This is a genomic window from Escherichia sp. WS1451, from assembly GCF_046487365.1.
Classification (GTDB): domain Bacteria; phylum Pseudomonadota; class Gammaproteobacteria; order Enterobacterales; family Enterobacteriaceae; genus Escherichia; species Escherichia coli.
The window spans coordinates 173,015-283,470 of sequence record NZ_JBJQJP010000005.1; the positions used below are offsets into that span (position 1 = coordinate 173,015).

The 110,456-nt window shown below is 48.3% G+C and carries 103 protein-coding genes, 1 tRNA gene, 1 other RNA gene and 3 pseudogenes (1 of these 108 cut by a window edge); 45 read left to right on the forward strand and 63 right to left on the reverse strand.

Annotated elements, in window-relative coordinates:
- The 4 genes from ACJHX7_RS09245 to ACJHX7_RS09260 form a co-directional block, all read left to right on the forward strand.
- On the forward strand, positions 1-64 hold the end of the coding sequence (locus ACJHX7_RS09245) for a tetratricopeptide repeat protein (protein ID WP_094030030.1). The gene continues 428 nt to the left of window position 1, outside the view; the window shows 64 of its 492 coding nt (coding positions 429-492); its start codon lies beyond the left edge, outside the window; its stop codon occupies positions 62-64.
- Positions 65-398: 334 nt separating this feature from the next.
- Positions 399-1,775, forward strand: coding sequence for a HilA family transcriptional regulator YgeH (ygeH, locus tag ACJHX7_RS09250; protein ID WP_077516632.1), 1,377 nt, complete (start codon positions 399-401; stop codon positions 1,773-1,775).
- A gap of 166 nt (positions 1,776-1,941) precedes the next feature.
- A complete protein-coding gene (locus tag ACJHX7_RS09255; RefSeq protein ID WP_000184104.1) occupies positions 1,942-2,160 on the forward strand; it encodes a hypothetical protein in 219 nt (72 codons plus the stop codon).
- A gap of 83 nt (positions 2,161-2,243) precedes the next feature.
- Complete coding sequence (locus ACJHX7_RS09260) at positions 2,244-2,747, forward strand: lytic transglycosylase domain-containing protein (RefSeq protein ID WP_001239198.1); 504 nt, start codon at positions 2,244-2,246, stop codon at positions 2,745-2,747.
- A 17-nt stretch (positions 2,748-2,764) separates the two neighbouring features.
- Here the strand turns inward: ACJHX7_RS09260 and ACJHX7_RS09265 are convergent, their stop codons facing one another.
- The 7 genes from ACJHX7_RS09265 to ACJHX7_RS09295 form a co-directional block, all read right to left on the reverse strand.
- A complete protein-coding gene (locus tag ACJHX7_RS09265; RefSeq protein WP_000516283.1) occupies positions 2,765-3,397 on the reverse strand; it encodes a LuxR C-terminal-related transcriptional regulator in 633 nt (210 codons plus the stop codon).
- Between the two features lie 222 nt (positions 3,398-3,619).
- Positions 3,620-4,327 carry a hypothetical protein gene (locus ACJHX7_RS09270; RefSeq protein ID WP_094030031.1) on the reverse strand — a complete coding sequence of 236 codons (708 nt, stop codon included), beginning with the start codon at positions 4,325-4,327 and terminating at the stop codon, positions 3,620-3,622.
- Entirely contained in the window at positions 4,269-4,850 is a 582-nt protein-coding gene (locus ACJHX7_RS09275) for a type III secretion apparatus protein OrgA/MxiK (RefSeq protein WP_001571845.1), read from the reverse strand. The genes ACJHX7_RS09270 and ACJHX7_RS09275 overlap by 59 nt, the downstream gene beginning before the upstream one ends.
- Positions 4,851-4,865: 15 nt before the next feature.
- A complete protein-coding gene (locus ACJHX7_RS09280) occupies positions 4,866-5,600 on the reverse strand; it encodes an EscJ/YscJ/HrcJ family type III secretion inner membrane ring protein (RefSeq protein WP_000875223.1) in 735 nt (244 codons plus the stop codon).
- Positions 5,597-5,929, reverse strand: coding sequence for a type III secretion system inner rod subunit SctI (gene sctI / locus ACJHX7_RS09285; RefSeq protein ID WP_000116708.1), 333 nt, complete (start codon positions 5,927-5,929; stop codon positions 5,597-5,599). Before sctI ends, ACJHX7_RS09280 begins: the two co-directional genes overlap by 4 nt.
- A 19-nt stretch (positions 5,930-5,948) precedes the next feature.
- Positions 5,949-6,188, reverse strand: a complete 240-nt coding sequence (locus ACJHX7_RS09290; RefSeq protein WP_000796272.1) for a type III secretion system needle complex protein — start codon at positions 6,186-6,188, stop codon at positions 5,949-5,951.
- 13 nt (positions 6,189-6,201) lie between these two features.
- Positions 6,202-7,383: a PrgH/EprH family type III secretion apparatus protein gene (locus ACJHX7_RS09295; RefSeq protein ID WP_001305813.1), complete on the reverse strand. Its 1,182-nt coding sequence runs from the start codon at positions 7,381-7,383 to the stop codon at positions 6,202-6,204.
- Positions 7,384-7,641: 258 nt separating this feature from the next.
- On the opposite strand from ACJHX7_RS09295, the gene ACJHX7_RS09300 reads away from it, so the two are divergent.
- Positions 7,642-8,142 (forward strand): helix-turn-helix transcriptional regulator, encoded by a 501-nt coding sequence (locus ACJHX7_RS09300; RefSeq protein WP_410231557.1) that lies wholly within the window; start codon positions 7,642-7,644, stop codon positions 8,140-8,142.
- Between the two features lies 1 nt (position 8,143).
- Positions 8,144-8,437 (forward strand): invasion protein, encoded by a 294-nt coding sequence (locus ACJHX7_RS09305; protein WP_000060687.1) that lies wholly within the window; start codon positions 8,144-8,146, stop codon positions 8,435-8,437.
- A gap of 60 nt (positions 8,438-8,497) precedes the next feature.
- On the opposite strand, the gene ACJHX7_RS09310 is transcribed toward ACJHX7_RS09305, so the two are convergent.
- The 17 genes and pseudogenes from ACJHX7_RS09310 to actS form a co-directional block, all read right to left on the reverse strand.
- A complete protein-coding gene (locus ACJHX7_RS09310; protein WP_022646073.1) occupies positions 8,498-9,619 on the reverse strand; it encodes an EscU/YscU/HrcU family type III secretion system export apparatus switch protein in 1,122 nt (373 codons plus the stop codon).
- 8 nt (positions 9,620-9,627) lie between these two features.
- Positions 9,628-10,395: a type III secretion system export apparatus subunit SctT gene (gene sctT, locus ACJHX7_RS09315; RefSeq protein ID WP_000503300.1), complete on the reverse strand. Its 768-nt coding sequence runs from the start codon at positions 10,393-10,395 to the stop codon at positions 9,628-9,630.
- Position 10,396: 1 nt separating this feature from the next.
- Positions 10,397-10,657, reverse strand: a complete 261-nt coding sequence (locus tag ACJHX7_RS09320) for an EscS/YscS/HrcS family type III secretion system export apparatus protein (protein WP_000341004.1) — start codon at positions 10,655-10,657, stop codon at positions 10,397-10,399.
- A 9-nt stretch (positions 10,658-10,666) separates the two neighbouring features.
- Positions 10,667-11,332 carry an EscR/YscR/HrcR family type III secretion system export apparatus protein gene (locus tag ACJHX7_RS09325; RefSeq protein ID WP_000071534.1) on the reverse strand — a complete coding sequence of 222 codons (666 nt, stop codon included), beginning with the start codon at positions 11,330-11,332 and terminating at the stop codon, positions 10,667-10,669.
- Positions 11,322-12,309 (reverse strand): annotated as a pseudogene (locus ACJHX7_RS09330) (YscQ/HrcQ family type III secretion apparatus protein). The gene ACJHX7_RS09325 and the pseudogene ACJHX7_RS09330 overlap by 11 nt, the downstream one beginning before the upstream one ends.
- Complete coding sequence (locus ACJHX7_RS09335) at positions 12,269-12,838, reverse strand: type III secretion system needle length determinant, SpaN/EivJ family (RefSeq protein ID WP_122988702.1); 570 nt, start codon at positions 12,836-12,838, stop codon at positions 12,269-12,271. The pseudogene ACJHX7_RS09330 and the gene ACJHX7_RS09335 overlap by 41 nt, the downstream one beginning before the upstream one ends.
- 75 nt (positions 12,839-12,913) lie before the next feature.
- A pseudogene (locus tag ACJHX7_RS09340) lies at positions 12,914-13,144 on the reverse strand (type III secretion protein); the annotation flags it as partial.
- Positions 13,122-13,580, reverse strand: a complete 459-nt coding sequence (locus tag ACJHX7_RS09345; protein ID WP_001559743.1) for a hypothetical protein — start codon at positions 13,578-13,580, stop codon at positions 13,122-13,124. The pseudogene ACJHX7_RS09340 and the gene ACJHX7_RS09345, both read right to left, overlap by 23 nt.
- Positions 13,570-14,862, reverse strand: coding sequence for a type III secretion system ATPase SctN (sctN, locus tag ACJHX7_RS09350; RefSeq protein ID WP_000734317.1), 1,293 nt, complete (start codon positions 14,860-14,862; stop codon positions 13,570-13,572). Before sctN ends, ACJHX7_RS09345 begins: the two co-directional genes overlap by 11 nt.
- A 31-nt stretch (positions 14,863-14,893) precedes the next feature.
- The gene (locus ACJHX7_RS09355; protein WP_089582747.1) at positions 14,894-16,954 is read right to left on the reverse strand and encodes an EscV/YscV/HrcV family type III secretion system export apparatus protein; all 2,061 of its coding nucleotides are present in this window, start codon (positions 16,952-16,954) and stop codon (positions 14,894-14,896) included.
- Entirely contained in the window at positions 16,947-18,092 is a 1,146-nt protein-coding gene (locus tag ACJHX7_RS09360; RefSeq protein ID WP_000974417.1) for a YopN/LcrE/InvE/MxiC type III secretion system gatekeeper, read from the reverse strand. The genes ACJHX7_RS09355 and ACJHX7_RS09360 overlap by 8 nt, the downstream gene beginning before the upstream one ends.
- A 4-nt stretch (positions 18,093-18,096) precedes the next feature.
- Complete coding sequence (gene sctC, locus ACJHX7_RS09365; RefSeq protein WP_089582745.1) at positions 18,097-19,800, reverse strand: type III secretion system outer membrane ring subunit SctC; 1,704 nt, start codon at positions 19,798-19,800, stop codon at positions 18,097-18,099.
- A complete protein-coding gene (locus ACJHX7_RS09370) occupies positions 19,797-20,546 on the reverse strand; it encodes a helix-turn-helix domain-containing protein (RefSeq protein WP_000568782.1) in 750 nt (249 codons plus the stop codon). Before ACJHX7_RS09370 ends, sctC begins: the two co-directional genes overlap by 4 nt.
- Positions 20,547-20,891: 345 nt before the next feature.
- The gene (locus ACJHX7_RS09375; protein WP_016234872.1) at positions 20,892-21,071 is read right to left on the reverse strand and encodes a GhoT/OrtT family toxin; all 180 of its coding nucleotides are present in this window, start codon (positions 21,069-21,071) and stop codon (positions 20,892-20,894) included.
- 66 nt (positions 21,072-21,137) lie between these two features.
- Complete coding sequence (locus ACJHX7_RS09380; RefSeq protein ID WP_122992248.1) at positions 21,138-22,760, reverse strand: glycoside hydrolase family 15 protein; 1,623 nt, start codon at positions 22,758-22,760, stop codon at positions 21,138-21,140.
- 219 nt (positions 22,761-22,979) lie between these two features.
- Positions 22,980-23,053, reverse strand: a tRNA-Gly gene (locus ACJHX7_RS09385).
- 78 nt (positions 23,054-23,131) lie between these two features.
- Entirely contained in the window at positions 23,132-23,884 is a 753-nt protein-coding gene (gene actS, locus ACJHX7_RS09390) for an amidase activator ActS (protein ID WP_001309712.1), read from the reverse strand.
- Positions 23,885-24,299: 415 nt separating this feature from the next.
- On the opposite strand from actS, the gene xdhA reads away from it, so the two are divergent.
- From xdhA to xdhC, 3 genes are read left to right on the forward strand one after another with little or no spacing between them, the layout of a single operon-like run.
- Positions 24,300-26,597, forward strand: coding sequence for a xanthine dehydrogenase molybdenum-binding subunit XdhA (gene xdhA / locus ACJHX7_RS09395; protein ID WP_089582743.1), 2,298 nt, complete (start codon positions 24,300-24,302; stop codon positions 26,595-26,597).
- A 10-nt stretch (positions 26,598-26,607) separates the two neighbouring features.
- Positions 26,608-27,486 (forward strand): xanthine dehydrogenase FAD-binding subunit XdhB, encoded by an 879-nt coding sequence (xdhB, locus tag ACJHX7_RS09400; protein ID WP_094030034.1) that lies wholly within the window; start codon positions 26,608-26,610, stop codon positions 27,484-27,486.
- A complete protein-coding gene (xdhC, locus tag ACJHX7_RS09405) occupies positions 27,483-27,962 on the forward strand; it encodes a xanthine dehydrogenase iron sulfur-binding subunit XdhC (protein ID WP_001016605.1) in 480 nt (159 codons plus the stop codon). Before xdhB ends, xdhC begins: the two co-directional genes overlap by 4 nt.
- 39 nt (positions 27,963-28,001) lie before the next feature.
- Here xdhC and ACJHX7_RS09410 read toward each other — a convergent pair whose 3' ends face one another.
- Positions 28,002-29,780 carry a sigma-54 interaction domain-containing protein gene (locus tag ACJHX7_RS09410; RefSeq protein ID WP_000417784.1) on the reverse strand — a complete coding sequence of 593 codons (1,779 nt, stop codon included), beginning with the start codon at positions 29,778-29,780 and terminating at the stop codon, positions 28,002-28,004.
- 478 nt (positions 29,781-30,258) lie between these two features.
- Here ACJHX7_RS09410 and ygeW point away from each other — a divergent pair, with 478 nt between their 5' ends.
- The 5 genes from ygeW to arcC are packed head-to-tail and all read left to right on the forward strand — an operon-like array spanning position 30,259 to position 36,387.
- Positions 30,259-31,446, forward strand: a complete 1,188-nt coding sequence (gene ygeW / locus ACJHX7_RS09415) for a knotted carbamoyltransferase YgeW (RefSeq protein WP_000859787.1) — start codon at positions 30,259-30,261, stop codon at positions 31,444-31,446.
- 57 nt (positions 31,447-31,503) lie between these two features.
- Positions 31,504-32,700: a diaminopropionate ammonia-lyase gene (gene dpaL, locus ACJHX7_RS09420; RefSeq protein ID WP_000110493.1), complete on the forward strand. Its 1,197-nt coding sequence runs from the start codon at positions 31,504-31,506 to the stop codon at positions 32,698-32,700.
- 57 nt (positions 32,701-32,757) lie between these two features.
- A complete protein-coding gene (locus ACJHX7_RS09425) occupies positions 32,758-33,969 on the forward strand; it encodes a YgeY family selenium metabolism-linked hydrolase (protein ID WP_001107125.1) in 1,212 nt (403 codons plus the stop codon).
- A 52-nt stretch (positions 33,970-34,021) separates the two neighbouring features.
- Entirely contained in the window at positions 34,022-35,407 is a 1,386-nt protein-coding gene (gene hyuA, locus ACJHX7_RS09430) for a D-phenylhydantoinase (RefSeq protein WP_032171969.1), read from the forward strand.
- Positions 35,408-35,454: 47 nt separating this feature from the next.
- On the forward strand, positions 35,455-36,387 hold the full coding sequence (arcC, locus tag ACJHX7_RS09435; protein WP_000037995.1) for a carbamate kinase: 933 nt from the start codon (positions 35,455-35,457) through the stop codon (positions 36,385-36,387).
- Between the two features lie 40 nt (positions 36,388-36,427).
- On the opposite strand, the gene yqeB is transcribed toward arcC, so the two are convergent.
- Positions 36,428-38,053, reverse strand: coding sequence for a selenium-dependent molybdenum cofactor biosynthesis protein YqeB (yqeB, locus tag ACJHX7_RS09440; RefSeq protein ID WP_022646083.1), 1,626 nt, complete (start codon positions 38,051-38,053; stop codon positions 36,428-36,430).
- A 47-nt stretch (positions 38,054-38,100) separates the two neighbouring features.
- Complete coding sequence (gene yqeC / locus ACJHX7_RS09445) at positions 38,101-38,871, reverse strand: selenium cofactor biosynthesis protein YqeC (RefSeq protein WP_075862152.1); 771 nt, start codon at positions 38,869-38,871, stop codon at positions 38,101-38,103.
- A gap of 103 nt (positions 38,872-38,974) precedes the next feature.
- Between yqeC and mocA the strand changes: the two genes are divergently transcribed.
- The 8 genes from mocA to ghxQ all read left to right on the forward strand — a co-directional run bounded on the left by mocA (position 38,975) and on the right by ghxQ (position 52,303).
- A complete protein-coding gene (gene mocA / locus ACJHX7_RS09450) occupies positions 38,975-39,553 on the forward strand; it encodes a molybdenum cofactor cytidylyltransferase (RefSeq protein WP_410231558.1) in 579 nt (192 codons plus the stop codon).
- 321 nt (positions 39,554-39,874) lie between these two features.
- Positions 39,875-42,973 (forward strand): putative selenate reductase subunit YgfK, encoded by a 3,099-nt coding sequence (gene ygfK / locus ACJHX7_RS09455; protein WP_094030035.1) that lies wholly within the window; start codon positions 39,875-39,877, stop codon positions 42,971-42,973.
- Positions 42,974-42,975: 2 nt separating this feature from the next.
- Positions 42,976-44,304 carry a putative aminohydrolase SsnA gene (gene ssnA / locus ACJHX7_RS09460; RefSeq protein WP_000906265.1) on the forward strand — a complete coding sequence of 443 codons (1,329 nt, stop codon included), beginning with the start codon at positions 42,976-42,978 and terminating at the stop codon, positions 44,302-44,304.
- 50 nt (positions 44,305-44,354) lie between these two features.
- Entirely contained in the window at positions 44,355-45,134 is a 780-nt protein-coding gene (gene ygfM / locus ACJHX7_RS09465; protein WP_094030036.1) for a molybdopterin-dependent oxidoreductase FAD-binding subunit, read from the forward strand.
- Complete coding sequence (locus ACJHX7_RS09470) at positions 45,131-48,001, forward strand: molybdopterin-dependent oxidoreductase Mo/Fe-S-binding subunit (RefSeq protein ID WP_023141991.1); 2,871 nt, start codon at positions 45,131-45,133, stop codon at positions 47,999-48,001. Before ygfM ends, ACJHX7_RS09470 begins: the two co-directional genes overlap by 4 nt.
- 164 nt (positions 48,002-48,165) lie before the next feature.
- Positions 48,166-49,566 carry a xanthine/proton symporter XanQ gene (gene xanQ, locus ACJHX7_RS09475; protein ID WP_001280192.1) on the forward strand — a complete coding sequence of 467 codons (1,401 nt, stop codon included), beginning with the start codon at positions 48,166-48,168 and terminating at the stop codon, positions 49,564-49,566.
- A 17-nt stretch (positions 49,567-49,583) separates the two neighbouring features.
- Positions 49,584-50,900 (forward strand): guanine deaminase, encoded by a 1,317-nt coding sequence (gene guaD, locus ACJHX7_RS09480; RefSeq protein ID WP_001295158.1) that lies wholly within the window; start codon positions 49,584-49,586, stop codon positions 50,898-50,900.
- A gap of 35 nt (positions 50,901-50,935) precedes the next feature.
- On the forward strand, positions 50,936-52,303 hold the full coding sequence (gene ghxQ, locus ACJHX7_RS09485; protein ID WP_000012163.1) for a guanine/hypoxanthine transporter GhxQ: 1,368 nt from the start codon (positions 50,936-50,938) through the stop codon (positions 52,301-52,303).
- Positions 52,304-52,338: 35 nt separating this feature from the next.
- On the opposite strand, the gene ACJHX7_RS09490 is transcribed toward ghxQ, so the two are convergent.
- Positions 52,339-52,827: a 4Fe-4S dicluster domain-containing protein gene (locus tag ACJHX7_RS09490; RefSeq protein ID WP_000838435.1), complete on the reverse strand. Its 489-nt coding sequence runs from the start codon at positions 52,825-52,827 to the stop codon at positions 52,339-52,341.
- A complete protein-coding gene (ygfT, locus tag ACJHX7_RS09495; RefSeq protein WP_094030037.1) occupies positions 52,827-54,746 on the reverse strand; it encodes a formate-dependent uric acid utilization protein YgfT in 1,920 nt (639 codons plus the stop codon). Before ygfT ends, ACJHX7_RS09490 begins: the two co-directional genes overlap by 1 nt.
- A 435-nt stretch (positions 54,747-55,181) precedes the next feature.
- Between ygfT and uacT the strand changes: the two genes are divergently transcribed.
- A complete protein-coding gene (gene uacT, locus ACJHX7_RS09500; RefSeq protein WP_001696122.1) occupies positions 55,182-56,630 on the forward strand; it encodes a urate/proton symporter UacT in 1,449 nt (482 codons plus the stop codon).
- Between the two features lies 1 nt (position 56,631).
- Complete coding sequence (yqfG, locus tag ACJHX7_RS09505) at positions 56,632-56,757, forward strand: protein YqfG (RefSeq protein WP_001050745.1); 126 nt, start codon at positions 56,632-56,634, stop codon at positions 56,755-56,757.
- On the opposite strand, the gene ACJHX7_RS09510 is transcribed toward yqfG, so the two are convergent.
- Positions 56,754-56,825: a protein YqfH gene (locus ACJHX7_RS09510; protein ID WP_120795390.1), complete on the reverse strand. Its 72-nt coding sequence runs from the start codon at positions 56,823-56,825 to the stop codon at positions 56,754-56,756. The genes yqfG and ACJHX7_RS09510 overlap by 4 nt on opposite strands.
- Positions 56,826-56,879: 54 nt before the next feature.
- Between ACJHX7_RS09510 and idi the strand changes: the two genes are divergently transcribed.
- Positions 56,880-57,428 carry an isopentenyl-diphosphate Delta-isomerase gene (idi, locus tag ACJHX7_RS09515; RefSeq protein ID WP_001192794.1) on the forward strand — a complete coding sequence of 183 codons (549 nt, stop codon included), beginning with the start codon at positions 56,880-56,882 and terminating at the stop codon, positions 57,426-57,428.
- Between the two features lie 41 nt (positions 57,429-57,469).
- Here the strand turns inward: idi and lysS are convergent, their stop codons facing one another.
- The 5 genes from lysS to xerD all read right to left on the reverse strand — a co-directional run bounded on the left by lysS (position 57,470) and on the right by xerD (position 63,556).
- Complete coding sequence (lysS, locus tag ACJHX7_RS09520; RefSeq protein WP_000003071.1) at positions 57,470-58,987, reverse strand: lysine--tRNA ligase; 1,518 nt, start codon at positions 58,985-58,987, stop codon at positions 57,470-57,472.
- 9 nt (positions 58,988-58,996) lie between these two features.
- Positions 58,997-60,095 (reverse strand): peptide chain release factor 2 gene (gene prfB, locus ACJHX7_RS09525; protein WP_001701073.1). Its coding sequence is split into 2 segments (ribosomal slippage): positions 58,997-60,019 and positions 60,021-60,095, totalling 1,098 coding nucleotides; the frame shifts between segments, so codons are not numbered across the junction.
- Between the two features lie 90 nt (positions 60,096-60,185).
- On the reverse strand, positions 60,186-61,919 hold the full coding sequence (gene recJ, locus ACJHX7_RS09530) for a single-stranded-DNA-specific exonuclease RecJ (protein WP_094030038.1): 1,734 nt from the start codon (positions 61,917-61,919) through the stop codon (positions 60,186-60,188).
- A gap of 5 nt (positions 61,920-61,924) precedes the next feature.
- The gene (dsbC, locus tag ACJHX7_RS09535; RefSeq protein ID WP_000715222.1) at positions 61,925-62,635 is read right to left on the reverse strand and encodes a bifunctional protein-disulfide isomerase/oxidoreductase DsbC; all 711 of its coding nucleotides are present in this window, start codon (positions 62,633-62,635) and stop codon (positions 61,925-61,927) included.
- Between the two features lie 24 nt (positions 62,636-62,659).
- A complete protein-coding gene (gene xerD, locus ACJHX7_RS09540) occupies positions 62,660-63,556 on the reverse strand; it encodes a site-specific tyrosine recombinase XerD (RefSeq protein ID WP_000806650.1) in 897 nt (298 codons plus the stop codon).
- 111 nt (positions 63,557-63,667) lie between these two features.
- Between xerD and fldB the strand changes: the two genes are divergently transcribed.
- Positions 63,668-64,189, forward strand: a complete 522-nt coding sequence (gene fldB, locus ACJHX7_RS09545) for a flavodoxin FldB (protein WP_001055874.1) — start codon at positions 63,668-63,670, stop codon at positions 64,187-64,189.
- A gap of 39 nt (positions 64,190-64,228) precedes the next feature.
- On the opposite strand, the gene ACJHX7_RS09550 is transcribed toward fldB, so the two are convergent.
- Positions 64,229-64,636: a protein YgfX gene (locus ACJHX7_RS09550; protein ID WP_000244781.1), complete on the reverse strand. Its 408-nt coding sequence runs from the start codon at positions 64,634-64,636 to the stop codon at positions 64,229-64,231.
- A complete protein-coding gene (gene sdhE / locus ACJHX7_RS09555) occupies positions 64,617-64,883 on the reverse strand; it encodes an FAD assembly factor SdhE (protein ID WP_000354046.1) in 267 nt (88 codons plus the stop codon). The genes ACJHX7_RS09550 and sdhE overlap by 20 nt, the downstream gene beginning before the upstream one ends.
- A 242-nt stretch (positions 64,884-65,125) precedes the next feature.
- Between sdhE and ygfZ the strand changes: the two genes are divergently transcribed.
- Positions 65,126-66,106 (forward strand): tRNA-modifying protein YgfZ, encoded by a 981-nt coding sequence (ygfZ, locus tag ACJHX7_RS09560; protein WP_000886087.1) that lies wholly within the window; start codon positions 65,126-65,128, stop codon positions 66,104-66,106.
- Positions 66,107-66,182: 76 nt separating this feature from the next.
- On the opposite strand, the gene trhA is transcribed toward ygfZ, so the two are convergent.
- Positions 66,183-66,842, reverse strand: a complete 660-nt coding sequence (gene trhA / locus ACJHX7_RS09565; RefSeq protein ID WP_000250274.1) for a PAQR family membrane homeostasis protein TrhA — start codon at positions 66,840-66,842, stop codon at positions 66,183-66,185.
- Positions 66,843-67,005: 163 nt separating this feature from the next.
- Positions 67,006-67,317 carry a N(4)-acetylcytidine aminohydrolase gene (yqfB, locus tag ACJHX7_RS09570; protein WP_001182956.1) on the reverse strand — a complete coding sequence of 104 codons (312 nt, stop codon included), beginning with the start codon at positions 67,315-67,317 and terminating at the stop codon, positions 67,006-67,008.
- A 44-nt stretch (positions 67,318-67,361) separates the two neighbouring features.
- Here yqfB and bglA point away from each other — a divergent pair, with 44 nt between their 5' ends.
- Positions 67,362-68,795 carry a 6-phospho-beta-glucosidase BglA gene (bglA, locus tag ACJHX7_RS09575; RefSeq protein WP_024175772.1) on the forward strand — a complete coding sequence of 478 codons (1,434 nt, stop codon included), beginning with the start codon at positions 67,362-67,364 and terminating at the stop codon, positions 68,793-68,795.
- A gap of 165 nt (positions 68,796-68,960) precedes the next feature.
- Here the strand turns inward: bglA and gcvP are convergent, their stop codons facing one another.
- The 3 genes from gcvP to gcvT all read right to left on the reverse strand — a co-directional run bounded on the left by gcvP (position 68,961) and on the right by gcvT (position 73,459).
- Complete coding sequence (gene gcvP / locus ACJHX7_RS09580; RefSeq protein WP_094030039.1) at positions 68,961-71,834, reverse strand: aminomethyl-transferring glycine dehydrogenase; 2,874 nt, start codon at positions 71,832-71,834, stop codon at positions 68,961-68,963.
- A 117-nt stretch (positions 71,835-71,951) separates the two neighbouring features.
- A complete protein-coding gene (gene gcvH / locus ACJHX7_RS09585) occupies positions 71,952-72,341 on the reverse strand; it encodes a glycine cleavage system protein GcvH (RefSeq protein ID WP_001295377.1) in 390 nt (129 codons plus the stop codon).
- A 23-nt stretch (positions 72,342-72,364) separates the two neighbouring features.
- Positions 72,365-73,459, reverse strand: a complete 1,095-nt coding sequence (gene gcvT, locus ACJHX7_RS09590) for a glycine cleavage system aminomethyltransferase GcvT (protein WP_000068706.1) — start codon at positions 73,457-73,459, stop codon at positions 72,365-72,367.
- A 289-nt stretch (positions 73,460-73,748) separates the two neighbouring features.
- On the opposite strand from gcvT, the gene ACJHX7_RS09595 reads away from it, so the two are divergent.
- A complete protein-coding gene (locus tag ACJHX7_RS09595; protein WP_122988963.1) occupies positions 73,749-73,832 on the forward strand; it encodes a hypothetical protein in 84 nt (27 codons plus the stop codon).
- Positions 73,833-73,905: 73 nt separating this feature from the next.
- On the opposite strand, the gene ubiI is transcribed toward ACJHX7_RS09595, so the two are convergent.
- Genes ubiI through ygfB form a run of 4 tightly spaced genes read right to left on the reverse strand, consistent with a single transcriptional unit; the run spans position 73,906 to position 78,235 of the window.
- On the reverse strand, positions 73,906-75,108 hold the full coding sequence (gene ubiI, locus ACJHX7_RS09600) for an FAD-dependent 2-octaprenylphenol hydroxylase (RefSeq protein WP_094030040.1): 1,203 nt from the start codon (positions 75,106-75,108) through the stop codon (positions 73,906-73,908).
- Positions 75,109-75,130: 22 nt separating this feature from the next.
- A complete protein-coding gene (gene ubiH, locus ACJHX7_RS09605) occupies positions 75,131-76,309 on the reverse strand; it encodes a 2-octaprenyl-6-methoxyphenyl hydroxylase (protein WP_094030041.1) in 1,179 nt (392 codons plus the stop codon).
- A complete protein-coding gene (pepP, locus tag ACJHX7_RS09610) occupies positions 76,306-77,631 on the reverse strand; it encodes a Xaa-Pro aminopeptidase (RefSeq protein WP_094030042.1) in 1,326 nt (441 codons plus the stop codon). Before pepP ends, ubiH begins: the two co-directional genes overlap by 4 nt.
- 25 nt (positions 77,632-77,656) lie before the next feature.
- A complete protein-coding gene (gene ygfB / locus ACJHX7_RS09615; protein WP_001295378.1) occupies positions 77,657-78,235 on the reverse strand; it encodes a UPF0149 family protein YgfB in 579 nt (192 codons plus the stop codon).
- Positions 78,236-78,402: 167 nt separating this feature from the next.
- Between ygfB and zapA the strand changes: the two genes are divergently transcribed.
- The 3 genes from zapA to ACJHX7_RS09630 all read left to right on the forward strand — a co-directional run bounded on the left by zapA (position 78,403) and on the right by ACJHX7_RS09630 (position 79,580).
- Positions 78,403-78,732 carry a cell division protein ZapA gene (gene zapA / locus ACJHX7_RS09620; RefSeq protein ID WP_001276008.1) on the forward strand — a complete coding sequence of 110 codons (330 nt, stop codon included), beginning with the start codon at positions 78,403-78,405 and terminating at the stop codon, positions 78,730-78,732.
- Between the two features lie 41 nt (positions 78,733-78,773).
- Positions 78,774-78,957, forward strand: a non-coding RNA gene (gene ssrS, locus ACJHX7_RS09625) — 6S RNA.
- Between the two features lie 20 nt (positions 78,958-78,977).
- Positions 78,978-79,580: a 5-formyltetrahydrofolate cyclo-ligase gene (locus tag ACJHX7_RS09630; RefSeq protein ID WP_000192751.1), complete on the forward strand. Its 603-nt coding sequence runs from the start codon at positions 78,978-78,980 to the stop codon at positions 79,578-79,580.
- Between the two features lie 100 nt (positions 79,581-79,680).
- Here ACJHX7_RS09630 and ibsC read toward each other — a convergent pair whose 3' ends face one another.
- From ibsC to rpiA, 3 genes are all read right to left on the reverse strand, one after another.
- A complete protein-coding gene (gene ibsC, locus ACJHX7_RS09635; RefSeq protein WP_071525914.1) occupies positions 79,681-79,740 on the reverse strand; it encodes a type I toxin-antitoxin system toxin IbsC in 60 nt (19 codons plus the stop codon).
- Positions 79,741-79,969: 229 nt separating this feature from the next.
- Complete coding sequence (gene serA, locus ACJHX7_RS09640) at positions 79,970-81,202, reverse strand: phosphoglycerate dehydrogenase (RefSeq protein WP_001151611.1); 1,233 nt, start codon at positions 81,200-81,202, stop codon at positions 79,970-79,972.
- Positions 81,203-81,457: 255 nt separating this feature from the next.
- The gene (gene rpiA / locus ACJHX7_RS09645) at positions 81,458-82,117 is read right to left on the reverse strand and encodes a ribose-5-phosphate isomerase RpiA (protein WP_000189743.1); all 660 of its coding nucleotides are present in this window, start codon (positions 82,115-82,117) and stop codon (positions 81,458-81,460) included.
- 382 nt (positions 82,118-82,499) lie between these two features.
- On the opposite strand from rpiA, the gene argP reads away from it, so the two are divergent.
- From argP to scpC, 5 genes are all read left to right on the forward strand, one after another.
- The gene (gene argP / locus ACJHX7_RS09650; protein ID WP_000828351.1) at positions 82,500-83,393 is read left to right on the forward strand and encodes a DNA-binding transcriptional regulator ArgP; all 894 of its coding nucleotides are present in this window, start codon (positions 82,500-82,502) and stop codon (positions 83,391-83,393) included.
- Between the two features lie 203 nt (positions 83,394-83,596).
- Positions 83,597-85,741 carry a methylmalonyl-CoA mutase gene (gene scpA / locus ACJHX7_RS09655; protein WP_000073261.1) on the forward strand — a complete coding sequence of 715 codons (2,145 nt, stop codon included), beginning with the start codon at positions 83,597-83,599 and terminating at the stop codon, positions 85,739-85,741.
- On the forward strand, positions 85,734-86,729 hold the full coding sequence (gene meaB, locus ACJHX7_RS09660; RefSeq protein ID WP_001564017.1) for a methylmalonyl Co-A mutase-associated GTPase MeaB: 996 nt from the start codon (positions 85,734-85,736) through the stop codon (positions 86,727-86,729). The genes scpA and meaB overlap by 8 nt, the downstream gene beginning before the upstream one ends.
- Before the next feature lie 10 nt (positions 86,730-86,739).
- Positions 86,740-87,525 (forward strand): methylmalonyl-CoA decarboxylase, encoded by a 786-nt coding sequence (scpB, locus tag ACJHX7_RS09665; protein ID WP_410231559.1) that lies wholly within the window; start codon positions 86,740-86,742, stop codon positions 87,523-87,525.
- A gap of 23 nt (positions 87,526-87,548) precedes the next feature.
- Positions 87,549-89,027, forward strand: a complete 1,479-nt coding sequence (scpC, locus tag ACJHX7_RS09670) for a propionyl-CoA:succinate CoA transferase (RefSeq protein WP_022646097.1) — start codon at positions 87,549-87,551, stop codon at positions 89,025-89,027.
- On the opposite strand, the gene srsR is transcribed toward scpC, so the two are convergent.
- The 7 genes from srsR to epd all read right to left on the reverse strand — a co-directional run bounded on the left by srsR (position 89,024) and on the right by epd (position 96,271).
- A complete protein-coding gene (srsR, locus tag ACJHX7_RS09675) occupies positions 89,024-89,920 on the reverse strand; it encodes a LysR family transcriptional regulator SrsR (protein WP_000350807.1) in 897 nt (298 codons plus the stop codon). The genes scpC and srsR overlap by 4 nt on opposite strands.
- Before the next feature lie 167 nt (positions 89,921-90,087).
- On the reverse strand, positions 90,088-90,828 hold the full coding sequence (locus tag ACJHX7_RS09680) for an oxidative stress defense protein (RefSeq protein ID WP_000669834.1): 741 nt from the start codon (positions 90,826-90,828) through the stop codon (positions 90,088-90,090).
- Between the two features lie 92 nt (positions 90,829-90,920).
- On the reverse strand, positions 90,921-91,556 hold the full coding sequence (gene argO / locus ACJHX7_RS09685; RefSeq protein ID WP_000493350.1) for an arginine exporter ArgO: 636 nt from the start codon (positions 91,554-91,556) through the stop codon (positions 90,921-90,923).
- Between the two features lie 138 nt (positions 91,557-91,694).
- Positions 91,695-92,555 carry a small-conductance mechanosensitive channel MscS gene (mscS, locus tag ACJHX7_RS09690; protein WP_000389819.1) on the reverse strand — a complete coding sequence of 287 codons (861 nt, stop codon included), beginning with the start codon at positions 92,553-92,555 and terminating at the stop codon, positions 91,695-91,697.
- 190 nt (positions 92,556-92,745) lie between these two features.
- Positions 92,746-93,825: a class II fructose-bisphosphate aldolase gene (fbaA, locus tag ACJHX7_RS09695; protein WP_000034372.1), complete on the reverse strand. Its 1,080-nt coding sequence runs from the start codon at positions 93,823-93,825 to the stop codon at positions 92,746-92,748.
- Between the two features lie 213 nt (positions 93,826-94,038).
- Positions 94,039-95,202, reverse strand: a complete 1,164-nt coding sequence (gene pgk / locus ACJHX7_RS09700; protein WP_000111269.1) for a phosphoglycerate kinase — start codon at positions 95,200-95,202, stop codon at positions 94,039-94,041.
- 49 nt (positions 95,203-95,251) lie between these two features.
- On the reverse strand, positions 95,252-96,271 hold the full coding sequence (gene epd / locus ACJHX7_RS09705) for an erythrose-4-phosphate dehydrogenase (RefSeq protein WP_000218480.1): 1,020 nt from the start codon (positions 96,269-96,271) through the stop codon (positions 95,252-95,254).
- 371 nt (positions 96,272-96,642) lie between these two features.
- On the opposite strand from epd, the gene ACJHX7_RS09710 reads away from it, so the two are divergent.
- From ACJHX7_RS09710 to ACJHX7_RS09730, 5 genes are read left to right on the forward strand one after another with little or no spacing between them, the layout of a single operon-like run.
- Positions 96,643-97,074, forward strand: coding sequence for a PPC domain-containing DNA-binding protein (locus tag ACJHX7_RS09710; RefSeq protein WP_000988708.1), 432 nt, complete (start codon positions 96,643-96,645; stop codon positions 97,072-97,074).
- 22 nt (positions 97,075-97,096) lie between these two features.
- Positions 97,097-97,675 carry an ECF transporter S component gene (locus ACJHX7_RS09715; protein ID WP_032171982.1) on the forward strand — a complete coding sequence of 193 codons (579 nt, stop codon included), beginning with the start codon at positions 97,097-97,099 and terminating at the stop codon, positions 97,673-97,675.
- On the forward strand, positions 97,676-98,383 hold the full coding sequence (locus ACJHX7_RS09720; protein WP_024705134.1) for an energy-coupling factor transporter transmembrane component T: 708 nt from the start codon (positions 97,676-97,678) through the stop codon (positions 98,381-98,383). It abuts the gene before it with no gap.
- Entirely contained in the window at positions 98,371-99,048 is a 678-nt protein-coding gene (locus ACJHX7_RS09725; RefSeq protein ID WP_024705135.1) for an ABC transporter ATP-binding protein, read from the forward strand. The genes ACJHX7_RS09720 and ACJHX7_RS09725 overlap by 13 nt, the downstream gene beginning before the upstream one ends.
- The gene (locus ACJHX7_RS09730) at positions 99,042-99,719 is read left to right on the forward strand and encodes an ABC transporter ATP-binding protein (protein ID WP_094030043.1); all 678 of its coding nucleotides are present in this window, start codon (positions 99,042-99,044) and stop codon (positions 99,717-99,719) included. Before ACJHX7_RS09725 ends, ACJHX7_RS09730 begins: the two co-directional genes overlap by 7 nt.
- On the opposite strand, the gene ACJHX7_RS09735 is transcribed toward ACJHX7_RS09730, so the two are convergent.
- From ACJHX7_RS09735 to cmtB, 6 genes are read right to left on the reverse strand one after another with little or no spacing between them, the layout of a single operon-like run.
- Positions 99,691-100,404: a nucleoside/nucleotide kinase family protein gene (locus tag ACJHX7_RS09735; protein ID WP_000687698.1), complete on the reverse strand. Its 714-nt coding sequence runs from the start codon at positions 100,402-100,404 to the stop codon at positions 99,691-99,693. The two genes, ACJHX7_RS09730 and ACJHX7_RS09735, sit on opposite strands and share 29 nt — an antisense overlap.
- On the reverse strand, positions 100,401-100,910 hold the full coding sequence (gene fumE, locus ACJHX7_RS09740) for a fumarase E (RefSeq protein ID WP_000224131.1): 510 nt from the start codon (positions 100,908-100,910) through the stop codon (positions 100,401-100,403). The genes ACJHX7_RS09735 and fumE overlap by 4 nt, the downstream gene beginning before the upstream one ends.
- A 21-nt stretch (positions 100,911-100,931) precedes the next feature.
- Entirely contained in the window at positions 100,932-101,897 is a 966-nt protein-coding gene (gene glpX / locus ACJHX7_RS09745; protein WP_000987303.1) for a class II fructose-bisphosphatase, read from the reverse strand.
- Positions 101,894-103,171, reverse strand: a complete 1,278-nt coding sequence (locus ACJHX7_RS09750) for a zinc-binding dehydrogenase (RefSeq protein ID WP_032171986.1) — start codon at positions 103,169-103,171, stop codon at positions 101,894-101,896. Before ACJHX7_RS09750 ends, glpX begins: the two co-directional genes overlap by 4 nt.
- Before the next feature lie 14 nt (positions 103,172-103,185).
- On the reverse strand, positions 103,186-104,580 hold the full coding sequence (gene cmtA / locus ACJHX7_RS09755; RefSeq protein ID WP_032171987.1) for a PTS mannitol transporter subunit IICB: 1,395 nt from the start codon (positions 104,578-104,580) through the stop codon (positions 103,186-103,188).
- A 27-nt stretch (positions 104,581-104,607) separates the two neighbouring features.
- Positions 104,608-105,051 (reverse strand): PTS mannitol transporter subunit IIA, encoded by a 444-nt coding sequence (gene cmtB / locus ACJHX7_RS09760; RefSeq protein WP_032171988.1) that lies wholly within the window; start codon positions 105,049-105,051, stop codon positions 104,608-104,610.
- A gap of 377 nt (positions 105,052-105,428) precedes the next feature.
- Between cmtB and ACJHX7_RS09765 the strand changes: the two genes are divergently transcribed.
- The gene (locus ACJHX7_RS09765; protein WP_000646940.1) at positions 105,429-106,337 is read left to right on the forward strand and encodes a prohibitin family protein; all 909 of its coding nucleotides are present in this window, start codon (positions 105,429-105,431) and stop codon (positions 106,335-106,337) included.
- 45 nt (positions 106,338-106,382) lie between these two features.
- Here the strand turns inward: ACJHX7_RS09765 and tkt are convergent, their stop codons facing one another.
- Positions 106,383-108,374, reverse strand: coding sequence for a transketolase (tkt, locus tag ACJHX7_RS09770; protein ID WP_000098632.1), 1,992 nt, complete (start codon positions 108,372-108,374; stop codon positions 106,383-106,385).
- A gap of 277 nt (positions 108,375-108,651) precedes the next feature.
- Here tkt and loiP point away from each other — a divergent pair, with 277 nt between their 5' ends.
- Positions 108,652-109,410: a metalloprotease LoiP gene (gene loiP / locus ACJHX7_RS09775; RefSeq protein WP_001297457.1), complete on the forward strand. Its 759-nt coding sequence runs from the start codon at positions 108,652-108,654 to the stop codon at positions 109,408-109,410.
- Positions 109,411-109,490: 80 nt separating this feature from the next.
- A pseudogene (locus ACJHX7_RS09780) lies at positions 109,491-110,456 on the forward strand (IS3-like element IS1397 family transposase); the annotation flags it as partial.

The following is a 110,456-nucleotide window of genomic DNA, read 5'->3' on the forward strand; positions in this document are numbered from 1 at the left end:
TGTTAAGAGCAAAGCGCAGGCATATATTGAACTCTTAACCGATAATTTAGAAGATAATGGCTAAGCATTACAAGCATTTGGTTAAAATTGCTGGTTATAGTGCAGTTAACCACTATGACCAGCTTCTCTTATGTTTTCTTAAATCAACATCTTAAAACAGTTAAGAACACACTATAAATTACTATTTTTCAACGCGTTAGAGAACAATCTATTTTATCAAAATTGAATAAGGCTATTTCAGATTACATCACTGAATTCCTAAGATAAATTAGTGAACACAACCATAGATATGTCGAATGTAAACTCCTGTAGCATTAATGACACATAAATATGAATAGCCACAATTTCTATTGCTTATGCAGGATGCAAGAAACCAATTTTTTCATAGAGGTTAACTAATGGACTTAGAAAATAAATTCTCATATCATTTTCTTGAGGGATTAACGCTCACGGAAGATGGAATTCTTACTCAAGGAAATGAGCAGATTTATATTCCACCGAAAGAGTTAGGAGTATTGATCGTATTACTTGAATCCGCTGGTCATGTTGTCCTGAAAGATATGATCATCGAATCAGTATGGAAAAATATTATTGTAAGTGACGAGTCCCTGACAAGATGTATCTATTCTTTGCGCTGCATTTTTGAAAAAATTGGCTATGATCGTTGCATAGAAACAATCTACCGGAAAGGTTATCGTTTCAGTGGACAGGTTTTCAAAACTAAAATAAATGAAGATAACACTTCAGACTATTCCATAGCTATATTTCCTTTCACCACTTCATTGAATACCCTGGATCCATTAATACTTAATCAGGAATTAGTGCAAAACATTTCGGATAAAAAAATCGATGGCCTCTATACCTATCCGATGGCTGCGACAAATTTTTGTAATGATCACATATCGCAAAATTCATTTTTGAGAAGATTCAAGCCAGATTATTTCGTTACAGGAAGAATAAACCAGAATAACGCGGTGAAAACTTTATACATTGAACTGATCGACGCTAAAAATCTTTTCCTCATCGCCAGTAATCATCTTCCTGTTGATGAACTACATAACACATCACAATTTATTATAGATAATATCCTTCAAACGGCACATAATCCAGAGCGTTCTGTAAGATTAGCTAAACCGGACCAAGGTTACAAGAATCATTATTTATCAGATGAACTGTTGGCTGGTAAGAAAGAACTTTACGAGTTTACTCCTGAAAGCATTTACAGGGCTATGGCTATATTTGATGGATTACAAAATAAAAGTGATATACAGACGCTAAAAATAGAATGTTATTGTCTGCTAGCGGAATGCCATATGTCTTTGGCACTTCATGGAAAGTATGAACTTGAACTTGCTGCTCAAAAAGCATTAGAGCTTTTACATTATGTATCAGACATAACCAATGTCGATGGAAAAATTTTAGCTATTATGGGACTGATAACTGGTCTGTCTGGACAAGCAAAAGTATCTCATATCTTATTTGAACAGGCTAAGATACACACAACTGATATAGCCTCTCTCTACTACTATAGAGCACTTGTCAATTTTCATAATGAAAGAATTGAAGAGGCAAGGATTTGTATAGACAAATCACTACAACTCGAACCCAGAAGACGAAAAGCAGTTGTGATAAAAGAGTGTGTAGATATGTATGTACCTAACCCGCTCAAAAGCAACATGAAACTCTACTATAAAGAAACTTCGAGTGAAAGCCATCGAGTGATAATTGACAACATTTTGAAACTAAAGCAACTAACGAGAATTTGTATGCGATAAATCTTTATTGTCGCAATTTTATTGTTTAGATGTATGCAACTGGTTATGTAAACAACAGAGATGAAAACATCTAAGATAATTACCTTATTGCAATATATATCAAATACTCTAGATTAAAAAGTATTGTGTATAGGCTATTGGCCTGGACAAATAAAAAGGGAACTTTATGACTAATCCAATCAATATGAATAATTTTTCTCAAAGTTTAAATATAGCAACCGCAACGGGTGATGAAGTCGTTTCATTAGATAAACACATCACCACCAGTGCTACTGATACAGATCAAATACAAGCATTTATAGTTTCAACATGGATGGCATCATTTCAAAATGATATGTATTCGAAAGATAATCCTATCTCTCCTTACTATGAACTGGAATGGTAGATAATTGACCACTTAAATGATTAACGAGATACTGAATATATTAGTATCTCGTTCCTTTCCTTCAATCCTACACATAAAAATATATGCGCTTACCCAAAGTTAAAATCTTATCCATCTTCATGTTTTCTATATTAATTACAAAAATGTCTTTCGCCAGTAGCGCTTGCTTTAATGAAGCAGGATCAATTTTCAGAATCGAACCAAATTTGATCAAAGCTATCGCTCTTGTTGAAAGTAATTTAAAAAATGATAGCATCGGCAAGAATAGGGATAAGAAAAACAATATAAAGAGTTTTGATTATGGTTTAATGCAGATAAACCAGATGCACATTCCCATGTTAAAAAAACGTGGAATAATAAAAGATGAACGAGATTTGTTAGATAACCCCTGTCTGAACATTAAAATAGGGACCGAGATTTTATATAATCATTTTTCACGTTGTGGGGTAACGTGGCAATGTCTGGGGACATATAACGCGGGTTTTGCAATGGAAAACCAAAAAAAGAGGCTGCAATATGCAAAAAAAATATATGTTGTATATACCAGACTTAATGAAATAGACAAGCGTAAGGCTTTAGCAAAATGAGCCTAAAGCCTCTTTTTTTATATAGTGCAAACACCCATACGTAAAGCTGTTTTGATCAACTCGATACCACTGTGAACATCTAATTTCTTCATGATATTGAGTCTATGAGTTTCGACTGTTTTCCTGCTTAACTGCAAGAAATTAGCGATTTCTTTGTTTGTTTTTCCATCAGCTATGAGTTGTAGTATTTCAGACTCACGATTTGTAAGTTGATTATCAGAGGAATATCTTGAAGATATTTTTTCACAATCCATATGTACACTATCAAAATAAGTGTAACCATTACTAATCGAATCAATAGCGCGATTTAGTTTCGCCGGGTGACTGGTTTTCCATACGCATCCTTTCGCACCGGCTTCAAGCAATTTTATTGAATCAATATACGGCATTTTTGCTACAAATGTAATAATATGAGCATCTATTTTATGCGATTTAACCCATTTTATGAGTTCGGACCCCATCATTCCACCTGCAAATTCTCCTAAAATAAATATTTGGGCTGCAGATTTGTTACACTCCGCTATAGCTTTCTTCAGATCTTTATAGCCCCCAACAACCTCATATAAATCGGGATAATGTCCGAGAAATCCAATTATCCCATCAATCATAAACGGCTGCTGATCTGAAACTACAATTTTAATCTTTCCCATATATTCATCCTGAGTGTAAATGCAATAACGCATTCATTTATAATCATCCCTTCCATTATTATTATAAGCAAAATCCAAAGAACACATTGATGAAATAATAATGAAATATAATTAAAAATAAAATTTTCGCGTAAGCAGAATAACACCAGTGTTGAAAAATCATTAGGCGTTTAAAATATTAGAATTAGATTATATTCAAGTTATTAAACCGGAGACAGTGATCTATAAGTCCTCTGGGTTCGTCAAATCAGAATTATTCATAGCCAAAGAATCTATTTCACACATTCTTTCAACTAAATAATGTCTGGCATGTTCACAGATTTCATTAACCTTGTCAGGGGAAAAACAGTGATTGCTAATTAAATATTGCTCACAATTATCCACAAATTCCTGCGGACTAAATTCAGCAATAAATTGATCTGTAAAAAAAATAAAACGTTTGTCATCATGATATGAAATATGGACATTCCATATTGACTTGTCGACAAAATATGACTCTACTTCAATAGACTTATCTTTGAAACTGGTAGGTATATAGAGATTTAAAGGGCCTGATATTGACGGTAATTTTGTTACCCAACTTTCAAAAATTTTGATAAAAACTTCAACTTCCTCTGAAGATTTTAACAATATGCTCTTCAGATCGTTTATCATGTTTACTCTGTTTTTTTCTAATTCTGAGCTCAGCAAACTTATCAAGGGTATAAAATTATCCATCACATCAATAATGCCTTTCGCATAGCCATCATAATAACCTTGAATAATTTTTTCTTCTCTCTTATCCTCAATACTCTGAATTTTTGCGGTGGTTTCAAGAAGGATCTGTTCTTTTAGAGAAACTATTTCTTTCAATCCATCAGAAATTATTCTTTTAATCACAACACCATTTGCAGGAGAGTTTATCAAGCTCATCTCTATTTTTTTTCGCATAAAATGTAATTCTCTCCAAAAGAGTAGACGCAACTGGTAACGGCAATTGTATGTGGTCAACAAAATCAGGAAATAATAAATTAAATCGTTGCTGCATTGCCAACGGTTGTTGCCTTACATAGGGCAACAACGTTGAAAAACCACATGTGATGATATTCTGATAGTTAACGATGCCAGGTTTATATCGTGCCTTTTCATTTATTTCCACCGGTATCGCTGATAAATAATTCCTTAGCACATCAGGAACCTTGTAAAAAAATCCGCGTTCTGCAAACCTTTCTCGATAAAAGTGACAACCACTGAGTAAACAGATCAATGGAAATAATTTCCAATTGTTTATGTAGTAAATAAGTGAACTATTCAGACTAAAATGCTCAACTGAAAGATTGTACTGTAGGAGTATCATTTCATTGGTAATAGATCTAAGTACCGGATTGCTAATACGTGCATTATTCCAACTTACTCGTTGAGGATGAATATAACTAATTGGATCATATATAATCTTTCTTAGGGCAAGATTCATAACGTTCTCATATGTCTACTTATTTTTTAACCTGATTAAATTAGTTAGAATAGCCCTGTACTTCCATAACAGCCAGCAAGTCGCAATGGACATTAATGCAAGTAAGATAGAAACCGGCATAGTCTTATCATAAGCAAAAATAGGTTCGTTAATTTCATATGTTGGTGCTTGTTCAATAATATCTCTTCGTTTTGACAATACGACTGAAATATTCTCATATTGTACGCTTGCAAAGCTATTAACAATAAATCTTTTAATGTCATTTATTTTTATTTCTGGATTGATATCTTTTTCATATACAGCAAGTACAGAAATATGAATTGGTAAAGCAGTTTTGCCACTATCACCTGTATCAACATCGTAACTAACATGTACTCTTGAAGAAACAATGCCATCCATAATTTTGAGAGATTGCTCCAAACGCTGTTCAATAGCAGAATACAATCTTGCTTTTTCCGCTCGTGGAGAGGAAACGAGTGCATCTGCAGGAAACATCTGCGATATTTGAATATCAGGCTTACCCGGGAGATTGTAGATTTTTAGCCAATCCACCGCAGAAGCAAAATCCGTTGGTTCTACATAGATTGAAAATCCAATTTTGCCTTGATCCTTCTTCTCAGCATTAATATTATGTCTTTGTAAAACAGCAAGGACATCATTAGCTTGCTGTTGATCAAGATGGTTCAGTAATTCCTGCTGCTTGCAACCGCACAACAGCAGGATAAACAAGAATAATGATATATATTTCATGAGCGAGTCAACGTCTCAACTGCAGCGACAATTTTTCTTGCTAATGTTCCCACCAATGAAACCTCGACATTATAATTAAGCACATGATCCTGCAAGACTAATAATTTTTCAGGAGTTAACCCCTTTTTATCAGACCTTAATGCTTGTAACGCATTTTGCTGCCAATTTTCAGTTTGTACCGCATAGTTAGCAAAAGCGGAGATCATTTTATCATCCGGGTTATCAAGATTGAGAACCCGGTCATTTAAATCAATAACTTTCGCTTGCTGTATTTCATGAGCAGCTGATTGCTCAGCTCTATCAATAGGTGGCATATTGCTTACTGACATAATAAAATCCTTATCCAGTTTAGCGGAAGTTTTGTATGATTGCCGAATCAAGATCTTTATACGCTTTTACAACGTTAGATTGCGCATTTCGATATAATGTATACTCAGCTAATGCACTCTGATATTCGGCAAGGAATTTCGGGTCGGAAGGATTGGTTGCTAAATCCTCCAACGCTTTTTCAACTTGCTGGTTCAGATCATCAACCCCCTGATCAAATTGTTTGCTGATATCCATAATATAACCATTCCAATCTGCCATAAGTCCTCCTCAATTATTCCTGAAATGTCCACTTGCTACCTTGAGACTTCTCGAATCGATTATCTCCGTAGCTAAATGAACTGTTATTTGTGTCCTGATTTTTCAAATTCACATTAAATCTTACATATTGTTTACCCCATTGTTTATAATATTCGTCGACATAATTATTAATTTTATTTAATTCACTGTCGCTTAACGTACCAATGATATTGAAATATACATTGTTAGCTGTTTTATATTTTTCATAAGAAAGACCTATTGCCGACAATGTTTCAATTGCCTGACTTTCCAATACATTATCATCTAATACCGCAATACTTATATTGCTGGCATATGGCATAGTTTGCAGTAATCCTTTAATAAGATTATCGATTAGTTGCTGTGTGATAGCATTCCGTTGCTTACTCACTGTCAGTCTTGGATTACTGGCATCTAATAGCTGTAGTTTAAAATATTGTAGATCTGGGAAATTATCAGCAAGCCATGAAAAAATTCGTATCGATTCATCATCAGGATTTATCACCCGTACTGGTTTTCCTGGTTGATTTTTTTCCAATGCTTGTTTGACCCAGACAGCTTCATCCAAACTATTGGTATTGATATAGATGACATGATCCCTACCATATAAAATTTCATAATTTCTATTTTTGTTTACAAGAATTTTATCGATATGTCTCAGCTGCGGATCATTACTGGCATTAACAATATAAAAAGCTATAAAAATGATAGCAAAAAGAAAAAATAGCGTTACATATTTAAACAGCGTACTACTAAAGAAATGTTGCCTTGTTGAAGTAATGTTATTTTCAACAATACCTGGTATTGAATACTGCCAAACTTCATTTTTTCCTTTTACAGCAAATTTGAGGCCTAAAACTTCTATTTGCTGATTCAATGTTAACGTTCTATCTTCAGGTTCTTGTGCTGTTAATTCTCTGATTGTTACAACCAGATCAGGGTCGGTAGTGATTATTACCTCAAAACTGCCTGTAAGCTCTCCATAAGGAATGACTATCGTATTCTCTGGTAACTCAGAAAAAGAATCACTTCTTCCTAACGAAACATCATTACCAACGATAACGAGTACACGCCCATTAAGTATTTCATACTCGCATCCATTCAATGGTCCGCTCAATAAACGAATGGCATAAGATTCCAATAAGTCTTGTGATAAGAATTTATCATTATTTTCCATGAATACCACCCGCTAATTCCATAAGCTCTAGTTTAGAGTAGTGTAACAAGACGGAAATTTCATGATCAAATTATGATGACACACAATAAAAAGATTATAATTTTCGAGAGCCATTTTAAATGGCTACATACATAACTTTATTTGCAATTTAAGGTATACACCCTATTCCCTCATTGATATGCAAATATAACAATTACCATTATTTTAAATTTTACACGTAATATTTACCCTAAATGATTTTAGAGTGCAGGTTGGCATATGCAAGTCTTTTCCAGTGATGTCTACTTCACTGTAGGCACTAATGCATTATTAGCATCCCAAAAGGAATATTACAGCGATTTGGTTGCGTTGGTTGATCTTGGACATTCGTTCGTTGTTATTGATGAGCACCAACATCGAAATCTCAAACCAAATACAGAACCTGTAAACACCCTTTTGAGCAACAATTTCATCAGGATCAATAAGAATATTACATTATCTGATTTAACGCATTTCCTGGTTTCGAATCTTCATACACAAAATGTGTATTCCACTCAAGAACCACTTACCCATGATGAGATAGATATCCTGCGGTTATGTGTTTCTTATTCGTTAAAACAAATAGCCATTATCAAAGGAATTGATTATAAAACAGTATCATATCACAAAATAAGATCCCTAAATAAACTTAACATAAAAGGTACTGTTGAGTTGTTTATAGCACTCTGTGAATGGGATAAACATTATTTTAAACTCCAATCTTGCATAAGAGAAAGTTGATATGTCATTAGTAAGATATAATAGTAAAATCATAATAACTGTCGCGCTGATATCGTTGCTCTCTGCATGCACCAGAGAAAATTCATTAAAGGATACTCAGAATAAAAGAAGTGGCGAATCTCAAGCGATAGTAGATGCAAGACAGTTCTTTAGCGAACACCCGGAATATATATCATCAGCAGAACTAGAGCAGAAGCTATATCGCGAATTTGCACAGGTTACTACTGTTCCAGCTTATAAAGAGATGAGTATGTATCAATTGCTTGTCATTTCGCAAGATCGTTTAACTCATTAAATAAGAATCTACACGCTTTTTGCGTGTAGATTCTTATAAATTTCTGACTATGATAGATGTTTAATTTTTTAAATTATTGTCTTTATTCTCGCTTTTTGTGTCTTCACCTTCTTTGAATTTATCTTCTGAGGGGAGCAGTTCATCTGGAACAGGTTGTCCAGCATTCTCCACATCTTCAAGCCACAGCAGAAGACGCAAGATCTCATCTATATTTTCGAAGCTAACATAATCGTAGCGACGATGGGTAGCATAAATTTTTCGTGCTAATTTTTTATCTGTAATAATTGGTATTCCGATTTCCTTTGCATATTTCCTTACGGCTAATGCTACCTCATTAGTTTCTCTTACAGAAATCAATGGGATAGGTGACAGATGTGGCTTAAAGTATATCCCTATGGCAATGTGCGTAGGGTTGGCTATCATCAGACGGCTATTACTGACATCAGATTTCAATTGCTCTGACAGAATTTCTTGATGGCGCTCTCTGCGTTTAGACTTAATTTCTGGATTTCCTTCTTGTTCCTTGTATTCTCTTTTAACTTCTTGTTTATCCATTTTCATATCTTTCATAAATAAAAAATACTCAGCGATAAAATCAAATATTAGAACAATTATCATACTGCCGAGACAATATAGTATGAGAAGGAATAGCATCTCTCCCCAATCTGATAATAAAGAAATGATATCTCCATCAAGAGTTTTAAAAAGCAGTGATTTATGGTTAGTCCAAAATACTTTGATCGCCAATGCAAAAAAAATAATATAAAGTATTGCTTTAACAAATTCTTTTACGGTTTTTAAGCCAAATATACGTTTTAAGCCATTTACTGGATTTAATGAATCAAACTTAAACTTAATAGCTTCAGTTGCTAATTGCATTTTACTTTGAAACCATGAGACAAGTATTGTTGTAAACATGCAAACCAGCAAAAAAGGAATGATCGTTTTCAACCAACCTATCCCCATAGCTTTAAAATAGTCCCAAATATCCGGTTTAGCGTTATGATCAAGGATGTATTCAAGAATCGACATAATGTGATGCACATCAAATACATATCCGAGATATAAAGTACCCACAAGCATTATTACAGAGACTGTTAAGTCTCTACTTTTTAGAATTTGCCCTTTTTTAGAAGCATCCTGGAGTTTCTTTTGTGTTGGCTTTTCAGTTTTATTTGCCATGAAACACTCTATTTATCAATGTATAATTGCAATTGTTCTGGGAAAAAGGATAACGGCATAACTCGTTCAGCCAGTATTGGGCCAAAATAAATAATTAATATTAAAAATGCCAGCGCACTTTTGACAGTCAGTGAGATGGCAAAAGCATTTAGTTGTGAAGCATAGCGTGCCAGCAATCCCAGGACAGCTTCACCGCCCAGCATAACCGCAATCACGGGGCTTGCGTAAACGATAGTATGAGTCATTATATTATTAATATATGAGAATAAAGGCTCTAATTTAGGAAAATTAAAATTTCCTGAAGGCCATAAGTTATAACTTTGCCATAGAGTCTCCAGAATAAAGTTCAATCCACCGTTAGTAAGATAAACTGCTGCAGAGAAAAGGTTAAATAATCTTGCTAATTCCGATGTATCGACACCTGTAGCCGGATCCAAAGTACTACTTAACGTTGCACCACGTTGGTTATCGATAAAGCTGCCTATAGCAAGGAAAATCCAAAATGGGGATGCTAATAAGCAAGCAATAAACAGCCCTATGATAATTTCTCTGGCAGCTAACAAAGCGATATCTATTTCATTTAAGGTCGATAATTCATAGTGGTAATGCTGAACTAATGCACATGATACCACTATTATTATTGGGTGACGAACTACTGTTGGTATATTCCCACTGGCGAAAAATGGTAACAAATAGAAAGTTGGCGCCAATCGGCAAAAACCGAGCGCTGTAGCAGCCAGCAGACTATGCAACTGATAGAGTATCGCCTCCCCCATGCTATCCTCTCGCGAATGCTAAATTCAGCATTTCAATACCAAAAGAGTATAATTTTTCACCGTACCATCCGCTCATTAAAAAAAAGCAAATACTTACGCATAATAATTTGACGCCAAATGGCAACGTCTGTTCTTGCAACTGTGTTACCGTTTGAAAAAGCCCTACCAATAAACCAACAAATGTCGCAACTGCAATAGGTCCTGCAGACATAACTAAAATCAGATACAGCGCCCTATTCCCCGCAAAAACAATGTCGTCCATATTTTTTCCTCAGGGATTAATGGATAGATCAAAATATTGTAAAATGAGACCTTTCGATAACATTGTCCAACCGTCCATCGCGACAAACAGAATTAATTTTATCGGTGTAGATATGGTTACCGGACTCATCATCATCATACCTAACGTTAACAGAACGCTGGATATAACCAGATCCACTACAACAAAGGGTAAATAGATATAGAAACCTATAATAAATGCACTTTTTATCTCACTCAACGCATATGCCGGGAGTAACGAGAAAATTGAAATATTATCATCATCGATTATCTCTTCATTGTCTTCAGAACTATTCACCTTCTGAATCTTTTCAAAAAAGCTAACCAACTCCGGTTCAGAATATTTTATCAAATATGATTTATAACCACTCATGCCTGTCTCAACAAAATTAACAACCGACGCTACATTATTGAATGAAAGATTCTCATTCTGACTGTTATTATATATTTCCTTCCCAACCGGCATCATTACGAACATTGACAATAGCAAAGCCACCCCATTAAGAGTCATATTTGATGGCACTTGCTGAAGTCCCAAAGCGTTTCGTACAATAACAAAAACAATCGAGAATTTAATAAAACATGTCCCGGATGCTATTATAAACGGTAATAGTGTAAATAATGATAATATCGCTATCAGCGAAATGCTATTTGACATTATTATTCCCTGATAACCAAGAATGAATTTCTACGCCCAATTTATCATCCACTTCAACAAGTTCGCCATAGCCAGTTAGCGCGCCATTTACACGTATCTCTATATTTTTCTCAGCTTCAGGAAGCAAAGGTATAATTCTTTTTGCACAGAGATCGTCTATTTCATATAGATTCATTATTTTCTTTCCAAGAACAAACTCAATTTTTACAGGCAAGTCTTCAAAACTATTAATCTGCTGATAGTCATTTTCATCATTAATCTCGATTTCGCTTTTTTTGATATCAAAGTCATCTGTTTCAAAATCTTCCTCGTACTCAAAATGATCAGCCATTTTTAACTCCTCTGGATAAATCAGATCACAAATCTTTGTATTATAAATAACCGCATAAGCAAAATTATCTGAAATTAATAAAACATCACCAACTTCAATATCAACAATGGTTCTATAACATGATTTACTAAATCCAATTACAAAATGAATGGGCCAATATAATGTTTTTTTGTCTAGTGTTGGAGCGTTTTCGTATTGGCAGACCGTGACTTTATCTAACCAAACATTTAATTCCCCTGTCCATATTCTTATTAGTGGTTGAGCTGGACTCAATACTCCATCAAATACTTTACCGACACACAAACGATTATATTTTAGTTCAGGATACTTTAGATTTAACGGGGTACTAGATAAACTGAGCCATTCCACTATTAACCTTTCCGTTTCTGGCATTAAAGCCATCCCAGCGAGCTCGGCAGAAATTAAGGGAAATAACTCTCGAAGTAACACCCATCCAGACCAGCTGCCGCTCTCTTCTGCTATCGGTAGCCATTTGGCGCTAAATTCGGGCATTAATAACGCAACATCTTCACCCTTTTCTTTCCAGTTTAGAAAAGTGGTTTCAAAGGAATGAGTGTTTCCATTTACTTTTCTCAGACCGAACATTAACTTTCGTCCTTCTGATCGTTTTCGAATTTACCTTCATTTTCTTGCTCATCATGAGGCTGATGTCGTTGCCCTTGTCGTTCATCTTGCTCAGTCAATACCCAACGTTGTGCTGTAACATCATTGTGTTGGGCTTCATGGAGTCTGTCGGAGACAATCGTGTCTGATGGTTTTAGTCGTATCCCTTCACTACTTTCCAGAATCCGAACTGTATGATTCTGTCCCCAACGCTGAAACTGATATGTCAATTCATTTTCGGGTACATTGGCACTATTAACAGAATTATTTATATCATTCTGATTGAGCGTATGAACATTCCTTTGCTTTTCGATATGTTGAGTAAACATGATTTTGTTATCAGCAAACCTTCTTTCGTTAGTAATATCTAATAAATGGGCCTGCTCTCCATTTTTTTTGTCTCCATCGCGATATTTTTTTTCACGCTCTTTATTATTACTGTGGTTTTGAACCGTGATGTTTTCTGTATGGATACCATTATGGATTTCCCCCTTAAATTGTATCGCTTTATCAGATAGTTCAGAATTAACACCCTGATATCGTGAAGTCATATTGAGGACTTTCTTTGTAGAAAGTTGCTCTATTCCATTTGTTTGCAAAGAAAAAGATGAATTCCTGTCAACCTGGAGAGACGATTTGTTATCAATAGACTTCATTTGCCCATTCTTTTTCCCAAACGTAGGGAATTGGCTATCCTGAGCCTGACGTAATAACTGGAGAATGGATCCAGCAACAATCTCACTCATTTCTTTATTTTTTTTGTTTTTCTTTAAGAAACTGTCTAAATCCGCAGCAGAATTCTCGGATGTGTCTGTATTTAAATTTTTATAATGTTCAATTTTCTTGACTTCGTCCATTATATTTTTCCTCCTGTTCAAGCTCATCTTGATAAAGCATCTGATTTAAAAGTTGTTTTTTGATGCGCTTCTTTAGTCGATCGTACTTTTCTCCTTTTAGCCACCAGTGTTTTCTTTGTGCTTGCTGTTGAACTATTTCCTTGTTAAGTATTTTTCGCCGCTCTGCTATTTTTTGCTTTTCAAGATTTATCTCAGCGATCTGCTGCTGAATGACTGCAACTTTACGTAACGAGTAAAATATATCCTGTCGAAATACAACTTCGCCGAGTAACTCTTTCATATCTAACAGTGACTGCAGGTTTTTAAGTTGCATATCATACAGGCGTTCCTTTTCGGCTAACTTTTCTTTTTCTGCATTTAACTTTTGTAATGATGCTTCACATGCAGCCAGGCTCTGCGCTGTTCTTCTTATAAGTCGATTAACTTTACTTAACAATTCGTTCAAGCTCTTTTAGCGTTTCACTCATTGGCATTTTTTCATTAACTGACTGTTTCAACCAATTTGTGAGTTTAGGCCGTGCATTCATAGCAAAATCATTTTCAGCATTTTGCCCAGCTCGATATTCCCCTAAATCAATAAACACCTGTAGATCTTCCAAAGTTGTGAGGATCTTCCTTACCCGTGCAGCATTATCTCTGTGTTTTTCATCAGTGACCTGACCAAATACTCGACTCACACTTTTTAGAACATCTATTGCCGGATAATGACCTTGCCCAGCGAGTTTGCGACTTAGATAGATATGGCCATCAAGGATTGAGCGAATTTCATCCCCCAGTGGGTCTGATTCATCCTCCCCCTCCAGTAATACGGTATAAAAGGCAGTAATACTTCCTTTTAGTGTTGGTCCCGGCCTCTCCAGTAAGCGAGGCAAACTGTCAAAAACAGAAGCAGGATAACCACGTCTGGCAGGTGGTTCACCCGCTGCCAGTTTCATATCACGTAGTGCTCGTGCATACCGCGTCATTGAGTCGATAAAAAGTACAACTCTCTTTCCTCGATCTCTAAAATACTCTGCCACGGTTGTCGCCATCAGGGCGGCATTACACCGATCTACTGACGAAAAATCAGAGGTGGCATAAACCAAAACACATTTTGCTGCATTTACTGATTTTTTCAGCGATTCCGCGCATTCCGTAACTTCCCTTCCACGTTCACCAATCAAGCCAATAACAAACACATCAGCTTCAGTGTTGTTTACAAGCATATGCATTAAAACCGTTTTGCCACAGCCAGCCGATGCGAAAATCCCAACACGTTGACCAATGCCACATGTCAGTACGCCATCAATGACTCTTATCCGTGTCTCTAGTGGTGTATTAATAACTCGACGTTCCTGATACGACGGTGGCAGTTCATCAATCAGGCGTAAATTTCCCCTTTCGCCTGGAGTGTCCGGGACAAACCTTTCCATAATTTGACCAGAAGCATTCAAAACTGAACCAAGAAAGGCATCACTGATCTGTATGGTTAACTGCTCTCCCGTTGGTTTCAAAACTGCAGTACGTGTAAGCCCCACAGAGCTGCCTATAAGGTTTAATAATGTCTTTCCATTGCGAAAGCCAACGACCTGAGCCCTGGCTATACGTTCATTTGCTTGCCAGCTCGCATAAATTTCGCATACTTCGCCCACTGAAACGTCGTCAAGCTCTGCTTCAATCAGCGAGCCGTTTATGCTATGTAAGTAGCTGTATTTATTTAATAGTTTTAATTTTTTCATACCAGCATGCTCCATATCGCAAGACATTATCCTAAATAGTTTTCAGAATATTAACGGGAACATTTTCCGTTAGTTCCCCGTACGAAAGTACTTCGAGGTCTCGATAACTAGATTCAATAAGTTTTTTGATAAAACGACGAATATCCACAGATCCCAGTAAAATAATGTCTTTAATAGGAATATTGATTCCAGAAAGAGCCAGTTTAAAATTATCCAGAATCATCTCAGCTTCGGATGCATCGAGATTAAGAAAAGTACCGCCAGCGGTAGGCCTGACACCATCTCTGATTCTGTCCTCTATTTCAGGCGAAATCACAATTGCTTTAATTTCTCCAGAATATGAAAACTTATGGCAAATGTAGCGACCTAATGCACCTCGTACATGCTCGACGAGTGTAATTATATCTTTCTCTCGTGGGCTCCATAATGCTAAAGCCTCCATAACTAAACGCATATTGCGCACTGAAATTCGCTCCTGGATCAGACGCTGAATTACCTCTGAAATGCGCTGCACGGTTATATATCTTAATATTTCTTTTAATAGATCAGGATACTTCATCTCTAATTGATCAAGAATATATTTAGTTTCTTGTATACCAAAATACTCATTAATATTATGCGCCAGACATACAGATAAATGATTGTACATTTCATCCATGGCCGTGCGAGTATAACAGCCAATTTTTGTTAATTTTTGGGCATCACTTTTTGTAACCCAATAATATTGTTCACCATTACTATTTACGATGACAGGTTTCTTGATCAAAGTCGAAACCACTTCATCTGAATATTCAACCAACAAGACGAGATCATGATAAATTTTAAATTGCGAGGCTCTGACTTCATTTAGCATTAATATGACATCTTCATCATTAAGGCCTTCCCCCTCGCGAATGACAATACCGGGAATACGGATACCATATTCAATAAAAAACTGACTACGAATCCTATCAGCAAGATTGATTTCAGTGTATTTTTTAGCCTGTACACTATTCATAATCAAAACCAAGGGTACCGTTTCGGTAATAACCTGATCAAGTTTATTAATAATACCTAATGAAATATCATCATCCTGATTATAGGGTTCCAACCCAACGGTGATATCTCCCTCAACAACCGTTTCTTCAACCCCTTTCTTTTTGAATTTAAAGTAAAAATAAATTCCTAAGATTACTGCCAAACATAAAAACACAAGAAGGGGAAAACCTGGAAGCAACCCAATACTTAGCGCGAGGACACATGTCACAATAATGACAAAAGAATTACTTAATAACTGGGACATTATATTTTGCCCCATATTATCACTATCGCCATTCACGCGCGTTACGATAAACCCTGCGCTAATAGCAATTAATAAAGCTGGAATTTGAGAAACAAGACCATCACCGACGGTAAGAATTGTGTAGACGGCCAACGCTGTCGAGAAATCCATTCCATTTTGGCCTACTCCTACTGATAGCCCACCGATAATATTAACAAAGATAATAATAATGTTTGCAATAGCATCACCTTTGATAAATTTCATCGCACCATCAAAGGAACCATACAGCTGACTCTCTCGTTCTAATACGCTACGACGTTCTTTTGCTAAATCTGCATCAATGATCCCGGCGCGTAGATCGGCGTCAATACTCATTTGTTTACCTGGCATACCGTCAAGCGAAAAGCGGGCAGCAACTTCAGCCACACGTTCCGAACCTTTAGTAATCACGATAAACTGAACAATAGTAACAATGGAGAAAATAACAAAACCAACTACCAGGCTATCGCCAATAACGAATTCACCAAAACTCGTTATAATTTCTCCGGCGTCCGCCTCAAGAAGTATAAGTCGGCTGGTACTGATCGCCAGCGCCAAACGAAATAACGTTGTGATGAGAAGAATTGATGGGAATGAAGAAAAACTTAAGATCCTATCAACATAGAATGATCCTAAAAATACAAGTATTGCCAATGTTAAGTTCAGCCCAATCAAAAAATCGATTAAGTAGGTGGGCAATGGAATTATGAGCATGGCGATAATCATCACCATTAATCCAAGAATTATTAATTCTGGATGACTCCTTAACCCTATCAAAACTTTGTTAAACATTGAACATTACCTTCTTCCATGGTTTTTTATTTTGTTTTTTATTACTGTTTTGTGTATCAAAGAGCTCTGCTGCAAATGTTACTTTTATTGCCTGTTTACAACACTCCCTAATCTCTAATAATTGTTCATTATTAATAAAAAGTGAAAATGGAAGATTTGTACATCCGCTGTAAATCGCCTTCAGGAGTAACGTTTTGTCTTTATAATTAGCATCTGCGGGTAGGGTTACCAGTGCATTTTTCAGGAGTTCCTCTGCAGTCTCAGGAAATTTTATTAACGATATCAGAAAAAATATCCAATAATCTTCTGCGCTAATAAATTTATTAATTATTGGGTTATTCATTAAAGTTTTCAGAAATAAAGCCTCTGCCGACTGAAGAGACAATAGTTGTGACAACTTATTGAGAAACATACCAAATTCCAATGATGAACAGCTCGCATCAAGTGCATTTATATCTGAGAAAAGCGTCTCTTTGATAAATTTTGTCACCAGCATTCTATTTTGATAGCCATAACTACCAATCCATTCGACATAAGTATCTACAGCATCGTCTTCTGCCATTAAAAACTGTCGATAACTTGCCCTTAGTAATTTTGGATTTAATGACAACGCCTGGCCAAATAACTTTGCTTTTAATGCCGAGTTAATACCGCTATTAATGAATTTTTTAGTAGTCTCTTGATTAACTTTTTTAAGTAATGCTTCAGCGTTTAGCCGCACATTTTCAGATATTTGTTTTTTACGTAAAATTGCACGTAATACAACCACCAGATCGCTTTCATCTGGAAATAATTTTTTAGCAAAGCTATACACTTCATAGTCATGGGTAGTTGCTGCCTTAAGCGCCTCCATGACTTTATCGGTTTTTTCTATTGGCTGATCTTCCAGGACATATTCTTCTCCGTCCAGAAAGTTGGCCAGTTGTTCTTCGTAGATTTTTTTCTTCATAAACTGCGTTAACGCTGCTGACATCTCGTCAGTAGCTTGTAAGAATCGAGCTTCTTTACCGGCGGGATCATCCCCCATTTTAGGCATTTCAGCTTCAATATCTTCATTATCTTCTGTGATAATGTCCTCTAAGCGAGAAACTTCTCTGGCTCTTTCTAATACACCGACATGTTCTACATGAATCGCCATTTCACTATCCTCCGACGACTTCACGATTCAGGTAAGTTTTTATCCATTTCTGCAGTAATTCATCGTTGATTTCTTTATTTTTTGCCATTTGCTGTGTTATTGCTCTGGCGTCAACCGCAGCCTCATTCGCATTATTCATCATGCGCTCATCGATCTCTCTTGGCTCAATAAGAAAGACACGAACGATGTTATTCGCATTTGTTCCTTCATATCCAAATAATTTACCAATAAATGGAATACTGCCTAATATTGGGATCTTGCGACTTTCATAGGTATTCGTATCTCGTGTATATCCACCAATCAAAAGACTTTTCCCTTGAGGCACGCGCGCAATAGTACTTATAAGCGTTCTACCAACCTGAGGCAGATCATCAACATTGGTCTTGTCAGAATTGATTTCATTGCCATCTTCAATATTCAAGAGTAATTCAATTTGATTTCGCGCAGCAAATCGTGGTAGCACGCTAATCATCGTACCATAGGTTACTTCATCCAATTCCGCAGTACGCTCGCCGACTAATTTAGTATAGAAAGTACGGTTATTATCAAATATAGCAGGAATATTCTCCTGTGTTAAAACGACAGGACGAGCAACAACGGCGGCTCTTCTTTTTTGCGCAAGTGCCTGTATTGTTGCAATAAACTGTGTCCCATCCAGGGTACTAATTGAACCTGAATTATTAAATGATGCACTTAGGCTGGATCCAATTTTTATCGTGCCCGACCAGTCAGCTCCTAACTGTTCTAGATCAGTCTTATCAATATCTATTATCCATAAAGATAATTCAATATGTCGCTTTGGAATATCGAGCGTAGCTACTAACTTCTCGATAAAATCAACCTGAGATACTGTTCCTTTAACAAGTAAACTGTTGGTATCAGGATATGCAATAATTTGTATATCGTCAGTCTCTGGCGCTCCAGCTGTCGATATTATTTTCTCTACTTGTAGGTCATCATCTTCTTCAGCACCAGGAAAAGGAGGCATACGTGATACGTTTTTTAGTTGTTGACGACTTGAAATTTCAGAAAGTACGTTAACCCCAGTGCTTTGCTTAATGTTATTATTTAACAATGTCGATAGTACTTTTGCCATGCCAGGAATAACTATCTTTTCGCCACGTAATTCATAAGTCCGATCATTAACGAATGTGTTGACCAGATGAATTATTCCTACTTTATTTCGTCCGATCTCGATGCCATCGCTGTTTTGCTCCATCAATTTTGCAGCATTAACAACCAGGTCAACATAAACCGGTGGCCCCGAAACATAGAAAGTACCATTGCCGCCCCCTTTAATTTCATAACGAGAGTTATACAGACCCGATTTTTTTAAGAAATTATTAAATTCATTCGCCGATACCTTTCTCAGATTAATCAGCGCATTACGCATCTCTGATGAGTCATAGATATAAATAGCTTTGCCATCATCGTACCAAATAAGTCCCATCTGCGCCGACAGGCGTTCAATCAAGGCATAGGGTTCGGTTAAATCAAAATTTCCGCTGATCTGTTTCTTCATGGCAAGCTTACTTACTATTGTAGGCTTACCCACATATGATGAAACCGTTTCAAAAAAACTACGTAGATTTTCTTTATTTGCTACGTATCCATTCGCTGTTGCGGCATATGCACCAGGAGTCAATAATCCATTAAAAATGCATAAGGCTGAAATTAATATAATAGTAATACGTAATTTTATTTTCATAACTTTTTACATAGTTCTCTCGGTGTTTTTCCTAACCGGCTTTTTACTTCGGCTGAAAAGTGTGATGAGGATGAGTAGCCATATTTATGCGCAATAGTTGTCATATCACTGTTTCCTTCAATGATTTCCAACACGGCTCTGGCAACTCTCCAGCCACATAATTCCGTTTTAACTTTACCACCCAATGCATAACTACATAAACGGCGAAAATGTGAATACGATACGCCGTAAAGCTCACCAAGATCATAGAGTGAAGTCTGTATGAGCGATTGCGATAATAAATAGCGAACCAGTTTATAGCATTCTGTTTTTCTTAGATGCTGAAACAGAATTTCATTAATATTATCGCTGCTCAGATAAGTGGCTAAAAACCAGGCTTCACTTGCAACTTTACTGAATAGCACAACTTCTGATGCAAAGGGCAAGGCATCAGCAAACAACTCATGGTGTTCCCTTTCCACACTCCCCGTTGATTCATCAATAAAAGCTAATAATTTACTCAGGATATCAATGCGAAGTGGATGATAAATTACTTTCCCTGCAGTTACCTCAATTTGGCTTCGGTCAATGAGCAGTAATATGTCTTCCACTACCATTAATTTTTGATGGTTATTACCAATCGTAATAACAAGGGTTACATCCTTGTTTTCATTTCCCCGTAAGAACCACATTTCAGGGTCGAGTAGGGTTAACTTCTGTCCTTGAAGCAAAACATTCATTGGAAGTAACAGCCCTTCTTCAATCATGTTTCATCTCCTTATTCCATATTCTCATTCTCCATAAACTTGCAATAAAAACATGATTAAAAAGTGATGATTCCTATTTATAAAATAATGATTTTGTTATGAGCGAATAGCTATCAGCTACTTACAGTAGTAAGTCATCCTGTCCATATACAGAATTGCAACTGTTGATATGTTTTACTTAAACATACCCCGTATTTCTTATAACACTTGTTTGGTGACTATTTTCAATAAAAATCATATTTGTTAGTTACACATTAACGCACTGCGAGTGTTTTGTTACTCCCCGCATATATTTTATTCTCTTTTTCGATTCTATTTTTCTTAATCGTTCATATAATTTTCTTGTTAGTCGGATTTACGAATCATGAGACTTATGATGGATGGAATGAGGCTAAGCGGCCAGGTCAACCCTGTAATTGCTGCAGCAAACAACCGATATGTTACTTTTTCTTCCGAGAAGATAAATATTAAGGTCGATGTCACAACCAGACCTATCAGGTAAGCTAACAGTAATTTATTGATCACTTTTACCTCCCCTTTCGATTTCTCTTTGAGCGGTCCTTTTAATCCAGGACCGCCTCATTATGAAAACTATTTATTTCCCTCATCATTGATAAGGTTGGACATCTCTTTCAACATGAGAGTCATTGAAGCTTTCGACCAATTTAGCGGAATGATAGGGCTTGGCGCTTCATGCAAAGTTCCCGACTTGTGGATATAGTTATAGCTTTCGGGAAGTGCCATTTCAGGTACACTCCTGCCATTTGCACCAATCATATTCTCGCCTGTTATTTGGGCCAATGATCTATTCATAAATTGCACTGAGTCATTCAAATACTCTTCTTTTCTTGATTCTTTATAAACAATTGCTGCTGATTTTGCATACCATGAATCAAAAAACCATTCTGCTTCTGTTGATGGAATGAAGCTCATTTCTCTTTTCGCATGTGAATTTTGATCGGTATCGGTTTTAATATCATTGAACCAAAAATTTGCCGACTGATAATTATCCTTCTCGTATCTTTTTATACCATACGGACCTGCTAGTTTTTTAACTATTTTTAGAACTTGCTCTTTTCTTCTGGTATTTATCTTTGAAAGATTTGCAGGATAAATAACATTAAGTAAAGCCGCATCGGCTTCTCTGTAATGTTTATCTTTTTCCAGATAACCTGGGGATTCTCCCCCTAAATCAAGCTGTAACGTTATTCTTTCATAACCTTTATCTATGAGGTGGTTCAACCTCGTTGTTGAAAGAGGTTCATCCAGTTCATTAGATTTAGCTTCGCGTAGTAAATCAGAGACAAAAACAGAGTCTTTCTTCGAGAGTAAGTTCGACAAACGTTCCAGTCCAGAGGTCACCAGTGCAACGGAAGATGTGTTTAATCTGGCATCTTCTTCCCACGCTCCGGAATCTTCCATAGCATAGAAATTGGCTTTATCCAGATAAGCAATCAGCAGCGCAACCGATTTTAATCGGTCACCTTTTTGCCAATCTTCAGCGTTAATAGTACCAGTGTCGATTGCTTGTATAAGGAGATCAAGATAAAGACCTAACGCATCATTTTGTTTATGGTTCCACAGCTGCGGCTTGCCTTCTTCCTGCACATCTGCCATCACGGGGGAGTTGCTGTCAAATCGGATATGTACAGCATTCATTTGCCCAGGAATACCATCCAGTCGTTTTGGGTTGCTAATGACGTCCTGCATCCGCTTAATCTGGTCGGGCGTAGACATATAATCCCACAGAGTGAGCAGAACCTTTTTTGCGGCTACACTATTTCCCTGATCTGATACTAATGCCATATAGCCCCATAAACTATCCCTCAGCCAGACAGCATCATAGTGGGTTTCTGCCGCTGTTTTGTCATCTTCGAAAGTAGAAGCAAGAATAAACGTTCCCCAGGGTTTCTCCGTCAACGCTAACTTTCGTGTGTTTTCTGTTAATGTTAACAATCCTTGAATTTCGTCTTTGGTATAGTGGCTCTTTATTTCATTTTTTAATTTGGCTGAGTGAATCAGAAGACGATAATTAGGATACTTATCTGGATTTAACGATAAATAACTTTTATCAGTTGCTGCCCCCGTGGAGTTAAGAATGTTAAATACAGATTCACTCGTCACTTCTGCCCCTGTCGCCTGGCATGTGCCGCACGAAAATATACCAGCTAGCAGAAGAGTTAATGTAGATTTCCCTTTCATAAAAGATTCCATCAATCGTTTGTTAAAAGCGTAGATAACCACTTATTTAACAACTTGAAAATAAGGTATTTTACCTGGGTTGTTACAAATGGATTGCATTGCGTAAACGCTTTTATTTACAAAAAATGGGGAAGTATTACGGCGATTGCGAAAAGACTGAAGCGATTGAATTAAGATAATATAGAAAATCAGATACAACAAAAATGGCAGGTTGATGAGGTGAAGATAAATTGGAGCGGGCGAAGGGAATCGAACCCTCGTATAGAGCTTGGGAAGCTCTCGTTCTACCATTGAACTACGCCCGCTTCGAGATGCGTAAGGCATTATAAACCTTACGCTCTCCTTAGCAAGTGCCGCGCTGCTGACTGCTGATTAATTCGCCATCAGCATTTTGGCTTGCTGCCCTGAGGCGGCAAGTAACGTAGCGGATCAATTGCCGTTGCACGGTAACGAATCTGGAAATGCAGGCGAACAGATGCCGCATCAGTGCTCCCCATAGTGGCGATTTTTTGCCCAGCCTTCACGCTTTGCCCATTATTTACCAGCATCGTGTCATTATGAGCGTAAGCCGTAATGTAATCTTCACTGTGTTTAATCATGATGAGATTACCGTAGCCACGCAGCTGGTTGCCCACATACACCACCTTTCCTGCACCCGCGGCGTAAATAGGTGTACCCCGTGGAGCTGAGATATCAATCCCTTTATTGCCGCCATCAGCTGTCGAATACGGCATGATAACTTTCCCTGTCGTTGGCCATAACCAACAACGTTGCCCTACTGGCGGCCAGGAAGATTTCGGTACTGCTGATGACGGTGTAACCGATGCGGTTTTGGTCGTTGATTTGGCGGTTGATTTACGTGTACTGCTACTTTTCGCCCCACCCAGTTTTAGTTTCTGACCAACTTCAATGGTGTAAGGGGGGGAAATGCCGTTCAGTCGCGCCAGCTCTTTTACGCTGGTTCCCGTGGTGCGCGAAATACGATATAGCGTATCCCCCCGTTTCACGGTGTAAACGGAGCCGGAATACGTTCCTGTATCGGATGATTTGCTACCCGAGCAGCCCGCCAAAAGCAGTCCAACCGATAACAACATCACGATACCCAGAGATTTTTTATTCAGGCGTCCCGCACTCAAAATCTTTCCTCGCTTAAAAAACAAGACGCCATATCATAGCAGCCAGCCTCTTGATACCCAATCTCTTGCTTCTGGAAAAACGCGGTAATAGAGAAAGAGGTTAATTTCATTTGGCAAAGGGAAGTATCATCAGCAAAATATTCACTGTAGATGTATCGAATTTCCTGACTCATTTACCCTATTTCCCATCCTGATGCGTAATAATCCCAATTTATCACATTGATTTTATCGCCACTCATATTGATACGTATCACTGCCCCTATTCAGGGTCCTGTTTCGTATCATATCTGTGTTTTTTTAACATCATCACACTTCCTTCCTCCCTTAACGCTTATCGTCGTTTCTGGCGTAAATCTTGCCTGCTTAGACTAAATCTTTGCCATAAGAACCAAATGTTCAAATCGAGGGGATTTCTATGGAAGCGCGGGAAGCAACCGCTACAGGTGAATCATGCATGCGCGTAGATGCCATTGCTAAGGTCACCGGGCGGGCACGATATACTGACGATTATGTTATGGCGGGCATGTGTTACGCGAAATATGTACGTAGCCCTATCGCACATGGTTATGCCGTAAGTATTAATGATGAACAAGCCAGAAGTTTACCGGGCGTACTGGCGATTTTTACCTGGGAAGATGTGCCTGATATCCCATTCGCTACAGCTGGGCATGCCTGGACACTTGACGAAAACAAGCGCGATACCGCCGATCGCGCACTGCTAACTCGCCATGTTCGTCACCATGGTGACGCCGTTGCCATCGTCGTGGCCCGTGATGAACTCACGGCAGAAAAAGCGGCGCAATTGGTCAGCATTGAGTGGCAAGAATTACCCGTTATCACCACCCCAGAAGCGGCGCTGGCTGATGACGCTGAACCAATCCATAACGGCGGCAATTTACTAAAACAAAGCACGATGTCGACGGGCAATGTCCAACAAACAATCGATGCCGCCGACTACCAGGTTCAGGGGCACTATCAGACTCCCGTTATTCAACATTGTCACATGGAAAGCGTGACATCGCTGGCATGGATGGAGGATGACTCGCGAATTACCATCGTTTCCAGCACCCAGATCCCGCACATTGTTCGCCGCGTGGTTGGTCAGGCGCTGGATATTCCCTGGTCATGCGTACGAGTCATCAAACCGTTTGTCGGTGGCGGTTTTGGTAATAAACAGGATGTACTGGAAGAGCCAATGGCGGCATTCCTGACCAGCAAGCTTGGCGGCATTCCGGTGAAAGTTTCCCTTAGCCGTGAAGAGTGTTTCCTCGCAACCCGTACCCGCCACGCTTTTACTATTGACGGGCAAATGGGCGTGAACCGCGACGGAACATTGAAAGGTTATAGTCTGGATGTTCTGTCTAACACCGGCGCTTATGCATCTCACGGGCACTCCATCGCTTCTGCAGGGGGGAATAAAGTCGCTTACCTTTATCCTCGTTGTGCCTACGCTTACAGTTCAAAGACCTGCTATACCAACCTCCCCTCGGCTGGTGCGATGCGTGGTTATGGCGCGCCACAAGTCGTATTTGCCGTTGAGTCTATGCTTGATGACGCCGCGACAGCGTTAGGTATTGATCCTGTTGAAATTCGTTTACGCAACGCCGCCCGCGAAGGAGATGCTAATCCGCTCACGGGCAAACGTATTTACAGCGCAGGGTTGCCGGAGTGTCTTGAAAAAGGCCGGAAAATCTTTGAATGGGAAAAACGCCGTGCAGAGTGCCAGAACCAGAAAGGCAATTTACGCCGCGGCGTTGGCGTCGCCTGTTTTAGCTACACCTCGAACACCTGGCCTGTCGGCGTAGAAATAGCAGGCGCGCGCCTGTTGATGAATCAGGATGGAACCATCAACGTGCAAAGCGGCGCGACGGAAATCGGCCAGGGTGCCGACACCGTCTTCTCGCAAATGGTGGCAGAAACCGTGGGGGTTCCGGTCAGCGACGTTCGCGTTATTTCAACACAAGATACCGATGTTACGCCGTTCGATCCCGGCGCATTTGCCTCACGGCAGAGCTATGTTGCCGCGCCTGCGCTGCGCAGTGCGGCACTGTTATTAAAAGAGAAAATCATCGCTCACGCCGCAGTCATGCTACATCAGTCAGCGATGAATCTGACCCTGATAAAAGGCCATATCGTGCTGGTTGAACGACCGGAAGAGCCGTTAATGTCGTTAAAAGATTTGGCGATGGACGCTTTCTACCACCCTGAACGCGGTGGGCAGCTCTCTGCTGAAAGCTCCATCAAAACCACCACTAACCCACCGGCGTTTGGCTGTACCTTTGTTGATCTGACGGTCGATATTGCGCTGTGTAAAGTCACCATCAACCGCATCCTCAACGTTCATGATTCGGGGCATATTCTAAATCCGCTGCTGGCAGAAGGTCAGGTACACGGCGGAATGGGAATGGGCATTGGCTGGGCGCTATTTGAAGAGATGATCATCGATGCGAAAAGCGGCGTGGTCCGTAACCCCAATCTGCTGGATTACAAAATGCCGACCATGCCGGATCTGCCACAACTGGAAAGCGCGTTCGTCGAAATCAATGAGCCGCAATCCGCATACGGACATAAGTCACTGGGTGAGCCACCAATAATTCCTGTTGCCGCTGCTATTCGTAACGCGGTGAAGATGGCTACCGGTGTTGCAATCAATACACTGCCGCTGACGCCAAAACGGTTATATGAAGAGTTCCATCTGGCAGGATTGATTTGAGGATAACATCATGTTTGATTTTGCTTCTTACCATCGCGCAGCAACCCTTGCCGATGCCATCAACCTGCTGGCTGACAACCCGCAGGCCAAACTGCTCGCCGGTGGCACTGACGTACTGATTCAGCTCCACCATCACAATGACCGTTATCGCCATATTGTTGATATTCATAATCTGGCGGAGCTGCGGGGAATTACGCTGGCGGAAGATGGCTCACTACGTATCGGCTCTGCAACGACATTTACCCAGCTCATTGAAGATCCTGTAACTCAACGTCATCTCCCGGCGTTATGTGCTGCGGCCTCATCCATTGCCGGACCGCAGATCCGTAACGTCGCTACCTACGGTGGAAATATTTGCAACGGTGCTACCAGCGCAGATTCTGCCACGCCAACGCTAATTTATGACGCGAAACTGGAGATTCACTCCCCGCGCGGTGTTCGTTTCGTCCCGATTAATGGCTTTCACACTGAGCCGGGCAAAGTGTCTCTTGAGCATGACGAAATCCTTGTCGCCTTTCATTTTCCGCCCCAGCCGAAAGAACACGCGGGCAGCGCGCATTTTAAATATGCCATGCGCGACGCAATGGATATTTCAACGATTGGCTGTGCCGCACATTGCCGACTGGATAACGGCAATTTCAGCGAATTACGCCTGGCATTTGGTGTTGCCGCGCCAACGCCGATTCGCTGCCAACATGCCGAACAGACTGCACAAAATGCGCCATTAAACCTGCAAACGCTGGAAGCTATCAGCGAATCTGTCCTGCAAGATGTCGCCCCGCGTTCTTCATGGCGGGCCAGTAAAGAGTTTCGTCTGCATCTCATCCAGACGATGACCAAAAAAGTGATTAGCGAAGCCGTCGCCGCGGCGGGGGGAAAATTGCAATGAATCACAGCGAAACAATTACCATCGAATGCACCATTAACGGGATGCCTTTTCAGCTTCACGCCGCACCAGGCACGCCGCTCTCGGAATTACTCCGCGAACAAGGACTGCTAAGTGTCAAACAAGGGTGCTGCGTGGGTGAATGTGGTGCCTGTACGGTGCTGGTCGACGGCACAGCAATAGACAGTTGCTTATACCTTGCCGCCTGGGCTGAAGGAAAAGAGATCCGCACGCTGGAAGGTGAAGCGAAAGGCGGAAAACTTTCTCATGTTCAGCAGGCTTATGCGAAATCCGGCGCAGTGCAGTGCGGGTTTTGTACGCCAGGCCTGATTATGGCTACCACGGCAATGCTGGCGAAACCACGCGAGAAGCCATTAACCATTACGGAAATTCGTCGCGGACTGGCGGGAAATCTTTGTCGCTGCACGGGGTATCAGATGATTGTAAATACAGTTCTGGATTGCGAGAAAACGAAGTAAAAGGATATCCGGCCTGAATTCAGGCCGGATTCACTGAGGTTATGTGTTTAACAACTCATATTTCTTAATCTTGCGATAGAGCGTAGCAATGCCGATGCCCAGTTCATCAGCAACTTCCTTCTTGCTGTTATGACGTGAAAGCGCCTCGCGGATCATTTGCTTTTCCATCTCCTCCAGCGCCGTGCCGCCCGCATCATCGAGTGACAGGTGCGCCTCACTGACCTCTGTTACATCACTTTGCTCCGTTGTGCCATTATTCAGCAGATTTGGTGGCAATAGCGTGCTGTCGATAACTTCACCTGAAGGAACCACGTTAACCAGATATTCCATCAAATTGCTTAACTCGCGCAGGTTTCCGGGCCAACGATGCTTACGCAATATTTCGACGACATCCGGAGCAATGCCAGGATAAACCGATCCCAGACGACGGGTATGCAGATGTAAAAAGTAATGCACCAGTAATTCAATATCTTCCTGACGTTCACGCAGCGGTGGAAGAGTTATCGGGATAACATTAAGTCGGTAGAAGAGATCTTCGCGGAATTTACCTTCGGCAATGAACTGGGCCAAATTCTGATTAGTTGCAGAAATGATGCGGATGTCGACTTGTATTGGGCTACTGGCACCAATCGGCAGAATTTCACGCGCCTCAATAGCACGCAGTAATTTAGCCTGCAACATTAATGGCATATCACCAATTTCATCGAGAAACAGCGTGCCCGTATTCGCCGCCTGAATCAACCCTGTTTTACCGTTGGCAGAAGCGCCAGTAAATGCGCCTTTAACATAACCGAACAGTTCGCTCTCCAGAAGCTGTTCCGGAATCGCGGCACAGTTGATAGCAATAAAGGGTTTATTCCGTCTTCCGCTCAACTTATGGATTGCACGGGCGACGACTTCTTTACCTGTGCCGCTTTCACCAACCACCATAACGCTGGATGGGCTGGGTGCAATACGGCTAATGAGTCGTTTTAATTGCCGCATAACACGGCACTCGCCAACCAATTGTTCAATATGCGGTTCATCAGGTGCATTTGCTACAGAAAAACTGGTATGCGATTGGTGAAACGCCATTAAAAATAGTTGTCGGCCCTGGATGTTATGCAACTGACCAATGATTAATTCACTTTTATCATCCCACGAAACAATATGTTGCATATGACCATGGGTAAAATTACTCTCAAATGTTAATGGTCTGAAACGAACAGGTTTTCCAATAATATTATTTTGTACAACACCGAGTGTTTTTAAAGCTGTCTGATTAACAAATTGAACACGATTATCAGCATCAACCACTAACACGCCCTGATCCATATTATCGATCATGGTCGCGAATATTTTACTGATGTTATCTCCTGGTCCCTGATCCTCCAGAAGTTTAGAAACAAAAATGGTGGATATATGGCGAACGTAATCAGAAAATTCGCGTAAATTATCACTAATATGCTCTTGTTGCTCGTGGGTAACGGCAATCAAACTTATCACTCCAACACAACGATCCTGTAAAATGACAGGCGTACCCAGAAATGCTTTTTCGCGGCAATTTTCTTTACTATCGCAACCTTCACAAAGGGGATCGAAGCGAGACTGTGTCACAACTTTTTCAGTTTTCGTTTCCAGGACGTGGCGGAGCAGGCGTGAGTTGCCGCTCAACTGGCGACCAAGAAACTTCCCATACGCGCCCGTTCCGGCGACGCGACACAAGTTTTCATCAACGATCTCAACCTCAAGCTGCAAAACGCTGGCAAGCATTCTGGCAAAACGCTGAATTGTCGGTTGAATTTGCATCAATACTGACTGCGTAGTAGCAAGCTCCATAGCTTTACCTTCCAGACTTACTTAAAAGTCGATCATTGAAGACGTTGATGGTTCATAGATCATGATGATATTAACTCAGGCGAAATTGGCTTTGATAAAAACATAAGATTTTTATCACTTTCTAATGAAATTATGGAAGAGATATCACATTTCTATATCAATATGAGAATTACGGCGGTGAGTTTATCAAACTGAAGAGAGATCGCCTGTCCCTTTATCTTATTTCTGATACTTAGCAGCAAATAAATAACGCGATAAAAAAAGCCAAACGTTTTCGTATTTTACAAACAACCGGAAGCTGGCATCAATTTGTGATCAACCCCACACATTATCCGTCAAATTAGTCTTTTGCAGCCCCGTGGATAATTCTGGCACACTTATTGTTAGTCCCAGGTATAGCTGTGAAAACACCAATCACTTTGGCAAGTCACAGTGAAATAAACCACTTTGCCTGTCATTCCACTACCGGGACTTTATGATGAAAACTGTTAATGAGCTGATTAAGGATATCAATTCGCTGACCTCTCACCTTCACGAGAAAGATTTTTTGTTAACGTGGGAACAGACGCCAGATGAACTGAAACAAGTACTGGACGTTGCCGCAGCATTAAAAGCACTGCGTGCTGAAAACATCTCAACCAAAGTCTTTAATAGTGGATTAGGTATTTCCGTATTCCGCGACAACTCCACCCGTACCCGCTTCTCTTATGCTTCCGCGCTTAACCTGCTCGGCCTTGCACAGCAAGATCTCGACGAAGGCAAATCACAAATCGCTCACGGCGAAACCGTGCGTGAAACCGCCAATATGATCTCCTTCTGCGCCGACGCTATTGGTATTCGCGACGATATGTATCTGGGCGCAGGCAACGCCTATATGCGTGAAGTTGGCGCTGCACTTGATGACGGTTACAAGCAGGGTGTGCTGCCGCAACGTCCGGCTTTAGTGAACCTGCAATGCGATATTGACCACCCGACTCAGTCAATGGCTGACCTGGCATGGTTACGTGAACACTTTGGTTCACTGGAAAACCTGAAAGGTAAAAAAATCGCCATGACCTGGGCCTACTCCCCAAGCTATGGCAAACCGCTCTCTGTACCACAAGGCATCATCGGTCTGATGACTCGCTTCGGTATGGATGTCACCCTGGCCCATCCGGAAGGCTACGACCTGATCCCGGATGTCGTTGAAGTCGCTAAAAACAATGCTAAAGCCTCCGGCGGTAGCTTCCGTCAGGTCACCAGCATGGAAGAAGCCTTCAAAGACGCAGACATCGTTTATCCGAAGTCATGGGCACCTTACAAAGTGATGGAAGAGCGTACTGAATTGCTGCGTGCGAACGATCACGAAGGCTTAAAAGCACTGGAAAAACAGTGTCTGGCACAGAACGCGCAACACAAAGACTGGCATTGTACTGAAGAGATGATGGAACTGACCCGTGATGGCGAAGCCCTGTACATGCACTGCCTGCCAGCTGATATCAGCGGTGTATCCTGCAAAGAAGGTGAAGTGACTGAAGGCGTGTTCGAAAAATACCGTATCGCTACCTACAAAGAAGCCAGCTGGAAGCCTTATATCATCGCCGCGATGATCCTGTCCCGTAAATACGCCAAACCAGGTGCACTGCTCGAGCAACTGCTGAAAGAAGCGCAAGAACGCGTGAAATAACCCCTCGGGCCGATCAGCTGGTCGGCCCTCTATTTCCAGAGGCCAAAAGGATAGGATATGTCCGTTTTCTCATTGAAGATTGATATCGCTGATAACAAATTTTTCAACGGCGAAACATCACCGCTCTTTTCGCAAAGCCAGGCCAAACTGGCGCGCCAGTTCCACCAGAAAATTGCTGGTTATCGCCCAACACCGCTTTGTGCGCTGGACGATCTCGCAAACCTTTTTGGTGTGAAGAAAATTCTCGTCAAAGACGAATCAAAACGATTCGGTCTGAACGCCTTCAAAATGCTCGGCGGTGCGTACGCCATCGCTCAATTATTGTGTGAAAAATATCATCTTGATATCGAAACGCTGTCATTTGAGCATCTGAAAAATGCCATCGGCGAAAAAATGACCTTCGCGACCACCACCGACGGCAACCACGGGCGCGGTGTGGCATGGGCAGCACAGCAACTCGGACAGAATGCGGTGATTTACATGCCGAAAGGTTCTGCTCAGGAACGCGTTGACGCCATTCTGAACCTCGGTGCCGAGTGCATCGTCACGGATATGAACTATGACGATACCGTTCGCCTGACCATGCAACACGCGCAGCAGCACGGCTGGGAAGTGGTACAGGACACAGCATGGGAAGGTTACACCAAAATCCCAACCTGGATCATGCAAGGCTACGCAACCCTGGCAGATGAAGCCGTCGAGCAAATGCGTGAAATGGGCGTAACCCCGACGCACGTTCTGCTGCAAGCCGGTGTCGGTGCAATGGCCGGTGGTGTGCTGGGTTATCTGGTCGACGTCTATAGCCCGCAAAATCTGCACAGCATTATTGTTGAACCTGACAAAGCTGACTGTATTTATCGCTCCGGCGTCAAAGGCGACATCGTCAACGTTGGCGGTGATATGGCCACCATCATGGCGGGCCTGGCCTGTGGCGAACCTAACCCGCTGGGCTGGGAAATCCTACGTAACTGCGCCACCCAATTCATCTCCTGCCAGGACAGCGTTGCCGCATTAGGTATGCGCGTGCTGGGTAATCCGTACGGCAACGACCCGCGCATCATCTCCGGTGAATCCGGCGCTGTCGGTTTGGGCGTTCTCGCGGCGGTTCATTATCACCCGCAACGTCAAAGCCTGATGGAAAAACTGGCGCTGAACAAAGATGCCGTAGTGCTGGTTATCAGCACTGAAGGCGACACAGACGTGAAGCACTACCGCGAAGTTGTCTGGGAAGGCAAACACGCTGTAGCACCTTAATCACCCTATTGGAACTGCTCCCTGCAAAACGGGGAGTAAAAAATCTGGAGAAAAATAATGGCTAAGAATATTCCATTCAAACTGATTCTTGAAAAAGCAAAAGATTACCAGGCGGACATGACTCGCTTCCTGCGCGACATGGTTGCTATTCCCAGTGAAAGCTGCGACGAAAAACGCGTAGTACATCGTATTAAAGAAGAGATGGAAAAAGTCGGCTTCGATAAAGTTGAAATCGACCCGATGGGCAACGTTCTCGGTTATATCGGCCACGGCCCGCGTCTGGTGGCAATGGACGCTCATATCGATACCGTCGGCATTGGCAACATCAAAAACTGGGACTTCGATCCGTACGAAGGCATGGAAACTGATGAGCTGATCGGTGGTCGCGGTACTTCCGACCAGGAAGGCGGCATGGCATCTATGGTTTATGCCGGTAAAATCATTAAAGACCTCGGTCTGGAAGATGAATATACCCTGCTGGTTACCGGTACTGTGCAGGAAGAAGACTGCGACGGCCTGTGCTGGCAGTACATTATTGAACAATCCGGCATTCGCCCGGAATTTGTGGTCAGTACCGAACCAACCGACTGCCAGGTATACCGTGGTCAGCGCGGTCGTATGGAAATTCGTATTGATGTTCAGGGTGTTAGCTGCCACGGTTCTGCACCAGAACGCGGTGACAACGCCATTTTCAAAATGGGTCCGATTCTTGGCGAATTACAAGAACTCTCCCAACGTCTGGGTTATGACGAATTCCTCGGCAAAGGCACCCTCACCGTTTCTGAAATCTTCTTCACATCCCCAAGCCGTTGCGCTGTAGCAGATAGCTGCGCCGTCTCTATTGACCGCCGTCTGACCTGGGGCGAAACCTGGGAAGGCGCGCTGGACGAAATCCGCGCCCTGCCTGCAGTACAGAAAGCTAACGCGGTTGTTTCTATGTACAACTACGACCGTCCGTCCTGGACTGGCCTGGTTTACCCAACCGAATGCTACTTCCCGACCTGGAAAGTGGAAGAAGATCACTTCACCGTTAAAGCACTGGTGAATGCCTACGAAGGACTGTTTGGCAAAGCGCCGGTTGTTGATAAGTGGACCTTCTCAACTAACGGCGTATCTATCATGGGCCGTCACGGCATTCCGGTGATCGGCTTTGGCCCGGGTAAAGAACCTGAAGCGCATGCACCTAACGAAAAAACCTGGAAATCTCACCTGGTGACCTGTGCCGCGATGTACGCTGCAATCCCGTTAAGCTGGCTGGCAACCGAATAATTACTCTTCACTTATTCCCCTCCGGTTCGCCGGAGGGTTTTTGGAGTTTGCTATGCGCGTATTGATCAAAAACGGCACTGTCGTTAACGCAGATGGACAAGCCAAACAGGATTTGCTGATTGAAAGCGGGATTGTTCGCCAGTTGGGCAACAATATTTCGCCGCAGCTCCCGTATGAAGAAATTGATGCCACTGGCTGTTACGTTTTCCCTGGCGGCGTGGATGTCCATACGCATTTCAATATTGATGTCGGCATCGCGCGCAGTTGTGATGATTTTTTTACCGGTACCCGCGCAGCTGCGTGTGGCGGTACAACAACCATTATTGACCATATGGGATTTGGCCCGAATGGCTGCCGGTTACGCCATCAACTGGAGGTTTATCGTGGTTATGCCGCCCATAAGGCGGTCATCGACTACAGCTTTCACGGTGTGATCCAGCACATTAATCACGCCATCCTCGACGAAATCCCGATGATGGTCGAGGAAGGGCTGAGCAGTTTTAAACTCTATTTAACCTATCAATACAAACTCAACGATGATGAAGTGTTGCAGGCATTACGCCGCTTGCATGAATCCGGCGCGCTGACCACCGTGCACCCGGAAAATGATGCGGCTATCGCCAGCAAGCGGGCGGAGTTTATCGCCGCAGGGTTAACCGCGCCGCGCTATCACGCCTTGAGTCGCCCTCTGGAATGCGAAGCGGAAGCCATCGCCCGCATGATTAACCTGGCACAAATTGCCGGTAACGCCCCGCTCTATATCGTGCACCTGTCTAACGGCTTAGGTCTGGATTATCTGCGTCTTGCCCGTGCGAATCACCAGCCAGTCTGGGTTGAAACCTGCCCACAATATCTCCTGTTGGACGAACGCAGTTACGATACAGAAGATGGCATGAAGTTCATTCTTAGCCCACCGCTGCGTAACGTACGCGAGCAGGACAAACTGTGGTGTGGCATCAGCGATGGTGCGATTGACGTGGTGGCGACCGATCACTGCACGTTCTCGATGGCTCAACGCCAGCAAATTTCTAAAGGCGATTTCAGTCGCTGCCCAAATGGCTTACCCGGTGTGGAGAACCGCATGCAACTGCTGTTCTCCAGTGGCGTGATGACGGGACGTATCTCACCGGAGCGTTTTGTTGAATTAACCAGCGCGATGCCCGCCAGGCTGTTTGGCCTGTGGCCGCAAAAAGGATTATTAGCGCCCGGTTCCGATGGCGACGTGGTGATTATCGACCCACGTCAGAGCCAACAAATTCAGCATCGCCATCTCCACGACAACGCTGACTATTCGCCATGGGAGGGTTTTACCTGTCAGGGCGCGATTGTCAGAACCTTATCCCGTGGTGAAACGATTTTCTGTGACGGCACCTTTACAGGCAAAGCCGGGCGAGGTCGTTTCCTGCGACGCAAACCGTTTGTCCCTCCCGTGCTCTAACCACTGCCAGGGATCTATACACAATCAAGAATGATGAGTGAGGAAAAATGAGTAAGAAAATTGTTCTCGCCCTGGGCGGGAATGCGCTGGGCGATGACCTGGCCGGACAAATGAAAGCGGTAAAAATTACTTCTCAGGCAATTGTTGATTTAATTGCCCAGGGACATGAAGTTATCGTCACTCATGGTAACGGGCCGCAGGTGGGCATGATTAACCAGGCCTTTGAAGCTGCCGCAAAAACTGAAGCGCACTCGCCAATGCTGCCGATGTCTGTCTGTGTTGCATTAAGCCAGGGTTATATTGGTTACGATCTACAAAACGCCTTAAGAGAAGAACTGCTTTCTCGTGGCATTAATAAACCTGTAGCAACGCTAGTTACCCAGGTCGAAGTCGATGCTAACGACCCGGCATTCCTCAACCCGACCAAGCCGATCGGTTCATTCTTTACCGAGCAAGAAGCAGAGCAACTGACAAAACAGGGCTACACCCTGAAAGAAGATGCTGGTCGCGGCTATCGTCGTGTTGTTGCTTCACCAAAACCGGTTGATATTATTGAAAAAGAGACGGTAAAAGCGCTGGTAGAAGCAGGCCAGGTAGTGATCACCGTTGGCGGTGGTGGCATTCCCGTTATTCGTGAAGGTAACCATCTGCGCGGTGCCAGTGCGGTTATCGATAAAGACTGGGCCAGCGCCCGTTTAGCAGAAATGATTGATGCCGATATGCTGATCATTCTGACTGCGGTAGAAAAAGTGGCCATTAACTTCGGTAAAGAGAATGAACAGTGGCTCGATCGCCTGTCATTAAGTGATGCTGAACGCTTTATCGAAGAAGGTCATTTTGCGAAAGGTTCTATGCTGCCTAAAGTGGAAGCTGCCGCCTCGTTTGCTCGCTCTCGCGCAGGTCGTGAAGCACTGATTACCGTATTGAGCAAAGCGAAAGAAGGGATTGAAGGCAAAACCGGAACGGTGATTTGTCAGTAATTTAAAGGCCGGATGGGTAATACCATCCGGCCATTTTCATTTAAGCCACTTCCAGCACTTCTTTTGTCGCTTTAACGCCCTGATGCATCAACATCATTAACGCCTCAAGTACGCCGCCGCCAATCGCCCGGGCTTTATCAGAAACGCTGGTGAAATCAGCCGTTTCACCACGAGGATCGATATCACCAATTTTAAAACCACCGACCACTGCCAGTCCGTCGTTCAACAAGCCACGCACCATCCCCGTCAACGGTGCTTTAATTTCATGCTCACCAATCCAGGCAATCACATCGCCCTCTTTCACCAGATCGCCTAATTTCACGTTGGATCGCATAATGCCTGCAGCAGGAGCACGGATCACCCGTCGGGTGGTATGCCCCATAATATTGCCAGGAACACCGGTATTCTCCTGCGCACAACCAGAGTAAATCACCTGACCGAGCCAGTGCCCGCGATTTGTTTCAATTACCGCATGACAATCCTTCCCTGCAGTAAAGCCCGGCCCAAGCGCGATTGTTACTGGTGCCATATCTGCCCGCGTTCCCAAATTCTGTTTCGCCAGAATAGCGTCCACCACGCAAAGCGGTTTCAGTTCATCAAGCAATGAACAGGTGGGATCTACCATCACAGGGATGAATCCGCGTTCGGTAAGTTTCATCGCTTCCGCAGAGCTGGTTGCCAGGCGGGCGGTGACGCCTTCGACCGTCATTTCGCCATCGAACACGGCCTGGGCAAACGCCACGGTACAACGAATCACTGTCGGTTTTTCCACTTCCAACATGATCACTTTAAAACCCGCATGATACAGACGTAGCGCTACACCACTGGCGATATCCCCCGCACCGCGAATCACCACCAGCTGGTGTCCGGAAGGATGAGAAGGCTTCATCATCAGCCCACCCGGCGCGTTATTTTTCACCTGTAATATTTCTGCCAGCACGCTGATGGCGATCTCCTGCGGCGTTTCCGCACCTATGTTGTAACCAACGGGCGCATGTAAACGGGCAATATGTTCTTCAGCCACGCCTTTCTCACGCAATTGACGCAGGAAAAGCTGAACCTTGCGACGACTTGCCAGCAACCCCAACCATGCAATGGGCTGTTCAATGAGTTTGTCGAGGGCTTCACGATCCTGATTATTCGTGGCAATCAGGACAAAATTATCAGGGCGAATATCCAGTGCTTCCACTGCCGCACCAAACGACTCAGCATAGAGAAGCGTGGTTGATGGTGGGAATAGTTCAGGATTGAGGCTTTCGCGATAAATATCGGCAACGGCGATATCAAATCCTAATAGCGCCGCACTCTGGGCTATCGCCCGGTTGACATGCCCCGCACCAATCAACACCAGACGTGGACGCATACCATGGACGCTGATAAATACTGACATTGCACCTCCACAATCTGACCCGACAGCATCCGCACCGTTACGAGCCATACGTCCATGGAATAATCGCGGCTTACGTTCCTGCAATGCCTGAAGCGACTCTTCAATCACCTTCCGCTCAACCATTCCGCCACCAATTGTACCGACGATAGAACCATCGGCGCGCACTAACATTTGTGCAGAATGGCGGGGGGTTGAGCCTCGGCTATCAACAATTTGCGCCATCGCAAACGGACAATTTTGCTCTTCGAGTTTTGCAGCCTCTGTGAAAATATTCATACCAACCTCAATGGATATCCTTTCAGTAACCCGGAATACCCGGGCCGCTAATTCACAAATCTGCGCGCGATTGCAGGATGTTCTTGTATATCGCCCAGCCAGATTGCCTCTACGTTGTGTTGTTGCAGCGGTTGAAGGAGCTCGCTTTGCGCAATCGCATTCTCACATTGAGAAAAACGGTTAATGAACCAGACTCGCCGACAACCTTGCGGTACGTTTTTAAACGCCCCCTGAGGGTGGCGAACCAGCGCAACGAGATCGCTCAGTTGCAAGGTTGCATCAGGTGTTAACCCGGTAATATCAGCAAACTGCGACCAGCGATGGACATTTTCTGTGCTCACTTTCGCACCCAAAATATGTCCTCCCATCACAGCAATTACGCAGCAACTGCTTTTGGGTATGCAAGGTTCGTGCTCATCAGGCGCTTTTAACGGCATTCCACGCGAGCCATCTGCCTCAATGAGAATTACGTCACACTCTGGTCGTTGCACCAGTGCATCAATCGCTTCTGGCATAAATCCCTGCACTTTTCCCTGGTTCGCTTTCCAGCTATGAAAACAAAATGAAATGGGGGATGTAAGAGACGCATGAGGAAGCATGGCGGGATCACGACAGAAAACCACGGGCCAGTGAGACGTTGGCATAAACATATGTGTCGTCGTAGTGATTAACACACGCCTGCCGCTAGCCTGGAGCAGTTCTGCCAGCCAAAAAAGCAAGCTGGTTTTCCCCCCAGCCCCAACAACAGAAATCACAGTGGGACGTTTCTGCGCGCCTAAATCAATGAATAATGCCGATGGGTCAATTATACTTTTCACGCGTCTTTATGGACCTCTCTGGGATAAATTATCCTCAACTTAATCCATCAGGAAGTAACGCAATTACCAGGCGTTATTAGCTCCTGTAAATAATGGAATCACTATGTCAGCCATCGACTGTATAATTACCGCCGCAGGATTATCATCAAGAATGGGGCAATGGAAAATGATGTTACCCTGGCAACAGGGAACAATTCTTGATACAAGTATCAAAAATGCGTTGCAGTTTTGTAGCCGAATTATTTTAGTCACCGGCTATCGTGGTAATGAACTGCACGAACGTTATGCGAACCAGAGCAATATCACTATTATCCACAACCCAGATTATGCGCAGGGTTTACTGACATCAGTAAAGGCCGCAGTACCCGCGGTGCAAACAGAACATTGTTTTCTCACCCACGGAGATATGCCAACCCTCACCATCGATATTTTTAGAAAAATCTGGTCGTTACGAAATGATGGCGCAATACTGCCACTCCATAATGGCATCCCCGGCCATCCGATTTTAGTGTCAAAACCATGCCTGATGCAGGCAATCCAGCGACCCAATGTCACCAATATGCGTCAGGCACTCCTTATGGGAGAATATTATTCCGTCGAAATAGAAAATGCAGAAATAATTTTAGATATTGATACTCCTGACGACTTTATTACAGCGAAGAAAAGGTATACTGAAATTTAGAAAACGTAGTTAAACGATTGCGTTCAAATATTTAATCCCTCCAGCACTCTTTATCATAATGATAAGGAATCACTGATTTTGAGAAAAGAGAAAAAGTGATAAATGGGCTGGCAATAATAATTTTCAGGAGTGATTTTAATTCTCATTTGGCACCTGTGAGTTCATTCACAAAAAGCCATTAAGTTTCGAGCCGCCTCACATTTTTTTATATTTCCCGCCAAACCTGGCAAGAGTGGTGCGATTGTTGCTCTATCCCCCTAAACCACCGGATTTCTCAACACCGGTCACTCAATGATATCTGTATAAGCTAAGGAGAGGGTTATGGGGGATATTATGCGTCCCATTCCGTTTGAGGAACTTTTGACGCGCATATTTGATGAATACCAACAACAACGCTCAATCTTTGGTATTCCCGAGCAACAGTTTTACTCACCTGTAAAAGGTAAAACTGTTAGCGTCTTCGGTGAAACCTGTGCCACTCCCGTCGGCCCTGCCGCTGGCCCGCACACGCAGCTCGCGCAAAATATTGTCACTTCCTGGCTGACTGGCGGACGCTTCATCGAACTAAAAACCGTCCAAATTCTTGACCGCCTGGAGCTGGAAAAGCCCTGTATTGATGCCGAAGACGAGTGCTTTAACACCGAATGGTCCACCGAATTTACCCTGCTTAAAGCCTGGGATGAATACCTCAAAGCCTGGTTTGCCCTGCATCTGTTGGAAGCGATGTTCCAGCCATCAGGATCCGGTAAGTCATTTATCTTTAATATGAGCGTCGGTTATAACCTTGAAGGGATTAAACAGCCGCCCATGCAGCAGTTCATCGATAATATGATGGACGCGTCTGACCATCCGAAATTCGCACAGTACCGCGATACGCTTAATAAACTACTCCAGGATGACGCATTTTTAGCCCGCCACGGCTTACAGGAAAAACGCGAATGCTTGCAGGCCTTACCGGCACGCATCCCCACCAGCATGGTACAAGGCGTTACCCTCTCCACGATGCACGGCTGTCCTCCGCATGAAATCGAAGCCATTTGCCGCTACATGCTGGAAGAAAAAGGGCTCAATACCTTTGTGAAACTCAACCCGACCTTACTGGGGTACGCGCGTGTTCGTGAGATCCTTGATGTCTGCGGTTTCGGTTACATAGGCTTAAAAGAAGAGTCATTTGATCACGACCTCAAGCTGACGCAAGCGCTGGAAATGCTGGAACGCCTGATGGCACTGGCAAAAGAAAAATCACTCGGCTTTGGCGTAAAACTGACTAACACTCTCGGCACCATCAACAATAAAGGCGCACTGCCTGGTGAAGAGATGTATATGTCAGGCCGTGCGCTGTTCCCGCTCTCCATCAACGTTGCAGCAGTTCTCTCTCGCGCCTTTGACGGCAAACTGCCCATTTCTTATTCCGGTGGTGCCAGTCAGCTGACTATCCGCGATATTTTTGATACTGGTATTCGCCCTATTACTATGGCAACCGACCTGCTGAAACCTGGCGGCTATCTGCGCTTAAGTGCCTGCATGCGCGAGCTGGAAGGCTCCGATGCCTGGGGACTTGACCATGTTGACGTCGAACGACTGAACAGACTGGCAGCAGATGCGTTAACCATGGAATACACCCAGAAACACTGGAAGCCAGAAGAGCGTATTGAAGTGGCTGAAGACCTGCCGCTGACCGATTGCTACGTTGCCCCCTGTGTTACTGCCTGCGCTATCAAGCAAGATATTCCGGAATACATCCGTCTGCTTGGCGAACACCGCTATGCCGACGCGCTGGAACTCATCTATCAACGCAACGCCCTGCCCGCCATTACCGGTCATATTTGCGATCACCAGTGCCAATACAACTGTACCCGCCTGGATTACGACAGTGCGCTGAATATCCGCGAACTGAAAAAAGTCGCGCTGGAAAAAGGTTGGGATGAATATAAGCAACGCTGGCACAAACCAGCCGGTTCTGGTTCACGCCATCCGGTTGCCGTGATTGGTGCAGGTCCGGCGGGTCTGGCCGCAGGTTACTTCCTTGCCAGAGCGGGCCATCCGGTTACGCTGTTTGAACGCGAAGCCAACGCGGGCGGCGTGGTGAAAAATATCATTCCTCAGTTCCGTATTCCTGCAGAGTTAATTCAGCACGATATCGATTTTGTTGCCGATCACGGCGTGAAATTTGAGTATGACTGCTCACCCGATTTGACCGTTGAACAGTTAAAAAATCAGGGCTTCCACTATGTTCTGATTGCCACCGGCACTGATAAAAATAGCGGTGTGAAACTGGCGGGCGACAACCAAAATGTCTGGAAATCACTCCCCTTCCTGCGTGAATACAACAAGGGCACCGCGCTCAAGCTGGGCAAACATGTGGTCGTTGTCGGGGCGGGTAACACCGCAATGGACTGCGCTCGTGCGGCGTTACGCGTCCCAGGCGTAGAAAAAGCAACGGTCGTTTACCGTCGTTCACTGCAAGAGATGCCAGCATGGCGCGAAGAGTATGAAGAAGCGTTGCACGACGGCGTGGAGTTCCGTTTTCTGAATAATCCGGAACGTTTCGATGCTGATGGCACCTTAACCTTGCGCGTTATGTCGCTTGGCGAACCGGATGAGAAAGGTCGTCGTCGTCCGGTTGAAACCAACGAAACAGTAACACTGCATGTGGACAGCCTGATCACCGCCATTGGTGAACAGCAGGATACTGAAGCCCTGAATGCAATGGGCGTGCCGCTGGACAAAAACGGCTGGCCAGACGTCGACCATAATGGCGAAACGCGTCTGACTGACGTCTTTATGATCGGCGACGTACAGCGCGGACCATCCTCCATTGTCGCTGCTGTCGGAACCGCGCGTCGGGCGACCGATGCCATCCTTAGTCGGGAAAATATCCGTTCCCACCAGAACGATAAATACTGGAATAACGTCAATCCGGCGGAAATCTATCAACGTAAAGGCGATATCTCTATCACTCTGGTGAACAGTGACGATCGTGACGCGTTTGTCGCGCAGGAAGCCGCTCGCTGCCTTGAATGTAACTACGTTTGCAGCAAGTGTGTGGATGTCTGCCCGAACCGCGCCAACGTATCCATTGCGGTCCCTGGCTTCCAGAACCGTTTCCAGACGCTGCATCTCGATGCCTACTGCAACGAATGCGGCAACTGCGCCCAATTCTGCCCGTGGAACGGTAAACCGTACAAAGACAAAATCACCGTCTTCAGCCTGTCGCAAGATTTTGATAACAGCAGCAACCCAGGCTTCCTGGTGGAAGATTGCCGGGTACGCGTACGTCTGAATAACCAAAGCTGGGTGTTAAACATCGACAGCGAAGGTCAGTTCAACAACGTACCACCGGAGCTGAACGATATGTGCCGCATTATTAGCCATGTCCACCAGCATCATCATTATCTGCTGGGCCGCGTGGAGGTGTAATCATGTTGATTCTGAAGAATGTCACCGCAGTGCAGTTACACCCGGCGAAAGTGCAGGAAGGCGTTGATATCGCCATCGAAAATGATGTGATTGTCGCTATCGGCGATGCCCTGACGCAACGCTACCCCGATGCCAGCTACAAAGAGATGCATGGTCGGATTGTGATGCCGGGAATTGTCTGCTCGCATAACCATTTTTACTCGGGACTTTCCCGCGGAATTATGGCAAACATCGCCCCCTGCCCGGATTTCATCTCAACGCTGAAAAATCTCTGGTGGCGGCTCGATCGCGCCCTTGATGAAGAGTCGCTCTATTACAGCGGACTGATTTGTTCCCTGGAAGCGATTAAGAGCGGATGTACATCGGTTATCGATCACCATGCCTCTCCGGCGTATATCGACGGGTCGCTCTCCACATTGCGCAACGCATTTTTAAAAGTTGGCCTGCGCGCGATGACCTGTTTTGAAACTACTGACCGTAACAACGGCATCAAAGAGTTGCAGGAAGGTGTAGAAGAAAACATCCGCTTCGCCCGTCAGATTGATGAGGCGAAGAAAGCAGCAACCGAGCCGTATCTGGTGGAAGCACATATCGGCGCTCACGCGCCGTTTACCGTGCCGGATGCCGGTCTGGAGATGCTGCGTGAAGCCGTGAAAACCACAGGTCGTGGTTTGCATATTCACGCTGCGGAAGACCTTTACGACGTTTCCTACAGTCACCACTGGTACGGCAAAGACCTACTGGCACGACTGACGCAATTCGATCTCATCGACAGCAAAACGCTGGTCGCTCATGGGCTGTACTTGTCGAAAGATGACATCGCCCTACTCAATCAGCGCGATGCGTTCCTGGTGCATAACGCCCGTTCAAACATGAACAACCATGTCGGCTACAACCATCACCTTAGCGACATCCGCAATCTGGCGTTGGGAACGGACGGCATTGGTTCGGACATGTTTGAAGAGATGAAATTTGCCTTCTTTAAACATCGCGATGCGGGTGGCCCGCTGTGGCCTGACAGTTTTGCCAAAGCACTGGCTAACGGCAACGAACTGATGAGCCGCAACTTTGGCGCGAAATTTGGCCTTCTGGAAGCCGGTTACAAAGCCGATTTAACCATTTGTGATTACAACTCGCCAACGCCGCTGCTGGCAGACAATATCGCCGGGCATATCGCTTTCGGTATGGGCTCAGGCAGCGTTCACAGCGTGATGGTCAATGGTGTGATGGTCTATGAAGACCGTCAGTTTAACTTCGATTGCGATTCCATTTATGCGCAAGCCAGAAAAGCCGCTGCCAGTATGTGGCGTCGGATGGATGCGCTGGCATAAATAACAGCTCCCCTCTTCTTTCAGAGAAGAGGGGAAATTAAGGAAAGACGATGATTGAACAATTTTTCAGACCCGACTCTGTCGAACAAGCGCTGGAACTGAAGCGCCGCTACCAGGATGAAGCCGTCTGGTTCGCCGGGGGCAGCAAACTCAACGCTACACCAACCCGTACCGATAAAAAGATTGCCATTTCCTTGCAGGATCTGGAGCTGGACTGGATTGACTGGGATAACGGTGCACTACGAATTGGCGCGATGTCTCGCTTGCAAACACTGCGTGATGCACGGTTTATTCCTGCAGCACTGCGTGAGGCTCTCGGCTTTGTCTACTCTCGCCATATTCGTAATCAGTCGACCATTGGTGGTGAAATCGCCGCCCGGCAGGAAGAGTCGGTGCTGCTTCCCGTCCTGCTGGCACTAGATGCCGAACTGGTTTTTGGCAACGGTGAAACTCTGTCAATTGAGGAGTACCTGGCCTGCCCATGCGATCGCCTGCTAACCGAAATCATCATTAAAGATCCGTATCGCACCTGTGCGACTCGCAAAATTAGCCGTTCTCAGGCAGGTTTAACCGTCGTGACGGCAGCCGTTGCAATAACAGACCACGACGGTATGCGAATTGCGCTGGATGGCGTAGCCAGTAAAGCACTGCGTCTGCACGATGTTGAAAAACAAAACCTGGAAGGCGATGCCCTTGAACAGGCTGTCGCCAACGTCATTTTCCCGCAGGAAGATTTGCGGGGCAGCGTGGCCTATAAACGCTATATCACGGGAGTTCTGGTAGCCGACCTGTATGCCGACTGCCAACAGGCTGGGGAGGAAGCCGTATGATCATCCACTTTACTTTAAATGGCGCGCCTCAGGAGCTAACCGTTAATCCAGGCGAAAACGTGCAAAAGCTGTTGTTTAACATGGGAATGCACTCTGTACGCAACAGCGATGATGGATTCGGGTTTGCCGGTTCTGACGCAATTATCTTTAACGGTAATATCGTTAACGCGTCCTTGCTTATTGCCGCACAGTTAGAGAAGGCAGATATTCGTACCGCAGAATCTCTGGGCAAATGGAACGAGTTAAGTCTGGTTCAACAGGCCATGGTTGATGTTGGCGTGGTGCAGTCTGGTTATAACGATCCAGCTGCGGCTCTGATTATCACCGATCTTCTCGATCGCATTGCCGCACCGACCCGCGAAGAGATCGACGACGCGCTTTCTGGTTTGTTCAGCCGCGATGCAGGCTGGCAACAATACTATCAGGTCATTGAACTGGCGGTTGCACGTAAAAATAATCCGCAGGCCACCATTGATATCGCTCCGACTTTCCGTGACGACCTTGAAGTCATTGGTAAGCATTATCCTAAAACTGATGCCGCGAAAATGGTGCAGGCGAAACCCTGCTATGTTGAAGACCGCGTAACGGCTGACGCCTGCGTCATTAAAATGTTACGTAGCCCACACGCTCACGCACTGATTACTCATCTGGATGTCAGCAAAGCTGAAGCCTTACCGGGCGTCGTTCACGTTATTACTCACCTGAATTGCCCAGATATCTACTATACCCCGGGTGGTCAGAGCGCACCGGAACCGTCACCGCTTGACCGCCGTATGTTCGGCAAGAAAATGCGTCACGTCGGCGATCGTGTTGCTGCGGTCGTCGCTGAAAGTGAAGACATTGCGCTCGAAGCATTGAAGCTCATCGACGTTGAATATGAAGTGCTTAAACCGGTAATGTCGATCGACGAAGCAATGGCGGAAGATGCGCCTGTCGTGCACGATGAACCGGTGGTGTATGTTGCTGGTGCGCCAGATACTCTGGAAGATGATAACAGCCATGCAGCCCAGCGCGGCGAGCATATGATCATCAACTTCCCGATCGGTTCTCGCCCACGCAAAAATATCGCTGCCAGTATTCATGGTCATATTGGCGATATGGACAAAGGCTTTGCCGATGCCGATGTGATCATTGAGCGAACCTATAACTCAACGCAGGCACAGCAGTGCCCGACTGAAACACATATCTGCTTTACCCGTATGGACGGTGATCGTCTGGTGATCCACGCCTCCACCCAGGTACCATGGCACTTACGCCGCCAGGTCGCGCGCCTCGTGGGCATGAAACAACATAAAGTTCATGTCATTAAAGAACGTGTAGGCGGCGGTTTTGGTTCCAAACAGGACATCCTGCTGGAAGAAGTGTGCGCCTGGGCAACCTGCGTGACCGGACGTCCGGTACTGTTCCGCTACACCCGTGAAGAAGAGTTTATTGCTAACACCTCTCGCCACGTCGCGAAAGTCACCGTCAAACTGGGCGCGAAAAAAGATGGTCGCCTGACGGCAGTGAAGATGGATTTCCGCGCCAACACGGGCCCTTACGGCAACCACTCACTCACCGTACCGTGTAACGGACCGGCGCTGTCGCTGCCGTTATATCCGTGTGATAACGTCGATTTCCAGGTCACCACCTACTACAGCAACATTTGCCCAAATGGTGCTTATCAGGGTTATGGCGCACCGAAAGGTAACTTCGCTATCACCATGGCATTAGCGGAATTGGCTGAACAGTTACAGATCGACCAACTGGAAATTATCGAACGTAACCGGGTACACGAAGGGCAAGAGCTGAAAATTCTCGGTGCAATCGGTGAAGGTAAAGCGCCGACCTCCGTTCCTTCCGCCGCCAGCTGCGCACTGGAAGAGATCCTGCGTCAGGGTCGCGAGATGATCCAATGGTCTTCACCAAAACCACAAAACGGTGACTGGCACATCGGTCGTGGCGTCGCCATTATCATGCAGAAATCGGGTATCCCGGATATCGATCAGGCTAACTGCATGATCAAACTGGAATCAGACGGTACCTTTATCGTTCATTCTGGCGGTGCGGATATTGGTACTGGTTTGGATACTGTGGTGACGAAACTGGCAGCAGAAGTGCTGCACTGCCCACCGCAGGACGTGCATGTTATCTCTGGTGATACCGATCATGCACTGTTTGATAAAGGCGCATATGCCTCGTCCGGTACTTGCTTCTCGGGTAACGCTGCGCGTTTGGCAGCGGAAAATCTGCGGGAGAAAATCCTGTTCCACGGCGCGCAAATGTTGGGTGAGCCAGTGGCAGATGTTCAACTAGCAACGCCGGGCGTCGTTCGCGGCAAGAAAGGCGAAGTTAGTTTCGGAGAGATAGCCCATAAAGGCGAAACCGGCACCGGCTTTGGTTCACTGGTGGGAACTGGCAGTTATATCACGCCTGATTTCGCCTTCCCGTATGGCGCAAACTTTGCTGAAGTTGCCGTCAACACGCGTACGGGTGAAATCCGCCTGGATAAATTCTACGCCTTGCTGGATTGCGGTACACCGGTCAATCCAGAGTTAGCGTTGGGACAAATCTACGGTGCCACTCTGCGAGCTATCGGCCACAGTATGAGCGAAGAGATCATTTATGACGCCGAAGGTCACCCGTTAACGCGTGATTTACGCAGTTACGGCGCACCGAAAATTGGTGACATTCCGCGTGATTTCCGCGCTGTGCTGGTGCCGAGCGACGATAAAGTCGGCCCGTTCGGGGCGAAATCGATCTCGGAAATCGGTGTAAATGGCGCAGCTCCGGCGATTGCTATCGCAATTCACGATGCATGCGGCATCTGGTTACGCGAATGGCATTTCACACCGGAGAAAATACTCACCGCGCTGGAAAAAATATAAATAATAAATGGCCGCTTCGGCGGCCTGTTTCTCTGTTTGGACGATGACTAAATAGTGACTGCGAAAATGAGATAAGCCGTTCTCAAGGCGTCCTGCGCCCCAAATTCGTGGGAATTTATTTTACTGATTCAGATGATCAAATTTACTTTAAAAGGAGTGAAGGGATGTCTGATATAAACCATGCAGGTTCTGACCTTATATTTGAACTGGAGGATCGCCCTCCCTTTCATCAGGCTCTCGTTGGTGCCATTACCCATCTGTTGGCAATTTTCGTTCCGATGGTAACCCCCGCGTTAATCGTGGGTGCGGCCTTACAGCTTTCCGCTGAAACAACCGCCTATCTGGTTTCTATGGCGATGATCGCCTCTGGTATTGGTACCTGGTTACAAGTAAACCGCTACGGCATCGTCGGTTCTGGTCTTCTCTCAATTCAGTCAGTCAATTTTTCATTTGTTACGGTCATGATTGCGCTGGGCAGCAGCATGAAAAGCGACGGTTTTCACGAAGAGTTAATCATGTCGTCGCTCCTCGGCGTCTCCTTCGTTGGCGCATTTCTGGTTGTCGGATCTTCATTTATCCTGCCCTATTTACGTCGGGTTATTACGCCTACCGTCAGCGGTATTGTGGTACTGATGATCGGCTTAAGCCTGATTAAAGTCGGCATTATCGATTTTGGTGGAGGATTTGCAGCCAAAAGCAGCGGTACGTTCGGCAATTACGAACATCTCGGCGTTGGTTTATTGGTTTTAATTGTGGTGATCGGCTTTAACTGCTGTCGCAGTCCGTTGCTACGCATGGGAGGGATCGCCATTGGGCTATGTGTCGGCTATATCGCATCGTTATGCCTGGGCATGGTGGATTTCAGCAGTATGCGCAATTTGCCGTTAATCACCATCCCGCATCCGTTCAAATACGGCTTTAGTTTTAGCTTCCATCAGTTCCTGGTGGTTGGCACGATTTATCTGCTTAGCGTGCTGGAAGCAGTCGGCGATATCACCGCCACGGCAATGGTTTCCCGCCGCCCCATTCAGGGGGAAGAGTATCAGTCCCGACTGAAAGGCGGCGTGCTGGCAGATGGTCTGGTTTCTGTTATCGCCTCCGCTGTCGGTTCATTACCATTAACCACGTTTGCGCAAAATAATGGGGTTATTCAGATGACTGGCGTCGCTTCACGTTATGTCGGGCGAACCATCGCGGTAATGCTGGTTATCCTCGGCTTGTTTCCGATGATTGGCGGCTTCTTCACAACCATACCCTCGGCAGTTCTGGGAGGCGCAATGACGTTGATGTTTTCCATGATTGCTATCGCTGGGATTCGCATCATCATCACCAACGGTTTAAAGCGCCGAGAAACACTTATTGTCGCCACTTCTTTAGGTTTAGGACTTGGCGTCTCCTACGATCCCGAAATTTTTAAAATATTGCCAGCCTCTATTTATGTATTAGTTGAAAACCCTATTTGTGCTGGCGGGTTAACTGCGATTTTATTAAATATTATCCTCCCTGGTGGCTACCGACAGGAAAACGTTCTGCCTGGTATTACCTCAGCGGAAGAGATGGATTAACAGTAAAGGAGTCAATGATGTCAGGAGAACACACGTTAAAAGCGGTACGAGGCAGTTTTATTGATGTCACCCGTACGGTCGATAACCCGGAAGAGATTGCCTCTGCGCTGCGGTTTATTGAGGATGGTTTATTACTCATTAAACAGGGAAAAGTGGAATGGTTTGGCGAATGGGAAGACGGAAAGCATCAAATTCCTGACACCATTCGCGTGCGCGACTATCGCGGCAAACTGATAGTACCGGGCTTTGTCGATACACATATCCATTATCCGCAAAGTGAAATGGTGGGGGCCTATGGTGAACAATTGCTGGAGTGGTTGAATAAACACACTTTCCCTACTGAACGTCGTTATGAGGATTTAGAGTACGCCCGCGAAATGTCGGCATTCTTCATCAAGCAGCTTTTACGTAACGGAACCACCACGGCGCTGGTGTTTGGCACTGTTCATCCGCAATCCGTTGATGCGCTGTTTGAAGCCGCCAGTCATATCAATATGCGTATGATTGCCGGTAAGGTGATGATGGACCGCAACGCACCGGATTATCTGCTCGACACTGCCGAAAGCAGCTATCACCAAAGCAAAGAACTGATCGAACGCTGGCACAAAAATGGTCGTCTGTTGTATGCGATTACGCCACGCTTCGCCCCTACCTCATCTCCTGAACAGATGGCGATGGCGCAACGCCTGAAAGAAGAATATCCGGATACGTGGGTACATACCCATCTCTGTGAAAACAAAGATGAAATTGCCTGGGTGAAATCGCTTTATCCTGACCATGATGGTTATCTGGATGTTTACCATCAGTACGGCCTGACCGGTAAAAACTGTGTCTTTGCTCACTGCGTCCATCTCGAAGAAAAAGAGTGGGATCGTCTCAGCGAAACCAAATCCAGCATTGCTTTCTGTCCGACCTCCAACCTTTACCTCGGCAGCGGCTTATTCAACTTGAAAAAAGCATGGCAGAAGAAAGTTAAAGTGGGCATGGGAACGGATATCGGTGCCGGAACCACTTTCAACATGCTGCAAACGCTAAACGAAGCCTACAAAGTGTTGCAACTACAAGGCTATCGCCTCTCGGCATATGAAGCATTTTACCTGGCCACGCTCGGCGGAGCGAAATCTCTGGGCCTTGACGATTTGATTGGCAACTTTTTACCTGGCAAAGAGGCTGATTTCGTGGTGATGGAACCCACCGCCACTCCGCTACAGCAGCTGCGCTATGACAACTCTGTTTCTTTAGTCGACAAATTGTTCGTGATGATGACGTTGGGCGATGACCGTTCGATCTACCGCACCTACGTTGATGGTCGTCTGGTGTACGAACGCAACTAATAATAAAACTTTAACATCCTCGTGAGGACATCATTATGTCTGGAGACATCCTACAAACACCGGACGCACCAAAGCCACAGGGCGCGCTGGATAATTATTTTAAAATTACCGCTCGTGGCAGTACCGTTCGTCAGGAAGTACTGGCTGGCTTAACGACCTTTCTGGCCATGGTTTATTCCGTTATCGTTGTTCCGGGAATGCTGGGCAAAGCAGGTTTTCCTCCCGCAGCTGTGTTTGTTGCCACCTGTCTGGTCGCGGGCTTCGGCTCGTTGCTGATGGGGTTATGGGCCAATTTGCCAATGGCGATTGGTTGCGCGATTTCCCTGACGGCGTTTACCGCATTCAGTCTGGTACTCGGGCAACAAATTAGCGTTCCTGTCGCACTGGGCGCGGTCTTTCTGATGGGCGTCATCTTCACCGCCATTTCCGTAACCGGTGTGCGTACCTGGATCTTACGTAATTTACCGATGGGGATAGCTCACGGTACAGGTATCGGTATCGGCCTGTTTCTGCTGCTGATTGCTGCTAACGGTGTGGGAATGGTTATCAAAAACCCGATTGAAGGCTTGCCAGTGGCGCTCGGTGCGTTTACCTCCTTCCCGGTGATGATGAGCTTACTGGGGCTGGCGGTCATCTTCGGTCTGGAAAAGTGCCGCGTACCCGGCGGGATCTTGTTGGTGATTATTGCCATCTCGATCATCGGCTTAATCTTTGATCCAGCGGTGAAATACCACGGTCTGGTGGCGATGCCAAGCCTGACTGGCGAAGATGGTAAGTCTCTGATTTTCAGCCTCGATATTATGGGCGCACTCCAGCCAACTGTACTTCCGAGTGTACTGGCATTGGTGATGACCGCAGTGTTCGACGCCACTGGCACCATCCGTGCCGTCGCCGGTCAGGCGAATTTGTTGGATAAAGACAACCAGATCATCAACGGCGGCAAAGCCCTGACCAGTGACTCAGTAAGTTCAATATTCTCCGGCCTGGTGGGCGCAGCGCCCGCAGCGGTTTATATCGAATCAGCGGCAGGAACCGCCGCCGGGGGTAAAACAGGGTTAACCGCAACCGTAGTGGGGGCGTTATTCCTGCTGATTCTGTTCTTATCACCGCTGTCATTTTTGATCCCTGGTTACGCCACTGCACCCGCTCTGATGTACGTAGGTTTGCTGATGTTAAGTAACGTCTCGAAGCTGGATTTCAATGATTTTATTGACGCTATGGCTGGCCTGGTGTGTGCCGTGTTCATCGTTCTGACTTGTAATATCGTTACCGGTATTATGCTGGGCTTTGTGACACTGGTCGTAGGCCGCGTCTTTGCACGCGAATGGCAAAAGCTGAATATTGGTACGGTGATCATTACTGCCGCACTGGTCGCATTTTACGCGGGTGGTTGGGCAATCTAATAGATTCTCCGCGCCTTTCAGCGCGGAGATTTCTTTCACAGAGGATTCTCACCGCTGGCAACAATACGCTGCTGGCGGACTCGCCTGAGTTCTCTTTCAGTAAGCAACTGCAGCGCCTGTGTTGGGCAAGATTCAACGCAGGCTGGCCCCTCTTCCCGCTGTTCACAGAGATCGCATTTCACGATTTGTTGCCGGGTATCCCCCGGCAACGACTGAATGGTGATCATTCCAAACGGGCACGCACTGACGCAACTCTGACAGCCAATACAACGGGCAGAATTGGTCTGCACCACCTGCTCGCCCATCGTCAGCGCCCCCACGGGGCAAGCGCTAACACAAGGGGCGTTTTCACACTGATGGCACATCACCGGCGCACTGATGCTGTCCAGTCGCTGTACCTTCAGCCGGGGTAAAAAGACATCGGCATTCAACTCCTGTTCTGAAGGGTGAGCGACCACACAGGCTACTTCACAAGTACGGCAGCCAATACAGTCAGCCGGATTAACGATAATTAACGATTTCATCACGATGCCTTCGTATCAAACAGAGTTAACATATCGCGCGCCGCCTGCCTTCCTGCGACCATTGCAGTGACAACCAGATCCGCGCCATGAACAGCATCACCACCAGCAAAGACTTTTTTCAGATGCGTCTGGGTAGGTAAATACCCGACGTCACCGGTTTGAATCAGGCCCCATTTATCGAGTTTAATTCCGCTGCCCTGCAACCACGGCATGGCATGCGCCTGGAAACCAAAGGCCATAATGAGAACATCGGCGGGCAATTCAAACTCTGAACCCGCTACCGGACGAGGACGACGGCGACCATCCGGCCCCGGCTCACCCATGGCGGTACGAATCAGGCCCACCGCAGTTAAACGCCCATCTTCGTCACAAGCGATATATTGCGGCTGAACATTGAATTGAAACTCGACACCTTCCTCGCGCGCATTGACCACCTCTTTGCGCGAGCCCGGCATACTGACTTCATCACGACGATACGCGCAGGTCACGCTGGCGGCATTGAGGCGGATGGAAGTCCGCAAACAATCCATGGTCGTATCGCCACCGCCCAATACCACGACTCGCTTACCTTCCACATCCGTCAGCGGATACTCTTCAGACTCCGGCAACCCCATGAGCTGGCGGGTATGGGCAGTCAGGAACGGTAGAGCCTGAATGACACCGGGCGCATCTTCATGCGGCAGATCTGCTCGCATCATCCCGTAAGTCCCCACGCCGATGAAAACTGCATCATATTCAGAAGTTAAATCGCCAAAGGTAATATCGCGGCCAATTTCACAGTTAAGATGAAAGTCGATTCCCATTGCGGTGAATATCTCTCGCCGCTGGCTTAATACCGTTTTATCGAGTTTGAAAGGAGGAATGCCAAAAGTCAGCATACCGCCAATTTCTGGATGGCGATCAAAGACATCAACCTGAACTCCCGCGCGCGCCAGAATATCAGCACACCCTAATCCTGCAGGTCCAGCGCCAATCACCGCCACTTTTTCGCTACGGGGAACAACTTTGCTGACATCGGGACGCCAGCCCATCGCCAGCGCGGTATCGGTGATGTAGCGTTCCAGATTCCCGATAGAGACTGCGCCAGAGTGATCTTTCAAAGTACATGCGCCTTCACAAAGACGGTCCTGTGGGCATACCCTGCCGCAGATTTCTGGTAAGGAACTGGTCTGGTGGCAAAGTTCTGCCGCTTCAATAATCTTTCCTTCCTGTACCAGACGGATGTAATCCGGAATAGCGTTATGCAGCGGGCAATGCCAGTTGCAGTTAGCTTTTTCGGCGCAATAAACACAGCGGTCACTCTCATAAGTCGCTTGTTGTGGATCCAGCCCGTAATAGATTTCGCCAAAGTGGGTTTTCCGTTCACTCGCTGAAATTTTATCTGCGCCTTTACGCGAGTTAACGGGGAGCAACGCTGCACTGCGAGATGGCTGAGCGTCTGATGACGCTTTTCCTGCTGCCGTTTTGCGCTGGCGGGCCACCTTTATCTGCTGCAACCCTTTATCGTCCATCAGCCGTAACGCCTGTGTTGGGCAGACTTCAATACAGGCTTGCGTGCCGGAACTGCGCTGGTTACAAAGGTCGCATTTCTGCGCAATCGTATCGACCATCTCAACGACGCCAAAGGGGCAAGCGATTGCGCATCTTTTACAACCAATACATTTTTGCTCGTCCAGTTGTACGCTATCGGGCTGGAAAGTCAGAGCATTAACCGGACAAGCCGTAACGCAAGGGGCATTGTTGCAGTGATGGCAGGCCACCGGATTCGCAGCCTGGCCTTTCCCTACAACGTGGATACGCGGTCGAAAGTCACTGTGACTCAGCGGCCAGTTTTCTTGATTATGTGCCATCGCACAGGCAATTTCACAAGCATGACAGCCTATACATTCCGCAGCTTCAGCAGCGATAAACTTATTCATTTGCATCCCTTTCATTTAATGAGTTATGTCTTCTCAAATTTCGCGATGCAATAAACGGGCATATATTAGGTAGCATGGCCGATTTAATTATAATTTTGCGACTGAGTTCAAATTATTGCCCCTCAATCTATGCAGCTTTCATTATTTCAACATTGCCGATCAAAAGAATGCTATCCAGATAAAAACGATTAAATGCGAGAGTGCGACATGCCAGAATGATTAATGAAATATCAATATGAGAAAATTACAGATAATTCCATTGTCAGGTTCTCTTCTCATTTTCGTGGTTTAACCACGATTATGTGATTGCCTCCGCAATTCCTGTCTCTAACTCCCCTTCCTCGCAAAAACTGGCACTCCACGAGCATGTGTTTAGACAGTTTCATGAACGTAAACGGTTGCTTTTTACTCTGGCGGGCGAAAGGAGAAACACTGATGAGCGCCATAGATTCCCAACTTCCCTCATCTTCAGGGCAAGACCGCCCAACTGATGAGGTTGACCGCATATTATCACCAGGAAAGCTGATCATACTCGGTCTGCAACACGTCCTTGTCATGTACGCAGGTGCAGTCGCTGTTCCTCTTATGATTGGCGACAGGCTTGGCCTCTCCAAAGAAGCTATTGCGATGCTCATTAGCTCGGATCTCTTTTGCTGCGGGATCGTCACATTATTGCAATGTATCGGTATCGGCCGCTTTATGGGGATCCGCCTGCCGGTGATTATGTCGGTGACCTTCGCCGCTGTAACACCAATGATAGCCATTGGGATGAACCCGGATATCGGCCTGCTGGGGATATTTGGTGCCACTATCGCCGCGGGTTTTATCACCACATTATTAGCGCCACTTATCGGTCGCTTGATGCCTTTATTCCCGCCACTGGTTACCGGTGTGGTGATTACTTCTATCGGACTTAGCATCATTCAGGTGGGTATTGACTGGGCCGCCGGAGGTAAAGGGAATCCGCAATATGGTAATCCCGTTTATTTAGGTATCTCCTTTGCTGTCTTAATTTTTATCTTGCTCATTACTCGCTATGCGAAAGGATTTATGTCCAACGTCGCCGTATTACTGGGGATTGTATTTGGCTTTTTACTTTCGTGGATGATGAATGAAGTCAATTTATCCGGGCTACATGATGCCTCGTGGTTTGCGATTGTCACGCCGATGTCATTTGGTATGCCGATTTTCGATCCCGTTTCCATTCTGACCATGACTGCCGTGTTAATCATCGTGTTTATCGAGTCGATGGGGATGTTCCTGGCACTGGGTGAAATAGTCGGTCGTAAACTCTCTTCGCACGATATTATTCGCGGGCTGCGTGTCGATGGCGTAGGGACAATGATAGGCGGAACGTTTAACAGCTTCCCCCACACCTCATTTTCACAAAACGTTGGCCTGGTTAGCGTGACGCGCGTTCATAGCCGCTGGGTGTGTATTTCTTCGGGAATTATATTAATCATGTTTGGCATGGTGCCAAAAATGGCGGTGCTGGTCGCCTCCATTCCGCAATTTGTGCTGGGCGGTGCTGGGCTGGTGATGTTCGGCATGGTACTGGCGACAGGGATTCGAATTCTGTCGCGCTGTAACTACACCACCAACCGTTACAACCTCTATATTGTGGCGATCAGTCTCGGCGTTGGCATGACTCCGACGCTCTCTCACGATTTCTTTTCTAAGTTACCGGCCGTACTGCAACCGTTGCTGCATAGCGGCATTATGCTCGCAACCCTTAGCGCCGTTGTGCTGAACGTCTTCTTTAATGGCTATCAGCATCATGCTGATCTGGTGAAGGAATCCGTCTCTGATAAAGATTTAAAAGTCAGGACAGTACGTATGTGGCTTCTGATGCGCAAGCTGAAGAAAAATGAGCATGGAGAATAATATGAATCTTTTAATGCGCGCTATATTCAGTCTGTTGTTGCTTTTTACTCTCTCTATTCCTGTCATTTCTGACTGTGTTGCAATGGCCATTGAAAGTCGCTTCAAATATATGATGCTGCTTTTTTAAATGGTTTTTACCTGTCGACATCCGCTCAAAACGGGCGGTTGTCGATAAACGCTCACTTGGTTAATCATTTCACTCTTCAATTATCTATAATGATGAGTGATTAGAATTACATGTGAGAAATTATGCAAACGGAACACGTCATTTTATTGAATGCACAGGGAGTTCCCACGGGTACGCTGGAAAAGTATGCCGCACACACGGCAGACACTCTCTTACATCTCGCGTTCTCCAGTTGGCTGTTTAATGCCAAAGGGCAATTATTAGTTACCCGCCGCGCACTGAGCAAAAAAGCGTGGCCTGGCGTGTGGACTAACTCGGTTTGTGGGCACCCACAACTGGGAGAAAGCAACGAAGACGCGGTGATCCGCCGTTGCCGTTATGAGCTTGGCGTGGAAATTACGCCTCCTGAATCTATCTATCCTGACTTTCGCTACCGCGCCACCGATCCGAGTGGCATTGTGGAAAATGAAGTGTGTCCGGTATTTGCCGCACGCACGACCAGTGCTTTACAGATCAATGATGATGAAGTGATGGATTATCAATGGTGTGATTTAGCAGATGTATTACACGGTATTGATGCCACGCCGTGGGCGTTCAGTCCGTGGATGGTGATGCAGGCAGCCAATAGTGAAGCAAGAAAATTGTTGTCTGCTTTCGCGCAGCACAATTAAAAACCCCGACATTTGCCGGGGTTATGAGCATAACGTAATGCTTATTTTACCGGACGCATCGCCGGGAACAGAATAACGTCGCGGATGGTATGGCTGTTGGTGAACAGCATTACCATACGGTCGATACCAATTCCCAGACCTGCTGTCGGCGGTAAGCCATGTTCCAGTGCGGTGACATAATCTTCGTCGTAGAACATCGCTTCGTCGTCACCTGCATCTTTCGCGGCAACCTGATCCAGGAAGCGCTGCGCCTGATCTTCCGCGTCATTCAGCTCGCTAAAGCCGTTACCGATTTCACGCCCACCAATGAAGAACTCAAAGCGGTCTGTGATTTCCGGGTTAACGTCGTTACGACGCGCCAGAGGAGAAACTTCTGCCGGATATTCAGTAATGAAGGTCGGCTGGATCAGATGTGCTTCTGCCACTTCTTCGAAGATCTCGGTAACGATACGGCCCAGACCCCAGCTCTTCTCAACGTGGATGCCGATAGATTCAGCAATCGCTTTCGCAGAGTCGAAGTTGTCCAGATCCGCCATGTCAGTTTCCGGGCGATATTTCTTGATCGCTTCACGCATGGTCAGTTTTTCGAACGGTTTACCGAAGTCCAGCGTTACGTCACCGTAGGTCACTTCCGTCTTACCGAGAATATCCTGTGCCAGAGTACGGAACAGCGATTCGGTCAGCTCGATCAGATCTTTGTAATCTGCGTAAGCCATATAGAGTTCCATCATGGTGAACTCTGGGTTATGACGTACGGAAATACCTTCGTTACGGAAGTTACGGTTGATTTCGAATACACGCTCGAAGCCACCGACCACCAGACGCTTGAGGTACAGTTCCGGCGCGATACGCAGGTACATGTCGAGATCCAGCGCGTTATGGTGAGTGATAAACGGACGCGCAGCGGCACCGCCAGGGATCACCTGCATCATCGGCGTTTCAACTTCCATAAAGCCGCGGTTCACCATGAACTGGCGAATACCAGAGAGGATCTGCGAGCGCACTTTAAAGGTGTTGCGGGATTCATCGTTAGAGATGAGATCCAGATAACGCTGACGATAGCGCGCTTCCTGGTCCTGCAAGCCGTGGAATTTGTCCGGCAGCGGACGCAGTGCTTTGGTCAGCAGACGCAGCTCGGTACAGTGGATAGACAGTTCGCCGGTTTTGGTTTTGAACAGTTTACCTTTCGCGCCGAGGATATCGCCGAGGTCCCATTTTTTGAACTGCTCGTTGTAAACGCCTTCCGGCAGATCGTCACGGGCAACGTACAGCTGAATGCGACCGCCAACGTCCTGCAGGGTAACGAAAGACGCTTTACCCATAATACGACGGGTCATCATGCGGCCAGCAACGGCGACTTCGATGTTCAGCGCTTCCAGTTCTTCGTTCTCTTTACCGTCGAATTCTGCGTGCAATTGGTCAGAGGTATGATCGCGACGGAAATCGTTCGGGAAGGCAATCCCCTGCTCACGCAGGTTCGCCAGCTTCTCACGACGCGTTTTCAATTCATTGTTAAGATCGACTACCGCGTCAGCGCCCTGTGCGTGTTGTTCAGACATGTTGGTTCCTCATAACCCTGCTTTCAAACTTGCTTCGATAAATTGATCCAGGCTGCCGTCCAGCACGGCCTGCGTGTTGCGGGTTTCTACCCCGGTACGCAGATCTTTAATGCGGGAGTCATCAAGGACATAAGAACGAATCTGGCTGCCCCAGCCGATGTCGGATTTGTTATCTTCCATCGCCTGTTTCTCGGCATTTTTCTTCTGCATCTCCAGTTCATAAAGCTTCGCTTTCATCTGCTTCATGGCCTGGTCTTTGTTCTTGTGCTGGGAACGGTCGTTCTGGCACTGGGTCACGATCCCAGTTGGGATGTGAGTAATACGCACCGCAGATTCGGTACGGTTAACGTGCTGACCGCCCGCGCCGGATGCGCGATAAACGTCGATGCGCAGATCCGCCGGATTGATTTCGATATCGATATCATCATCAACTTCCGGGTAAACAAACGCGGAGCTGAACGACGTGTGGCGACGACCGCCGGAGTCAAACGGGCTCTTACGCACCAGGCGGTGAACGCCGGTTTCTGTACGCAGCCAGCCATAAGCGTAATCGCCGGAGATTTTGATCGTCACGGATTTAATACCCGCCACTTCACCTTCCGACTCTTCGATGATTTCAGTTTTGAAACCACGCGATTCTGCCCAGCGCAGATACATACGCTCAAGCATGCTCGCCCAGTCCTGTGCTTCCGTACCGCCAGAGCCTGCCTGAATATCGAGGTAGCAGTCGGCGCTGTCATATTCGCCAGAGAACATACGGCGGAACTCAAGCTGCGCCAGTTTTTCTTCCAGGGCGTCGAGTTCAGCAACGGCTTCGTTAAAGGTTTCTTCGTCGTCAGCTTCTACAGCCAGTTCCAGCAGACCAGAAACATCTTCCAGCCCCTGTTTCATTTGGTCGAGGGTGTCGACAACGGCTTCGAGGGAGGAACGCTCTTTACCCAGCGCCTGTGCGCGTTCGGGTTCGTTCCAGACATCCGGCTGTTCCAGCTCGGCGTTTACTTCTTCCAGACGCTCTTTCTTGGCGTCATAGTCAAAGATACCCCCTAAGAACGTCGGAGCGTTCCGTGAGGTCCTGAATGCGATTATTTACCGGATTAATTTCAAACATGGTCTGATTTCTTTTATTGAGCTAGTCAAAATGCGGTGATAAGAGCGGGATTGTACCCAATCCACGCTCTTTTTTATAGAGAAGATGACGCTAAATTGGCCAGATATTGTCGATGATAATTTGCAGGCTGCGGTTGCCACGAAACTCGTTGATATCCAGCTTGTAAGCCAGTTGCACTTCGCGCACGCCGTTATCCGGCCAGAGGGCGGTATCGACATTAAAAGCAATACCGTCCAGCAGCGGACCGCCGCCGACCGGTTCGACCATGACTTTCAAATGACGTTCACCCACCAGTCGCTGTTGCAGCAGACGGAAATGACCGTCAAACAGCGGCTCCGGGAACATTTGTCCCCACGGGCCAGCATCACGCAGCAGTTGCGCCACTTCCATGGTCATCTCTGCCGCACTTAATGGGCCGTCTGATACCACTTCCCCTTGCAATAAAGAAGGATCTAACCACTCGGTAACCAGTTCGCCAAACCGTTGTTGAAAGAGTTCGAATTTATCCTCTTCCAGCGACAAACCCGCCGCCATCGCATGACCGCCAAACTTGAGCATCATGCCAGGGTAGAGCGTGTCTAACCGCTCCAGCGCATCGCGCATGTGTAGCCCCTGAATCGAGCGACCAGAACCTTTTAACGTACCGTCGCCCGCTGGCGCAAAAGCGATAACCGGGCGGTGAAAACGCTCTTTAATGCGCGAAGCCAGAATGCCGACCACGCCCTGATGCCATTCGGGGTGATACATTGCCAGCCCGCCGGGTAGCGTGTCACGGCTGCGCTCCAGTTTCTCGCACAGGGTCAGGGCTTCAATCTGCATTCCTTGTTCGATCTCTTTTCGCGTCTGGTTTAGCGCATCGAGTTCATTTGCCAGCACGCGCGCTTCGCCGATGTTGTCGCACAGCAACAGCGCCACACCAACGGACATATCATCCAGTCGCCCGGCAGCATTGAGACGTGGCCCCAGCGCAAAACCTAAATCGCTGGCGGCGAGTTTTTGCGCATCGCGATTTGCCACTTCCAGCAGCGCTTTAATCCCCGGACGGCACTTACCGGCACGGATGCGACTCATCCCCTGCCAGGTCAGAATGCGATTATTAGCGTCCAGCGGTACGACGTCCGCCACTGTCCCCAGCGCGACCAGATCCAGCAGTTCTGCCAGATTAGGAATTGCGATGCCGCGCTCATCAAACCAGCCCTGATCGCGCAAAAAGGTGCGCAGCGCCAGCATCAGATAAAACGCTACCCCCACGCCTGCCAGTGATTTCGACGGGAAATTACAGTCGCGCAAGTTAGGGTTAATGATCGCTTCCGCCGCGGGTAAGGTTTCGCCCGGCAAATGGTGATCGGTAACAATAACCGGAATGCCCAACGAGCGAGCGTGTTCAACCCCCGCATGGGAGGAAATACCGTTATCCACCGTGACAATTAACTGCGCGCCACGGGCATGGGCCTGATCGACCACTTCCGGGCTTAAGCCGTAACCGTCTTCGAAACGGTTTGGTACCAGGTAGTCGATATTGCTGCAACCAAGCGAGCGCATCGCCAGCACGCTTAGAGCCGTGCTGGTGGCACCGTCGGCGTCGAAATCACCGACCACCATAATCCGCGTTCCTTCGCGAAAGGCGTTGTAAAGGATCTCAACGGCCTTTTCGACGCCGCTCAGTTGCTGCCAGGGCAGCATACCTTTAACACTGCGTTCCAGTTCTTGCGCACTGCGTACTCCCCGGCTGGCGTATAAACGGCGCAGCAAGGGCGGCAATTCAGCGGGCAAGTCTGCCGTTTCATCGACTTCACGGCGACGAAGTTGTATCTGTTGTTTCACGCGAATTATTTACCGCTGGTCATTTTTTGGTGTTCGTCGAGGAATTCTTTCATGTCTTTCGGTGGCTGGTAACCCGGAACAAGTGTGCCATTGCTCAGCACAATTGCCGGAGTGCCGCTAACGCCAAGCTGGACGCCAAGTGCGTAATGATCGGCAATATCGATATCGCAACTTGCCGGAGTGGCAGCTTTACCAGCCATCACATCATCAAACGCTTTGTTTTTATCTTTCGCACACCAGATGGCTTTCATTTGTTGCTCAGCCTGGCTCTCCAGCCCCTGGCGCGGGAAAGCAAGATAACGCACGGTGATCCCCAGCGCGTTGTAGTCTGCCATTTGCTCATGCAGTTTGTGGCAGTAACCACAGGTAATATCAGTAAACACGGTAATGACGTGTTTTTCCTGCGGCGCTTTATAAACGATCATCTCGTTTTCAAGCGCGTTCAGCTGCTTTAACAGCATCTTATTGGTGACATTGACCGGTGCCGTTCCGCTAACGTCATACATTGGCCCCTGAATGATATGTTTACCATCATCGGTGATGTACAACACACCGCTGTTAGTCAGAACTGTCTTCATGCCAGCCACGGGTGCAGGCTGAATATCGCTGCTTTTGATGCCCATTTTGGCTAACGTCTGTTGAATTGCCGCGTCATCCGCCTGAGCAAAGCCTGAAAACGCCGCCAACAACGTAAATAACATAAAACCTTTCTTCATAAATCTTCCCGTTCTTTTCAGACATCACGCCCGCGGGTGATGCTGTTGATGAAGTTGCCGCAGACGCTCTGTAGCGACATGCGTATAAATTTGCGTGGTGGAGAGATCGCTGTGGCCCAGTAGCATCTGCACCACGCGTAAATCCGCACCATGATTTAATAAGTGAGTGGCAAAAGCGTGACGCAACACATGCGGTGACAGCTTTTCGCTGTCGATACCCGCCAGCACAGCATAATGTTTAATGCGGTGCCAGAAGGTTTGTCTCGTCATCTGCTGCGCGCGCTGACTGGGAAACAACACGTCAATTGACACGCCATTCAGCAGCCACGGACGCCCATGTTCCAGATAGGTTTCCAGCCAGTAAACTGCCTCTTCACCTAACGGCACAAGGCGTTCTTTGTTGCCTTTACCAATGACCCGCACTACGCCCTGACGCAGGCTGATATCACTCATTGTCAGCCCGACCAGTTCAGAGACACGCAGTCCGGTAGCATACAACACTTCAAGCATGGCTTTATCGCGTAGCTCCAGTGGCTGATCAATTAATGGTGCCTGTAATAAACGTTCGACCTGCGCTTCGCTTAAATCTTTTGGCAAACGCTGTGGCAATTTCGGTGAAGCGAGATGCGCACTGGGATCGTCTTCACGAAACTTTTCGCGATAAAGATACTGGAACAATCGGCGCACTGCACTCAGCAAACGCGCTGAGCTGGTGGCTTTATACCCGCCCTCCAGCCTTTCTGCCAGTAATGCCTGCAAATCGTCACTTTGCACCGTCGCCAGCGTCAACCCGCGGTGATGCAACCACTCCACCATCATTGACAGATCGCGACGGTAAGCGTTCAACGTATTTTCAGCCAGATTTTTTTCCAGCCACAGAGCATCAAGAAACTGCTCGATGCGTGCCAGATCCTGTTTCACTTGCGCCCCTTATGGTCACTCATTTGATCCATTATGCCTTATTGTGCCGTGACTAAAGCGATTCTGATACACTAGCCACAAAAGCCACAGCAGAATCGAGAAACTTACGTTATGAATATGGGTCTTTTTTACGGTTCCAGCACCTGTTACACCGAAATGGCGGCAGAAAAAATCCGCGATATTATCGGCCCAGAACTGGTGACCTTACATAACCTCAAGGACGACTCCCCGAAATTAATGGAGCAGTACGATGTGCTCATTCTGGGTATCCCGACCTGGGATTTTGGTGAAATCCAGGAAGACTGGGAAGCCGTCTGGGATCAGCTCGACGACCTGAACCTCGAAGGTAAAATTGTTGCGCTGTATGGGCTTGGCGATCAACTGGGATACGGCGAGTGGTTCCTCGATGCGCTCGGTATGCTGCATGACAAACTCTCGACCAAAGGCGTGAAGTTCGTCGGCTACTGGCCAACGGAAGGATATGAATTTACCAGTCCGAAACCGGTGATTGCTGACGGGCAACTGTTCGTGGGTCTGGCGCTGGATGAAACTAACCAGTATGACCTTAGCGACGAGCGTATTCAGAGCTGGTGCGAGCAAATCCTCAACGAAATGGCAGAGCATTACGCCTGATGTCACTGACGGCTTAGCACATATGCTTTGCCGTCATCTTTATCTTTGCGTCTCTTGTTGCAACAATATCCGCCGTAAATCCCGCCATTCGGCTTCGTCCATGCTGTCGGCTGCCAGCCATAAATGTTGCCGTTTACCGCTATCAGAACGTAAACGCAGCATCATGCCGCTCTTAATCATCCACGGCGCTTTGACGATGCTCCACTCCTGCCCTTGCCAACGCAAACGCCCGTCCATCAACAGGCGAATTTCTCCCTGGCGAGCATTAATGCGTCGCTGGCTGCGAACGCAATCAAACACCACCAGCGAAAGTAACACCATCCATAACGGGGTGTAACTGAGCGGCCAAGGCATGAGTAAAATAACAGCGGCAACCAGCCCGTGGATCAGCAAGGAAAGCCACTGTGCGCGCCAGGAGACGCGCAAATCAGATTGCCACAGGACCACGTTCCCGGTTCCGTGTCTGGATGAGTCGGACCATCATTTCCAGTTCTGCATCGGCCGGTTTACCGTGGTTCATCAGCCAGTTGAACAGATCGGGATCGTCACATTCCAGCAGACGAATAAAGATGCGTTTTTCGTCATCGCTTAAGCTGTCGTACTCATGTTCGAAAAACGGCATGATTGAAATATCGAGTTCGCGCATACCACGGCGGCATGCCCAATGAATGCGGGCTTTGTTGTTAATGTCCATCTTCTTCCTGTCTCACGAAAATCCAGTACCCCGCTATTGTAACGTGTTTTTCGACTTCTTTTGCGGGAATATCAGTAAACACAATCGCGATCGCGAAATTAATTCACAACAATTCAAGGGCTTCATTTTTTTGGAAGTCGCCTCGCAGAAGGCACAGATCGCGTAGTGAAAGCACTTGCATTGCCTCATAGCTCTTTTACCATTAGTCATTAATACGCCGTTAAGCAACTCAGGACTCTATTATGGCTTTTACACCTTTTCCTCCCCGTCAGCCTACGGCTTCTGCCCGTTTACCGCTGACGCTGATGACGCTTGATGACTGGGCGCTTGCCACCATTACTGGCGCGGACAGCGAAAAATATATGCAGGGTCAGGTGACAGCAGATGTCAGCCAGATGACAGAAGATCAGCACCTGCTCGCCGCCCATTGCGACGCCAAAGGTAAAATGTGGAGCAATTTACGTCTGTTCCGCGACGGCGATGGCTTTGCATGGATTGAACGGCGCAGCGTGCGTGAATCGCAGCTGACTGAACTGAAAAAATATGCGGTATTCTCTAAAGTGACCATCGCGCCAGACGACGAGCGTGTGCTGCTTGGTGTTGCCGGTTTTCAGGCGCGCGCCGCGCTGGCAAATATCTTTAGTGAACTGCCTTCGAAAGAAAAACAGGTAGTTAAAGAAGGCGCGACCACTTTGCTATGGTTTGAACACCCGGCAGAACGTTTCCTGATCGTAACCGATGAAGCCACTGCCAATATGCTGACCGATAAACTGCGCGGTGAAGCGGAACTGAACAATAGCCAACAGTGGCTGGCATTAAACATTGAAGCGGGTTTCCCGGTGATTGATGCCGCCAACAGCGGGCAGTTTATCCCACAGGCGACCAACCTCCAGGCGCTGGGCGGCATCAGCTTTAAGAAAGGATGCTATACCGGACAAGAGATGGTGGCGCGGGCCAAATTCCGCGGTGCCAACAAACGCGCGCTCTGGTTGCTGGCAGGTAGTGCCAGCCGACTGCCGGAAGCTGGTGAAGATTTAGAGCTGAAAATGGGCGAGAACTGGCGTCGTACCGGTACGGTGCTGGCTGCGGTAAAACTGGAAGATGGTCAGGTCGTGGTACAGGTCGTCATGAATAACGATATGGAACCGGACAGCATCTTCCGCGTGCGTGACGATGCGAATACATTGCGTATCGAGCCACTGCCGTATTCGCTCGAAGAGTAAATCTCTGTATCGCATCAGGCATTTATCGCCTGATGCGACGCTGACGCGTCTTATCATGCCTACAAAGGAACACCAATTACGCCTGCCCAATATACAAATAGATCGCCAGAAAGTGGCACACACTACCGCCGAGCACAAAGCCGTGCCAGATGGCATGATTGTATGGAATGCGCTTGCAGACGTAGAAAATCACCCCGAGCGAATAAACCACACCGCCTACCGCCAGTAAGGTAACGCTGCCCGCCGCGAGCTTAACTGCCATTTCATAAATCACCACCAGCGACAACCAGCCCATCGCCAGATAGGTCACCAGAGATAAAATTTTGAATCGGTGCGCGATGGTCAGTTTAAACAGAATCCCCAGCAGCGCCAGGCTCCAGATAACAATCATCAACCCACGCGCTAACGGAGAATCCAGCCCCACCAGCAAAAACGGCGTGTAGGTTCCGGCAATCAACAGATAAATAGCGCAGTGGTCAAATTTCTTCAGCCACATTTTTGCCCGTTGATGAGGAATGGCGTGATAGAGTGTCGAAGCGAGGAACAGCAGGATCATACTGCCGCCATAGAGGCTGTAACTGGTTATCGCTGTGGCGCTGGCATTGAGATCCACCGCCTGAACCAGTAGCAACACCAGCCCAACGATACCAAACACCAACCCAATGCCGTGACTGACGCTGTTGGCAATTTCCTCTGCCAGCGAATATCCCTGCTTAATGAGGGGCTTCTGAACCATAACTTGCTCCGGAGAAACGTACACGCACATGTATACCTCTCCAGCGTAACTGAGAATAGTTCCAGTGAACACCTGTTAACTAAAATAAATTCTGATTTGAGATTAATCTCTGAAAAATCATGAAATTAAATGCGAAATTTCAACTAACAGGCGTGAGTTCAATTTAAAGGCATTTAAATTCAATCACATAAAACTGTGTCTGGTCGGGATAGATGTCGGCAATGACCTTTTTCAGTTCAGTCAGGGTCATATTTTCCTGCTCTGCATGTTTTTCCGTCAGCGTATCCAGCGTTACGGTTGAGGTTGCGGTAACTTCAATCGTGCAAAAATAACCGTCATCTTCAAACCGTCCGACACGAAGCACATCACCCGTTTTGAAGTGCGATTCAGACTCGTCGCGGATGGTGATGGTTTTACGCCCAGCCAGAATGTCATCCTGGAAACGTTGAAAAAAAGTGATGTCGTTTGGCTGCATGGTACTATTTCCTGTAAGAATTGACTCATCTGGAGCCTATGATAGTGAAAAAACTCACCTTACCGAAAGATTTCTTATGGGGCGGCGCAGTTGCCGCTCATCAGGTCGAAGGCGGCTGGAACAAAGGCGGCAAAGGGCCGAGCATTTGTGACGTTCTGACCGGTGGCGCACACGGCGTGCCGCGCGAAATCACCAAAGAAGTGTTGCCAGGAAAATACTATCCGAACCATGAAGCCGTTGATTTTTATGGTCATTACAAGGAAGACATCAAGCTATTTGCCGAAATGGGCTTCAAATGTTTTCGTACATCCATCGCCTGGACGCGCATTTTTCCAAAAGGCGATGAAGCTCAGCCAAACGAAGAAGGGCTGAAGTTCTACGATGATATGTTCGATGAACTGCTGAAATACAACATCGAACCGGTGATCACCCTCTCCCACTTTGAAATGCCGCTGCATCTGGTGCAGCAATACGGTAGCTGGACCAATCGTAAAGTGGTTGATTTCTTTGTCCGTTTCGCACAAGTGGTATTTGAACGCTATAAGCATAAAGTCAAATACTGGATGACCTTCAACGAAATTAACAACCAGCGTAACTGGCGTGCACCGCTGTTCGGTTACTGCTGCTCCGGCGTGGTGTATACCGAGCATGATAACCCGGAAGAGACGATGTACCAGGTGCTGCATCACCAGTTTGTCGCCAGCGCCCTGGCGGTGAAAGCCGCGCGTCGCATTAACCCGGAAATGAAAGTCGGCTGTATGCTGGCGATGGTGCCGCTTTACCCTTACTCCTGTAATCCGGACGATGTGATGTTTGCCCAGGAGTCGATGCGCGAACGCTACGTCTTTACCGATGTGCAACTGCGTGGCTATTACCCGTCCTATGTGTTGAACGAGTGGGAGCGTCGCGGATTTAACATCAAAATGGAAGACGGCGATCTCGATGTGCTGCGCGAAGGCACCTGCGATTATCTCGGTTTCAGCTATTACATGACCAACGCGGTGAAGGCCGAAGGCGGCACCGGCGATGCGATCTCTGGTTTTGAAGGCAGCGTACCAAACCCGTATGTTAAAGCGTCTGACTGGGGCTGGCAGATTGATCCTGTGGGTCTGCGCTATGCCCTTTGCGAACTGTATGAGCGTTATCAGAAGCCGCTGTTTATTGTCGAAAACGGTTTTGGCGCTTATGACAAAGTGGAAGAAGATGGCAGCATCAACGACGACTACCGCATTGACTACCTGCGCGCCCATATTGAAGAGATGAAAAAAGCGGTGACTTACGATGGCGTGGATCTGATGGGCTACACACCGTGGGGCTGCATCGACTGCGTGTCGTTCACTACCGGGCAGTACAGCAAACGCTACGGCTTTATCTATGTGAATAAACATGACGACGGTACTGGCGATATGTCGCGTTCACGTAAGAAGAGCTTTGACTGGTACAAAGAGGTGATTGCCAGCAACGGCGAGAATCTGTAATTAGCCGATGTGCCTGATGTGCTCCGCTCATCAGGCCTGGCACTCTTTTAATATATTGAGCTCGCAATATTTTATATTACGCCTCAGCCGAAACACACAAAGCGCACTTTATTAACAAGCGAAAAAGGCGCCGAAGCGCCTTTAGAAGATAGTCGAATCAGTAAATTACTGGTATTCGCTAATCGGTACGCAGGAGCAGAACAGGTTACGGTCGCCGTAAACATCATCCAGACGTTTCACTGTCGGCCAGTATTTGTCTGCCACGCCTGCCGGGAATACTGCAACTTCACGGCTGTACGGATGCGCCCACTCGGCGACCAGTTCGCTCTGAATGTGCGGCGCGTTCACCAGCGGGTTATCTTCCAGCGGCCAGACACCGGCTTTCACCTGGTCAATTTCTGCGCGGATAGCCAGCATCGCGTCGATAAAGCGATCCAGTTCCACTTTGCTTTCAGATTCAGTCGGTTCAACCATCAGCGTACCCGCCACCGGGAACGACATGGTCGGCGCGTGGAAACCGTAGTCGATCAGGCGCTTGGCAATATCCAGCTCGCTGATGCCGGTTTCTTCTTTCAACGGGCGAATATCGAGAATACATTCGTGCGCCACACGACCGTCACGACCGGTATACAGAACCGGGAAGGCATCCTGCAGGCAGCTGGCAATATAGTTGGCGTTAAGAATTGCCACCTGGCTTGCTTTTTTCAGCCCTTCTGCGCCCATCATGCGGATATACATCCAGCTGATTGGTAGGATAGAGGCGCTACCGAACGGTGCCGCAGAAACCGCGCCCTGACGGGTTAACATGCCTTCGATTTGCACCACGCTATGACCTGGCACAAACGGTGCCAGATGCGCTTTCACGCCGATCGGTCCCATACCAGGGCCGCCGCCACCGTGCGGAATGCAGAAAGTTTTATGCAGGTTAAGGTGGGAAACGTCCGCACCAATAAAGCCCGGCGAAGTGATGCCAACCTGGGCGTTCATGTTCGCGCCATCAAGGTAAACCTGACCGCCGAACTGATGCACGACTTCACACACTTCACGGATCGTTTCTTCATACACGCCGTGGGTAGAAGGATAGGTCACCATGATACAGGAGAGGTTATCGCCCGCCTGTTCCGCTTTCGCGCGCAGATCAGTCAGATCGATGTTGCCGTTTTTATCACACGCCACAACCACCACCTGCATTCCTGCCATATGCGCGGAAGCCGGGTTAGTTCCGTGCGCAGAAGCCGGGATCAGGCAGATATCGCGATGCCCTTCGTTGCGGCTTTCATGATAATGACGAATCGCCAGCAGGCCCGCGTATTCGCCCTGTGCGCCGGAGTTCGGCTGCATACAAACGGCGTCGTAACCGGTCAGTTTCACCAGCCAGTCAGCCAGCTGCGAAATCATCTGCTGATAACCTTCGGCCTGTTCCGGCGGGCAGAACGGGTGCAGTTCGGCAAATTCCGGCCAGGTGATGGGGATCATCTCGGCGGCGGCGTTCAGTTTCATGGTGCAGGACCCCAGCGGGATCATCGCCTGATTCAGCGCCAGATCTTTACGCTCCAGCGAGTGCATATAGCGCATCATTTCGGTTTCGCTGTGGTAGCGATTAAACACCGGATGGGTGAGGATTTCGTCATCGCGCAGCATTGCAGGCTGAATAGAGCGGCTGTCGTGAGCCACGTCTTTGTCCAGCGTGTCGATCTCCAGCCCGTGGTTATCGCCCAGCAGCACGCTGAAAAGCTGCATCACGTTTTCACGCGTGGTGGTTTCATCAAGGGTGATCCCAACCGCGTTCAGGATATCGCTACGCAGGTTGATTTCAGCCGCTTCGGCACGCGCCAGTACGCCCGCCTTGTCTGCCACTTCCACACACAAAGTGTCGAAATAGTGCGCATGGCGCAGCTTCAGACCTTTTTGTTGCAGGCCCGCCGCCAGGATATCGGTCAGACGGTGAATGCGGTTAGCGATACGTTTCAGGCCAACCGGACCGTGATAAACGGCATACAGGCTGGCGATGTTTGCCAGCAGTACCTGGGAAGTACAAATGTTGGAGTTCGCTTTCTCACGGCGAATATGTTGCTCGCGAGTCTGCATTGCCATGCGCAGCGCGGTATTGCCAGCTGCATCTTTCGATACACCGATAATACGGCCCGGCATTGAGCGTTTGTATTCATCTTTCGCCGCAAAGAATGCCGCGTGTGGGCCACCGTAGCCCATCGGCACGCCGAAGCGTTGCGCCGAACCAAAGACAATATCTGCGCCCTGTTTACCCGGCGCAGTTAACAGCACCAGCGCCATAATATCGGCGGCGACGCTGACCACAATTTTGCGTGATTTCAGTTCGCTGATAAGCGCAGTGTAGTCGTGAATTTCACCGGTAGTGCCGACCTGCTGTAACAGCACGCCGAAGACGTCCTGGTGGTCGAGCACTTTTTGCGCGTCATCGACAATCACTTCAAAACCAAAGGTTTCGGCACGAGTACGGACCACATCCAGCGTTTGCGGATGAACGTCAGAAGCAACAAAGAAGCGGTTGGCATTTTTCAGTTTGCTGACGCGTTTCGCCATCGCCATTGCTTCGGCGGCAGCAGTGGCTTCGTCAAGAAGAGAAGCAGAGGCCATATCCAGCCCGGTCAAATCCAGCGTTACCTGCTGGAAGTTGAGCAGTGCTTCAAGGCGGCCCTGGGAGACTTCAGGTTGATACGGAGTATACGCGGTATACCAGCCCGGATTTTCCAGCATGTTACGCAGAATAACCGGCGGTAGCTGCACGGCGGTGTAACCCATGCCGATGTAAGACGTGAAGCGTTTATTGCGACTGGCAATAGCCTTGAGTTCCGCCAGCGCGGCGTATTCGGTCGCCGGTGCGCCAACCTGCGGCGGGGTCGCAAGCTGAATATCTTTCGGCACAATCTGGCCGGTCAGCGCGTTTAACGATTGTGCACCAACGGCATTCAGCATTTCTTGCTGTTGCGCGGCGTCCGGTCCGATATGGCGTTCAATAAAAGCGCCGCTGTTTTCAAGCTGGCTTAACGTCTGTGTCATGAGCGATGGTTCCTGAAACGTGCAGTGAATTGTGAACCTCTCTCCTTGCGAAGAGAGTGAGGGTGAGTCGTAAATTTCCTCACCCTGATCCTCTCCCGCAGAAGAGGAATAAAGCCGTTACTCGTCTTCTAACAATGCTTCGTATGCGGTCGCATCCAGCAGTGATTCCAGTTCGCTTTCATCGCTGGCTTTGATTTTAAAGATCCAGCCGCCTGCATACGGTTCGCTGTTCACCAGTTCCGGGGAATCGCTCAGTGCGTCGTTTACCGCCACGATTTCACCGCTTACTGGCGCATAAATGTCTGACGCCGCTTTTACTGATTCGGCAACCGCGCAGTCATCGCCCGCGCTAACCGTTGCGCCCACTTCCGGCAGGTCAACAAAAACCATATCGCCTAACAGCTCCTGAGCGTGTTCGGTGATGCCAACGGTGTAAGTGCCGTCGGCTTCTTTACGCAGCCATTCGTGTTCTTTGCTGTATTTCAGTTCTGCTGGTACGTTGCTCATCAATCAATCTCCAAAAAAGTAAATCACGCGACGGCTTTACCGTTACGCACAAAAACAGGTTTTGTCACTTTAACCGGCATTTCACGGTTGCGAATTTGCACAATCGCCGTTTCGCCAATACCTTCCGGCACGCGCGCCAGCGCAATGCTGTAACCCAGCGTCGGGGAGAAAGTACCGCTGGTGATAATGCCTTCATGCTGGTTGCCCTGCGCATCAGTAAAACGTACCGGCAGTTCATTACGCAGCACGCCTTTTTCGGTCATCACCAGACCAACCAGTTTTTCTGTGCCATGTTCACGCTGCGCTTCCAGAGCTTCACGACCGATGAAGTCACGATCTGCCGGTTCCCAGGCGATAGTCCAGCCCATATTGGCGGCTAAAGGAGAGATGGTTTCGTCCATCTCCTGACTATAAAGATTCATACCCGCTTCCAGACGCAGCGTGTCACGCGCGCCCAGGCCGCATGGCTTAACGCCCGCTTCCACCAGCGCGCGCCAGAAATCCGCCGCTTTTTCATTGGGCAGCGCAATTTCATAGCCCGCTTCACCGGTATAACCAGTGGTGGCAATAAACAGATCGCCCGCCTGCACGCCAAAGAACGGTTTCATCCCTTCCACCGCCTGTCGCTGGGCGTCATTAAACAGTGTGGCAGCTTTTGCCTGCGCATTCGGCCCTTGCACGGCAATCATGGAAAGGTCATCGCGAACGGTAATTTCGATGCCGAAAGGTTCAGCGTGTTGGGTAATCCAGGAGAGGTCTTTTTCGCGGGTGGCGGAGTTAACAACGAGGCGGAAGAAATCTTCAGTAAAGTAGTAGACGATGAGGTCATCTATCACACCGCCAGAGGCATTCAACATCCCCGAGTAAAGGGCTTTGCCGCTTTTGGTGAGTTTCGCCACATCGTTCGCCAGCAGATAACGCAGAAACTCCCGGGTGCGGCTGCCGCGAAGATCGACGATGGTCATATGTGACACATCAAACATTCCGGCATCGGTACGTACCGCATGATGTTCGTCGATTTGCGAACCGTAATGCAGCGGCATCATCCAGCCGTGGAAATCCACCATGCGAGCGCCGCAAAGCGTGTGTTGTTCGTACAAAGGAGTCTGTTGTGCCATCTTGTCCTCATTGAATAAGCGGGGCTGACAACTTTTCATGGTGAAATTATCACCACGAAACCCAGCATCGGAGCCACTCCCGGTCCCCAACGCAATCGTTCTCTTTTGCCTGAACTTACCACCGAAACAGACTGTTAACCATAAGGTAAAATTGATCATCACATTAGCTTATGGTTAAAAAATGCAAAAATCGCAACAGAATAAAAAACCAAAAAACACGCCTTTTTCTATAAAAAGATGATGTGATGAGAAAGTTAATTTGAATAAGACAATATTAAGCGCTAAAAAAATGTCAAAAAACACTAAATCAAAAACCCATAACATTAGAAAATATAATGCGAAAACGGAGGTTAAATTAGTTTATTTCAAATGAGGAAAATCCCCCGGCGAAAAAACCGGGAGATGAAAGTGTGATGGGTATCAAATAAACAGCAGAAGAGAAATATTTAACGCAGCCATTCAGGCAAATCGTTTAATCCCATTGCCTGACGAATAAGTTGTGGCTTAACGCCAGGAAGCGTATCAGCCAGTTTCAGACCAATATCACGCAGCAATTTTTTCGCCGGATTAGCCCCGGAAAACAGATCGCGGAATCCCTGCATACCAGCCAGCATCAGCGCCGCGCTGTGCTTGCGGCTACGCTCATAGCGACGCAGGTAAATGTACTGCCCGATGTCTTTACCCTGACGATGCAACCGTTTCAGTTCAGCAATCAGCTCTGCAGCATCCATAAAGCCGAGATTTACCCCCTGCCCCGCCAGCGGGTGAATGGTATGCGCGGCGTCGCCCACCAGCGCCAGACGGTGCGCGGCAAACTGGCGCGCATAACGCCCCGTCAGCGGGAACACCTGACGCTCACTCTCAACCTTGCATAAGCCCAGGCGATTATCAAAAGCGATATTTAACGCGCGATTAAATTCGTCTTCCCCTGCCTGCTGCATCCGCTGCGCTTCCTCTGGCGACAGTGACCAGACAATCGAGCAAAGATGCGGATCACTAAGCGGTAAAAAGGCCAGAATGCCTTCGCCATGGAAAACCTGCCGCGCCACCGCATCATGCGGTTCTTCCGTGCGAATGGTCGCCACCAGCGCGTGATGCTGATAATCCCAGAAGGTCAGCGGAATATCGGCTTTGTTGCGCAACCAGGAATTAGCTCCGTCCGCGCCAATCACCAGACGCGCCGTTAACATGCTGCCATCTTTCAGCGTCAGGAAGGTTTCATTTTCTCCCCAGGCGACCTGCTGTAATTCTGCGGGGGCCAACAGAGTGATATCTGACGACTGCTGCGCTTTGTTCCACAGCGCGTAGTGAATCACTGAGTTTTCAACGATATGCCCAAGATGGCTATAGCCCATGCTTTGATCGTCAAACGAAATGTGACCAAAACTGTCTTTGTCCCACACTTCCATACCGTGATAACAACTGGCCCTACGAGAGAGAATGTCCTGCCAGACGCCAAGACGGGTGAGTAATTTTTCGCTGGCGGCATTGATAGCCGAAACGCGCAGTTGTGGTGGTGCATCCGCCGCCAGAGGTTCCGGTACGCGCTGCTCCAGTACGGCAACGCGTAAGCCGCTCCCCTGTAAGCCGCAGGCAACCGCCAGCCCCACCATGCCGCCACCAACAATGGCTACATCAACACTTTGCATTGTTTATTCCTTAAAACCGCCTTCAACGCGCCACCCAACCGAGGGTGCGCTGCGCCAGCACATCGCGTGCCGGGGTAAATAATTCCATCGTCATCAGCCCGATGTTGCGCCCGACAACCAGCGGGGTCCAACGGTTGGCAAAAAGATGTACAAGGCTGTCCGTGACGCCGATGGTTGCTTCGCGATCGCTCTGTCGACGCTGCTGATAACGGCACAATACGCCGTAATCACCCATGTCTTCTCCGCGCTCCTGCGCCTGAGTCAGGGTTTCTGCAAGGCTCATCACATCACGCATACCGAGGTTGAACCCTTGCCCGGCGATGGGGTGCAGAGTTTGCGCCGCATTGCCCACCAGCACAGTGCGATGGGTAATCGGTCTGGCGGCGCGGGTTAATGCCAGCGGATAAGCACTGCGTTTACCGGCGTGGGTAATTTGCCCCAGTCGCCAGCCAAAGGCAGACTGGAGTTCACGGCAAAACTTCTCGTCGCTCCACGACAGCACCTCTTCGCGCCGTTCCAGTGGATGACACCAGACCAGCGAACAGCGTCCGTCAGACATCGGCAACATCGCCAGCGGGCCATGTTTCGTGAAGCGTTCAAAAGCGCGGCCTTCGTGCGCAACGGAAGTCGCAACGTTAGCAATCACAGCCAGTTGTTCGTAAGGCTCCTGCTGCCAGTCAACGCCGCACACAGTGGCTAACGCTGAATGGGTGCCATCAGCGGCTACCAGCACGCAGCCCGTCAGCGTCTCGCCACTCTCCAGCGTCACTTCAACGTGGCTCTGAGTACGGGCAACGTTAGCCACGCGATCAGGGCAATGCAGCGTTACGCCAGGTGCTTTGCGCAGCAATGCAAACAGCCGTTGCCCGACATTGTGCAATTCGACAACCTGCCCCAGCGCCGCCAGTTGGTAATCTTCTGCGGCGAGGGTGACAAATCCAGCGTGACCACAATCGCTGACATGCACGGTGGTGATGGCAGTTGCGCAATCAGCCAGAGATTGCCAGACGCCGATGCGCGCCAGTTGCTGACAGGTACCCGCCGCCAGCGCAATAGCTCGTCCATCAAAGCCCGGATGCGCATGTGACTCTGGCGCGGTCGCTTCAATCAAATGTACTGGCAGCGCCCCGTGACTTAACCGGGAAATAGCCAGCGCCAGCGTCGCGCCCGCCATGCCGCCACCGACGATGATTACGCTCATTGCTTTCTCGCAGCTGCCATCAACGCTTCGATTTCTTCCGGCTTTTTCACCACGCTGGCGGTGAGGTTTTCGTTGCCGGTTTCGGTAATCACAATGTCGTCTTCAATACGAATGCCGATACCGCGATATTGTTCTGGCACATCCGCATCCGGCGCGATATACAGACCAGGCTCTACGGTCAGTACCATCCCCGGTTCCAGAATGCGCGAGCGATCCTGACCATAAACGCCAACGTCATGGACATCCAGTCCTAACCAGTGGCTAAGGCCATGCATAAAGAAAGGACGATGGGCGTTCTGAGCGATCAGTTCATCAACATCACCTTTCAGGATGCCGAGTTTTACCAGGCCGCTAACCATGATACGCACCACTTCACCAGTGACTTCCAGAATGGAAGTTCCCGGACGATACAGGCGCAGGCTGGTTTCAAGAGACTCCAGCACAATGTCGTAGATTTCACGCTGGGCCTGGGTGAATTTGCCGTTGACCGGGAAGGTGCGGGTAATATCGCCCGCGTAACCTTTGTATTCACAACCCGCGTCAATCAACACCAGGTCACCGTCGCGCAGTTCACTCTCGTTTTCGGTGTAGTGCAGAATGCAGCCGTTTTCACCGCTGCCGACAATGGTGTTATAGGAAGGATAGCGCGCACCGTGGCGGTTAAATTCGTGGTGAATTTCGCCTTCCAGGTGGTACTCGAACATTCCCGGACGGCATTTTTCCATCGCCCGGGTATGCGCCAGGGCGGTGATTTCCCCCGCGCGGCGAAGTACGGCAATCTCTTCTGGTGATTTGAACAGGCGCATTTCATGAACAATGGGACGCCAGTCGATCATCGTTGCCGGGGCAGTGAGATTCTGTCGCGAGCCTTTACGCAGCTTTTCCAGCGCGCTGTTCACGATTTCATCAGCATAGGTATATTCGCCCTGAGCGTGATAAACCACATCCAGACCATTAAGCAGTTGATAAAGTTGCTGATTGATTTCGCTGAATGCCAGTGCGCGGTCAACACCCAGTTTCTCTGGCGCGGCATCCTGGCCTAAGCGACGACCAAACCAGATCTCTGCCGTCAGGTCGCGAACGCGGTTAAACAAAACGCTGTGGTTATGAGTGTCGTCGCTTTTAATCAGCACCAGCACCGCTTCCGGTTCGTTAAAGCCGGTGAAGTACCAGAAGTCACTGTTCTGACGATAGGGGTATTCGCTGTCGGCGCTACGTGTTACTTCTGGTGCAGCAAAAATCAGCGCGGCGCTGCCGGGTTGCATTTGCTCCACCAGGGCCTGACGGCGACGCTGAAACTCTTGCCGGGATATCTCACTCATAACACTCTCCTTACGTTTTTTGTTTTTAGTGTAGAGTCGGTTTTTGTACTTCTGGCGCGGTCGGTTGCGGATGAGTAAAGGTGTCGTGGCATAACAGCGCGGCAACACGAACGTATTCGATGATCTCTTCAAGCGACATTTCAAGCTCTTCCTGATCTTCGTCTTCGTCGTAGCCCAGCTGCGCGATGTTACGCAGATCGTCGATGGCTTCACCGGTTTCTCCGGTCACTTTGTCCAGCTTCGGTTGCGTAACGCCAAGACCAAGCAGGAAGTGATTGACCCAACCTGCCAGCGCATCAGCCCGATCGAAAACGCTGACATCATCGCCATCAGGCAGATAAAGCTGAAAAAGGAAGCCGTCATCCTGCAGGGCATCGCTGGTGGCAGAGTGCATTTTACGCAGTGCCTGTGCCAGCTCATGACCGAAAGCCATGCCTTCGTTCGTCAGGTCGTGAAGTAGCGGCAGCCATGAGCTGTCATCGTTACCGCCACATATCATCCCACTGATTAAACCATGCATCTCAGCAGGGGTCAGACCCGTCCCTTGTTGGTTCAGATACTGGTTCATTTCGTTGTAACCAGGCATTTCGTTCTGTATAGACATAAGCATTCGTCGTCAAAGGGAGGAATATTCATGATATGCTACCACTTTGGGCCCTGGTGGACCAGAAAAGGGCTTGTCTCTTCTCATCAGGGTAGCTATAGTGTCGCCCCTTCGCAGACCATGGGTCTAAAGACGAAGGCAGCGCAGTCAATCAGCAGGAAGGTGGCATGTCTGCACAACCCGTCGATATCCAAATTTTTGGCCGTTCACTGCGTGTGAACTGCCCGCCTGACCAAAGGGATGCGTTGAATCAGGCAGCGGACGATCTGAACCAACGGTTGCAAGATCTGAAAGAACGCACTAGAGTCACAAATACTGAACAGTTGGTCTTCATTGCCGCATTGAATATCAGCTATGAGTTAGCGCAAGAAAAAGCGAAGACTCGTGACTACGCGGCAAGTATGGAACAGCGTATTCGGATGCTGCAGCAGACCATAGAACAAGCGTTACTTGAACAAGGTCGCATCACCGAAAAAACTAACCAAAACTTTGAATGACACTTTTCGGTTTACTGTGGTAGAGTAACCGTGAAGACAAAATTTCTCTGAGATGTTCGCAAGCGGGCCAGTCCCCTGAGCCGATATTTCATACCACAAGAATGTGGCGCTCCGCGGTTGGTGAGCATGCTCGGTCCGTCCGAGAAGCCTTAAAACTGCGACGACACATTCACCTTGAACCAAGGGTTCAAGGGTTACAGCCTGCGGCGGCATCTCGGAGATTCCCTTCTTATCTGGCACCAGCCATGACGCAACTACCAGAACTCCCACTGACATTATCCCGACAAGAAATCCGCAAAATGATTCGGCAACGTCGTCGTACGTTAACGCCGGAACAACAGCAGGAAATGGGTCAACAAGCCGCTACCCGGATGATGACTTATCCCCCGGTGGTGATGGCACATACGGTCGCTGTATTCCTCTCTTTTGATGGCGAACTCGACACCCAGCCACTCATAGAACAACTCTGGCGCGCCGGTAAGCGCGTATATCTTCCAGTTTTGCATCCCTTTAGTGCCGGTAATTTGCTGTTCCTGAATTACCATCCGCAAAGCGAACTGGTGATGAACAGGTTGAAGATCCATGAGCCAAAACTGGATGTGCGTGACGTGCTACCCCTTTCCCGATTAGACGTGTTGATCACACCGCTGGTCGCCTTTGATGAGTACGGTCAGCGCCTGGGAATGGGCGGTGGTTTTTATGATCGGACCTTACAAAACTGGCAGCACTATAAAATGCAACCGGTGGGTTATGCGCATGATTGTCAGTTGGTGGAAAAACTCCCCGTTGAAGAGTGGGATATCCCTCTTCCTGCGGTGGTTACACCGTCGAAAGTCTGGGAGTGGTAAGGGCGACACACCTGCATCGCCCTGATTGACATCGTTGATTCTTTAACCTAATTTAGTGAGTAAGGGTAAGGGAGGATGACTCCTCCCCTGAGACTGACTGTTAATAAGCTGGGAAACTTATGAGTAACAGTACAATCAGTATGATGACAAGTCGCATCATAACCCTTCTCCTTCAAGCCCTCGCTTCGGTGAGGGCTTTACCGTTACAGCCCCATGCTGCCCTGCCATCGTAAATCCCCATTAAATAAACACAACGCATTGATCTGACTTTGATTTATTTTCTGGAGCAGACTCGCAAAGTAGAATGCGCAATGCGGCAACGGTGTGGAGAAGGGATAAAAAAATCGGGCAAGTCAGTGACCTGCCCGTTAATTTTCAGAGAAGGGGAATTAGTACAGCAGACGGGCGCGAATGGTACCCGGAATAGCTTTCATTGCCTGCAGCGCTTTTTCGGCAACGTCTTCGTCGGCTTCAATATCAATAACTACATAACCCATCTGGGCGGAAGTTTGTAGATATTGCGCGGCGATGTTGACGCCCTGCTCGGCAAAAATTTTGTTGAGCGCAGTTAGCACGCCCGGACGGTTTTCGTGGATGTGCATCAGACGACGCCCACCGTGCAGTGGCAGCGAGACTTCCGGGAAGTTCACCGCAGAGAGCGTTGAGCCATTGTCAGAATACTTGATCAATTTACCCGCAACTTCCAGGCCGATATTCTCCTGCGCTTCCTGAGTCGAACCGCCAATGTGTGGCGTCAGAAGGACGTTGTCGAATTCACACAGCGGAGAGGTAAATGGATCGCTATTGGTTGCCGGTTCCGTCGGGAATACGTCGATTGCCGCCCCCGCCAGATGTTTGCTCGCCAGCGCGTCACACAGCGCCGGAATATCCACCACAGTACCGCGCGAAGCATTAATCAGCAGCGAGCCGGGCTTCATTAGTGAAATCTCTTTCGCACTCATCATATTTTTGGTGGACGGATTCTCTGGCACATGTAGACTCACCACATCGCTCATATTCAGCAGGTCAGAAAGATGCTGTACCTGAGTGGCGTTGCCCAGCGGCAGTTTGTTTTCAATATCATAAAAGTAAACATACATTCCCAGCGATTCAGCCAGAATGCCCAATTGCGTACCAATATGACCATAGCCGATGATACCCAGCTTTTTGCCGCGCGCTTCAAAAGAACCCGCCGCCAGTTTGTTCCACACGCCACGGTGCGCTTTAGCATTGGCTTCCGGCACGCCGCGCAATAGCAGCAGCAGTTCGCCAATCACCAGCTCCGCAACAGAGCGCGTATTTGAGAACGGTGCGTTAAATACCGGGATACCGCGTTTTGCCGCCGCATCCAGATCAACCTGGTTTGTTCCGATACAGAAACAGCCAATAGCGACCAGTTTTTCTGCGGCGTTGATCACGTCTTCAGTCAGATGGGTACGGGATCGCAGGCCGATGAAGTGGGCATCGCGGATGGATTCTTTTAATTGTTCATCATCCAGCGCGCCTTTGTGAAATTCGATGTTGGTGTAACCCGCTGCACGAAGGCTTTCAAGCGCCTTTTGGTGCACGCCTTCTACCAGCAGAAACTTAATCTTGTCTTTCTCCAGCGATACCTTTGCCATTTACCCAATCCTGTCTTTTGAAATGTTGTGTGCGGATTTGCATCCGCCTTTCAACATATCAAAAAATAATATTGCGGCAATATGAACGTTTGCGTCGCGATGTTGAGGAAATATCACGCAAAGGTATTTCTTGGATGAATATGCTGGTTTAGAGGGTTTATTTAGAGCAATTGACAATAGCCAGGTAAAAACGTGACACATGTCACCAAATTTAATGAAGAGAATTTTTTTAACGGGGGAGGTTCCCCCGTCAGATCATTTCACAATGGTTTTGACACCGTCAGGTGTGCCAATCAGCGCAACGTCCGCGCCACGGTTAGCAAACAAGCCAACAGTCACCACGCCAGGAATCGCATTTATGGCGTTTTCCATCGCTATCGGGTCAAGGATTTCCATGCCGTGGACGTCGAGGATCACGTTGCCGTTATCGGTCACCACGCCCTGACGGTATTCCGGACGACCGCCCAGTTTCACCAGCTGGCGCGCCACTGCACTACGTGCCATCGGGATAACTTCTACTGGCAGCGGGAATTTGCCCAGAATATCAACCTGCTTAGAAGCGTCTGCAATACAGATAAATTTTTCCGCAACCGAAGCAATGATTTTTTCACGGGTCAGCGCCGCGCCGCCGCCTTTGATCATTTGCATGTGGCCGTTGATTTCATCTGCGCCATCAACGTAGATGCCAAGGCTGTCGACTTCGTTGAGATCAAAAACGTGAATGCCGAGGCTTTTCAGTTTTTCAGTGGAAGCATCTGAACTGGAAACGGCCCCTTCAATCTGGCCTTTCATTGTACCGAGCGCGTCAATAAAGTGTGCGGCGGTGGAACCTGTACCTACACCAACAATGGTGCCGGGCTGAACATACTGAAGTGCCGCCCATCCTACTGCTTTTTTCAATTCATCCTGGGTCATGATCGTTTCGCCTGTGGTATGAAATTTCACACGCATTATATACAAAAAAAGCGATTCAGACCCCGTTGGCAAGCCGCGTGGTTAACTCATCCATAAAATATCGCGCAATGGCGGGCATCCCCTTTCGCCCGGCAAATAAAGCATACAACGGTCTGGGTATGCCGCTCCACGGTGCGAACAGAGGCAATAACGCCACGCCATTCAACATAACCAGGGCGCGAAGTCGCTAAGCGAAATGCAATAGCGCAAATCCCTGATCTTTTAAGCTGCGCGTTTAACCATTGATACAAATGTTACCCGCCGACGGCTTCGGTATATGCAACCTGACACAAAATTGTGTCATAGTGCAGGAAAAAGCATTTACCAGGAGCAGACAACAGCAATGAAACGCCCGGACTACAGAACATTACAGGCACTGGATGCGGTGATACGTGAACGAGGATTTGAACGCGCGGCACAAAAGCTGTGCATTACACAATCAGCCGTCTCACAGCGCATTAAGCAACTGGAAAATATGTTCGGGCAGCCGCTGTTGGTGCGTACCGTACCGCCGCGCCCGACAGAACAAGGGCAAAAACTGCTGGCACTGCTACGCCAGGTGGAGTTGCTGGAAGAAGAGTGGCTGGGCGATGAACAAACCGGTTCGACTCCGCTGCTGCTTTCACTGGCGGTCAACGCCGACAGTCTGGCGACGTGGTTGCTTCCGGCGCTGGCTCCTGTGTTGGCTGATTCGCCTATCCGCCTCAACTTGCAGGTAGAAGATGAAACCCGCACTCAGGAACGTCTGCGCCGCGGCGAAGTGGTCGGCGCGGTGAGTATTCAACATCAGGCGCTGCCGAGTTGCCTTGTCGATAAGCTCGGTGCGCTTGACTATCTGTTCGTCAGCTCAAAACCGTTTGCCGAAAAATATTTCCCTAACGGCGTAACGCGTTCGGCATTATTGAAAGCACCTGTGGTCGCCTTTGACCATCTTGACGATATGCACCAGGCCTTTTTGCAGCAAAACTTCGATCTGCCCCCAGGCAGCGTACCGTGCCATATCGTTAATTCTTCAGAAGCGTTCGTACAACTTGCTCGCCAGGGCACCACCTGCTGTATGATCCCGCACCTGCAAATCGAGAAAGAACTGGCCAGCGGCGAACTGATTGACTTAACGCCGGGGCTATTTCAACGCCGGATGCTCTACTGGCACCGCTTTGCTCCTGAAAGCCGCATGATGCGTAAAGTCACTGATGCGTTGCTCGATTATGGTCACAAAGTCCTTCGTCAGGATTAATCCATCAAATAATGCCTGATAGCACATATCAGGCGTTATCCTCACTTCTTTTTGTATTCCTTGAATCACATCACAAAATAGACAAATCTCAGGCGGCAAAAAACGACGTCTGAATGCATTTTTTTTGCTGGCGACAAACCCACGTAAAAAGCTCACCGTAAGCGCAAATACCCTCATTTTGATTGCGTTTTACGGAGCAAATAATGTCTAACGTGCAGGAGTGGCAACAGCTTGCCAACAAGGAATTGAGCCGTCGGGAGAAAACTGTCGACTCGCTGGTTCAGCAAACCGCGGAAGGGATCGCCATCAAGCCGCTGTATACCGAAGCCGATCTCGATAATCTGGAGGTGACAGGTACCCTTCCTGGTTTGCCCCCCTACGTTCGTGGCCCGCGTGCCACTATGTATACCGCCCAACCGTGGACCATCCGTCAGTATGCTGGTTTTTCAACAGCAAAAGAGTCCAACGCTTTTTATCGCCGTAACCTGGCCGCCGGGCAAAAAGGTCTTTCCGTTGCGTTTGACCTTGCCACCCACCGAGGCTACGACTCCGATAACCCGCGCGTGGCGGGCGACGTCGGCAAAGCGGGCGTTGCTATCGACACCGTGGAAGATATGAAAGTCCTGTTCGACCAGATCCCGCTGGATAAAATGTCGGTTTCGATGACCATGAATGGCGCAGTACTACCAGTACTGGCGTTTTATATTGTCGCCGCAGAAGAGCAAGGTGTTACACCCGATAAACTGACCGGCACCATTCAAAACGATATCCTCAAAGAGTATCTTTGCCGCAACACCTATATTTACCCGCCAAAACCGTCAATGCGTATTATCGCAGACATCATCGCCTGGTGTTCCGGCAACATGCCGCGATTTAATACCATCAGTATCAGCGGTTACCATATGGGTGAAGCGGGTGCCAACTGCGTGCAGCAGGTAGCATTTACGCTCGCTGATGGGATTGAGTACATCAAAGCAGCAATCTCCGCCGGGCTGAAAATTGATGACTTCGCTCCTCGCCTGTCGTTCTTCTTCGGCATTGGCATGGATCTGTTTATGAACGTCGCCATGTTGCGTGCGGCACGTTATTTATGGAGCGAAGCGGTCAGTGGATTTGGCGCACAGGATCCGAAATCACTGGCGCTGCGTACCCACTGCCAGACCTCAGGCTGGAGCCTGACTGAACAGGATCCGTATAACAACGTTATCCGCACCACCATTGAAGCACTGGCTGCAACGCTGGGCGGTACTCAGTCACTGCATACCAACGCCTTTGATGAAGCGCTTGGTTTGCCTACCGATTTCTCAGCACGCATTGCCCGCAATACCCAGATCATCATTCAGGAAGAATCAGAACTCTGCCGCACCGTCGATCCACTGGCCGGATCCTATTACGTTGAATCGCTGACCGATCAAATCGTCAAACAAGCCAGAGCCATTATCCAACAGATCGACGAAGCCGGTGGCATGGCGAAAGCGATCGAAGCAGGTCTGCCAAAACGAATGATCGAAGAGGCCTCCGCGCGCGAACAGTCGCTGATCGACCAGGGCAAGCGTGTCATCGTTGGTGTCAACAAGTACAAACTGGATCACGAAGACGAAACCGATGTACTTGAGATCGACAACGTGATGGTGCGTAACGAGCAGATTGCTTCACTGGAACGCATTCGCGCCACCCGTGATGATGCTGCCGTAACCGCCGCGTTGAACGCCCTGACTCACGCCGCACAGCATAACGAAAACCTGCTGGCTGCCGCTGTTAATGCCGCTCGCGTTCGCGCAACGCTTGGTGAAATTTCCGATGCGCTGGAAGCGGCATTTGACCGTTATCTGGTGCCAAGCCAGTGTGTTACCGGCGTGATTGCGCAAAGCTATCATCAGTCTGAGAAATCGGCCACCGAGTTCGATGCCATTGTTGCGCAAACGGAGCAGTTCCTTGCCGACAATGGTCGTCGCCCGCGCATTCTGATCGCCAAAATGGGCCAGGATGGGCACGATCGCGGCGCGAAAGTGATCGCCAGCGCCTATTCCGATCTCGGTTTCGACGTAGATTTAAGCCCGATGTTCTCTACACCTGAAGAGATCGCCCGCCTGGCAGTAGAAAACGACGTTCACGTAGTGGGCGCATCTTCACTGGCTGCCGGTCATAAAACGCTGATCCCGGAACTGGTCGAAGCGCTGAAAAAATGGGGACGCGAAGATATCTGCGTGGTCGCGGGTGGCGTCATTCCGCCGCAGGATTACGCCTTCCTGCAGGAGCGCGGCGTGGCGGCGATTTATGGTCCAGGTACGCCTATGCTCGACAGCGTGCGCGACGTACTGAATCTGATAAGCCAGCATCATGATTAATGAAGCCACGCTGGCAGAAAGTATTCGCCGCTTACGTCAGGGTGAGCGTGCCACGCTCGCCCAGGCCATGACGCTGGTGGAAAGCCGTCACCCGCGTCATCAGGCGCTAAGTACGCAACTGCTTGATGCCATTATGCCGTTCTGTGGTAACGCCCTGCGACTGGGTGTTACCGGCACACCCGGCGCGGGGAAAAGTACCTTTCTTGAAGCCTTTGGCATGTTGTTGATTCGTGAGGGACTAAAGGTTGCGGTTATTGCGGTCGATCCCAGCAGCCCGGTCACTGGCGGTAGCATTCTCGGAGATAAAACCCGCATGAATGATCTGGCGCGTGCCGAGGCGGCGTTTATTCGCCCGGTACCCTCCTCCGGTCATCTGGGCGGTGCCAGTCAGCGAGCGCGGGAATTAATGCTGTTATGCGAAGCGGCGGGTTATGACGTAGTGATTGTCGAAACGGTTGGCGTCGGACAGTCGGAAACGGAAGTCGCCCGCATGGTGGACTGTTTTATCTCGTTGCAAATTGCCGGTGGCGGCGATGATCTGCAGGGCATTAAAAAGGGGCTGATGGAAGTGGCAGATCTGATCGTTATCAACAAAGACGATGGCGATAACCATACCAATGTCGCCATTGCCCAGCATATGTACGAGAGTGCCCTGCATATTCTGCGACGTAAATACGACGAATGGCAGCCACGGGTTCTGACTTGTAGCGCACTGGAAAAACGTGGAATCGATGAGATCTGGCACGCCATCATCGACTTCAAAACCGCGCTAACTGCCAGTGGTCGATTACAACAAGTGCGGCAACAACAATCGGTGGAATGGCTGCGTAAACAAACCGAAGAAGAAGTACTGAATCACCTGTTCGCGAATGAAGATTTCGATCGCTATTACCGCCAGACGCTTTTAGCGGTCAAAAACAATACGCTCTCACCGCGCACCGGCCTGCGACAGCTCAGTGAATTTATCCAGACGCAATATTTTGATTAAAGGAATTTTTATGTCTTATCAGTATGTGAACGTTGTCACTATCAACAAAGTGGCGGTCATTGAGTTTAACTATGGCCGCAAACTTAATGCCTTAAGTAAAGTCTTTATTGATGATCTTATGCAGGCATTAAGCGATCTCAAACGGCCGGAAATTCGCTGTATCATTTTGCGCGCGCCGAGTGGATCCAAAGTCTTCTCCGCAGGTCACGATATTCACGAACTGCCGTCTGGCGGTCGCGATCCGCTCTCCTATGATGATCCGTTGCGTCAAATCACCCGCATGATCCAAAAATTCCCGAAACCGATCATTTCGATGGTGGAAGGTAGTGTTTGGGGTGGCGCATTTGAAATGATCATGAGTTCCGATCTGATTATCGCCGCCAGTACCTCAACCTTCTCAATGACACCTGTAAACCTCGGTGTCCCGTATAACCTGGTCGGCATTCACAATCTGACCCGCGACGCGGGCTTCCACATTGTCAAAGAGCTGATTTTTACCGCTTCGCCAATCACCGCCCAGCGCGCGCTGGCTGTCGGCATCCTCAACCATGTTGTGGAAGTGGAAGAACTGGAAGATTTCACCTTACAAATGGCGCACCACATCTCTGAGAAAGCGCCGTTAGCCATTGCCGTTATCAAAGAAGAGCTGCGTGTACTGGGCGAAGCGCACACCATGAACTCCGATGAATTTGAACGTATTCAGGGGATGCGCCGCGCGGTTTATGACAGCGAAGACTACCAGGAAGGGATGAACGCTTTCCTCGAAAAACGTAAACCTAATTTCGTTGGTCATTAATCCCTGCGAACGAAGGAGTTAAAATGGAAACTCAGTGGACAAGGATGACCGCCGATGAAGCGGCAGAAATTATCCAGCATAACGACATGGTGGCATTTAGCGGCTTTACCCCAGCGGGTTCGCCGAAAGCCTTACCCACCGCGATTGCCCGCAGAGCTAACGAACAGCATGAGGCCAAAAAGCCGTATCAAATTCGCCTGCTGACGGGGGCGTCAATCAGCGCCACCGCTGACGATGTACTTTCTGACGCCGATGCTGTTTCCTGGCGTGCGCCATATCAAACATCGTCCGGTTTACGTAAAAAGATCAATCAGGGCGCGGTGAGTTTCGTTGACTTGCATTTGAGCGAAGTGGCGCAAATGGTCAATTACGGTTTCTTCGGCGACATTGATGTTGCCGTCATTGAAGCATCGGCACTGGCACCGGATGGTCGAGTCTGGTTAACCAGCGGGATCGGTAATGCGCCGACCTGGCTGCTGCGAGCGAAGAAAGTGATCATTGAACTTAATCACTATCACGATCCGCGCGTTGCAGAACTGGCAGATATTGTGATTCCTGGCGCGCCACCGCGGCGCAATAGCGTGTCGATCTTCCATGCAATGGATCGCGTCGGTACCCGCTATGTGCAAATCGATCCGAAAAAGATTGTCGCCGTCGTGGAAACCAACTTGCCTGACGCCGGTAATATGCTGGATAAGCAAAATCCCATGTGCCAGCAGATTGCCGATAACGTGGTCACGTTCTTGTTGCAGGAAATGGCGCATGGGCGTATTCCGCCGGAATTTCTGCCGCTGCAAAGTGGCGTGGGCAATATCAATAATGCAGTCATGGCGCGACTAGGGGAAAACCCGGAAATTCCTCCGTTCATGATGTATTCGGAAGTGCTACAGGAATCGGTGGTGCATTTACTGGAAACGGGCAAAATCAGCGGGGCCAGCGCCTCCAGCCTGACTATCTCGGCCGATTCCCTGCGCAAGATTTACGACAATATGGATTACTTTGCCAGCCGCATTGTGTTGCGTCCGCAGGAAATTTCCAATAACCCGGAAATCATCCGTCGTCTGGGCGTCATCGCTCTGAACGTCGGCCTGGAGTTTGATATTTACGGGCATGCCAACTCAACGCACGTAGCCGGGGTCGATCTGATGAACGGCATCGGTGGCAGCGGTGATTTTGAACGCAACGCGTATTTGTCGATCTTTATGGCCCCGTCGATTGCTAAAGAAGGCAAGATCTCAACCGTCGTGCCAATGTGCAGCCATGTTGATCACAGCGAACACAGCGTCAAAGTGATCATCACCGAACAAGGGATCGCCGATCTGCGTGGTCTTTCCCCGCTTCAACGCGCCCGCACCATCATTGATAATTGTGCACATCCTATGTATCGGGATTATCTGCATCGCTATCTGGAAAATGCGCCCGGCGGACATATTCACCACGATCTTAGCCACGTCTTTGATTTACACCGTAATTTAATTGCAACCGGCTCGATGCTGGGTTAATGACTCGTCCCGTCACGATCTTCAGCAATATGCTGAAGCATCGTGGCGGTATAACGATGATTTCTGATTGAATAAAGATATTCCTGCATATACATCGGCCTGTGCGGCGCATCAAAATATTTCAGCGTTGCCGGATTCACCAGTCGCCAGGCAAAATGCGGGATCACCGTCAGAAAATGTCCGCGCTCCACGGCGCTGATTTTGGCCATAAAACTGTAGGGACGATAAATAATGGTGGGATTGATCCCACAAGGACGCATATTCGCATCAATCATTGCTTCGAAGTTAGCCCGGTTCTGAAAGCGCATTTGTAGCCAGGGTAGCTCCTGAAGCAGCTCTTGCTCTTGTCGCTCTTCATAACGACGAGAAACGAGAAAGCCCAATCGCAGCGGCGGTAGTTCACTGATAGTCAGGTTTTCCAGTTCCTGAACTCGTGCAGACACATGCTGTGGGGAGATTATAAAATCTAACTGACGGTCAAAAAGATTATCGATAACGCCGTTTTCGCTGAACTCAACTGGCTGGGCGGTCACGCCTTCATACTTATCTCCGAGACTAATCAACTGATCGAAAATAATTGTCGGATAAGTATTATCTATGCCAATCACAATTTCTCGTGAACGACGCCCTGAGTTATGGATTTCATTATCAATCGCAGAAAGTCGTTGATAAACCGGGAACAGTTTTTGATACAGTTCCTGTCCGGCTTTATTGAGGCTGATATTATTATCTTTGCGGGTAAATAGCGTATAGCCAATTTGTTCTTCCAGCGCGGCAATGCTTTTACCAAATGGCGAAGCCGTCATATGGATTTTTTCTGCCGCCCGGGCAATATTATTGGTTTGCGCTAATAAAATGAAATTGCGCATCTTTTTCGAAATAAAAATGTCCATACCCCCTCCCCCGCATCCTTGTCCGCTTAACCGTTTCAGTCAGCCTATCCTTGATGAAACCGCGAGCAAAGATAGGTGATTACGTCATGGTTTTACAGAAAATTACAGAAAAAGGAGGCAATATCGGGTAAAAGCATTAGCCCGACGAATACGTCGGGCTACAAATATTATTGTGCTGCCGGTGTTTTAGCGGGTTGTTGATCCACAGGTTCTAACTGGAAGACCACATCGACCTGATCATCAAACTGAATAGCGGCCTGCTCGTAAGTTTCCTGGGCGGACACCGGCGCGGCATCGGCTTTCATCATCCGCACCATTGGGCTGGGCTGATAGTTGGAAACATGGTAGCGCACGCTATATACCGGCCCCAGTTTACGATGAAAGCCGTTCGCCAGTTCCTGCGCCTGATGAATCGCGTTATCAATCGCTGCCTTACGCGCTTTGTCTTTATAGGCATCCGGCTGCGCCACGCCCAGCGACACAGAACGAATTTCGTTAAGACCCGCCTTCAGCGCGCCATCCAGCAAGGAATTCAGTTTGTCTAACTGACGGAGCGTGACTTCCACCGTTCTCACAGCACGGTAGCCTTTCAGGATACTTTTACCATCCTGATAATCATAATCTGGCTGGGTGCGTAAGTTCGCTGAGCTGATATCTTTTTTCGCGATCTGATTGAGTTCAAGGAAGGAAATGTATTGTGCGACGCGCTCATCCGCCTGTTTCTTGGCAGTAGCGGCATCCTTCGCGGCCACGTTGACTTCAATCGCAAGAGTGGCAATGTCTGGCACCGCATCCACGCTTGCCGTACCGGAGGTGACAATATGCGGTCCATCCGGCAATTCGTTAGCCTGCGCTGCCATCCCGCTAATACCCATTAATGCCGCCAGGGCGATAACTTTGAACTTCACGTTAGTCTCTCCGTGTTAATTGACTTGCCTAAAATTCAGGACCTCTGGAGGCAAGCTTAGCGCCTCTGTTTTATTTTTCCATCAGATAGCGCCTAACTGAACAAGGCTTGTGCATGAGCAATACCGTCTCTCGCCAGCTGCAAGGCAATAAACCACATAACACATCCCACTACCAGATTGATAATGCGTTGTGATTTTGCCGTGCGCAGGCGCGGTGCCAGCCAGGCTGCGAGAAGAGCCAGACCAAAGAACCACAGGAAAGAGGCGCTAATTGTCCCGAGCGCAAACCAACGTTTTGGTTCCACATCAAGTTGCCCGCCAAGGCTGCCCAGTACAACAAAAGTATCCAGGTAAACATGCGGATTCAGCCAGGTCACTGCCAGCATGGTGGCGATAATTTTCCATCTGCCTTGCTTCAGGACTTCGGCACTGGCTAACTCAATATTGCTGCTCATCGCTGTTTTAAAAGCGCCAAAACCATACCACAGCAAGAAGGCTACGCCGCCCCAGGTGACCAGCGCCAGCAACCACGGCGACTGCATCAATAACGCGCTGCCACCAAAAATCCCGGCGCAAATCAGGACCAAATCGCTGATAGCGCAAAGTAAGGCAATCATAATGTGGTACTGACGACGAATGCCCTGATTCATCACAAAAGCATTTTGTGGACCGAGCGGTAGGATCATAGCTGCGCCAAGCGCAAGACCTTGAAAGTAATAAGAAAACACGTTGGATATTCCGAATTAAGTATCTGATGCAGAGACTATATCGCGGGATTGTTATTAGCGGAAATTGATAATATTAATTGGCAATCAGAAAAACTAATAAGAGAGAGGCCAGAGAGTATTATCTGGCCTCAGCGTTGATTACACAGCTTTGTCTTCTTTCACCCGCTTAAAGTTCACATCCATTTGCGGGTACGGGAAGCTGATACCGGCGGCATCAAATTCACGTTTAATACGCTCCAGCACATCCCAGTACACGTTTTGCAGATCGCCGCTGTTGCTCCAGACGCGGACCACGAAATTAATCGACGATGCACCAAGTTCGTTCAGGCGCACAGTCATTTCGCGATCTTTCAAAATGCGATCTTCAGACTGGATAATATTGGTCAGGATCTGCTTAACCTGATCGATATCGGAATCATACGCCACGCCAATAATAAATTCGTTACGGCGAACTGGCTCGCGAGAGAAGTTAATAATATTTCCGGCAATAATTTTACCGTTCGGAATAACGATAATTTTACCGTCTGCAGTACGCATGGTGGTGGAGAAAATCTGCACACTCAGCACAGTACCGGCTACGCCGCCGAGGTCAACATATTCTCCGGCACGGAACGGGCGGAACATGACAAGTAACACGCCAGCGGCCAGGTTAGAAAGTGACCCCTGCAAAGCCAGACCAACCGCTAAGCCTGCGGCACCGAGTACAGCAATGACTGACGCTGTTTGTACGCCCACGCGGCCCAGTGCAGCGATTAGCGTAAAGGCGATAATACCGTAACGGACTAATGCAGAGAGAAAATCAGCAACAGTGGCATCGATTTTACGGGAGATCATCAGGCGATTCACCGCGTTGGAAATCATCCGCGCGATAATCAAACCAACGATGATGATCGCGAGTGCCGCCACGATGTTTACTGCATAACTTAGCAGCAGCGCCTGGTTAGCCACCAGCCAGCTTCCCGCGCCGTTTATGCTATCGACAACATTCAAATCTTCCATTCAATATTCCTTTTCAACTGACTCAAAATGGAGAAATACACTCCGCCGCCTTATGACGGGCAGTCTGACAAGGGTAAACAATAAAGCATAATTTTGCCAAATAGATCACAGATTTCTCATCTGTATCACCTTGCTTTTGGCGAAAAAAAGACCCGCAGAGCGGGCCTTGAGATAAGCAGAAAGGAATGACTTACAGAACGTCGATCGCGTTCAGTTCCTGGAATGCTTTTTCCAGACGAGCGATCATCGAAGTCTGACCGGCACGCAGCCATACGCGCGGATCGTAGTATTTCTTGTTCGGCTGATCTTCGCCTTTCGGGTTACCCAGCTGACCCTGCAGGTAAGCTTCGTTCGCTTTGTAGTAGTTCAGAACGCCTTCCCAGGTTGCCCATTGGGTATCGGTATCGATGTTCATTTTCACTACGCCGTAGCTTACGGAGTCTTTGATTTCCTGAGCAGTAGAACCGGAACCACCGTGGAATACGAAGTTCAGGCTGTTGTGCGGCAGGTTGTGTTTCTTAGAAACATATTCCTGAGAGTCGCGCAGGATGGTCGGAGTCAGAACCACGTTACCCGGCTTGTAAACACCGTGTACGTTACCGAAGGAGGCAGCGATGGTGAAACGCGGGCTGATTTTGCTCAGCTCGGTATACGCATAATCAACGTCTTCCGGCTGGGTGTACAGTGCAGAAGCGTCCATGTGGCTGTTGTCCACGCCGTCTTCTTCACCACCGGTGCAACCCAGTTCGATTTCCAGAGTCATGCCGATTTTGGACATGCGCTCCAGGTATTTAGAGCAGATTTCGATGTTCTCTTGCAGAGATTCTTCAGACAGGTCGATCATGTGAGAAGAGAACAGCGGCTTGCCGGTAGCTGCGAAGTGTTTTTCACCCGCGTCCAGCAGACCGTCGATCCACGGCAGCAGTTTCTTCGCGCAGTGGTCGGTGTGCAGGATAACCGGAACACCATAATGTTCAGCCATCTGGTGAACGTGATGCGCACCAGAGATCGCGCCCAGGATAGCAGCACCCTGCGGAACGTCAGATTTCACGCCTTTACCAGCGATAAAGGAAGCACCACCGTTGGAGAACTGAACGATAACCGGCGCTTTAACTTTAGCAGCGGTTTCCAGCACGGCGTTGATGGAGTCAGTACCGACGCAGTTTACTGCTGGCAGTGCGAAGTTGTTTTCTTTTGCTACCTGGAAAACTTTCTGTACGTCATCACCAGTGATTACGCCAGGTTTTACGAAATCAAAAATCTTAGACATGTCTCTTGTCCTGTATCGTCGGGCCTTATACTCGTCATACTTCAAGTTGCATGTGCTGCGTCTGCGTTCGCTCACCCCAGTCACTTACTTATGTAAGCTCATGGGATTCACTCTCTTGTCGCCTTCCTGCAACTCGAATTATTTAGAGTATGAAAAAGTGCGTGCTTTAAAAGCGCGCTGCAACAAGGGCAGGTTTCCCTGCCCTGTGATTTTTTACTTCTTAGCGCGCTCTTCGAGCATCGCTACTGCAGGCAGTACTTTACCTTCCACGAATTCGAGGAATGCGCCGCCGCCAGTGGAGATGTAGGAGATTTTGTCAGCAATGCCGAACAGGTCGATTGCTGCCAGAGTGTCGCCGCCGCCAGCGATGGAGAACGCTTCGCTGTCTGCGATAGCGTTAGCCACGATTTCAGTACCTTTGCGGAAGTTCGGGAATTCGAACACGCCAACCGGACCGTTCCACAGAATGGTTTTCGCATTCTTCAGGATTTCAGCCAGTTCCTGAGCGGAAGCATCACCGATATCCAGGATCTGCTCGTCAGCTTTCACATCGTTAACAGATTTCAGGGTAGCCGGTGCAGTTTCAGAGAACTCAGTTGCTACACGAACATCAGACGGAACCGGGATGTTGCAGGTGGTCAGCAGACGTTTTGCTTCGTCAACCAGATCAGCTTCGTACAGGGATTTACCCACATCGTGGCCTTGTGCCGCGATAAAGGTGTTAGCGATACCACCACCAACAATCAGCTGGTCAGCGATTTTAGACAGGGAGTCCAGAACGGTCAGTTTGGTAGATACTTTAGAACCACCAACGATAGCCACCATCGGGCGAGCAGGTTCTTTCAGTGCTTTACCCAGCGCGTCCAGTTCAGCTGCCAGCAGCGGGCCTGCGCACGCAACGTCAGCGAATTTACCGATACCGTGAGTAGAAGCCTGCGCGCGGTGAGCAGTACCGAATGCGTCCATTACGAACACGTCACACAGTGCAGCGTATTTTTTGGACAGGGTTTCGTCGTCTTTCTTCTCGCCTTTGTTGAAGCGAACGTTTTCCAGAACAACCAGTTCACCTTCAGCAACGTCAACGCCGTCGAGGTAATCTTTAACCAGACGAACCGGGTTAGACAGTTTGTCTTTCAGGTAGTTAACAACCGGCAGCAGAGAGAATTCTTCGTTGTACTCGCCTTCGGTAGGACGACCCAGGTGGGAAGTTACCATCACTTTTGCGCCTTGTTTCAGGGCCAGTTCGATGGTCGGCAGAGAAGCACGGATACGCGCGTCGCTGGTTACTTTCCCGTCTTTTACTGGTACGTTCAGATCCGCACGGATAAATACACGTTTCCCAGCAAGATCCAGATCGGTCATCTTAATTACAGACATGGTGAATCCTCTCGTTGATTCTAAAAGTTTTGCAGACGCTGCTTGCGTCTTACCTGAAAGCAACAGTAGCCATAGCTAACGTCGTGTCGAGCATTCGGTTAGCAAAGCCCCATTCGTTATCGCACCAGACCAACGTTTTGATCAGGTGTGCGCCACTGACCCGGGTTTGGGTGCCATCGACAATGGCACTGTGCGGATCGTGGTTAAAATCTACAGAGACCAACGGCAATTCCGTATAGTCAACTATACCATGAAATGCACCTTGTGCTGCTTTTTGCAGCAACAGGTTGACTTCATTGGCTTTTACAGGTTTCTTCACCGTCACGCTTAAATCGATTGCCGTCACATTTATGGTTGGCACACGTACCGCAATCGCTTCAAAGCGATCGTTAAATTGCGGAAAAAATCGTGTGATACCGGCGGCCAGTTTAGTATCGACCGGAATGATCGACTGGCTGGCTGCCCGGGTGCGACGCAGGTCAGGATGGTATGCATCAATAACCTGTTGATCGTGCATGGCGGAGTGAATTGTGGTCACAGTGCCGGACTCAATACCGTACGCATCATCTAACAATTTGATGACGGGAATTATGCAATTCGTGGTACAGGAAGCGTTAGAAACGATGCGGTGTTCCGCACGAAGTTGATCCTGATTGACGCCGTAAACAACGGTCGCGTCGAGATCGTTACTGCCAGGATGTGAAAAGAGCACTTTTTTGGCCCCGGCGGCAATATGCGCTTCGCCATGCTCACGGGAGCCATATACGCCGGTGCAGTCGAGGACTACATCAACGCCAAGTTCACGCCAGGGGAGCGATTGCAGTGAACGTTCATGCAATACGCGGATGGCGTCATCACCAACAAAAAGTTGATCGCGTTCCTGTCGTACTTCCCATGCAAAACGGCCATGGCTGGTGTCATATTTCAACAAATGCGCCATGCCCGCAGCATCCGCCAGTTCGTTGATTGCCACCACGGTAATTTCCGCCCGGCGTCCGGATTCATACAAAGCACGAACCACATTACGCCCGATGCGACCGAAGCCATTTATCGCTACGCGTACGGTCATAGATCTCCTGCAAGGTTTTCCCTGAGCAAATTTGCCAGACAGAGTAATCCAGCAAATCGTCCGGGGAAACCTTACCTGTCGCAAACTGCGACTGATTGGTTAATTGTCGAACATTTAATCGACTGAAACGCTTCAGCTAGGATAAGCGAAACATGGAATAAAAGGAATGTTTGTCCAGTCAAAGAAGACAATTATCTGACTTACGTCACGTTTTCAGCCCCGCCCCTGTGGAATTTATTCCACTTTGCAGAATCACGAATAAGCGTAGCAAAATCTTTTCGTTGTGCCGTCACAAACCCTGACTTATATCAGAATATGACTGATGCAGCGTCGATATTATCCGCAATACGTCCGAGTTTCGGAGTACTCCAATGATGACATTGCCCTACCCATATTCTTCCTCCGCACGTTTTTACGCGCTGCGCCTGCTCCCCGGGCAGGAAGTTCTCTCCCAATTACGCGCCTTCGCGCAGCAACAACAACTTCACGCCGCGTGGATTGCAGGTTGTACCGGCAGTCTGACTGACGTCGCCTTACGCTATGCCGGGCAAGAAAACACTGCCCTACTAAGCGGTAAGTTCGAAGTCATCGCATTGAACGGCACGCTGGAACAGAGTGGTGAACATCTTCATCTCTGCGTTTCCGATCCACACGGCACGATGCTTGGCGGTCATATGATGCCCGGCTGTACCGTGCGGACCACGCTTGAACTGGTGATCGGCTGCCTTGAGGAACTGGCGTTTAGCCGCCAGCCTTGCGCGCTTTCTGGTTACGACGAGTTGCATATTTCCCCCGTTAACTAACTATTTTCAGAGAGGTTTTCTTATGGCGCGTCGCCACTTCTCCAGTCAGGCGCTGGTGTTAATCGTTATCTCTATCGCCATCAATATGATCGGCGGGCAACTGGCCAGCATGGTCAAATTACCTATATTTCTCGACTCCGTCGGCACACTTATTAGCGCGGTACTGCTTGGTCCGGTGATCGGGATGCTGACCGGCTTACTGACCAATTTACTCTGGGGATTGCTGACCGACCCGATCGCCGCCGCATTTGCGCCCGTGGCGATGGTCATCGGCCTGGTCGCCGGTTGGCTGGCGCGAACGGGTTGGTTTCGCACCCTGCCAAAAGTCGTTGTTAGCGGCGTGATTATTACGCTTGCGGTAACGGTCGTCGCTGTACCGCTGCGTACTGCGCTGTTCGGCGGCGTGACAGGAAGCGGAGCCGATTTGTTCGTTGCCTGGATGCACTCGATGGGGCAAAACCTGGTGGAGTCGGTGGCGATTACGGTGATAGGCGCGAACCTGGTCGATAAAATTCTTACAGCGGTGATTGTCTGGCTTCTACTGCGTCAGCTGCCGATTCGCACCACGCGCCATTTTCCGGCAATGGCTGCCGTGCGCTAAATGCATCCGTTTACATCCTTAACGCTGTGGGCGCTGGCGGCCTGCACCACGCTTATCCTGCCCACACAGACAATATTGCCAGTCTATAGCGCGGCGACCTTTTTCTGCCTTATTGCGCTAAAGGCCACGCGGCGGCGGGCAAAATATGTCGTCTGGCTGATGTTCTCGCTGGGGGCTGGACTGTGGCTGGTGCACGGTGGCTGGCTGACAGAATGGCTAAGCGGCACGCCACGCTCGCCAGAACGGTGGACGCATGCTATTACGCTCTGGTTGCGGATTCTGGCGATTGTTTCAACCTCGCAGTTGTGGATGCAGTACGTCCCAGTGCAACGTTTTATCCGCGCTTTGTTTGCTTCTCGCCTGCCGCCGGGCGTCGCTTATCTGTTCGCCGGGCCGTTGTTGGTCGTTGAGCAGTTAAAACGGCAATTAGCGATTATTCATGAAGCGCAGCGCGCCCGCGGCGTGCCGCTTGATGAGGGCTGGTATCAGCGTTTACGTGCTATGCCCGCGCTAATTATTCCGCTAACACACAATGCGCTAAACGATCTGGCTATCCGTGGTGCGGCGCTGGATATGCGGGCATTTCGAATCAACAATAGGCGCACTACGTTATGGGCACCAGCCGATAGCCCCCTACAACGCGTAGCACGTTACGCCATGATCTTGCTAATGCTGGCTGAATTCGGAGCGTGGATATGGTTACGTTAGAACAGTTTAGCTATTGCCCGACACACTCAACGCATCCTCCGTTCTGTTATGACTTTCACTATGTCAAACCGGGGATAGTCGCCATCTTTGGTGACAACGGCAGTGGCAAAAGTACGCTGGCGCAACTGATGGCAGGCTGGTATCCGGACTTTCTGCCAGGAGAGATAACCGGCACGGGGACGCTTCTCGGTACGCCCATTGGGCATATCCCGCTTAATGAACAATCCGCCACCATCCAGCTCGTTCAGCAATCGCCCTATTTGCAGCTCTCCGGCTGTACCTTTAGCGTGGAAGAAGAAGTTGCCTTTGGGCCAGAAAATCTGTGTCTTGCTGAAGAAGAGATTATGGCGCGGATTGATGCCGCTTTGACTCTGACCGAGTGTCAGCCGTTGCGCCATCGTCACCCGGCAACACTCTCCGGTGGAGAGACACAGCGCGTGGTCATCGCCTGCGCCATCGCGATGCAGCCAAAACTCTTAATTCTTGATGAAGCCTTTAGCCGCCTGACGCCGCAGGCCAGCGAAATGCTGTTGCAGCGCTTACAACACTGGGCGTCTGAACGTGGTTCGCTGATTATTCTTTTTGAACGTCATCGCACACCTTTCCTGAACTACTGCCAGCAAGCGTGGCAATTGCAAAACGGAGCGCTCCAGCCACTATGTTAACGTTAAATCAGATAACTTATCGCTGGCCTGGCGCGGCAACGGATTGTCTTTGCAACATTTCTCTGCAACTCAAACAAGGTGAATGGTTGGCGCTGACCGGCGACAATGGCGCGGGAAAATCGACGCTGTTACGAGTAATGGCAGGTCTTCTTACGCCCACAACCGGTACGGTTATGCTGCAACAACAGGCGATGAAAAACCTGAAAAACCGCCAACGTGCAGCAAAGATTGGCGTACTGTTTCAGGAAGCGGAAAACCAGCTTTTTCACAGCACCGTCGCCGACGAGATCGCATTTGGTTTGAAACTGCAAAAATGCCCGGCGGATGAAATCACTCAACGTACCAATGCTGCCCTGCAATGCTGTCAGTTAGCAGACACTGCCAGCGCGCATCCGCTGGATCTGCATAGTGCGCAGCGACGGATGGTCGCCGTCGCCTGCCTGGAAGCACTCTCTCCTCCGCTATTGCTGCTGGACGAGCCGAGTCGGGATTTTGACGAAAATTGGATGAGCGTGTTTGAAAGTTGGCTGGAAAAGTGCCGCCAGCGAGGCACGAGCGTCGTAGCAATCAGTCATGACGCCGCATTTACCCGGCGTCATTTCTCTCGTGTGGTGCGACTGGAAGATGGTGTAATCAGGAACGTTAATCCACCAGACGATATTCACCCGTAGCGGTCATCATTAAGGTCAAATTTGCAGGCAGACTCTCTTCCAGCACCCGGCGAACATTCGGCCCATCGGTACGGTCATAAAAGGCTTCTGCGTCTGCCAGCGATAACCCTCCCGCCAGCTTGCGCCCCACCAGACGCTCCCGCAACGCAGTAGCTGGCGCGTTGATAAAGATCGAGAAATCACAAAATTGCGCAAGCTGGCACCACTTCTCGTCGTCCAGCAACAACCAGTTTCCTTCGACGATGACGAGTGGTGCGGTAACGTGCAACGCATCTTCAACAGGATCATGCTTTTGTCGATCGTACTGCGGCCACGTACAATCCCCTTCCACGACCTGGCGCAGATTTTCCGCCAGTTTCGCAACGTCAAATGTCTCTGGTGCGCCTTTGAAGGGGCGCAATTGATGCGCATCCAGCCAGCTATTGTAATGGTGAAAACCATCCATCGGTAGCGTCTGAATAGCGGGCAGTTCCGGGTCTTGTTGCGCGATATATTCCCAGAAGGTGGTTAGGGTAGATTTACCCGTCCCCGGCGGAGCGCAAAGAAAAACCACCGTACGCCGCTGCGGATTTACCGTCTGTAAGGCCGCCAACATGTGCAGCAACGGTTTATGTACATTTTCAATCTCTTCGTTCTGGTACTGTGCCTGTATCTTCAGCCCATTCACCGTTAATTCAATTTTCACGGCGTTAATTCCTTTAAGGTGGTCGTTACTGCCAGCGTCAGCGCCGTTTTGACCATCCCGCTAAAACGCGCCTCTGACCAGACGGCGAAATCGGCGAACTTCATCGCTTTCAATGCGTCATAGAGCGTCGCATTGCGGGTTATGCTATTGACGTTGCTGATAAAATCCCAGGTCATGTCATCGGCAAATCCGGGCGTTTCATCCTGTTCGTTCAGGTAATGCCAGAACTGGGAAAAATGCGTGATATCGGCGTACAGCCATTTATCCATTTTCCCCAGCGCATAAATCAAACGCAGTGCAACATCAATATCGTCAAGCGGGCCGCTTTGGGCGAGTAACGGCTTCACTGCATATTCGACGATCTCTTCATCGTTATCGACAAACAGCGACGGCAGAAACTGGCGTATCCCCTGGAGCAAAATAGAATGCGCAGTTTTCATAAATGAAAATAAATTGTCCTGTGCGTCCAGTTGCTCAAGCACATCATCTTCTGTCAGCGTCGCCATTGGTCTTCCGATAGATCACCATCAATGCAGGGAGTCTATTATATTACACGTTTGGTCCGCGCCGCCGATCAGTAATGTCTGCGTCCGCACCCCATTCGCCGTCTGTTGGATACCGTTCACCAACTCGCCACCCGTCACGCCCGTAGCGCTAAAGAGGATATCGTTCCCCCTCACCAGTTCATCGAGCGAGTACACACGGTTAACGTCAACGCCCATTGCCTTGCAACGCTTGCGCTCCTGCTCTGCAATCTGCCGATTTTCCGTGTAATCCCCTTTAGCCTGACAAAAGTCAATCAGCTGGGCCTGCATATCCCCGCCTAATGCTTTAACGGCACAGGCAGAAATCACGCCTTCTGGCGCACCGCCGATGGTGTACATCACATCGTAAGGATTATCCTGCCAGCAGGTCAGCACGCTGGCGGCGACATCGCCATCCGGCAGAGCGAAAACCTTCACGCCCAGCTGTGTTGCTTCTTCAATCGCGGCACTCAGGCGCGGTTTATCCAGCGTAACCATGCGCAGCTTGTCCAGCGGTTTGCCTAACGCTTTCGCCACGTTGCGCAGGTTGTCCACCAGGGGCAAAGACAGATCAATCGCGCCCGCCGCCAGCCGATTAACAACCAGTTTTTTCATATACATATCGGGAGCGTGTAGCAGGCTGCCTCGTGGGGCGAAGGCCATGACTGCCAGCGCATTGCTCTGTCCCATCGCCACCATCCTGGTGCCTTCAATCGGATCAACCGCGATATCGACTTCTGGCCCATCGCCTTTGCCCACCTCTTCGCCAATCCACAGCATCGGCGCGTGGTCAATTTCCCCCTCGCCGATAACCACACGCCCACGAAAAGCGACGTCGTTTAATGCCTGGCGCATCGCGGTGACCGCGAGGCCATCAATTTTGTTTTTGTCGCCACATCCGGTTTGCGGCCAGGCAGCCAACGCTGCCTGTTCCGTAACGCGAAATAATGGCCACGCCAGGGACATCATTGCGCGGCCTCCCCGATATCAACGCCAAATTGCGCCAGCAGATATTTCTCGGCCTGCTCATTCCAGATGCCGTGCGTTTCCTCAACCAGCCGCGCCAGCTCTTTAAACAGCGGATCGGTTTTGCCTTTTTCGGCAAAATCGGCAATGGCAGTGAGCGGCATGGTCACGCCGTTATAAATGAGTTTTTTTCCGCCAGGGATATCCGGCAGATTGAGCACGGTTTCTGGCACCGCATCAAGGCCACCAATATGGGTCACCATAAACGACGGCTGTAACTGTCCCGTGGCGCTAAGGGCAATCGCCTCTTTCATGTCGTCCGTGGAACCGCCGGACGTGCCGACAACGTGCGTACTGTTGTAATGGACGTTGTAGAAATTAAACGGCACTTTGAAGTTTTTATCCGTTGGCCCGGCAAAGAAGTTCAGGCAGCCATCTTCCGCCAGTAATTCATCAGCCATCTCGACGACTGAAGGCACCGCCGCATAAACAAAAATGTCATCGAACCCGGCATCTCCTGTCAGCGCCCGCAGCTTCTGTACCGGATCGGCCATTCCTTTGGTATTCACATATATCAGCTCAATGCCTTTGCTGGCCGCCAGCTCCACCGGCAGCAGCTTCTGTACCTGCGCCAGGCGTTTGTCGTCGATATCGACCACCACCACCCGCGACGGTTGTATGCCGCCGTTAATGGCGTAATCGATAGCGCCAATGCCCATTGGGCCAGCACACGCCAGCAGTGCAATATTGCCGCCAGGTTTGACGCCCATGCGATGCTCATAAACATATTGCGTGGTGTGATAATTGGCATGATAAGCGCCAATAATGCAGCACATAGGCTCTGCCAGCGACGCCGCAGCAAAATAAGAGCCGTGATACGGTAATACGCAGCCCAAATTAATGGCGATTTCGGGAATAATCATATAGGTGGCGTTACCGCCAAAATATTCGTAGCTGTAGCCCGCTGAATATCCGCTTGGTAACCCCATCGCCGGTTGCAATACAAAACGCTGGCCTTTTTTATATTTGCCAGTGAGATTTTTACCCACTTCGACAATAACCCCGGCACATTCATGCCCGGTAATGACCGGATGATTTTCTAAATCGTCGGGTACGCGTTTATGTTCACTACCGAGTAACGCCGCTTTCCAGGTGGATAAACAGACGCTGTCAGAAATTACACTCACCAGCAGTTCATTATCGGTAATTTCTGGCAGTTCAAATTCGCGCAGACGGACATCCCGCTTGCCATAAATAGCAGCAACTTTGGTTTTCATTTTTACCTCTGTAATCAGTGTTTATGTTCGGCGGTTAATTGATTAAATAAAGTGTCGAGTTTTGGATCGCCAATATAGTTATTAATCAATATCAGTGATTTATCCGTCACACGTTTCACGCGCCCTTCCAGACTGGCATGAGTAACGACGATATCCGCATCCGCATCCGCAGGCACGTTTTCTATCGCATAATGTTTTACTTCAATTGGCAGCCCCGCTTTTTCCAGGCGTTTACGGAAGGTCGTCGCGCCCATCGCACTGGAGCCCATCCCCGCATCGCAAACAAAGGCGATACGCTTAACTCTGCTTAGCGAGAATGCACCCTCTTGTTTCATCGCCTTAACAGCATTGGCTGACTGAGCAAACTCATCTTCGCTCTCCGTTTCCACCGTTTTTTCCATCTTCAGTATCAGCGAAGTGATAGCAAAGGACACCAGGGTACCTACCGTAACACCAGCAATTGTCGCCAGGAATGAGCCTTTCGGCGTCAGTGCCAGGTACGCAAAGATAGACCCCGGACTTGGGCCAGCCACCAGACCACCGTCCAGTAAGTTAAACATCCAGGTGCCAGACATACCACCCGCAATCATGGCAATAATGGTCAGCGGCTTCATCAGCACATATGGGAAATACAGTTCGTGGATCCCACCGAGGAAGTGAATAATCATCGCCCCGGGCGCAGAACGTTTACTCATCCCTTTACCAAACAAGGTAAACGCCAGCAGCAGCCCCAGGCCCGGACCTGGGTTAGAGGCCACCATAAAGAAGATGGATTTACCGTTAACCGAAGCCTGTTGCATTCCCAGCGGATAATAGACGCCCTGATCGATCGCATTATTAAGGAAAAGCACTTTCGCCGGTTCATTGATGACTGACAGCAGAGGCAGATAACCCGCATGTACCAGCGCCTCAATACACTCTTTGACGAAAGTATTGGCAATTAACACCGCCGGGCCGATCACTTCAAAACCCAGCAGACAAAGGAGCATCCCCGCGATACCTAATGAGAAGTTATTGATAACCATCTCAAAACCAGCAGGTATGCGTTTTTCCAGTGCCTTATCGACATATTTTATGACCAGCCCACCGAGCGGCCCCATAATCATTGAGCCAAGGAACATCGGGATCTCTGCGCCGACGATCACACCAATAGTACCTATTCCGCCCATGACTGCGCCGCGTTTACCGCCGACTAAATGGCCACCGGTAGAACCAATCATCACGGGCAATAAATAGGTAATCATCGGGCCGACAATTTTGGCGAAATGTTCGTTAGGCAGCCAACCGGTGGGAATAAATAACGCAGTAATAAAACCCCAGGCAATAAAAGCACCAATATTGGGGATGACCATTGCAGTCAAAAAGCCCCCAAAAGCCTGGACCTTTGCACGAGCAGACTTGTTTTCCATAATATTATCCTGTAGAGGAGAGAGTAATTATCCGCGGCTGATAATGTCCGCTAATTGTTTTTCTGATGATGCTGTTAAGAGTTGTTCGAGTATTTCTTCTTCGCACAGTAATTCACTTAACGCCTGAATAGCGCCAATGTGCGAATCGGCATCGGCAGCAGAGAGTCCGATGAGTAATTTAATTGGTTCGTCATTCCCCTGAAAATAAACACCTTGTTCAAGTAATGTCAAAGACATCCCGGTTTTAAGCGCCCCACATTCCGGTCGCGCATGAGGCATTGCCACGCCTGGTGCGAGAATATAATAAGGGCCATTGTTAATGGTGGAATCTTTAATTGCCTGAATGTAATTCTCGCTGATATAGTTTTTATCCAGCAATGATACCATCGAGAAATCGATAGCTTCCTGCCAATCTTTTGCTGAATGTATAACTGAGATTGATGATTCTGGAAAATAATCAATAAGCCGCATAAATTATCCTTATTTTATTTTTAGGGTACCGTCCGGCGGTAAAAATAAAATACTCGTGCGGTTTAATGAAAGCAATTGGGTACGCGAGAAGAAAAACCCCATGAACAAAAATAATAAAACCTTAAATAACAACAACATGAAATTGATATTTTTAAAGTCAACTTTGTATTTGTTACGTTTATCACAAAATCAACATTTTGATTGTTGTTGTATTTGTGATGCATATCGCCATTTATTTATTGAATATCCGAAAACATACTTTTTTTAATGCAACGTTTTTTCGCTATACCCCTTTATAGATTCTGAATTCTCACCTGTCGGCTATTTTCTCCTTACCTCATGTGACATATTCCCCACTTTACTCAAGGAAGATTCATATGAAAGCACCTGTTTCATTAACCTCATTTCGCCCACAAAAATCTCTTGCTATCGCCATTGGCGTGCTTGCCGTGGTTGTGCTGCCATTTCTCTCGTATTACACCGTTAATGAAGGTGAACGCGGCATTTTGCTGCGCTACGGAAAAATCGTAAAAGTTGCCGAGCCGGGTCTGGGTTTTAAGATCCCGTTTATGGAAAGCGTGGAGAAAATTTCCACGCGTAATCAGGCTGTGGTCTATCAGGGATTACAGGCCTACAGCCGCGACCAGCAACCGGCACAAATGACAGTATCAGTCAGCTTCCACATTAAACCTTCAGAAGCAGGCGCGGTTTATACCACCTACAACACCATTGAAGCATTAAAAGATCGTCTGATTGTCCGTCAGTTGCCAACTCAACTGGAGAACGTTTTCGGCCAATATACCGCCATCAGCGCTGTACAGGATCGTACAAAACTGGTTCAGGATCTGCAAAATGCCATGCGCAAAGCCGTTGTTGGGCCAGTGGTAATTGACGGGGTCCAGATTGAAAATATTGATTTTTCTGACGCTTATGAAAAGTCGATTGAAGACCGAATGAAAGCAGAAGTCGCCATTGCCACGCGTAAGCAAAATCTGGAAACAGAGAAAATCCAGGCGCAAATAGCGGTAACTCAGGCCCAGGCAGAAGCAGACAGTAAACTGGCGGCAGCTAAAGCAGAAGCGGAAACTATTCGCGTAAGAGGCGCGGCAGAGGCTGAAACTATTCGTTTAAAAAGTGCGGCTGAAGCAGAAGCGATCCGCCTGCGCGGTGAAGCTCTGCGGGATAATCCCGGACTTGTAGCCCTCACCACTGCCGAACGTTGGGACGGTAAACTGCCCGATACCATGATCCCCGGCAGCACAGTTCCGTTTATCTCTACTAAGTAAAAAAAGGGCCGCTTTCGCGGCCCTTCTCACAAAGCATCTTACCGATTACAGCAGTTCTTTTGCTTTCGCAACAACGTTGTCAACGGTGAAGCCGAACTCTTCAAACAGCAGCTCTGCCGGAGCAGATTCACCGAAGGTGGTCATGCCGACGATAGCACCGTTCAGGCCAACATACTTGTACCAGTAGTCAGCAATACCCGCTTCCACCGCAACGCGTGCAGTAACCGCTTTCGGCAGTACAGACTCACGGTAAGCCGCATCCTGCTTGTCGAACGCGTCGGTAGACGGCATGGAAACCACGCGCGCTTTCACGCCTTCAGCAGTCAGTTTTTCGTAGGCAGCAACCGCCAGTTCAACTTCAGAACCGGTCGCGATGAAGATCAGTTCCGGCTGACCGGCACAGTCTTTCAGCACATAACCACCGCGCGCGATGTTTGCCAGCTGCTCTTCAGTACGTTCCTGCTGCGCCAGGTTCTGACGGGAGAGGATAAGCGCAGTCGGGCCGTCCTGACGCTCAACGCCGTATTTCCACGCGACCGCGGATTCAACCTGGTCACACGGACGCCATGTGGACATGTTCGGGGTCACGCGCAGTGAAGCGACCTGCTCAACCGGCTGGTGAGTCGGGCCATCTTCGCCCAGACCGATGGAGTCGTGGGTGTAAACCATCACCTGACGCTGTTTCATCAGCGCAGCCATACGTACGGCGTTACGTGCGTATTCCACGAACATCAGGAAGGTGGAGGTGTACGGCAGGAAGCCACCGTGCAGGGAGATACCGTTAGCAATCGCGGTCATACCGAACTCGCGAACACCGTAGTGGATGTAGTTACCCGCAGCATCTTCGTTGATTGCTTTAGAACCAGACCACAGGGTCAGGTTAGACGGTGCCAGGTCAGCAGAGCCGCCGAGGAATTCCGGCAACAGCGGGCCGAACGCTTCAATCGCATTCTGAGACGCTTTACGGCTGGCGATTTTCGCCGGGTTAGCCTGCAGTTTAGCGATGAACTCTTTCGCTTTGGCGTCGAAGTCAGACGGCATTTCGCCTTTCATACGGCGGGTAAATTCAGCGGCTTCCTGCGGATAAGCTTTCGCGTAAGCAGCGAATTTCTCGTTCCATGCGGATTCTTTCGCCTGGCCTGCTTCTTTCGCATCCCACTGAGCATAGATTTCAGACGGGATTTCGAACGGTGCATATTTCCAGCCCAGCTGTTCGCGGGTCAGGGCAATTTCAGCGTCGCCCAGCGGCGCACCGTGGGAGTCGTGCGTACCGGCTTTGTTCGGGGAACCGAAACCGATGATGGTTTTGCACATCAGCAGGGACGGTTTGTCGGTCACTGCGCGCGCTTCTTCTACTGCGCGTTTGATGGATGCTGCGTCATGACCGTCGATGCCGCGAATAACGTGCCAGCCGTAAGCTTCGAAACGCATTGCGGTGTCGTCGGTGAACCAGCCTTCAACGTGACCATCGATAGAGATACCGTTGTCATCGTAGAACGCAATCAGTTTACCCAGCTTCAGCGTACCCGCCAGAGAGCAAACTTCGTGGGAGATGCCTTCCATCATGCAGCCGTCACCCATGAAGGCGTAGGTGTAGTGGTCGACAATGTCGTGGCCCGGACGGTTAAACTGCGCCGCCAGCGTTTTTTCTGCAATCGCCATACCGACTGCGTTGGCAATACCCTGACCCAGCGGACCGGTGGTGGTTTCCACACCAGCGGTATAACCTACTTCCGGGTGGCCCGGCGTTTTGGAATGCAGTTGACGGAAGTTTTTCAGTTCTTCCATCGGCAGATCGTAACCGGTGAGGTGCAGCAGGCTGTAGATCAGCATGGAGCCGTGGCCGTTGGACAGCACGAAGCGGTCACGGTCAGCCCAGGACGGATTCTGCGGGTTGTGTTTCAGGAAATCACGCCACAGGACTTCGGCAATGTCAGCCATACCCATAGGGGCACCCGGGTGACCGGATTTGGCTTTCTGTACTGCGTCCATGCTCAGCGCACGAATAGCATTGGCAAGCTCTTTACGTGAGGACATTTTGACTCCAGATCGGATGATGAAGGGCACGCCCTTAACGACTTGACGACAGCGCGTTTTGGGCTACGCCGGAAAATTTGCCAACAATTTACCGCAAGCCGCGCGTCATGTACATGGAACATCCTTTTGCCGCTTCAGAAATCTCTGGATCATGCTCGCATGTTGCGCAATCTGCTCGCCCGTCCGCTGCGCTTTTCCTTATACTGAGACTGAGCGTCGATTCACCTGCAAACGGCGCATTTTTAGAATAATCCTGACCTTGTGCGGAAGAGAAAACATGAAAATTCGCGCCTTATTGGTAGCAATGAGCGTGGCAACGGTACTGACCGGTTGCCAGAATATGGACTCCAACGGACTGCTCTCATCAGGAGCGGAAGCTTTTCAGGCTTACAGTTTGAGTGATGCGCAGGTGAAAACCCTGAGCGATCAGGCATGTCAGGAGATGGACAGCAAGGCGACGATTGCGCCAGCCAATAGCGAATACGCTAAACGTCTGACAACTATTGCCAATGCGCTAGGCAACAATATCAACGGTCAGCCGGTGAATTACAAAGTGTATATGGCGAAGGATGTGAACGCCTTTGCAATGGCTAACGGCTGTATCCGCGTCTATAGCGGGCTGATGGATATGATGACAGATAACGAAGTCGAAGCGGTGATCGGTCACGAGATGGGGCACGTAGCGTTAGGCCATGTGAAGAAAGGGATGCAGGTGGCACTTGGTACAAATGCCGTACGAGTAGCTGCGGCCTCTGCGGGCGGGATTGTCGGCAGTTTATCGCAATCACAACTCGGTGATCTGGGCGAGAAATTAGTCAATTCGCAATTCTCCCAGCGCCAGGAAGCAGAAGCCGATGATTATTCTTACGATCTTCTGCGCCAACGCGGCATCAGCCCGGCAGGTCTTGCCACCAGCTTTGAAAAACTGGCAAAACTGGAAGAAGGTCGCCAAAGCTCAATGTTTGACGACCATCCAGCATCCGCCGAACGCGCCCAGCATATTCGCGATCGTATGAGCGCGGATGGAGTTAAGTAAGCATTTTATTACGCCGGATTTGACGCATCTGAACTGCACTCCAAATGTTGGACATAATCTGACATCTGAAGGTGCAGTTTATGAAACATTCATTTGAAGTAAAACTTGCCGCTGTAAATCATTACCTGGCTGGTCATGCAGGCATCATTTCTACGGCAAAACTCTTTCAACTTTCTCACACCAGCCTCTCACACTGGATTAATCTTTTTCTTCTTCACGGTCCTCGGGCACTGGATTGCAGACACAAGCGTAGCTATTCTCCTGAAGATAAACTTTGCGTGGTTCTTTATGCTCTCGGGCATTCTGAGTCTCTACCCCGGGTAGCTGCCCGGTTTAACATTCCCAGCCACAACACGGTTAAAAACTGGATAAAAGGCTACCGCAAATCTGGTAATGAGGCCTTTATCAGGCGCTGGAAGGAGAAAAGCATGACCCGTTCTGATGATACCCATGAAAACGAGGCAAACATGACGCCGGAAGAGATGAAGAATGAGCTGCGTTATCTTCGCGCAGAAAATGCATATCTGAAAGCCATGCAGGAGCATCTCCTGGAAAAAAAGCGCCAGGAGCTGGAGAAAAAACGAAAGTCATCCGGAGCCTGAGGTGCGGACACTGCCAGTCTGACCTGTTAAAGGCTGCAGGGCTGGCCAGAAGCACGCTGTACTACCAGCTGTCACTGCAGAAGGGTAAGGACAAGTATGCTGATGTGAAACAGCTCATAGCCTCCATCTTCCATGAACACCGGGGATGTTATGGGTACCGGCGGATCCATTGTGAGCTTCAGAAAAGAGGTCTTAAGTTCAGTGGCAAAACGGTGCGAAAACTGATGCAACAGCTCGGCCTGAAGTCTCCTGTGCGCCTGAAGAAATACCGATCTTACCGGGGAAATATGGGACTCGCAGCAGAAAATATCCTTCAGCGGCAGTTCAAAGCGGAAGCTCCCTGTGAGAAATGGGTGACAGATATCACCGAATTCAGGGCTGGCGGACAAAAACTGTACCTGTCCCCGATACTTGATTTGTTTAACGGGGAAATCGTGGCGTGGG

What these genes read in the sequence shown, in the direction of transcription:
- ygeH (WP_077516632.1), top strand. Translation starts at nt 399, where the DNA reads ATGGACTTAGAAAATAAATTCTCATATCATTTTCTTGAGGGATTAACG.
- ACJHX7_RS09255 (WP_000184104.1), top strand. Translation starts at nt 1,942, where the DNA reads ATGACTAATCCAATCAATATGAATAATTTTTCTCAAAGTTTAAATATA.
- ACJHX7_RS09260 (WP_001239198.1), top strand. Translation starts at nt 2,244, where the DNA reads ATGCGCTTACCCAAAGTTAAAATCTTATCCATCTTCATGTTTTCTATA.
- ACJHX7_RS09265 (WP_000516283.1), bottom strand. Translation starts at nt 3,397, where the DNA reads ATGGGAAAGATTAAAATTGTAGTTTCAGATCAGCAGCCGTTTATGATT.
- ACJHX7_RS09270 (WP_094030031.1), bottom strand. Translation starts at nt 4,327, where the DNA reads ATGCGAAAAAAAATAGAGATGAGCTTGATAAACTCTCCTGCAAATGGT.
- ACJHX7_RS09275 (WP_001571845.1), bottom strand. Translation starts at nt 4,850, where the DNA reads ATGAATCTTGCCCTAAGAAAGATTATATATGATCCAATTAGTTATATT.
- ACJHX7_RS09280 (WP_000875223.1), bottom strand. Translation starts at nt 5,600, where the DNA reads ATGAAATATATATCATTATTCTTGTTTATCCTGCTGTTGTGCGGTTGC.
- sctI (WP_000116708.1), bottom strand. Translation starts at nt 5,929, where the DNA reads ATGTCAGTAAGCAATATGCCACCTATTGATAGAGCTGAGCAATCAGCT.
- ACJHX7_RS09290 (WP_000796272.1), bottom strand. Translation starts at nt 6,188, where the DNA reads ATGGCAGATTGGAATGGTTATATTATGGATATCAGCAAACAATTTGAT.
- ACJHX7_RS09295 (WP_001305813.1), bottom strand. Translation starts at nt 7,383, where the DNA reads ATGGAAAATAATGATAAATTCTTATCACAAGACTTATTGGAATCTTAT.
- ACJHX7_RS09300 (WP_410231557.1), top strand. Translation starts at nt 7,642, where the DNA reads ATGCAAGTCTTTTCCAGTGATGTCTACTTCACTGTAGGCACTAATGCA.
- ACJHX7_RS09305 (WP_000060687.1), top strand. Translation starts at nt 8,144, where the DNA reads ATGTCATTAGTAAGATATAATAGTAAAATCATAATAACTGTCGCGCTG.
- ACJHX7_RS09310 (WP_022646073.1), bottom strand. Translation starts at nt 9,619, where the DNA reads ATGGCAAATAAAACTGAAAAGCCAACACAAAAGAAACTCCAGGATGCT.
- sctT (WP_000503300.1), bottom strand. Translation starts at nt 10,395, where the DNA reads ATGGGGGAGGCGATACTCTATCAGTTGCATAGTCTGCTGGCTGCTACA.
- ACJHX7_RS09320 (WP_000341004.1), bottom strand. Translation starts at nt 10,657, where the DNA reads ATGGACGACATTGTTTTTGCGGGGAATAGGGCGCTGTATCTGATTTTA.
- ACJHX7_RS09325 (WP_000071534.1), bottom strand. Translation starts at nt 11,332, where the DNA reads ATGTCAAATAGCATTTCGCTGATAGCGATATTATCATTATTTACACTA.
- ACJHX7_RS09335 (WP_122988702.1), bottom strand. Translation starts at nt 12,838, where the DNA reads ATGACTTCACGATATCAGGGTGTTAATTCTGAACTATCTGATAAAGCG.
- sctN (WP_000734317.1), bottom strand. Translation starts at nt 14,862, where the DNA reads ATGAAAAAATTAAAACTATTAAATAAATACAGCTACTTACATAGCATA.
- ACJHX7_RS09355 (WP_089582747.1), bottom strand. Translation starts at nt 16,954, where the DNA reads ATGTTTAACAAAGTTTTGATAGGGTTAAGGAGTCATCCAGAATTAATA.
- ACJHX7_RS09360 (WP_000974417.1), bottom strand. Translation starts at nt 18,092, where the DNA reads ATGGCGATTCATGTAGAACATGTCGGTGTATTAGAAAGAGCCAGAGAA.
- sctC (WP_089582745.1), bottom strand. Translation starts at nt 19,800, where the DNA reads ATGAAAATAAAATTACGTATTACTATTATATTAATTTCAGCCTTATGC.
- ACJHX7_RS09370 (WP_000568782.1), bottom strand. Translation starts at nt 20,546, where the DNA reads ATGATTGAAGAAGGGCTGTTACTTCCAATGAATGTTTTGCTTCAAGGA.
- ACJHX7_RS09380 (WP_122992248.1), bottom strand. Translation starts at nt 22,760, where the DNA reads ATGGAATCTTTTATGAAAGGGAAATCTACATTAACTCTTCTGCTAGCT.
- xdhA (WP_089582743.1), top strand. Translation starts at nt 24,300, where the DNA reads ATGGAAGCGCGGGAAGCAACCGCTACAGGTGAATCATGCATGCGCGTA.
- xdhB (WP_094030034.1), top strand. Translation starts at nt 26,608, where the DNA reads ATGTTTGATTTTGCTTCTTACCATCGCGCAGCAACCCTTGCCGATGCC.
- xdhC (WP_001016605.1), top strand. Translation starts at nt 27,483, where the DNA reads ATGAATCACAGCGAAACAATTACCATCGAATGCACCATTAACGGGATG.
- ACJHX7_RS09410 (WP_000417784.1), bottom strand. Translation starts at nt 29,780, where the DNA reads ATGGAGCTTGCTACTACGCAGTCAGTATTGATGCAAATTCAACCGACA.
- ygeW (WP_000859787.1), top strand. Translation starts at nt 30,259, where the DNA reads ATGAAAACTGTTAATGAGCTGATTAAGGATATCAATTCGCTGACCTCT.
- dpaL (WP_000110493.1), top strand. Translation starts at nt 31,504, where the DNA reads ATGTCCGTTTTCTCATTGAAGATTGATATCGCTGATAACAAATTTTTC.
- ACJHX7_RS09425 (WP_001107125.1), top strand. Translation starts at nt 32,758, where the DNA reads ATGGCTAAGAATATTCCATTCAAACTGATTCTTGAAAAAGCAAAAGAT.
- hyuA (WP_032171969.1), top strand. Translation starts at nt 34,022, where the DNA reads ATGCGCGTATTGATCAAAAACGGCACTGTCGTTAACGCAGATGGACAA.
- arcC (WP_000037995.1), top strand. Translation starts at nt 35,455, where the DNA reads ATGAGTAAGAAAATTGTTCTCGCCCTGGGCGGGAATGCGCTGGGCGAT.
- yqeB (WP_022646083.1), bottom strand. Translation starts at nt 38,053, where the DNA reads ATGAATATTTTCACAGAGGCTGCAAAACTCGAAGAGCAAAATTGTCCG.
- mocA (WP_410231558.1), top strand. Translation starts at nt 38,975, where the DNA reads ATGTCAGCCATCGACTGTATAATTACCGCCGCAGGATTATCATCAAGA.
- ygfK (WP_094030035.1), top strand. Translation starts at nt 39,875, where the DNA reads ATGGGGGATATTATGCGTCCCATTCCGTTTGAGGAACTTTTGACGCGC.
- ssnA (WP_000906265.1), top strand. Translation starts at nt 42,976, where the DNA reads ATGTTGATTCTGAAGAATGTCACCGCAGTGCAGTTACACCCGGCGAAA.
- ygfM (WP_094030036.1), top strand. Translation starts at nt 44,355, where the DNA reads ATGATTGAACAATTTTTCAGACCCGACTCTGTCGAACAAGCGCTGGAA.
- ACJHX7_RS09470 (WP_023141991.1), top strand. Translation starts at nt 45,131, where the DNA reads ATGATCATCCACTTTACTTTAAATGGCGCGCCTCAGGAGCTAACCGTT.
- xanQ (WP_001280192.1), top strand. Translation starts at nt 48,166, where the DNA reads ATGTCTGATATAAACCATGCAGGTTCTGACCTTATATTTGAACTGGAG.
- guaD (WP_001295158.1), top strand. Translation starts at nt 49,584, where the DNA reads ATGTCAGGAGAACACACGTTAAAAGCGGTACGAGGCAGTTTTATTGAT.
- ghxQ (WP_000012163.1), top strand. Translation starts at nt 50,936, where the DNA reads ATGTCTGGAGACATCCTACAAACACCGGACGCACCAAAGCCACAGGGC.
- ACJHX7_RS09490 (WP_000838435.1), bottom strand. Translation starts at nt 52,827, where the DNA reads ATGAAATCGTTAATTATCGTTAATCCGGCTGACTGTATTGGCTGCCGT.
- ygfT (WP_094030037.1), bottom strand. Translation starts at nt 54,746, where the DNA reads ATGAATAAGTTTATCGCTGCTGAAGCTGCGGAATGTATAGGCTGTCAT.
- uacT (WP_001696122.1), top strand. Translation starts at nt 55,182, where the DNA reads ATGAGCGCCATAGATTCCCAACTTCCCTCATCTTCAGGGCAAGACCGC.
- yqfG (WP_001050745.1), top strand. Translation starts at nt 56,632, where the DNA reads ATGAATCTTTTAATGCGCGCTATATTCAGTCTGTTGTTGCTTTTTACT.
- idi (WP_001192794.1), top strand. Translation starts at nt 56,880, where the DNA reads ATGCAAACGGAACACGTCATTTTATTGAATGCACAGGGAGTTCCCACG.
- lysS (WP_000003071.1), bottom strand. Translation starts at nt 58,987, where the DNA reads ATGTCTGAACAACACGCACAGGGCGCTGACGCGGTAGTCGATCTTAAC.
- dsbC (WP_000715222.1), bottom strand. Translation starts at nt 62,635, where the DNA reads ATGAAGAAAGGTTTTATGTTATTTACGTTGTTGGCGGCGTTTTCAGGC.
- fldB (WP_001055874.1), top strand. Translation starts at nt 63,668, where the DNA reads ATGAATATGGGTCTTTTTTACGGTTCCAGCACCTGTTACACCGAAATG.
- sdhE (WP_000354046.1), bottom strand. Translation starts at nt 64,883, where the DNA reads ATGGACATTAACAACAAAGCCCGCATTCATTGGGCATGCCGCCGTGGT.
- ygfZ (WP_000886087.1), top strand. Translation starts at nt 65,126, where the DNA reads ATGGCTTTTACACCTTTTCCTCCCCGTCAGCCTACGGCTTCTGCCCGT.
- trhA (WP_000250274.1), bottom strand. Translation starts at nt 66,842, where the DNA reads ATGGTTCAGAAGCCCCTCATTAAGCAGGGATATTCGCTGGCAGAGGAA.
- yqfB (WP_001182956.1), bottom strand. Translation starts at nt 67,317, where the DNA reads ATGCAGCCAAACGACATCACTTTTTTTCAACGTTTCCAGGATGACATT.
- gcvP (WP_094030039.1), bottom strand. Translation starts at nt 71,834, where the DNA reads ATGACACAGACGTTAAGCCAGCTTGAAAACAGCGGCGCTTTTATTGAA.
- gcvH (WP_001295377.1), bottom strand. Translation starts at nt 72,341, where the DNA reads ATGAGCAACGTACCAGCAGAACTGAAATACAGCAAAGAACACGAATGG.
- gcvT (WP_000068706.1), bottom strand. Translation starts at nt 73,459, where the DNA reads ATGGCACAACAGACTCCTTTGTACGAACAACACACGCTTTGCGGCGCT.
- ACJHX7_RS09595 (WP_122988963.1), top strand. Translation starts at nt 73,749, where the DNA reads ATGTCAAAAAACACTAAATCAAAAACCCATAACATTAGAAAATATAAT.
- ubiI (WP_094030040.1), bottom strand. Translation starts at nt 75,108, where the DNA reads ATGCAAAGTGTTGATGTAGCCATTGTTGGTGGCGGCATGGTGGGGCTG.
- ubiH (WP_094030041.1), bottom strand. Translation starts at nt 76,309, where the DNA reads ATGAGCGTAATCATCGTCGGTGGCGGCATGGCGGGCGCGACGCTGGCG.
- pepP (WP_094030042.1), bottom strand. Translation starts at nt 77,631, where the DNA reads ATGAGTGAGATATCCCGGCAAGAGTTTCAGCGTCGCCGTCAGGCCCTG.
- ygfB (WP_001295378.1), bottom strand. Translation starts at nt 78,235, where the DNA reads ATGTCTATACAGAACGAAATGCCTGGTTACAACGAAATGAACCAGTAT.
- zapA (WP_001276008.1), top strand. Translation starts at nt 78,403, where the DNA reads ATGTCTGCACAACCCGTCGATATCCAAATTTTTGGCCGTTCACTGCGT.
- ACJHX7_RS09630 (WP_000192751.1), top strand. Translation starts at nt 78,978, where the DNA reads ATGACGCAACTACCAGAACTCCCACTGACATTATCCCGACAAGAAATC.
- serA (WP_001151611.1), bottom strand. Translation starts at nt 81,202, where the DNA reads ATGGCAAAGGTATCGCTGGAGAAAGACAAGATTAAGTTTCTGCTGGTA.
- rpiA (WP_000189743.1), bottom strand. Translation starts at nt 82,117, where the DNA reads ATGACCCAGGATGAATTGAAAAAAGCAGTAGGATGGGCGGCACTTCAG.
- argP (WP_000828351.1), top strand. Translation starts at nt 82,500, where the DNA reads ATGAAACGCCCGGACTACAGAACATTACAGGCACTGGATGCGGTGATA.
- scpA (WP_000073261.1), top strand. Translation starts at nt 83,597, where the DNA reads ATGTCTAACGTGCAGGAGTGGCAACAGCTTGCCAACAAGGAATTGAGC.
- meaB (WP_001564017.1), top strand. Translation starts at nt 85,734, where the DNA reads ATGATTAATGAAGCCACGCTGGCAGAAAGTATTCGCCGCTTACGTCAG.
- scpB (WP_410231559.1), top strand. Translation starts at nt 86,740, where the DNA reads ATGTCTTATCAGTATGTGAACGTTGTCACTATCAACAAAGTGGCGGTC.
- scpC (WP_022646097.1), top strand. Translation starts at nt 87,549, where the DNA reads ATGGAAACTCAGTGGACAAGGATGACCGCCGATGAAGCGGCAGAAATT.
- srsR (WP_000350807.1), bottom strand. Translation starts at nt 89,920, where the DNA reads ATGGACATTTTTATTTCGAAAAAGATGCGCAATTTCATTTTATTAGCG.
- mscS (WP_000389819.1), bottom strand. Translation starts at nt 92,555, where the DNA reads ATGGAAGATTTGAATGTTGTCGATAGCATAAACGGCGCGGGAAGCTGG.
- fbaA (WP_000034372.1), bottom strand. Translation starts at nt 93,825, where the DNA reads ATGTCTAAGATTTTTGATTTCGTAAAACCTGGCGTAATCACTGGTGAT.
- pgk (WP_000111269.1), bottom strand. Translation starts at nt 95,202, where the DNA reads ATGTCTGTAATTAAGATGACCGATCTGGATCTTGCTGGGAAACGTGTA.
- epd (WP_000218480.1), bottom strand. Translation starts at nt 96,271, where the DNA reads ATGACCGTACGCGTAGCGATAAATGGCTTCGGTCGCATCGGGCGTAAT.
- ACJHX7_RS09710 (WP_000988708.1), top strand. Translation starts at nt 96,643, where the DNA reads ATGATGACATTGCCCTACCCATATTCTTCCTCCGCACGTTTTTACGCG.
- ACJHX7_RS09715 (WP_032171982.1), top strand. Translation starts at nt 97,097, where the DNA reads ATGGCGCGTCGCCACTTCTCCAGTCAGGCGCTGGTGTTAATCGTTATC.
- ACJHX7_RS09720 (WP_024705134.1), top strand. Translation starts at nt 97,676, where the DNA reads ATGCATCCGTTTACATCCTTAACGCTGTGGGCGCTGGCGGCCTGCACC.
- ACJHX7_RS09725 (WP_024705135.1), top strand. Translation starts at nt 98,371, where the DNA reads ATGGTTACGTTAGAACAGTTTAGCTATTGCCCGACACACTCAACGCAT.
- ACJHX7_RS09730 (WP_094030043.1), top strand. Translation starts at nt 99,042, where the DNA reads ATGTTAACGTTAAATCAGATAACTTATCGCTGGCCTGGCGCGGCAACG.
- fumE (WP_000224131.1), bottom strand. Translation starts at nt 100,910, where the DNA reads ATGGCGACGCTGACAGAAGATGATGTGCTTGAGCAACTGGACGCACAG.
- glpX (WP_000987303.1), bottom strand. Translation starts at nt 101,897, where the DNA reads ATGATGTCCCTGGCGTGGCCATTATTTCGCGTTACGGAACAGGCAGCG.
- ACJHX7_RS09750 (WP_032171986.1), bottom strand. Translation starts at nt 103,171, where the DNA reads ATGAAAACCAAAGTTGCTGCTATTTATGGCAAGCGGGATGTCCGTCTG.
- cmtA (WP_032171987.1), bottom strand. Translation starts at nt 104,580, where the DNA reads ATGGAAAACAAGTCTGCTCGTGCAAAGGTCCAGGCTTTTGGGGGCTTT.
- cmtB (WP_032171988.1), bottom strand. Translation starts at nt 105,051, where the DNA reads ATGCGGCTTATTGATTATTTTCCAGAATCATCAATCTCAGTTATACAT.
- ACJHX7_RS09765 (WP_000646940.1), top strand. Translation starts at nt 105,429, where the DNA reads ATGAAAGCACCTGTTTCATTAACCTCATTTCGCCCACAAAAATCTCTT.
- tkt (WP_000098632.1), bottom strand. Translation starts at nt 108,374, where the DNA reads ATGTCCTCACGTAAAGAGCTTGCCAATGCTATTCGTGCGCTGAGCATG.
- loiP (WP_001297457.1), top strand. Translation starts at nt 108,652, where the DNA reads ATGAAAATTCGCGCCTTATTGGTAGCAATGAGCGTGGCAACGGTACTG.